93 protein-coding genes, 1 pseudogene and 1 riboswitch are annotated in these 101,824 nt (G+C 50.1%); of the genes and pseudogenes, 62 read left to right on the top strand and 32 right to left on the bottom strand.

Annotated elements, in window-relative coordinates:
• Positions 1 to 495 precede the first annotated feature (495 nt).
• The 6 genes from GQY55_RS27220 to GQY55_RS27195 form a co-directional block, all read right to left on the bottom strand.
• Positions 496 to 2,283 carry a stalk domain-containing protein gene (locus GQY55_RS27220; protein WP_160045065.1) on the bottom strand — a complete coding sequence of 596 codons (1,788 nt, stop codon included), beginning with the start codon at positions 2,281 to 2,283 and terminating at the stop codon, positions 496 to 498.
• A gap of 77 nt (positions 2,284 to 2,360) precedes the next feature.
• Positions 2,361 to 2,705 (bottom strand): EamA family transporter, encoded by a 345-nt coding sequence (locus tag GQY55_RS27215; RefSeq protein WP_160045064.1) that lies wholly within the window; start codon positions 2,703 to 2,705, stop codon positions 2,361 to 2,363.
• A gap of 1 nt (position 2,706) precedes the next feature.
• On the bottom strand, positions 2,707 to 3,375 hold the full coding sequence (locus GQY55_RS31655) for a DUF2304 domain-containing protein (RefSeq protein WP_236575903.1): 669 nt from the start codon (positions 3,373 to 3,375) through the stop codon (positions 2,707 to 2,709).
• Positions 3,365 to 4,105 (bottom strand): glycosyltransferase family 2 protein, encoded by a 741-nt coding sequence (locus GQY55_RS27205; protein ID WP_236575902.1) that lies wholly within the window; start codon positions 4,103 to 4,105, stop codon positions 3,365 to 3,367. The genes GQY55_RS31655 and GQY55_RS27205 overlap by 11 nt, the downstream gene beginning before the upstream one ends.
• A complete protein-coding gene (locus GQY55_RS27200) occupies positions 4,092 to 5,372 on the bottom strand; it encodes a glycosyltransferase family 39 protein (RefSeq protein ID WP_160045062.1) in 1,281 nt (426 codons plus the stop codon). The genes GQY55_RS27205 and GQY55_RS27200 overlap by 14 nt, the downstream gene beginning before the upstream one ends.
• A gap of 372 nt (positions 5,373 to 5,744) precedes the next feature.
• A complete protein-coding gene (locus GQY55_RS27195) occupies positions 5,745 to 6,683 on the bottom strand; it encodes an NADP-dependent oxidoreductase (protein ID WP_160045061.1) in 939 nt (312 codons plus the stop codon).
• Between the two features lie 141 nt (positions 6,684 to 6,824).
• Between GQY55_RS27195 and GQY55_RS27190 the strand changes: the two genes are divergently transcribed.
• The gene (locus tag GQY55_RS27190) at positions 6,825 to 7,733 is read left to right on the top strand and encodes an MmyB family transcriptional regulator (RefSeq protein WP_160045060.1); all 909 of its coding nucleotides are present in this window, start codon (positions 6,825 to 6,827) and stop codon (positions 7,731 to 7,733) included.
• A gap of 57 nt (positions 7,734 to 7,790) precedes the next feature.
• Here GQY55_RS27190 and GQY55_RS27185 read toward each other — a convergent pair whose 3' ends face one another.
• On the bottom strand, positions 7,791 to 9,020 hold the full coding sequence (locus tag GQY55_RS27185) for a sensor histidine kinase (RefSeq protein WP_160045059.1): 1,230 nt from the start codon (positions 9,018 to 9,020) through the stop codon (positions 7,791 to 7,793).
• Positions 9,021 to 9,025: 5 nt separating this feature from the next.
• The gene (locus GQY55_RS27180; protein WP_160045058.1) at positions 9,026 to 9,733 is read right to left on the bottom strand and encodes a response regulator transcription factor; all 708 of its coding nucleotides are present in this window, start codon (positions 9,731 to 9,733) and stop codon (positions 9,026 to 9,028) included.
• Between the two features lie 269 nt (positions 9,734 to 10,002).
• Here GQY55_RS27180 and GQY55_RS27175 point away from each other — a divergent pair, with 269 nt between their 5' ends.
• The 17 genes from GQY55_RS27175 to purD all read left to right on the top strand — a co-directional run bounded on the left by GQY55_RS27175 (position 10,003) and on the right by purD (position 29,198).
• The gene (locus GQY55_RS27175) at positions 10,003 to 10,755 is read left to right on the top strand and encodes an acyl-[acyl-carrier-protein] thioesterase (protein WP_160045057.1); all 753 of its coding nucleotides are present in this window, start codon (positions 10,003 to 10,005) and stop codon (positions 10,753 to 10,755) included.
• A 45-nt stretch (positions 10,756 to 10,800) separates the two neighbouring features.
• Entirely contained in the window at positions 10,801 to 10,941 is a 141-nt protein-coding gene (locus GQY55_RS31130) for a hypothetical protein (protein WP_201452252.1), read from the top strand.
• Positions 10,942 to 11,118: 177 nt separating this feature from the next.
• Positions 11,119 to 13,254 (top strand): DNA topoisomerase III, encoded by a 2,136-nt coding sequence (locus tag GQY55_RS27170; RefSeq protein ID WP_160045056.1) that lies wholly within the window; start codon positions 11,119 to 11,121, stop codon positions 13,252 to 13,254.
• A 130-nt stretch (positions 13,255 to 13,384) separates the two neighbouring features.
• The gene (locus GQY55_RS27165) at positions 13,385 to 13,648 is read left to right on the top strand and encodes a DUF1294 domain-containing protein (protein ID WP_160045055.1); all 264 of its coding nucleotides are present in this window, start codon (positions 13,385 to 13,387) and stop codon (positions 13,646 to 13,648) included.
• 205 nt (positions 13,649 to 13,853) lie between these two features.
• Complete coding sequence (locus tag GQY55_RS27160; protein WP_160045054.1) at positions 13,854 to 14,288, top strand: universal stress protein; 435 nt, start codon at positions 13,854 to 13,856, stop codon at positions 14,286 to 14,288.
• A 199-nt stretch (positions 14,289 to 14,487) separates the two neighbouring features.
• A riboswitch (purine riboswitch) is annotated at positions 14,488 to 14,589 on the top strand.
• A gap of 215 nt (positions 14,590 to 14,804) precedes the next feature.
• The gene (gene purE, locus GQY55_RS27155) at positions 14,805 to 15,290 is read left to right on the top strand and encodes a 5-(carboxyamino)imidazole ribonucleotide mutase (protein ID WP_160045053.1); all 486 of its coding nucleotides are present in this window, start codon (positions 14,805 to 14,807) and stop codon (positions 15,288 to 15,290) included.
• Positions 15,287 to 16,468, top strand: coding sequence for a 5-(carboxyamino)imidazole ribonucleotide synthase (gene purK, locus GQY55_RS27150; protein ID WP_160045052.1), 1,182 nt, complete (start codon positions 15,287 to 15,289; stop codon positions 16,466 to 16,468). The genes purE and purK overlap by 4 nt, the downstream gene beginning before the upstream one ends.
• Before the next feature lie 3 nt (positions 16,469 to 16,471).
• A complete protein-coding gene (purB, locus tag GQY55_RS27145) occupies positions 16,472 to 17,767 on the top strand; it encodes an adenylosuccinate lyase (protein ID WP_160045051.1) in 1,296 nt (431 codons plus the stop codon).
• Positions 17,768 to 18,001: 234 nt separating this feature from the next.
• Complete coding sequence (locus GQY55_RS27140; protein WP_160045050.1) at positions 18,002 to 18,889, top strand: phosphoribosylaminoimidazolesuccinocarboxamide synthase; 888 nt, start codon at positions 18,002 to 18,004, stop codon at positions 18,887 to 18,889.
• Between the two features lie 358 nt (positions 18,890 to 19,247).
• Positions 19,248 to 19,493: a phosphoribosylformylglycinamidine synthase subunit PurS gene (purS, locus tag GQY55_RS27135; protein WP_160045049.1), complete on the top strand. Its 246-nt coding sequence runs from the start codon at positions 19,248 to 19,250 to the stop codon at positions 19,491 to 19,493.
• 5 nt (positions 19,494 to 19,498) lie between these two features.
• Positions 19,499 to 20,185: a phosphoribosylformylglycinamidine synthase subunit PurQ gene (purQ, locus tag GQY55_RS27130; RefSeq protein WP_160045048.1), complete on the top strand. Its 687-nt coding sequence runs from the start codon at positions 19,499 to 19,501 to the stop codon at positions 20,183 to 20,185.
• A complete protein-coding gene (gene purL, locus GQY55_RS27125) occupies positions 20,163 to 22,406 on the top strand; it encodes a phosphoribosylformylglycinamidine synthase subunit PurL (RefSeq protein WP_160045047.1) in 2,244 nt (747 codons plus the stop codon). The genes purQ and purL overlap by 23 nt, the downstream gene beginning before the upstream one ends.
• The gene (gene purF / locus GQY55_RS27120) at positions 22,391 to 23,872 is read left to right on the top strand and encodes an amidophosphoribosyltransferase (protein WP_160045046.1); all 1,482 of its coding nucleotides are present in this window, start codon (positions 22,391 to 22,393) and stop codon (positions 23,870 to 23,872) included. The genes purL and purF overlap by 16 nt, the downstream gene beginning before the upstream one ends.
• 163 nt (positions 23,873 to 24,035) lie before the next feature.
• The gene (gene purM, locus GQY55_RS27115; protein WP_160045045.1) at positions 24,036 to 25,076 is read left to right on the top strand and encodes a phosphoribosylformylglycinamidine cyclo-ligase; all 1,041 of its coding nucleotides are present in this window, start codon (positions 24,036 to 24,038) and stop codon (positions 25,074 to 25,076) included.
• On the top strand, positions 25,076 to 25,693 hold the full coding sequence (gene purN, locus GQY55_RS27110; protein WP_160045044.1) for a phosphoribosylglycinamide formyltransferase: 618 nt from the start codon (positions 25,076 to 25,078) through the stop codon (positions 25,691 to 25,693). Before purM ends, purN begins: the two co-directional genes overlap by 1 nt.
• A gap of 237 nt (positions 25,694 to 25,930) precedes the next feature.
• Positions 25,931 to 27,478 carry a bifunctional phosphoribosylaminoimidazolecarboxamide formyltransferase/IMP cyclohydrolase gene (gene purH, locus GQY55_RS27105; protein ID WP_160045043.1) on the top strand — a complete coding sequence of 516 codons (1,548 nt, stop codon included), beginning with the start codon at positions 25,931 to 25,933 and terminating at the stop codon, positions 27,476 to 27,478.
• Positions 27,479 to 27,923: 445 nt separating this feature from the next.
• The gene (gene purD, locus GQY55_RS27100; protein WP_160045042.1) at positions 27,924 to 29,198 is read left to right on the top strand and encodes a phosphoribosylamine--glycine ligase; all 1,275 of its coding nucleotides are present in this window, start codon (positions 27,924 to 27,926) and stop codon (positions 29,196 to 29,198) included.
• A gap of 233 nt (positions 29,199 to 29,431) precedes the next feature.
• On the opposite strand, the gene GQY55_RS27095 is transcribed toward purD, so the two are convergent.
• Complete coding sequence (locus tag GQY55_RS27095) at positions 29,432 to 30,805, bottom strand: lanthionine synthetase C family protein (protein ID WP_160045041.1); 1,374 nt, start codon at positions 30,803 to 30,805, stop codon at positions 29,432 to 29,434.
• A gap of 196 nt (positions 30,806 to 31,001) precedes the next feature.
• Here GQY55_RS27095 and GQY55_RS27090 point away from each other — a divergent pair, with 196 nt between their 5' ends.
• The 10 genes from GQY55_RS27090 to GQY55_RS27045 all read left to right on the top strand — a co-directional run bounded on the left by GQY55_RS27090 (position 31,002) and on the right by GQY55_RS27045 (position 42,769).
• Positions 31,002 to 31,154, top strand: coding sequence for an FDLD family class I lanthipeptide (locus tag GQY55_RS27090; RefSeq protein ID WP_160045040.1), 153 nt, complete (start codon positions 31,002 to 31,004; stop codon positions 31,152 to 31,154).
• Between the two features lie 102 nt (positions 31,155 to 31,256).
• The gene (locus GQY55_RS27085; protein WP_160045039.1) at positions 31,257 to 32,513 is read left to right on the top strand and encodes a lanthionine synthetase C family protein; all 1,257 of its coding nucleotides are present in this window, start codon (positions 31,257 to 31,259) and stop codon (positions 32,511 to 32,513) included.
• A gap of 38 nt (positions 32,514 to 32,551) precedes the next feature.
• Positions 32,552 to 33,259 carry a winged helix-turn-helix domain-containing protein gene (locus tag GQY55_RS27080; protein WP_160045038.1) on the top strand — a complete coding sequence of 236 codons (708 nt, stop codon included), beginning with the start codon at positions 32,552 to 32,554 and terminating at the stop codon, positions 33,257 to 33,259.
• Positions 33,210 to 36,416: a lantibiotic dehydratase gene (locus GQY55_RS27075; protein WP_160045037.1), complete on the top strand. Its 3,207-nt coding sequence runs from the start codon at positions 33,210 to 33,212 to the stop codon at positions 36,414 to 36,416. Before GQY55_RS27080 ends, GQY55_RS27075 begins: the two co-directional genes overlap by 50 nt.
• Positions 36,417 to 36,528: 112 nt before the next feature.
• Positions 36,529 to 38,301 (top strand): ABC transporter ATP-binding protein, encoded by a 1,773-nt coding sequence (locus GQY55_RS27070; RefSeq protein WP_236575901.1) that lies wholly within the window; start codon positions 36,529 to 36,531, stop codon positions 38,299 to 38,301.
• A gap of 215 nt (positions 38,302 to 38,516) precedes the next feature.
• Positions 38,517 to 39,233, top strand: coding sequence for a response regulator transcription factor (locus tag GQY55_RS27065; RefSeq protein WP_160045068.1), 717 nt, complete (start codon positions 38,517 to 38,519; stop codon positions 39,231 to 39,233).
• Positions 39,234 to 39,237: 4 nt separating this feature from the next.
• Positions 39,238 to 40,293 carry a sensor histidine kinase gene (locus GQY55_RS27060; protein WP_160045036.1) on the top strand — a complete coding sequence of 352 codons (1,056 nt, stop codon included), beginning with the start codon at positions 39,238 to 39,240 and terminating at the stop codon, positions 40,291 to 40,293.
• Positions 40,294 to 40,395: 102 nt separating this feature from the next.
• Positions 40,396 to 41,316 (top strand): ABC transporter ATP-binding protein, encoded by a 921-nt coding sequence (locus GQY55_RS27055; RefSeq protein WP_160045035.1) that lies wholly within the window; start codon positions 40,396 to 40,398, stop codon positions 41,314 to 41,316.
• Complete coding sequence (locus tag GQY55_RS27050; protein ID WP_160045034.1) at positions 41,313 to 42,020, top strand: ABC transporter permease; 708 nt, start codon at positions 41,313 to 41,315, stop codon at positions 42,018 to 42,020. The genes GQY55_RS27055 and GQY55_RS27050 overlap by 4 nt, the downstream gene beginning before the upstream one ends.
• Before the next feature lie 14 nt (positions 42,021 to 42,034).
• Entirely contained in the window at positions 42,035 to 42,769 is a 735-nt protein-coding gene (locus GQY55_RS27045; protein ID WP_160045033.1) for an ABC transporter permease, read from the top strand.
• 260 nt (positions 42,770 to 43,029) lie between these two features.
• On the opposite strand, the gene GQY55_RS27040 is transcribed toward GQY55_RS27045, so the two are convergent.
• Positions 43,030 to 43,734: a GntR family transcriptional regulator gene (locus GQY55_RS27040; RefSeq protein WP_236575900.1), complete on the bottom strand. Its 705-nt coding sequence runs from the start codon at positions 43,732 to 43,734 to the stop codon at positions 43,030 to 43,032.
• A 132-nt stretch (positions 43,735 to 43,866) separates the two neighbouring features.
• Between GQY55_RS27040 and GQY55_RS27035 the strand changes: the two genes are divergently transcribed.
• From GQY55_RS27035 to GQY55_RS27005, 7 genes and pseudogenes are all read left to right on the top strand, one after another.
• The gene (locus tag GQY55_RS27035) at positions 43,867 to 44,394 is read left to right on the top strand and encodes a YbhB/YbcL family Raf kinase inhibitor-like protein (RefSeq protein ID WP_160045031.1); all 528 of its coding nucleotides are present in this window, start codon (positions 43,867 to 43,869) and stop codon (positions 44,392 to 44,394) included.
• Positions 44,395 to 44,606: 212 nt separating this feature from the next.
• Positions 44,607 to 45,440, top strand: coding sequence for an SDR family NAD(P)-dependent oxidoreductase (locus GQY55_RS27030; RefSeq protein WP_160045030.1), 834 nt, complete (start codon positions 44,607 to 44,609; stop codon positions 45,438 to 45,440).
• Between the two features lie 262 nt (positions 45,441 to 45,702).
• Positions 45,703 to 46,649, top strand: a pseudogene (locus tag GQY55_RS27025) (ring-cleaving dioxygenase).
• Between the two features lie 11 nt (positions 46,650 to 46,660).
• Complete coding sequence (locus GQY55_RS27020; protein WP_160045067.1) at positions 46,661 to 47,266, top strand: alpha/beta hydrolase; 606 nt, start codon at positions 46,661 to 46,663, stop codon at positions 47,264 to 47,266.
• Positions 47,267 to 47,554: 288 nt separating this feature from the next.
• On the top strand, positions 47,555 to 48,787 hold the full coding sequence (ilvA, locus tag GQY55_RS27015) for a threonine ammonia-lyase IlvA (protein WP_236575905.1): 1,233 nt from the start codon (positions 47,555 to 47,557) through the stop codon (positions 48,785 to 48,787).
• A 275-nt stretch (positions 48,788 to 49,062) separates the two neighbouring features.
• Positions 49,063 to 49,812 carry an alpha/beta fold hydrolase gene (locus tag GQY55_RS27010; protein WP_160045028.1) on the top strand — a complete coding sequence of 250 codons (750 nt, stop codon included), beginning with the start codon at positions 49,063 to 49,065 and terminating at the stop codon, positions 49,810 to 49,812.
• 4 nt (positions 49,813 to 49,816) lie between these two features.
• Positions 49,817 to 50,401, top strand: a complete 585-nt coding sequence (locus GQY55_RS27005) for a TetR/AcrR family transcriptional regulator (RefSeq protein WP_160045027.1) — start codon at positions 49,817 to 49,819, stop codon at positions 50,399 to 50,401.
• Here the strand turns inward: GQY55_RS27005 and GQY55_RS31650 are convergent.
• The 6 genes from GQY55_RS31650 to GQY55_RS26980 form a co-directional block, all read right to left on the bottom strand.
• On the bottom strand, positions 50,379 to 50,552 hold the full coding sequence (locus tag GQY55_RS31650) for a hypothetical protein (RefSeq protein ID WP_236575899.1): 174 nt from the start codon (positions 50,550 to 50,552) through the stop codon (positions 50,379 to 50,381). The two genes, GQY55_RS27005 and GQY55_RS31650, sit on opposite strands and share 23 nt — an antisense overlap.
• A gap of 106 nt (positions 50,553 to 50,658) precedes the next feature.
• Positions 50,659 to 51,519 (bottom strand): MurR/RpiR family transcriptional regulator, encoded by an 861-nt coding sequence (locus tag GQY55_RS27000; protein ID WP_160045026.1) that lies wholly within the window; start codon positions 51,517 to 51,519, stop codon positions 50,659 to 50,661.
• Between the two features lie 106 nt (positions 51,520 to 51,625).
• Complete coding sequence (locus GQY55_RS26995; protein WP_160045025.1) at positions 51,626 to 52,294, bottom strand: hypothetical protein; 669 nt, start codon at positions 52,292 to 52,294, stop codon at positions 51,626 to 51,628.
• A 104-nt stretch (positions 52,295 to 52,398) separates the two neighbouring features.
• Positions 52,399 to 54,543, bottom strand: coding sequence for a hydantoinase/oxoprolinase family protein (locus tag GQY55_RS26990; RefSeq protein ID WP_160045024.1), 2,145 nt, complete (start codon positions 54,541 to 54,543; stop codon positions 52,399 to 52,401).
• A gap of 992 nt (positions 54,544 to 55,535) precedes the next feature.
• The gene (locus GQY55_RS26985; protein WP_160045023.1) at positions 55,536 to 56,828 is read right to left on the bottom strand and encodes a citrate transporter; all 1,293 of its coding nucleotides are present in this window, start codon (positions 56,826 to 56,828) and stop codon (positions 55,536 to 55,538) included.
• Positions 56,829 to 57,125: 297 nt separating this feature from the next.
• Entirely contained in the window at positions 57,126 to 58,475 is a 1,350-nt protein-coding gene (locus tag GQY55_RS26980) for an FAD-dependent oxidoreductase (protein WP_160045022.1), read from the bottom strand.
• 333 nt (positions 58,476 to 58,808) lie between these two features.
• Here GQY55_RS26980 and GQY55_RS26975 point away from each other — a divergent pair, with 333 nt between their 5' ends.
• Together GQY55_RS26975 and GQY55_RS26970 are read left to right on the top strand one after the other, a co-directional pair.
• The gene (locus tag GQY55_RS26975) at positions 58,809 to 59,096 is read left to right on the top strand and encodes a DUF6809 family protein (RefSeq protein WP_160045021.1); all 288 of its coding nucleotides are present in this window, start codon (positions 58,809 to 58,811) and stop codon (positions 59,094 to 59,096) included.
• A gap of 513 nt (positions 59,097 to 59,609) precedes the next feature.
• Positions 59,610 to 61,076, top strand: a complete 1,467-nt coding sequence (locus tag GQY55_RS26970) for an ATP-dependent nuclease (protein ID WP_160045020.1) — start codon at positions 59,610 to 59,612, stop codon at positions 61,074 to 61,076.
• Between the two features lie 632 nt (positions 61,077 to 61,708).
• Here GQY55_RS26970 and GQY55_RS26965 read toward each other — a convergent pair.
• The 6 genes from GQY55_RS26965 to GQY55_RS31865 all read right to left on the bottom strand — a co-directional run bounded on the left by GQY55_RS26965 (position 61,709) and on the right by GQY55_RS31865 (position 64,609).
• Positions 61,709 to 62,146: a PepSY domain-containing protein gene (locus GQY55_RS26965; RefSeq protein ID WP_160045019.1), complete on the bottom strand. Its 438-nt coding sequence runs from the start codon at positions 62,144 to 62,146 to the stop codon at positions 61,709 to 61,711.
• Positions 62,139 to 62,372: a hypothetical protein gene (locus GQY55_RS26960; RefSeq protein ID WP_160045018.1), complete on the bottom strand. Its 234-nt coding sequence runs from the start codon at positions 62,370 to 62,372 to the stop codon at positions 62,139 to 62,141. Before GQY55_RS26960 ends, GQY55_RS26965 begins: the two co-directional genes overlap by 8 nt.
• 50 nt (positions 62,373 to 62,422) lie before the next feature.
• Entirely contained in the window at positions 62,423 to 63,373 is a 951-nt protein-coding gene (locus GQY55_RS26955) for a hypothetical protein (protein ID WP_160045017.1), read from the bottom strand.
• Positions 63,374 to 63,748: 375 nt separating this feature from the next.
• Positions 63,749 to 64,261 (bottom strand): DUF1129 family protein, encoded by a 513-nt coding sequence (locus GQY55_RS26950; protein ID WP_236575898.1) that lies wholly within the window; start codon positions 64,259 to 64,261, stop codon positions 63,749 to 63,751.
• A complete protein-coding gene (locus GQY55_RS26945; RefSeq protein WP_160045015.1) occupies positions 64,173 to 64,412 on the bottom strand; it encodes a hypothetical protein in 240 nt (79 codons plus the stop codon). Before GQY55_RS26945 ends, GQY55_RS26950 begins: the two co-directional genes overlap by 89 nt.
• Positions 64,413 to 64,486: 74 nt before the next feature.
• Entirely contained in the window at positions 64,487 to 64,609 is a 123-nt protein-coding gene (locus GQY55_RS31865) for a hypothetical protein (RefSeq protein WP_268895069.1), read from the bottom strand.
• A 261-nt stretch (positions 64,610 to 64,870) separates the two neighbouring features.
• Between GQY55_RS31865 and GQY55_RS26940 the strand changes: the two genes are divergently transcribed.
• Together GQY55_RS26940 and GQY55_RS26935 are read left to right on the top strand one after the other, a co-directional pair.
• Complete coding sequence (locus GQY55_RS26940) at positions 64,871 to 65,698, top strand: alpha/beta hydrolase (RefSeq protein ID WP_160045014.1); 828 nt, start codon at positions 64,871 to 64,873, stop codon at positions 65,696 to 65,698.
• A 301-nt stretch (positions 65,699 to 65,999) separates the two neighbouring features.
• Complete coding sequence (locus tag GQY55_RS26935; RefSeq protein WP_160045013.1) at positions 66,000 to 66,779, top strand: DODA-type extradiol aromatic ring-opening family dioxygenase; 780 nt, start codon at positions 66,000 to 66,002, stop codon at positions 66,777 to 66,779.
• Positions 66,780 to 66,871: 92 nt separating this feature from the next.
• On the opposite strand, the gene GQY55_RS26930 is transcribed toward GQY55_RS26935, so the two are convergent.
• Both GQY55_RS26930 and GQY55_RS26925 read right to left on the bottom strand, forming a co-directional pair.
• Positions 66,872 to 67,408, bottom strand: coding sequence for a DoxX family protein (locus GQY55_RS26930; RefSeq protein WP_160045012.1), 537 nt, complete (start codon positions 67,406 to 67,408; stop codon positions 66,872 to 66,874).
• A 492-nt stretch (positions 67,409 to 67,900) separates the two neighbouring features.
• Positions 67,901 to 68,416: a DoxX family protein gene (locus tag GQY55_RS26925; RefSeq protein ID WP_160045011.1), complete on the bottom strand. Its 516-nt coding sequence runs from the start codon at positions 68,414 to 68,416 to the stop codon at positions 67,901 to 67,903.
• 283 nt (positions 68,417 to 68,699) lie between these two features.
• On the opposite strand from GQY55_RS26925, the gene GQY55_RS26920 reads away from it, so the two are divergent.
• From GQY55_RS26920 to corA, 4 genes are all read left to right on the top strand, one after another.
• Entirely contained in the window at positions 68,700 to 69,812 is a 1,113-nt protein-coding gene (locus GQY55_RS26920; RefSeq protein WP_160045010.1) for a DUF3048 domain-containing protein, read from the top strand.
• 336 nt (positions 69,813 to 70,148) lie between these two features.
• Positions 70,149 to 70,763 carry a DUF47 domain-containing protein gene (locus GQY55_RS26915; RefSeq protein ID WP_036714980.1) on the top strand — a complete coding sequence of 205 codons (615 nt, stop codon included), beginning with the start codon at positions 70,149 to 70,151 and terminating at the stop codon, positions 70,761 to 70,763.
• 15 nt (positions 70,764 to 70,778) lie between these two features.
• Entirely contained in the window at positions 70,779 to 71,768 is a 990-nt protein-coding gene (locus GQY55_RS26910) for an inorganic phosphate transporter (protein ID WP_160045009.1), read from the top strand.
• Between the two features lie 273 nt (positions 71,769 to 72,041).
• Positions 72,042 to 73,001, top strand: a complete 960-nt coding sequence (gene corA, locus GQY55_RS26905; RefSeq protein ID WP_160045008.1) for a magnesium/cobalt transporter CorA — start codon at positions 72,042 to 72,044, stop codon at positions 72,999 to 73,001.
• 236 nt (positions 73,002 to 73,237) lie between these two features.
• On the opposite strand, the gene GQY55_RS26900 is transcribed toward corA, so the two are convergent.
• A complete protein-coding gene (locus tag GQY55_RS26900; protein ID WP_160045007.1) occupies positions 73,238 to 73,783 on the bottom strand; it encodes a tyrosine protein kinase in 546 nt (181 codons plus the stop codon).
• A gap of 401 nt (positions 73,784 to 74,184) precedes the next feature.
• On the opposite strand from GQY55_RS26900, the gene GQY55_RS26895 reads away from it, so the two are divergent.
• The 4 genes from GQY55_RS26895 (at position 74,185) to rlmD (ending at position 78,343) form a co-directional block, all read left to right on the top strand.
• A complete protein-coding gene (locus GQY55_RS26895) occupies positions 74,185 to 74,475 on the top strand; it encodes a YerC/YecD family TrpR-related protein (RefSeq protein WP_160045006.1) in 291 nt (96 codons plus the stop codon).
• Position 74,476: 1 nt separating this feature from the next.
• Positions 74,477 to 75,241, top strand: coding sequence for a sirohydrochlorin chelatase (locus GQY55_RS26890; protein WP_160045005.1), 765 nt, complete (start codon positions 74,477 to 74,479; stop codon positions 75,239 to 75,241).
• A gap of 108 nt (positions 75,242 to 75,349) precedes the next feature.
• Complete coding sequence (locus GQY55_RS26885; protein ID WP_160045004.1) at positions 75,350 to 76,231, top strand: diacylglycerol kinase; 882 nt, start codon at positions 75,350 to 75,352, stop codon at positions 76,229 to 76,231.
• Between the two features lie 597 nt (positions 76,232 to 76,828).
• Positions 76,829 to 78,343 carry a 23S rRNA (uracil(1939)-C(5))-methyltransferase RlmD gene (rlmD, locus tag GQY55_RS26880; protein WP_160045003.1) on the top strand — a complete coding sequence of 505 codons (1,515 nt, stop codon included), beginning with the start codon at positions 76,829 to 76,831 and terminating at the stop codon, positions 78,341 to 78,343.
• A 671-nt stretch (positions 78,344 to 79,014) separates the two neighbouring features.
• Here the strand turns inward: rlmD and GQY55_RS26875 are convergent.
• Positions 79,015 to 80,511 (bottom strand): monooxygenase, encoded by a 1,497-nt coding sequence (locus GQY55_RS26875; RefSeq protein ID WP_160045002.1) that lies wholly within the window; start codon positions 80,509 to 80,511, stop codon positions 79,015 to 79,017.
• A 24-nt stretch (positions 80,512 to 80,535) separates the two neighbouring features.
• A complete protein-coding gene (locus tag GQY55_RS26870; protein ID WP_236575897.1) occupies positions 80,536 to 81,039 on the bottom strand; it encodes a RidA family protein in 504 nt (167 codons plus the stop codon).
• Between the two features lie 276 nt (positions 81,040 to 81,315).
• Between GQY55_RS26870 and GQY55_RS26865 the strand changes: the two genes are divergently transcribed.
• Positions 81,316 to 81,648 (top strand): MarR family transcriptional regulator, encoded by a 333-nt coding sequence (locus tag GQY55_RS26865; RefSeq protein ID WP_236575904.1) that lies wholly within the window; start codon positions 81,316 to 81,318, stop codon positions 81,646 to 81,648.
• Positions 81,649 to 81,933: 285 nt separating this feature from the next.
• Here the strand turns inward: GQY55_RS26865 and GQY55_RS26860 are convergent, their stop codons facing one another.
• Positions 81,934 to 83,088 carry an epoxide hydrolase family protein gene (locus GQY55_RS26860; protein ID WP_160044999.1) on the bottom strand — a complete coding sequence of 385 codons (1,155 nt, stop codon included), beginning with the start codon at positions 83,086 to 83,088 and terminating at the stop codon, positions 81,934 to 81,936.
• A 69-nt stretch (positions 83,089 to 83,157) separates the two neighbouring features.
• On the opposite strand from GQY55_RS26860, the gene GQY55_RS31645 reads away from it, so the two are divergent.
• The gene (locus tag GQY55_RS31645) at positions 83,158 to 83,565 is read left to right on the top strand and encodes an MmyB family transcriptional regulator (RefSeq protein WP_268895068.1); all 408 of its coding nucleotides are present in this window, start codon (positions 83,158 to 83,160) and stop codon (positions 83,563 to 83,565) included.
• Positions 83,566 to 83,631: 66 nt separating this feature from the next.
• Here GQY55_RS31645 and GQY55_RS26850 read toward each other — a convergent pair whose 3' ends face one another.
• Positions 83,632 to 84,975, bottom strand: a complete 1,344-nt coding sequence (locus tag GQY55_RS26850; protein ID WP_160044998.1) for an MFS transporter — start codon at positions 84,973 to 84,975, stop codon at positions 83,632 to 83,634.
• A 140-nt stretch (positions 84,976 to 85,115) separates the two neighbouring features.
• Here GQY55_RS26850 and GQY55_RS26845 point away from each other — a divergent pair, with 140 nt between their 5' ends.
• Complete coding sequence (locus GQY55_RS26845) at positions 85,116 to 85,727, top strand: TetR/AcrR family transcriptional regulator (protein WP_201452251.1); 612 nt, start codon at positions 85,116 to 85,118, stop codon at positions 85,725 to 85,727.
• A gap of 164 nt (positions 85,728 to 85,891) precedes the next feature.
• Here the strand turns inward: GQY55_RS26845 and GQY55_RS26840 are convergent, their stop codons facing one another.
• Positions 85,892 to 86,245, bottom strand: coding sequence for a hypothetical protein (locus GQY55_RS26840; protein WP_268895070.1), 354 nt, complete (start codon positions 86,243 to 86,245; stop codon positions 85,892 to 85,894).
• 75 nt (positions 86,246 to 86,320) lie between these two features.
• On the opposite strand from GQY55_RS26840, the gene GQY55_RS26835 reads away from it, so the two are divergent.
• The 6 genes from GQY55_RS26835 to GQY55_RS26810 all read left to right on the top strand — a co-directional run bounded on the left by GQY55_RS26835 (position 86,321) and on the right by GQY55_RS26810 (position 92,417).
• On the top strand, positions 86,321 to 88,513 hold the full coding sequence (locus GQY55_RS26835) for a DUF6891 domain-containing protein (RefSeq protein WP_160044996.1): 2,193 nt from the start codon (positions 86,321 to 86,323) through the stop codon (positions 88,511 to 88,513).
• Positions 88,514 to 88,949: 436 nt separating this feature from the next.
• Positions 88,950 to 89,321 carry a hypothetical protein gene (locus tag GQY55_RS26830; protein ID WP_236575894.1) on the top strand — a complete coding sequence of 124 codons (372 nt, stop codon included), beginning with the start codon at positions 88,950 to 88,952 and terminating at the stop codon, positions 89,319 to 89,321.
• Between the two features lie 85 nt (positions 89,322 to 89,406).
• On the top strand, positions 89,407 to 89,919 hold the full coding sequence (locus GQY55_RS26825; protein WP_160044995.1) for a hypothetical protein: 513 nt from the start codon (positions 89,407 to 89,409) through the stop codon (positions 89,917 to 89,919).
• 255 nt (positions 89,920 to 90,174) lie between these two features.
• Positions 90,175 to 90,573: an IS200/IS605 family transposase gene (tnpA, locus tag GQY55_RS26820; protein ID WP_160044994.1), complete on the top strand. Its 399-nt coding sequence runs from the start codon at positions 90,175 to 90,177 to the stop codon at positions 90,571 to 90,573.
• Between the two features lie 4 nt (positions 90,574 to 90,577).
• Positions 90,578 to 91,633 (top strand): RNA-guided endonuclease InsQ/TnpB family protein, encoded by a 1,056-nt coding sequence (locus GQY55_RS26815; protein WP_160044993.1) that lies wholly within the window; start codon positions 90,578 to 90,580, stop codon positions 91,631 to 91,633.
• A gap of 361 nt (positions 91,634 to 91,994) precedes the next feature.
• A complete protein-coding gene (locus tag GQY55_RS26810; protein ID WP_160044992.1) occupies positions 91,995 to 92,417 on the top strand; it encodes a tetratricopeptide repeat protein in 423 nt (140 codons plus the stop codon).
• A 95-nt stretch (positions 92,418 to 92,512) separates the two neighbouring features.
• Here the strand turns inward: GQY55_RS26810 and GQY55_RS26805 are convergent, their stop codons facing one another.
• Together GQY55_RS26805 and GQY55_RS26800 are read right to left on the bottom strand one after the other, a co-directional pair.
• Positions 92,513 to 93,352: a WYL domain-containing protein gene (locus tag GQY55_RS26805; protein ID WP_160044991.1), complete on the bottom strand. Its 840-nt coding sequence runs from the start codon at positions 93,350 to 93,352 to the stop codon at positions 92,513 to 92,515.
• On the bottom strand, positions 93,339 to 94,649 hold the full coding sequence (locus GQY55_RS26800; RefSeq protein WP_160044990.1) for a helix-turn-helix transcriptional regulator: 1,311 nt from the start codon (positions 94,647 to 94,649) through the stop codon (positions 93,339 to 93,341). Before GQY55_RS26800 ends, GQY55_RS26805 begins: the two co-directional genes overlap by 14 nt.
• Before the next feature lie 577 nt (positions 94,650 to 95,226).
• On the opposite strand from GQY55_RS26800, the gene GQY55_RS26795 reads away from it, so the two are divergent.
• The 6 genes from GQY55_RS26795 to GQY55_RS26770 all read left to right on the top strand — a co-directional run.
• On the top strand, positions 95,227 to 96,726 hold the full coding sequence (locus GQY55_RS26795; protein WP_160044989.1) for a TROVE domain-containing protein: 1,500 nt from the start codon (positions 95,227 to 95,229) through the stop codon (positions 96,724 to 96,726).
• 32 nt (positions 96,727 to 96,758) lie between these two features.
• Positions 96,759 to 96,902, top strand: coding sequence for a hypothetical protein (locus tag GQY55_RS26790; protein WP_160044988.1), 144 nt, complete (start codon positions 96,759 to 96,761; stop codon positions 96,900 to 96,902).
• A 41-nt stretch (positions 96,903 to 96,943) separates the two neighbouring features.
• A complete protein-coding gene (locus GQY55_RS26785) occupies positions 96,944 to 98,170 on the top strand; it encodes an RtcB family protein (protein ID WP_160044987.1) in 1,227 nt (408 codons plus the stop codon).
• 193 nt (positions 98,171 to 98,363) lie between these two features.
• The gene (locus GQY55_RS26780) at positions 98,364 to 99,080 is read left to right on the top strand and encodes a 3-ketoacyl-ACP reductase (protein ID WP_160044986.1); all 717 of its coding nucleotides are present in this window, start codon (positions 98,364 to 98,366) and stop codon (positions 99,078 to 99,080) included.
• A gap of 501 nt (positions 99,081 to 99,581) precedes the next feature.
• Positions 99,582 to 100,583, top strand: coding sequence for a carbohydrate-binding protein (locus GQY55_RS26775; RefSeq protein ID WP_160044985.1), 1,002 nt, complete (start codon positions 99,582 to 99,584; stop codon positions 100,581 to 100,583).
• A gap of 766 nt (positions 100,584 to 101,349) precedes the next feature.
• A partial coding sequence (locus tag GQY55_RS26770) for a tRNA-dihydrouridine synthase family protein (protein ID WP_201452250.1) occupies positions 101,350 to 101,824 on the top strand: 475 nt, incomplete at its 3' end.

Here is a 101,824-nt window from a genome sequence, read left to right as displayed (position 1 = left end):
GACGTTGCCAAGCGAAGGACCACTGTTGATGTATAATCGACGGTGGTTTTTTTATCCCTATTTGTGGATATCTTTTTGAATCCGGAAAATTTCATCCACAATCCCCTCTCTTTTTATATTGAAAAAAAGAGTTATGCACAGAAAAAACAATCGATTCTTGTAATTTTGTAGTTTTTCACAAAAAGTTCTCCACAAATTCACAAAATAATCCCCATAATACACAGAACGACGTTTTATACGTGATTTGAAGGATCATATCGTTCCCTGTCTAATATGATATTCACATTGTGAGTAACTTTAGTTGAAAGCGTTTGATGATATACTTTAGCGATGTTTCATGCAGTATGGCATGGTCTTAACCACTGTTTTGTTTATAGAGGTAAAACACTCAAACGCGTCCGTTCAATCATATGATCAAATGGATATAGACGATAAAAATAAAACCAAAAGCCCGCCGCAGCATAAATGCTGTGACGGGCTTTTTCCATGTCTTGACTATGAAATGGGGAGGAAAAGCAGGGTGAACGGCAGATTACTGCCGGAGGCCGGGGACAGCCAGAGCTCCACCTTCTCCTCCCGGTCCTTCGTCCGGTACAGCACGGTGGCGCTGTCCTGGGAGCTGGTGTTATGCTTGATATCCACGATCCGGTCATTCACCCTTGCCGAGCCCAAGTATCTTCCGCCGCGCGGATTGAAGGCGATGAGCGTGTTCGGCGCGACATGGTTCAGGATGATTTTATACAGTACGCCGTAATTGCCGGAATTGAAGGCAACGCTGTTCAATATCCCATCCATTCCCTGCTGAAAAGGATCCGTGGTATTGTCGGTGAGCGGCAGGCGCTCCGGCTCTTGTCCAACCTTACCGTCAAACGTGAACACACGGGTAGAATCCGCGAATGTTCCCCGGACGATCGACTCGAACGGGTTCAAGTCAGGCAGGGAGGGCAAAACCGCAACCGGGTCTTGATCCGCCCGGACCATCACCATGGTGTATTCAATCGGCCCGTCACTGGTCAGATCGGCGTTCATCGAGACGATGTCTCCGGGAGGAGCGGCATTGGCATTTAGCTCAGGGAAAAGGGCCACGCTTTCACCAGGTGCAATTTGCTGACTTGGCCGGGCGTTATCGGTCAGTGTGGACTCCAAATACCTTGATCCGGCGAGCCGCCCGGACAACTCGGGATATGGAGATGGCCCGGCGAAGCCGACATGTTCAACCTGAATTGATACATCCGTGTCATTCTTATTGGTGGCAATCAGGTAAAATCGGGCTTTGGTGCTGAGGTTGTTTTTGTGATGAACCATCAGGCGGGTTGGCCCGGAAATGGTATCCCGATACAGAATTCCTTCCTGATTGACCGTTTCCGGTCCGCTGGTGCGGAACAACATATACGGCTCGGTCGTGTAAGCATACGGCAGCGCTTTATAGGATAAAACCGCCTTGCCGCTAATATCGAAAGTACTGCCCGGTGGAGAGAAACGCTTGGCGTATTCTTCCTTGCTGTACATCACGTCGGATGTAATTTCAATCCGTTTGCTGTATGTCGAGGTTAGCCCGTGTTTGTCGGTCACCGTGAGCTTGATGTCAACCATACCGGCTTCGAAAAAGGCGGGATCGTTGTTCACCCATTCGCGGCTGGTAATCGCATCTTCGTCATCAGTACTCTCGTCATAGAAGGTCACCGGTTCACCGATCCGGTATTGATCTTTATCCGTTCTAAAATAAGCAGTCGGAGCTTCGTTCTTAGGCGTTTCTGTCGGCGTTTCCGCGCCGGATCCGGAATCCGGGCCCGAAGTCAAGCCGCCGGGGTACAGCGTGATTTGGTTTCCCGCGAGCGTGTACGGGATCTTAAAGGCAGCCGTCAGCGAGGTGAGCGGAACCATTAGGACGCCGTGGTCCTCGTAGGCTTCGCCGCGCATCATTTGCCGGTTTCCGTTGACTTCGTACATCTTCGTATGTATCCGGTACCAGGCTTCGGTACCGTCTGCGGCGACGCCGATTTTTTTGTTAGCAGCATCATAGGTTACCGTAAAACCCAAAAAGCCGGCGAGGGAGCGGAGACTGACATAGGTAACCCCCTGCCTCACCACCGTAGGGCGGCTTAAGGTATGGATGGCTCCGTTATTCTGGATCCGGCCGCTGTTTAGATAGATGACTGTTGCGGGACTTTGGTTCGCCCGTGTTGCGGACTCTTCTTGTGAGACTTCTGCGAAAACGGGAGATGCCTCGCAAGAGGCCAGCAGAATCGAGGCGGTGAGCAGAATGGCTTTTTGCATCTTCATGTTCGTGTTTAAACTCCTTTATGAATTGTAATTGAGTAAAATTAAAAGAATACGCCAAGAATACCGAGCGAAAGCGTTCATTTTGCGGCGATAATCATCGCTCCCAGCACAATAACGACGGCCCCGATCCAGCGGTTCAGCGGGACGCTCTCGCCGAAGACATACCAGGCGGCAAAAATACCGACCGCATAAGCCAGACTTTGCAAAGGGTAGGCCAGGCTTAAAGGCAGGCGTGACAGCACGACAAACCACAGCCCCGTGGCCAAGGCGTAAAGCGCAATCCCAAGCAAGATCCAGGGCGAGAACAGAACCGAAAAGAGATTACCCATGTGGATGCCCTCCTGCTGCTGCAGGCCGGTTTTCCAAGCCATTTGCCCGGCGACGAGGAGAATGATGTTGAGCAGAACCATCAGGTAGGCCATGTCAACGAATCACCTCCGCCATCCGTTCGTCGGAAGGAATCTGGGGCGGCTGAACAGACCGGCTATAAGCATGGTCATCCGACCGATAACGGGACCTTCTAAGGGAAGGTTCCGCTGTTTGGCTTCCTGTAACTTTAAGAAGAAGCTCACGCTTTGAATCTGGCGGATCAGCCGAAGCGCAACGATGCCGATCTTCAACCGGATTTTCAACAGACAGCTCCTGCTTATTGGTTGAATCATCATTTCGTTTAAAAGGCGCCGGAATAGAACCCTCCATCCCCTCGTCCGAATTACCGGCCTTATCTGCCGGCCCCCCAGTGGCCTCAGCTTCGAGCTTCTTAATGCGCTGCTCTTGCAACCCGAGCGTCTGGGTCAGCACAATAACCCGATGCGTGAGGGAAGAGACGGCCATCGTCAGATGAAGCAAAATAAACAGGACGGCTACCACGCTCAGCAAATAAAGCAGAGACGGGGGATAATAGATATGAATCCGCTGCGCGACGTTGTCGAGCAAGGACGGAAACAGGGACAGCGCCATCATGATGGCGCTCATCAGGAGCCAAAGCAGCGCGTACTGCTCCCGCAGCTTGCGCTTGCGGATCAAAACCAGGATCGTGCCGGCAAACGCCAGGCTGATGCAAAAACTGATGAAGTAAATATTAAGATTCATAGAGGTTTTCCCACGCTTTCCTTTTCATCGTTTTCATGAGCAGGACGGACAGGATGACCTTGGACATGTAATACACGGACTTTAGCGCCGATATGCTAGACACGCCGCCCTGCCGCTCATTCATGACGACCGGGATTTCGGTAAAGGACAGCTCCCGGTTGTAGAGCAGCATCAACGCTTCCACCTCGGGATAGTCGGCCGGATACTCCCTTGCAAACAGGGAGATGGCCCTTCTTCCGCATAAGCGGTAGCCCGAGGTAGGATCGGTAACGGTCCTTCCGGTTAACTTGCTGAGTAGGGTCGACAGCAGACCGATGCCCATTTTGCGCGCGAAGGTGGATTGAAAGCCTTGCTTGGTAATAAACCGTGAGCCGATCACCATATCGGCTCCTGTATCGGACATGGCGGACAGGAGCCGGCTTAGATCGCACGGATTATGCTGTCCGTCACCGTCAATCTGCACGGCGTAATCGTAATGATGATCCGCCGCGTAGCGGTAGCCGGTTTGTACCGCGCCTCCGATGCCTAAGTTGCAGGTCAGGTCGATGACATTGGCTCCGGCCGCCCGGGCGATCCGGCCGGTGGCATCGCTTGACCCGTCGTTGATGACGAGCACGTCCGCGTAGGGCGTGTCCTCTTGAAGCCGGCGGATCACCTGTGCGATGCCCTCGGCTTCGTTATAGGCCGGCACGATGACGAGAATTTTAGGAATTTGTTTATGATTTTCCATTCGGTTCGGCATAGGATACGGCTCCTTTCTGTGAATTGGATGATGATTTGGATAACTTAATCCATATCCAGCGGAGGATCGCGACGCCAACGATCGCATCCATCGTAATAATCAGCGGCATGGCGGTGTAGTTATAGCGGTACTCGGGAACGAAAGCCAGGCGGGTGACTGTCATAACCGCCACAATCAGCGTAAGAAGCGTCAACGACTGTCTCCACTTCCGGAGCGAAGCGATCAAAGCCAGCGGAGAGAACCAAACGAGCGCCACATGCAGCAGGCTGCCCAGCGGGCTCGGAAGCACGCGGTATAACGGTTTGTGGCCGCTGCCGAAGTACATATTCGAATAGATGTACTTGAGCTTGCCGACGGTGTACCATTTCACGAACTGCCACGTGTGCTGCGTAAAACCGACTTTTAACCGCTCCTTGGCGACTTCCATCTGGGTTTTGCCATGGCGGTCCACCAGGCCGTCATCGTAGTTTTTATTCGGGTAAGTGCCGGCTGCAAACGGATTGACCTGGGTCGAAGCGACGACCACCTCGTGCAGGGATACCATGTTGCGGATCACCCAAGGCGATAGGACGATGCCCATTCCGATACAGGTGAACAGCAGCAGCTTGATCGTGAGACGGAGTTCTTTTTTCCATAGAAAATGGAACACATACACCGGCGCGATCAAGATCAGAAACTCCGACCGGGTCAGTACCAGCAAACCCAGGGCGATTCCGCCAAGCAGAGCGAGAGTCCGCGTCTTTTTCTCAAAGGCATTGAGCTGCAGGCGGATATAAAGAACGAGAAAGAAGCAGGCCAGCGTCTCGGTCAAAACAGCCCCGTTGCTCCAGATAAACGGCGGATATACGCTGCTGACGAGGAGTACGATCAAGGATACCGTCGAACCGGCCAGCTTGCGTGCGATGGTGTACATCAGCCACAGCGTCGCGAGACTAAGACCGACCTGGATATATCGAATGTATGGGAACGGGTCATGGTGCTGATAATCCACCAGCTTGTACACAGCCGCCATGAACAGCGGGTATCCCGGGGTAACCTGGGCGTTCGGCTGAGTGTCCTTGTAGGCGTAAACGCCTTTTTCCAGCAGCTGCCGGACCATGATATCGTAATGTAAGGTGTCGTGCGAAACATGGTGGTTCACCGAGACGAGGAAATCGAGCCGCAAATACGCTGCCAGTGCGAAAATCAGCAGGATCAACATGATGAACAGCGGCTTTTTGTAAGTGGGAAAAAGCTTTGGAGATATCGTGTTCATTCGGGATTCTTACTCCTTCCTAGATGGACATGGAATGTACAGGGAGCATGCGTCCGATGCCTGATGTCCTCTTGTTGAATCCAAGAATACCGGAGACTTCTTAATGGGAGCCTACCCAAATGCTTAACATATGCTTAAGTTTTTCTGTTAAAAATGTGTCCGCGTTTAACTCTTACGGACAGGTTCCGGAAAATCGCCAAAGGGTTTGCCCCCTCAAACCGGACGAATAGTGTTGTGTCAAAAAATCGATATAAACGAAAAAAACTCCCGCCTGACGGCGGGAGCGACTCTTGAGTTTGCTTCGTTTCCTTTTTTACTTTCATTCGAAAATCGCGCGGAGCAAGGCAATCAAGCCCTGCACGGTATCTACGGTTACCGATCCCGTGCAATCAACAACTGACCTTTCTTACCGCGGGTTTCGCTCGCACGATGCGCTTCCGTAATTCCCTTGGCGTTAAAGGGGAAGATTCGATCAATATGAACCTTCAGCTTTTGGTCCTGGACTTTGCGAATCAGGGATAACCAATCGCTGCGATTCGGATTAACACGGACAAATTGAGCTTCGATTCCGCGAACGCTCGGATTCCGGTCGATTACCGGGGAGACGAGGGAGAGAAGCTTGCCTCCGTCCTTCAATACCGTGTAGCTTTTCCGCTCGGTTTCTCCGCCGTCTCTTACCATATCAAGCACGATATCTACCGGACGGACGGTTTCCCCAAAATCGGTTGTGGTGTAATCAATGACCTCGTCAGCTCTCAACTGCCGTACAAATTCATGATTCTCGGGACGGGCCGTGGCGATCACATAGGCTCCGTGTTGTTTGGCCAGCTGAACGGCGAGGTGGCCGACAGCCCCAGCACCCGCGTGGATTAAAATACGCTGTCCCGGCTGCAGTCGCCCGTACTGAAACAACGCCTGCCATGCGGTCAACCCGACGGCCGATAACGCAACGGTCTCCTCGAAAGAGAGCGTGGACGGGATAACCGTAAGTCTCTCTTCTTCCACTACCGCAAACTCTGCATAACCTCCGCCGGTCTCAGTCAACCCGATGACACGGTCCCCTTGCTTCACATGCGTTACATTCGCTCCAACTTCTCTCACTACGCCGGCGATTTCAACGCCGAGAATATGGGGGAACCGGAGGGGAATGATGTCCTGAAACGCGCCTGAGAGCATTAGATGGTCCCCGGAATTGACCGTGGTTGCGAACATCTCTACCAGCGTCTCCGTTTCTTTCAACTCCGGCTTGGCTATTTCTTGTTCTTGCAGGACATCGGAAGTCCCGTAATCGATCATTACGACCGCTTTCATATCATGCTCCTCCAATTCGATGCTGACGATAGCGATTCGTCATTTATTAGGGTTGTTTATCGGTTTACAGGGCGAGTATACTTTAATCAAACATATAACCCAAGTGTAGAACTACACCTGAACCGGGAGGAGGGGGAGAGAATGGTGCATGAAAATCGAAGCCCGCAGCAACAATTGTTGAAAGCGGCATTGGGAGAGATCGAAACGATCCGTATGAAGCGTCAACGCCAATATGCCGCCGACCAATCCCATCCTTCTTTAAAACGTTTCACGCAGCAGGAGCTGAATGACGAGGCCTGTCCAACATACAAAAACTTGCTGGTCGGACGATCGCGCAGATTGCCGGACCGTCAAACGATGCTTCGTATTGCCGAATACCTTGAATGCACGTCCGATGAGCGAAACGATCTGCTCGCGGCGGCCGGATATCTGCCGATTCATTCCGAATTGACGGGGTACTCCCTGGAGCACGAGCTTGAACAGGCACGCCGATTGATGAGAAACGTACCTCTTCCAGCGATGATTGTAACCTCTACGTTAGATATCGTGGAATTTAATGAGCCGTTCCGGCAGCTTTTTGAGATTCCAAGCCATTTATTTGTTAAAGACCGTATGACTTTAGTGGATTTTCACTTTAATTCCGATCTGCCCATACGCTCCCGTTCTACCTTCGATGCGGAATCGTTCGAAAAGTGGGAATCGCACGCCATCTTCGGTATGGAAGCTTTTAAGAGGAATCATCTGCTTTCGCGTCACGACGACTGGTATCACAGGCTGATTGGGAAATTAAACCAATACGGCGCTGCCGACAATTACTGGAATGTGGCGAAATATCCGGAATACGAGCAAAACCACTCCAAAATCATATTAGCCCGGACGGAAAGCGCAGGAGACCTAGTTCCAATCCGCTACAAGCAGATCTATCTTTCTGCCGGCAGAGGCATGTATCCTAGAGTCGGAGTATTCCTGCCGGTTGACGAACCGGCCCGCAAAACGTTTGCGCACTTAGGGTGCTCTATCGACTACGGTTCCATGTTATGCATGGTTTAGCCGCACTCCTCACACGGGGAGGCGGCTTTTGCGCCTTGTATCGTTTGGAAAAAAACATTATGCCGGCGCAGCTGCAGCGGGAAGCAGGGTTTCAAACGCGGTCTGCTTGGTAGAACTTTCCACGGAGATTTGTCCTCCGTGCACTTCAATGATGCTTTTCGTGATGGCCAGCCCGAGCCCGGTGCCGCCGGTAGATTTGGAACGCGATTTTTCGACGCGGTAGAATCGTTCAAATATATAGGGAATGTCCCGCTTCGGAATCGGTTCTCCGTAGTTGCAGATACGTATGCTGACGTGCCCGTCCTCTTGGGCGATATAAATGTCGATATACTTGCCGCTGCTTCCGTATTTGATCCCATTGGAAATCAAGTTTTCATACGCCCGAGCCAATTGATCCCCATCGGCCCGGATCATCACCGGCTGCTCCGGGGCGTGGATTTGAAGCGTCATGCCCGCCTTCTCCAGGCTGGGAACAAACTCCTCGGCCAGCTGCCGGAAGAACCCGACCACATCCAGTTCACGCAGATGAAGGGGCAAGCCGTTGTTGATCCGGGTGTATTCGAAAAGATCGTCGACGAGTTTTTTGAGGCTGAGCGATTTTTCATAGGCAATATTCATGTAGTACCGGAGCTCCACCTCATCGGTATAACGATCCTTATCGATGATTTCCAGAAAACCGAGAATGGAGGTCAGCGGGGTTCGCAGGTCATGGGAAACGCCTGTAATCAGATCGTTTTTCGTTTTTTCGGCGTTTCGCTCTTCCTGAATCGAATGGTTTAGCTGTTCGCTCATCGCATTGATGCTGTCCGCAATCCGGCCGAGATCATGGTTCTCCCTGACCGGGATTTGATAATCAAAATGCCCCTGAGCGATTTCGGTCAACCCGTGATTTATTTCATCGAGATAGGAGTGTACCTGTTCGGATAAGCTGTTGATGTTTCCTGCGATGGTACCAAGCTCATCGGCGGTTTTTACATCAGTGGAAGCGTGGAATCTGCCGCTTGCCATGTCCTCTAGAACAGCGGCAAGTTCCTTGGCGTAGAGAACGAGCGGCCGGGTGGCTGTTATATAGAGAAACGCAAAAAAGCTAATCCCGAATACTACGCCCGTGATCTTGGACCCGATATGGTTGATCACCCAGATGAGGGGCCGGTTATAGGGAGAATACGCGATCAAGTAGGAGGCGAGCAGCCAGCCGAGCAGCACGAACAGCAGCGTCAGTCCGGTACAACCGATGAAAATCGCAAGGAACTTCCAACGTATGCCGATATATACCTTGGTTTTCATCGACGCTACACCTCCTTCGCCGATTTCATTTTGTAGCCGATGCCCCAGACGGTTTTAATGAAAGCGGGATGCTGGGAATCCTTTTCGATTTTTTCGCGTAGCTTGCGAATATGGACCATGACCGTGTTTTTCGATTCCATAAACGGCTCGTTCCATACTTCCTCGTAAATTTTGTCCATGCTGAGCACGATTCCCTGATTGACGGCAAGCAGTTTCAAAATATCAAATTCGCGGGGCGTCAGCTTCACCTCCTGGTCATCCACCGTTACGGTGTGCGTTGCGATGTTGATCACCAAGTCGTCGATGACGATCTCGTCTTCGGCGGGGGTGCCGCGGTAGTTTAACAGCTTGTACCGGCGGAGCTGCGATTTGACCCGGGCGACCAGTTCCAGCGGATTAAACGGCTTGGTCACGTAATCGTCGGCACCGATGCTGAGGCCGGAAATTTTGTCGATATCCTGGCTTTTTGCCGACAGCATAATGATCGGCGTGTTGTTCTCCTCGCGGATTTTCATGCATGCTTGAATTCCGTCCATTCGGGGCATCATGACATCGAGAATGATCAGATCCACCGGATGGCTGCGCAGGATGTCCAAGGCTTCCAAGCCGTTAGACGCTTTATATAAAACGTATCCTTCATTTTTAAGATAAATTTCAATAAGCTCAATGATTTCTTTTTCATCATCAACAAGCAGGATGGCTTCTCTCGACATGCGGTATTTACACCTCTTTGAATAATATAAAAACTAGGAGTATGCTGTATGTATAGGATTATAAACCGGAACCCTTAACATAAAGGCCATGAATTTCTTAACATTTGCTTAATTTCCCGGTTGTTGATGTGGCTTTAGGATAAGCATTCCAATGCTTATTATACATAAAGAAGACTTGCGTCAGGCCGTAATCATGTGGGGAATTTCGGACAATGAAAAGGGTGCGCAAGGCGTACATGCAATTTTTACTTAAAAAGGGAGAGAAAGCCATGGGCAACAAATGGACGGAAACCTATCTGATTCATTCCAACGATATCGATTACAAATCGGAGACAAGGCTGTCGGTGCTGCTGTCGTTAGCGCAGAGAACGGCCGATGCCGATCTGGAGCAGCTAGGGGCGACGAGAGAACAGATGATTGAAGCGGGTATGGGCTGGATGCTGATGACGATGGATCTGCGCATCGGCCGGATGCCGAAGGCGCTGGAGGAAATCAAGATCGAGACCTGGAACAAAGGGCCGAAGGGAGCGCTGTGGCAGCGGGATTTCCGGATCTATGCCGGCGGAGAGATCATTGCCGAAGCATGCAGCATCTGGGCGCTGGTCGACATTCAAAAGCGGAGAATGCTGAGACCTTCCAAATTCCCGTTCGACGTCTACATCAATGAAGAGGATTCCGCCGGCGAAGCGCCGGATAAAGTCGCCATTCCGGAGGATATCGCCCTTCAGGACGCGTACCGGGCCGTGGTGCGTTACAGCGGGATCGATGCCAATCTGCATTTGAACAACGCCCGTTATGCCGATCTGTGCATGGACACGTTAACCAAGGATGAGCTCGCCGGCCTCGCGTGCGCGGGATTCCGGATCACGTATCATCACGAAGCCCGCTTGGGCGATGAAATTCAGGTCAAGAGGTCCGAGGTGGTTGACGGTCGCCTATATGTAAGCGGACAAGCAGCGGACGGAACGCATTATTTTGACGCCTATCTTCTATTAAAAGAAACGGACCGCAGCGATGGATAATTCGGCTTGGATCAGGGGATGGCTAAACGGTAAGGGGGGATAAGCATGCCGCATCGTAAACCGCTCAAAATCAACAACCAGCAAAATCGAGCGAGCAGGAAAGAGGAAAACGTAACGTTGCATCCGGATAAAGCTGCTAAATTTCCGCCGAGCCTGAACGAGATTCCGAAGCAGGAACAGGATTAGGCGCACACTGCACCACCCTAAATCCCTTCAGGAAGGTACCGTCATTAGACGTGATGCCCACTGAGGGGATTTTTGTTGTTTACACGATTTGAAACCGAATCGGTCGGGTTTCGTCCTCCTTTGCATTCGCAGCCGCAATCAATGTTATAATAGGACGGAAGAAAGGGTGGATACATAATGAAATCGCTCGTATTAGCCGAAAAACCGTCCGTGGCCCGCGAAATCGCGCGGGTGATGGGCAGCAGGGAAAAGCATAAGGGATATTTTGAAGGCCCACAATATATCGTGACTTGGGCGCTGGGGCATTTGGTCGGCCTTGCCGAACCCGAAGACTACGACCATAAGTACGCAACTTGGAACCTGGAGGATTTGCCGATTTTGCCGAAAACGATGAAGCTGAAGGTGCTCCGTGAAACCAGCCATCAGTTCAAAATCGTGCAGTCGCTGACCAAACGCCAGGACGTGAACAAGCTGATCATCGCCACCGACGCAGCGCGCGAAGGGGAGCTTTTGGCCCGGTGGATCATGAAAATGTCCCACTGGAACAAACCGTTCCAGCGCCTGTGGATTTCCTCGCAAACCGACAAAGCGATCAAGGAGGGGTTTGCTTCGCTGCGTCCGGGCAACCAGTTCGACCGTTTGTACGAGTCGGCGCGCTGCCGGGCCGAAGCGGACTGGATGATCGGGTTGAACGTCACGCGCGCATTGACCGTCAAATTCGGGGCGCAGCTGTCCGCAGGGCGGGTGCAGACCCCGACGCTGGGGATGATCATGAACCGCGAAAATGAAATCGTGAACTTCCGTTCGGAGGAATACGAGACGCTGAAGGCGGATTTTGGCAGCTTCACGGCTACCTGGCGCGGCAAAAACGGAGACGCCCGCATCTTCGAACGCCAGCAGACCGAAGCGATCAAAAAGAAGCTCGAAGGGCAATACGGCAAAGTAACGCAGGTGAAAAAATCGGAAAAGGTCGAGCCGCATCCGCTTGCTTACGACCTCACCGAACTTCAGCGGGACGCGAACCGCAAATACGGATTTTCCGCGAAGCAGACGTCCAACGTGCTGCAGCGCCTGTACGAGCAGCATAAGCTGGTCACCTACCCGCGCACGGACAGCCGGTATTTAACGTCGGATATGGTTCACACGCTGAAGGAACGCCTGGAAAGCGTGGCCGTCGGCCCGTATGCGCAGCTGGCCCGTCCGCTTTTGCGCAAAAACCTGCCAACGTCCAAACGGATCGTCGACGATTCCAAGGTCAGCGATCACCATGCGATCATTCCGACGGAAGAGACGGTGCTGCTGAATCAACTAAGTACGGAAGAACGCAAACTTTACGATTTGATCGTGCGCCGGTTTATCAGCCTGTTTTATCCGCCTGCGCGTTATGACAACGTCAGCGTGGTCGTGCAGGTCGAAGGAGAGCCGCTTCACGTCAAAGGCACCACCATCAAGGACGCCGGCTGGCGCGAAGTGTACGGCGCGGATGCGGATGATTTGTCCGACGACGACAACGACGGGGATGACGACGACAGTCCGGTGCTGCTCCCCGAGCTTCGCGAGGGCGATTCGGTGAAAGTGCAGCGCGTGCACGTCCAGAAAGGAAGAACGCTTCCGCCGAAGCGTTACACCGAAGCCAGCCTCCTCTCGCAAATGGAAAAGCATGGACTTGGAACGCCTGCGACGCGGGCCGACATCATCGAGAAGCTGATCAACTCCGACACGATCGAACGCCAAGGCAACCTGCTGCATCCAACGGGAAAAGGAAAACAGCTGATCGAGCTGGTAGCGCCCGAGCTGCGCACGCCGGAGCTGACCGCTCGCTGGGAAGCCGAGCTTGAAAAAATCGCCCGCGGCCAAGGCAAACCCGACCCGTTCATCGAGGGCATTCGCAAAATGTCCAAGGAATTGGTGTCCGAAGTCAAAAACAGCTCTGCAGGCTATAAGCCGCATAACGTCTCGAACAGCCACTGCCCGCAGTGCGGAACCCGGCTGCTTGAGAAAAAAGGCAAACGCGGCAAAATGCTGGTATGCCCGAGCGAGGACTGCGGCTACCGCCGTTCGGACGAAAAAAGGTTGTCCAACCGCCGCTGCCCGACATGCCATAAAAAAATGGAACTCAAGGAAGGCAAAGCCGGCCTGTACGTGCAATGCCTGCCGTGCGGATTTACCGAAACGCTCAATAAGGATCATAACCATGTCAACAAAAAGGAAGCGCGCAAGCTCGTTGAAAAATATGCCAAACAAGAATCTGCGGCCGTATCCAATCTGGGTGAGCTGCTGAAGGCCGCCATGGAGCAGAAAGACGGCAAATAAGGAAGGTTTTTGATCCCTAACGGCTGTATGCGACAAGGGAACACGGAATCGTTTGGAGTTTGTCCATTGTTTCCGCCCGAACGCGGATTTATAATGGAAGTAGGCAGTAAGAACGGAGGTGGTTCTCCGGGTGAGAACAGCCCTTTGGGTATGGTTTATTTTCATCAATGCAGTGGGCTACCTGGTCATGTCGGAAGACAAGAAAAGGGCAAGAAACAGGCGCGACCGCGTGCCGGAAAAAACGCTGTTTTTGCTGGCGGCCATCGGCGGGGCGCTTGGCGTATGGATCGCCATGTACCGCAAACGCCATAAAACCCGCCATTTAAGCTTCCGAATCGGCATCCCTCTGCTGCTGTTTATCAATGCCGTTCTTTACGCCTACTTTTTAAGGTGAGTTTTTGGCTTCAATGGAGGCGACAGCATTTTGCCGGGCATCATCGCATTTTCTTTCTGTTATAACGGTAGCGGAGTTTTATGACTCGTAACGCTTGCGCTAAAGTTTACTCCTTCGTCCAAAGGTTTAATAAAAAGGGACGGTACTTAAGCTTTAGCCGAAGTTGCGGCGGTTCTACAAAAAGAGGAAGAAGAGGTGGGTTCACATGTTATTCTCCAAAATCCTTCTGGCATACGACGGTTCCAAAGCTTCCAACCGGGCGCTCGACCGCGCGGCGGAACTCGCGCAAGCGGTTCCCGGCTCGGTTATCCAAGTCGTGCATGTGTTCGATTTTCCGCGCGTGTTTATCGGCGAGGGGCTCGCTCCGATTCCCGCCTCCGTGAACAAGGATTATTACGACCTTGCGGAACAGACGATCGAGGAAGCGAAGAAGCGGCTGAACGACGCGGGCGTCAATTACAGCACGGAGCTCATTCAGGGCGCGCCTGCGGAAACGATTTTGAAATATGCCGGAGATCATGATTCGGACGTAATCGTCATCGGCAGCCGGGGACTTGGCGGAATCCGTGAATTCGTGCTCGGCAGCGTCAGCCATAACGTGGTGCAGCATGCGCGCATACCTGTTCTTGTGGTCAAATAAAGTGAAAATATGAAAAATGTAAGCCAGTGTGCCGAACTCGAACGGTATGCTGGCTTGCTTTTTAGATGGATGGACGAAAAAACGAACATTATAATCGTTATTGATTCAATTGTTCGTGTTTGAGTTGACATGTGATGTAGGGGATTGTTAAACTGTAGGTGTAAGCCGCCTCATTCGGTGGCCTTCGACAATCATCAACCATTTTCAACTAAAAATGACTCGTATAACGCCGGGGATAAGGCCCGGAAGTTTCTACCCGGAAACCGTAAATTTCCGGACTACGAGGGAATACCGCTAGGAGAGGCTGAAGGCCTTTTTTCGGTCTTGGCGTCGGCCTTTTTGCCCGCGAGTTTTTCGGCGCGCCTTGCGTATTCCTGACATGGTCCGGTATCCTGAAAATCGACATTTTCCTGGGACCGGGCCTTTCGTTCTTTTTCCGGCTTTCACTAGATCAAACGCTTCACTTTAAAGACACACGCGCTTTGGCAAAAACCACAAAGAAAGTAGGTCGAAAAGATGTCAGCATCGGTCGCAGTGATCATGGGCAGCAAATCGGATTGGGAAACGATGCAGCACGCTTGCATGGTGCTCGATGAATTAAACATTCCATATGAGAAAAAGGTCGTTTCCGCGCATCGCACGCCGGATTTGATGTTTTCCTATGCGGAGGAGGCCGCGCAGCGCGGGATTAAAGTCATTATCGCCGGCGCAGGCGGAGCCGCGCATTTGCCGGGGATGGTCGCTTCCAAAACGGTGCTGCCGGTGATCGGCGTGCCGGTGCAAACGAAAGCGCTGAACGGCTTGGATTCGTTGCTGTCGATCGTGCAGATGCCTGGGGGCATTCCGGTGGCGACGGTAGCGATCGGGCAAGCCGGGGCGACCAACGCCGGACTGTTGGCGGCCCAAATCATCGGAGCGTCGGACCCTGTGATCCAGAACCGGGTACAGGCACGGCGGGATCACATCCGCAATGAAGTGCTGGAAAGCAGTGATTCGTTATGAGCAGCGTACAGCAAAGCCAACCTCAAGCGAAAACGCTCCTTCCGGGGGCGACGATCGGCGTATTGGGCGGAGGGCAGCTTGGACGGATGATGGCGCTCGCCGGAACGGCGATGGGCTACCGGTTCGTAACGCTCGACCCGACTCCCGATTCCCCGTGCGGACAGGTGACGCCGCAGATCGAAGCGGGCTACGGCGATGAAGAAGCTGCGCGGAAGCTGGCTGCCGGGTCGGACGTCATTACGTATGAATTCGAAAACGTCGACGCGGGCGTCGCCGCCCTGCTGGAACGGGAATCCTACGTGCCGCAAGGCAGCGCCCTGCTGTATACGACGCAGCACCGGCTGCGCGAAAAACAAGCGATCGAAGCGGCTGGCGTTCCCGTCGCCCCTTATCGCGAAGTAACCGATTTGCAAAGCTTGATCATCGCGGCCGGAGAGCTCGGTCTCCCCTGCGTGCTGAAAACGGCAACCGGAGGGTATGACGGCAAAGGGCAAGCGGTTATTCGCACGGCAGACGAATTGGAGACGGCATACCGGGAGCTGGCGGCATCCGGGAGAGAGCTGGTTTTGGAAAAGTTCATCGCTTTCGCCGCCGAAATTTCCGTTATCGCCGCCCGCAGCCCGAAAGGGGAAATCAAAAGCTTTCCCGTATCGGAAAACATTCACGTGAACGGTATTTTGCATTTGTCGATCGTCCCTGCAAGAGTCGAGGAAAGCATTCAGCGGGAAGCGCGGAAGCTGGCGGAACGGCTGGCGGAAAGCCTGAACGTGGCCGGACTTCTGGCCGTCGAGATGTTCGTGGCGGAGGACGGCGGACTGTACGTCAACGAAGTGGCGCCGCGTCCCCACAACTCCGGGCATTACACGATGGAAGCATGCGCCACCTCGCAGTTCGAGCAGCACATCCGGGCGATTTGCAACCTCCCGCTGGGCGATACGACGCTGCTCAGCCCGGTCGTCATGGTGAATGTGCTTGGACAGCATTTGGAAGAAGCCGTGAAGCTGGCGGGCGTTTCGGATCCTTCGCTGAACGAATTCGGCGTCGTGCCTAAGCTTCATTTATATGGAAAGACTGAAAGCAAGACCGGCCGCAAAATGGGCCATATCAACGTATTGTGCAAAGACGTCCAGCATGCGCTGGATTGGGTAGAACAAACTCATATTTGGAGGCAAGGATAATTCATGATCGAACGTTACAGCAGACCGGAAATGCGGGCCATTTGGACCGAGGAAAACAAGTTTAAAGCTTGGCTGGAAGTCGAGCTTTGCGCTTGCGAGGCGTGGGCGGAGCTCGGCGTCATTCCGAAGGAGGACACCAAGCTGCTGCGGGAGAACGCTTCTTTTAATATCGACCGTATCTACGAAATCGAGCAGGAAACGCGCCACGACGTGATCGCTTTTACGCGTACCGTGTCCGAAAGCCTTGGTGCGGAGCGCAAATGGGTGCATTACGGCTTGACCTCGACCGACGTGGTCGATACGGCGCTCGGCTACCTGCTGCGGCAGGCAAACGAGATCATCGAGCAGGATTTGATCCGCTTCATCGACATTTTGAAGGACAAAGCGATCGCCTACAAAGACACGCCGATGATGGGACGCACGCACGGCGTACACGCCGAACCGACAACGTTCGGACTCAAAATGGCTTTGTGGCATGAAGAAATGAAGCGGAACCTCGAGCGTTTCCGCCACGCGGCGAAAGGCGTGGAATTCGGCAAAATTTCCGGCGCGGTCGGCACATACGCGAACATCGATCCGTTTGTCGAAGAGTTCGTCTGCCGCAAGCTGGGCATCAGCCCGGCTCCGATTTCGACGCAAACGCTGCAGCGCGACCGCCATGCCGAATATATGGCGACGCTGGCGCTGATCGCGACGTCGATGGACAAATTCGCGACGGAAATCCGCGCCCTGCAAAAAAGCGAGGTCCGCGAGGTGGAAGAAGCTTTCGCAAAAGGCCAAAAAGGTTCGTCGGCCATGCCGCATAAACGCAATCCGATCGGCTGCGAGAACATTTCCGGCCTGTCCCGCGTCATCCGCGGCCACATGGTCACGGCGTACGAAGACGTGGCGCTGTGGCATGAGCGCGATATTTCGCATTCCTCGGTGGAGCGCATCATTTTGCCGGATGCAACGATGCTGATCAACTACATGCTGAACCGCTTCGGCAATATCGTGAAAAATTTGACGGTATTCCCGGAAAACATGAAGCGCAACATGAGCCGCACCTTCGGCGTGCCGTTCTCCGGACGCGTCATGACCAAGCTGATCGACAAGGGCTTCAGCCGCGAGCAGGCGTACGACACCGTGCAGCCGCGCGCAATGCAGGCATGGGAGGAGCAGCGCCAATTCCGCGAGATTATCGAGGCTACGCCGGAAATTACGAGCGTGCTTAGCGCGGAAGACATCGAAGACGCGTTTAACCCTACCTGGCATTTGAAGCATGTGGATACGATTTTCAAGAAGCTAGGTTTAGTATAAAGAAAAAAGTGGATCAACATTGGATAGGGATTGAAGAAGTTAGCGGAGGGGACGGAATCGTTCTGAAGAAGTGGTAACGTTCGCCTTTGTGAGCGGATTTCTACCATAATAAATTAGGTTAAATCATTGAAATCCGGGAACAACAGCGATCGGAAGAACGATCCGTAACCGCAGCGGTCAACTTCGCCAATGAGTTAATATCCAATGTTGATTCACAAAATGGGGAGGATTCACATGACATCACCGGCCGTATCCACCGCAGTGGAACTTGTTGATGCGCCGCTGCTTTACAAAGGCAAGGTTCGCGAGCTGTACGATCTGGGGGAACATACGCTGATCGTCGTCACGGACCGGATATCCGCGTTTGATTACGTGCTCGAGCCTGCCGTGCCGGAAAAAGGAAACGTCCTGAACCGGCTCAGCGCCTTCTGGTTCGACCAAACCCGGGAGTTGATGGATAACCACGTAGTGCATACCGATGCGGAGCGCCTGGGCGAGATCGCGAAGGACAAAACGCTTCTGAAGGACCGGATCATGGTCGTCCGCAAAGCGAAGCGCATCGATATCGAATGCGTGGTCCGGGGTTATATCACCGGAGGCGGCTGGAAGCAGTATCAAGCGACGGGCGAGATTAACGGGATCAAGCTTCCCGAGGGCATGCGGAAAAACGAGGCTTTTCCGGAGCCGATCTTTACGCCGGCCGCGAAAAACGACGTCGGGCACGACGAAGACATTTCGATGGACCGGATGAAAGAAATTGTCGGCGAGGACCTTGCCCTCGAGCTGCAGGAGAAAAGCCTGAAGCTGTACGGCTTTGCCAGAGATTACTGCGCGGAGCGCGGCATCATTTTGGCGGATTGCAAGTTTGAATTCGGTATTTTGGACGGCCGGGTCATCCTCATTGACGAAATTTTCACTCCGGATTGCTCCAGGTTTTGGGCCAAGGAAAAATATGCGCTGGACATCGAGATCGACAGCATGGACAAGCAGCCTGTCCGCACGTACCTGGCGTCAACGACGTGGGATCAAAACAGCCAGCCGGATCCGCTTCCTGCGGATGTGGTGGAAGAAACCACCCGCCGGTACCAGGACATTTATCATCGGTTGACCGAGCGGGCGTAAGGCCGCTTACGAAATATATTTTCTTCGGTTCAATTGAAGAAGTGGAAGTAGCGAAGGGGACGGAATCGATTCTTACGAAGCTGCAAGTTTTTTAAAAAAGCTGTTTCGGAGGCATAAGCTTGCGTTCGCCTAAGAGCTTTCCAAAGGAAAGCTGGCATCGATAGCATATGCTTGCGAGCGGATTTCTACCATAATAAATTAGGTTAAATCATTAAAATCCGCGAACAACAGCGATCGGAAGAACGATCCGTATCCGCAGCGGTCCACGCCGCGTAATGTCACATACTTCTAAGATTGAAATATAGCATTTATCATAAGCTCATTCTATCGATCTAACCTGAGGAGGAACTAGAGGAATATGTTGAAAGCTACGGTCTATGTCACGATTAAGCAGGGCGTACTTGATCCGCAAGGCGTTGCGGTGCAGGGAGCGCTGCATTCGATGGGTTTTCAGGAAGTAGAGAGTGTGCGCATCGGCAAATATATGGAGCTTAGCCTGGACACGAATGACCGTGCCGAGGCCGAGCGCCGCGTCAAAGAGATGTGCGAAAAGCTTTTGGCGAACACGGTGGTTGAGGATTACCGTTACGAATTGGAGGGCTAACATCCATGAAATTTGCAGTTCTCGTTTTTCCTGGCTCCAACTGCGACATCGACTGCTACAAAGCGGTGCAGGAAGTTGGAGAGCCTGTCGATTACGTGTGGCATACCGCGACCGATCTTTCCGCATATGACTGCATTTTGGTTCCGGGCGGATTTTCGTATGGCGATTACCTGCGCTGCGGGGCGATTTCCCGGTTTGCGCCGGTCATGAACGAAGTGGCGAAAGCCGCGGAAGAGGGCAAATACATTCTCGGCATCTGCAACGGGTTTCAAATTTTGACGGAAGCGGGATTGCTGCCCGGCGTACTGCTTCGCAACAACTCGTTGAAATTCCGCTGCCATGACACGGTGCTTAAGGTCGTGAACAATAAAAACCCGTTTACGAACGATTTTGCGCCGAACGAAGAGATCGTCATCCCGATCGCGCATGGCGAAGGCAATTATTATTGCGACGAAGAGACGCTGAAAGAGCTTCAGCAAAATAACCAGATCGTGTTTACGTACAAAGACAATCCGAACGGCTCCCTGGCCGATATTGCCGGCATTTCGAACAAACGGGGCAACGTCGTCGGCATGATGCCGCATCCGGAGCGGGCGGTTAAGGACCTGCTCGGCTCGGCGGACGGAAAACGCATGTTTACATCAATCCTGAAAGCTTGGAGGGATACCCATGGCACAGCAAGTGTCCGCTAAGGAACCGACCGCACAGCAGATTGCGGAACAGAAAATTTATCAGCAGTTTGGCGTATCGGACAGCGAATACGAACTGATTTGCTCGTTTATGGGCCGCCTTCCGAACTACACGGAGATCGGCGTTTTCAGCGTCATGTGGTCCGAGCATTGCGCCTATAAAAACTCGAAGCCGCTGCTTCGCCGCTTCCCGACCAGCGGACCGCGCGTCCTGATGGGACCGGGCGAAGGCGCGGGCATCGTCGACATCGGCGACAACCAAGCCGTCGTGTTCAAAATCGAAAGCCATAACCACCCGTCGGCGGTTGAACCTTACCAAGGCGCAGCAACCGGGGTAGGGGGCATTATCCGCGATATTTTCTCGATGGGCGCAAGACCGGTGGCCCTCTTGAACTCGCTTCGTTTCGGCAAGCTGGAGAGCGATCGCGTCAAATACTTGTTTGAGCATGTCGTTTCCGGCATCGCCGGTTACGGCAACTGCATCGGCATTCCGACCGTGGCGGGCGAAGTGATGTTCGACAACAGCTACGACGGCAATCCGCTCGTTAATGCGATGTGCGTCGGCCTGATCGATCATGACAAAATCCAGCGCGGCGTCGCCAAAGGCGTCGGCAACCCGGTATTTTACGTCGGACCTCCGACGGGCCGCGACGGCATTCACGGTGCGACGTTCGCCTCCGTTGAGCTGAGCGAAGAGTCGGAAGCCAAGAAAACGGCCGTTCAGGTCGGCGATCCGTTCATGGAAAAACTCGTGATGGAAGCCTGCCTCGAACTGATCGACACCGGCATCGTGCTTGGCATTCAGGATATGGGCGCGGCGGGTCTCACCTGCTCCAGCGCGGAAATGGCGAGCAAGGCGGGCAACGGCCTCGAGCTGTACCTGGACCAGGTGCCGCAGCGCGAAGAAGGCATGACGCCGTACGAAATGATGCTTTCCGAATCGCAGGAACGGATGCTGTTCGTCGTTGAACCGAAGGACGAAGCGCAGGCGATGGAAATTTTCGAGCGTTGGGGCGTCATCTGCGCCAAAGTCGGCAAAGTCACCGACGACGGACGTTTGAAGCTGTTCCATCATGGCGAGCTGGTCGGCGACATGCCGGTACAGGCGCTTGTCGACGAATGCCCTGTATATGAGAAACCATCGAGCGTGCCTGCTTATTATGTAGAAAATGAAAACGTAGATACGCTGCGTTATAACGAAGTCAAAGATTTGGGCGGCGCTTTGAAAAAGGTGCTGGCTTCCCCGACCGTAGCGAGCAAAGCATGGGTGTACAACCAATACGACTATATGGTCCGCACCAGCACGGCGGTGCGCCCGGGTTCGGATGCGGCGGTGATCACGATCGACGGCACGCGCAAAGGGCTCGCCATGACGACGGACTGCAACGGCCGTTACGTGTACCTCGATCCGGAGGTCGGCGGTAAAATCGCCGTCAGCGAAGCAGCGCGCAACATCGTTTGCTCCGGTGCGGAGCCGCTGGCGATTACGGACAACCTGAACTTCGGCAGCCCGGAAAAGCCGGACATTTTCTGGCAAATGGAACGCGCGGTAGACGGTATGGCCGAAGCCTGCCGCGTGCTGGATACGCCGGTCATCGGCGGCAACGTCAGCTTGTACAACGAAAACGCAAGCGGCGCGATTTACCCGACGCCGGTGGTCGGCATGGTCGGCCTGCTGCATGATACGGACCATATTACAACCCAAGGCTTCAAACAGGGAGGCGACGTCATCTTCCTGCTCGGCGACACGAAAGCCGAACTTGGAGGCAGCGAATTCCAATATGCCGTTCACGGCGTTACGGAAGGACGGCCTCCGGCATTGGATTTGAATACGGAGAAAAAACTGCTTGCCGGCGTGCTCGGCGCCATTCAAGGCGGACTCGTGCAGTCCGCGCATGACCTGTCCGAAGGCGGCCTCGCGGTCGCATTGGCGGAATCCTGCATCAGCGGTTCCATCGGCGCCCAAGTGTCCCTAAGCACGGAATTGCGCAGCGATGTGGCGCTTTTCAGCGAATCGCAATCCCGCATTCTGCTGTCTGCAAGCCAAGAACAAGCCGACAAGCTGGAGGCGTATTTGACCGAACGCGGAGTACCCGTGGCACGGATCGGCTCCGTCGGCGGCGAAAGTCTCGTAGTGACGATTAACGACGCGCAGGCATTGAACGAACCGGTGGCAGGACTGCGCCAAGTCTGGGAGGATGCGATCCCATGTCTCATGAAATAGCATCTCAGCCGCTGTGGACCGGAGACTATTATAACGAAGGAGCGGGCAAAGAAGGCCTGTTCGACAAATTAAAAGAGGAATGCGGCGTATTCGGGGTGTATGGACACCCCGATGCCGCATCCCTTTCCTATTACGGGCTGCACGCCCTGCAGCACCGCGGGGAAGAAAGCGCCGGGATTTGCGTCAGCGACGGGAAGGAGTTTCATTTTCACCGCGGGATGGGTTTGGTGAAGGAGGTCTTCGACAAAGACCTGTTGTCGTCTCTTACCGGCTCCATTTCCATCGGCCATGTCCGTTATTCGACCAGCGGCGACAGCAAGCTGGCGAACGCGCAGCCGCTTGTGTTCAAATACCGCGCAGGCGATCTCGCCGTGGCGACGAACGGCAACATCGTCAATGCGCCGCAAATCCGGCGCGAGCTCGAGGAAAGCGGCTCCATCTTCCAGACGACCAGCGACACCGAAGTGATCGCGCATTTGATCGCCCGTTCCTCGAAGGATTTGGTCGAGGCGGCCAAGGACGCGTTTAACCGCATCGTCGGCGGTTATGCATTCCTGATCATGACCAACGACAAGCTGCTGGTAGCCTCCGATCCTCACGGGCTGCGTCCGCTCAGTATGGGCAAACTCGGCGATGCCTACATTTTTGCTTCCGAGACGTGCGCGTTTGAGACGATCGGCGCGGAATTCGTGCGCGATATCGAGCCGGGCGAGCTTCTGGTGCTGGATCGCGAAGGACTTCATGAGGGGCGTTTTGACGAGAAAAAACACCGCAAAGCGCTGTGCGCGATGGAATACATCTATTTTGCCCGTCCCGACAGCGACATGAACGGCTCGAACCAGCATTCGGCGCGCAAGCGCATGGGCAGCCGGATGGCGATCGAATCGTTTGTCGATGCGGACATCGTGACCGGCGTTCCGGATTCGAGCATTTCGGCGGCCATCGGTTATGCCGAGCAAACCGGTATTCCTTACGAGCTGGGCCTCATCAAAAACAAATACACCGGCCGGACGTTCATCCAACCGAGCCAGGAGCTGCGCGAGCAGGGCGTGAAGATGAAGCTGAGCGCCGTCCGCCGCGTAGTGGAAGGGCAGCGCGTCGTTATGATCGACGATTCGATCGTGCGCGGCACGACCTCGAGACGGATCGTCAATCTGCTCCGCGAAGCGGGCGCCGTCGAGGTGCATGTGCGGATTACGTCGCCGCCGTTCAAAAACCCTTGCTTTTACGGCATCGACACGCCGGACCGGCGCGAGCTGATCGCTTCGTCACGAACCGTCGAAGAAATTTGTCGCGAGATCAATGCGGATTCGCTGGCGTTTTTGAGCCCGGAAGGCTTGATCACGGCGATTGCGGGCAATAACGAGGCGGATCATAAAGGCGGGCTCTGCCTGGCGTGTTTTGATAACGATTACCCGACGCGCCTGGATTTCGACGGCGAAGAGAAGTTCGGTTGCAGCTGCTGATCGGATCATGCAGGGCTGGAGGCTCAAAAGTTCAATATATAAAACATTTATCTCGTGTACTTTAAAGCCTGCAATCGGAATTCATTCATAAAAAAGCAAATTCCTGACTTAAAGCTGCATTTATCAATTCATATTACCCATTGGAAGGGAAGTGTCGTGGGAAGTGTCTGAAGCCTACAAAAACGCCGGCGTCGATATCGCGGCAGGGAATGAAGCGGTAGAACGCATGAAAAAGCACGTGAAACGGACGTTCCGTCCCGAAGTGATGACCGATCTCGGCGGCTTCGGTGCATTGTTCGGATTAAACAAGGATAAATATGAGGAGCCGGTGCTCGTGTCGGGCACGGACGGGGTCGGCACGAAGCTGAAAATCGCTTTTGCGATGGACCGCCATGATACGATCGGGATCGACGCTGTCGCCATGTGCGTGAACGATATCGTGGTGCAGGGCGCCGAGCCGCTTTTTTTCCTGGATTATCTTGCATGCGACAAAGTCGTGCCCGAAAAAATCGAAGCCATCGTGGCCGGCATCGCCGAGGGCTGCCATCAGGCGGGTTGTGCGCTGATCGGCGGCGAAACGGCTGAAATGCCCGGCATGTACGCCGAAGGCGAATACGACATTGCCGGCTTTACCGTAGGCGTCGTCGACAAAAGCAAAATCATTAGCGGCGCGGGCATTGCCCCTGGCGACGCGGTGATCGGACTCTCGTCCAGCGGCGTGCACAGCAACGGCTTTTCCCTGGTCCGCAAGCTGCTCCTGGAGCAGGAAGGCTACAGCCTGCAGGATTCGGTTCCGGAGCTTGGAGGCACTTTGGGAGACACGCTTCTCGCGCCCACAAAAATTTACGTCAAACCGTTGTTGGCCCTTCTGGAGCAGATGCCGGTCAAAGGCATGGCGCACATCACGGGCGGCGGATTCATCGAAAATATTCCGCGGATGCTGCCGGATGACGTCAACGTCGACATCGAATACGGCTCCTGGCCGATTTTGCCGATCTTTGAACTGATGCAGCGTAAGGGCTCTATTTCCAATCGGGATATGTTCACGACTTTTAATATGGGCATAGGCCTTGTGCTTGTCGTCAACGCTGAAGACGCAGAGAGAGCGGTCGCCTTTTTGAAAGAACAAGGGGAAGAGGCTTATCTCATCGGCAAGGTGACGGAAGGCGAATCCATCGTGACGTTTACGGGAGCTGAAGTTTAATGGGCGTTTACCGTATTGCCGTCTTTGCCTCGGGCGAAGGCAGCAATTTTCAAGCGTTGGCCGAAGCGGCAAATGCAGGCAAGCTGGGCGGGGCGGAGATCGCGCTGCTCGTTTGCGACAAACCTTCCGCTCCCGTCGTGGGCCGGGCCGAGCGGCTGGGCATTCCAGCCTTTCTGTTCAAACCGAAGGATTACGACTCCCGGGAAGCTTATGAGCGCGAAATCGTCGAAAAGCTTGAGGCGCATGGCGTGGATCTTGTCGTGCTTGCGGGATACATGCGGTTGTTGACACACGTCATCGTCGAAAAATACGCCGGGCGCCTCATCAACATCCATCCGTCGCTGCTGCCGGCTTTTCCCGGCAAAGATGCGATCGGACAGGCTTTGGCATACGGCGTGAAGGTGAGCGGGGTTACGGTTCATTTTGTCGATGAAGGGATGGATACCGGACCAATTATCGCTCAGGCGGCGATCCCGATCGCTTCGGGCGAAACGTCCGAGTCTTTTGCGGAGGCGGTTCATGCGGTGGAAAGAGAACTGTACCCCGAGGTCGTATCCTGGTTTGCCCAAGGACGGGTCAAGCTTGAGGGGAGGCAGGTTACGGTCTCGAATTTTTAAAGGCAATGATTGCGCTTCACAAAGACGACAAGTTCGGCTATGGAATGTGAACAATCCGATGTTTTGTCATGATGGGCATGTTGAGGGAGAGAAACACGGAGACCATTCGATATTTCTCGGGAAATAAAAGACGATCACCCGAATGTTAGCGTATTACGCGAGGATGATGGAGAATCGGCTTGCGAAGCCGTGATGGAAGGGACTCCACCATTCTCTACGACAAAGGAGGAGCATATTGTGGGTATTAAAAGAGCGCTGGTAAGCGTTTCGGATAAAAAGGGCATCGTAGATTTTTGCCGCGAGCTGTCTGCACTTGGCGTGGAAATCATTTCGACGGGAGGAACCAAAAGCCTGCTGGCGAAAGAAGGCGTGCCGGTCATCGGCATTTCCGACGTGACGGGATTTCCCGAAATTTTGGACGGTCGCGTCAAGACGCTTCATCCCGCGGTTCACAGCGGACTGCTGGCCATTCGCGACAGCGCGGAGCATCAGCAGCAGATGAAGGATTTGGGGCTGGGTTACATCGACCTCGTCGTCGTCAATTTGTATCCGTTCCAGGAAACGATCGCCAAACCGGATGTGACGTATGAAGACGCCATCGAAAACATCGATATCGGCGGACCGACCATGCTCCGTTCGGCTGCCAAAAACCATGCGTTCGTGACGGTCGTCGTTGATTCGGGCGATTACGGCACCGTGATCGAGCAAATCCGCGAGCAAGGGGATACGACCCTGGACACGCGCAAACAGCTTGCAGCCAAAGTCTTCCGCCATACCGGCGCATACGACGCCCTGATCGCCGATTATTTGTCGAACGTGACCGGCGAGCCGCTTCCGGAGCGTTTTACCGTGACCTACGAAAAAATCCAGGATCTCCGCTACGGGGAAAATCCGCATCAAAAAGCGGCCTTTTACCGCAAACCGCTGGCTCCTTCCGGCACGCTAACGACAGCCGAGCAGCTTCACGGCAAGGAATTGTCTTACAACAACATCAATGACGCCAATGCGGCGCTGCAAATCGTGAAAGAATTCGACGAGCCGGCGGTCGTCGCCGTGAAGCATATGAACCCTTGCGGCGTAGGCGTGGGCGAAAGCATTTTGGAGGCTTATGAAAAAGCGTACAGCGCGGACCCGACCTCCATTTTCGGCGGCATCGTCGCTGCGAACCGGATCATCGACAGCGATACCGCGAAGCTGCTGAGCGAAATTTTCCTCGAAATCATCCTTGCGCCGGGCTTCACCGAGGAAGCGCTCGACATTTTGACGAAAAAGAAAAACATCCGTCTGCTCCAAATGGGCGAATTCGGTTCCTCCAGAGAACGCAAGAGCAGCTTTGTCGTCACGTCCATCGACGGCGGCATGGTGGTGCAGGAAAGCGACGTTCACGCGCTGGATGAGGCTGACCTCAAGGTTGTGACCGACCGCCAGCCGACGCCGGAAGAACTCAAGCAGCTGCTGTTCGGATGGAAAGTCGTGAAGCACGTCAAATCCAATGCGATCGTGCTTGCTGCGGACAACATGACCGTAGGCGTTGGCGCCGGACAGATGAACCGCGTCGGTGCGGCGAAAATCGCCATTGAGCAAGCCGGAGAAAAAGCAAAAGGCGCAGTGTTGGCCTCGGATGCGTTTTTCCCGATGGGCGACACGTTGGAACTGGCAGCGAAGGCCGGCATCACGGCGGTTATTCAGCCGGGCGGATCCATCAAGGACGAAGAGTCGATCAAAGTCGCAAACGAGTACGGCATCGCCATGGTGTTTACGGGCGTTAGACATTTTAAACATTAATCTTAAAGTTGAATTTTGGAAAGGGTAAGGAGTAGGCAAGAGGGTTCAATCTTCTAAAGAGGATCCGTTTTAGAAATTGAACCTGGGGGAAATGATTCTGAAGAAGCTGAAAGCCTTTTGGAAAAAGGCTGCTTCGGAAGCGTATACTGCGTTCGCCTAAAAGCTTTACGTAGGAAAGCTGGCATCGTAAGCATATGCTTTGTGAGTGGATTTCGGCCATTCATGAGTATAAATTATAGAAGTCTAGGCGCAACAGCGATCGTAAGAACATTTCACCCGGCTGCCTTCATTCCCGTACCGTCATCGGTCAACTTATACGATAAAAGCCGGACTCGGCATATCAGTAACGACATATGAAATTGAGATCGGGCTCCGCCTGCTGCGTTTGAAAGCGAAAGCGGGCGGAGCCTGAATAATATTTTGGATAATTTACGGGAGGCGGAACATGGATATTTTGGTCATTGGCGGCGGCGGACGCGAGCATGCAATCGTCTGGGCGCTGCGGAAAAGCCCCAAAGCGGGGACGATTTACTGCGCGCCGGGAAATGCCGGCATCGGGCAAATCGCGGAGTGCGTGCCGATTGCCGTACATGAATTCGACAAGCTGACCGCTTTTGCAAACGACAAAAACATAGGCCTGGTCGTTGTCGGACCGGATGATCCGCTCGCGGACGGCATCGTCGATGCGTTCGAAGCGAAAAACATTCCGGTGTTCGGACCGCGCAAAAACGCGGCGGAAATCGAGGGCAGCAAAACGTTCATGAAAGACTTGCTCCATAAATACGGCATTCCGACCGCGGCTTACGAAAAATTCGACAACCATGAAGCCGCTTTGGCTTATTTGAATACGCAGCAGGCGCCGATCGTCATCAAAGCGGACGGGCTTGCGGCAGGAAAAGGCGTAACCGTCGCCCGCACGATGGAGGAGGCGCAGCAGGCGCTGCACGACATCATGGTCGCCAAAGTGTTCGGCGAGTCGGGCGCACAGGTCGTCATCGAGCAGTTCCTCGAGGGCCAGGAGATGTCGATTTTGTCCTTCGTCGACGGGGAGACGGTGCGTCCAATGCCGGCGGCTCAGGACCATAAGCCGATTTTTGACGGCGACCGCGGGCCGAATACGGGCGGGATGGGCACCTATTCGCCGCTGCCGCATATCGATCCGGCCATCGTGGAGAAAGCGATCGAAACGATCATCAAACCGACCGCCAAAGCTTTGGTGGCCGAAGGCCGCCCGTTCCGCGGCGTGCTGTTTGCGGGGCTGATGATCCAGCCGGACGGAACGCCGACGACGGTCGAGTTCAACGCCCGTTTTGGCGATCCGGAAACGCAGGTGGTGCTGCCGCGGCTGAAAAGCGATCTGCTCGACATCTTCCTCGCGGCAGTAAACGGCACATTGGCCGATGTCGACATCGAATGGAGCGATCGCGCCGCCGTCTGCGTCATCCTCGCTTCCGAAGGTTACCCGGCTTCGTATCCGAAAGGGCTGCCGATTGACGGTCTTGAACCGTCCGCGGACGAAGAAGAGGCGGTCGTGTTCCATGCCGGCACGGCTTTAAACGGGCAAGGACAATACGTTACGAGCGGCGGACGCGTGCTCGGCGTTGTCGGACTGGGCGCCGATATTGCCGAAGCTCGCCAAAAAGCATATGAAAAGGCGGAGCGGATTACGTTCGATGGCAAGCAGAACCGCACCGACATTGCCGCAAAGGCGTTGGTATAAAGAATTAACAACGCATTTTTAAGAGAATATATGATATCAAAAAAGGAGTCTTCGTCATCGAAAGCTCCTTTTTTGTGCTGCACCAATGTTATTGTCTTCTACACGAATAAGCGTAAATTCCAAAGTGTTAATTTATCTTGTATTTATCCATTGTTTATCTGGAATTTACTTTTCATAGATATAATTCAATATATTACTTTTTCTTACTCAATATACAATGTTGCTTAATTTGTTCAAGACAGCATGAGCAAGTAATCCCAGTCGTTCGTTTGCTGTTCCGCTATGCCGAAGAGCGTCGCACCAATCCCGGCGGCTCCTTCAAGAAGGCCTGCCTTGGTTAGCCATCGCATCGTATCATCCGCAGCCGGCTCGGCATCCATGAAGCCAAGTGGATGGCTTGGATCGAAACGATGCAGCAATTCGGCGCTTAATTGATGGATCAAAGGTTCGAGTGCCGGTTCCTTGCTGTTATTCCACATGCGCCAACACATTAGAAGCAATCCGGACAGACCGTGGCATATGGAAGGGGAATTCATATTATTTTGTTCGCATTCGCATTTAACGGATTGGATGAAGGAGCGAAGAGCATGCTGCTTTAATTCTATGTTGTTTAAGCTCTTCGAGGCCGTATATAATGCGTATGCGACCCCGGGTGTACCGTAGCACCAAGCTTCTCTTTGACGCTGCAAGTTATGCTTCGAGTCATTTTTATAGTATTCCAAAGGAATCATGTGGGGCCAATAGGTCCCGTATTCGTCTTCCCCCTGTACATCGAGCAGCCACTCAGCAATGCATTCAATGGCTCCATACTGCCCAGGTAATTCGATTCCGCTATTATAAGCGGTGGATAATAAAGCGAGAGGGCCAGGTATGCCATGCGCCATTCCACAGTTAAGGCTGCCCGTTGGAAACCGTTGTCTGTCTCTTTCCATGAGGTGGAGTTTGCTGGGCGTAAACCAGCCCGGAACCGTTTTGCCATCCAAACGGATCGGCTTTGTCAGATCGATAAGGAAGTTAATCGTCGGTTCGATTAAAGGGGATAAATTGGGATCAGATGGATTCTTCAGCAGATATCTGCCTAAACCGGCAGCACCCGATATGGTGTCGAACATTTCGACCGGAACCCCGTTTTTTTGTTTCATCAGCTCCGTACTGGTTTGAAGCCGTTCTTCAATCAAAGACGCCATCCATTGATGGATCTGATTCAAAAATTGATTATAAAATTCACCATGATTTGATGCGGCCAACACCGAAGAGGCGATACCGGTCCACCCGCTAAATAATGAAATGTCGCGCGTTCCATACTTGGCAAGATAAGATTGGATTTCAAGCAGATTCGAATGAATAGCTTCTTGCCAATCGAACGTGTCGTCCATTTCACGCCACAAAGATAAAAGGTGAATATTTCCCGGATAACCATGAGATAACGAAATATCTCCCCAAGGGAAAAGTTCGGAATCCGTGAGGACATTGCCTTTGGAGTGAACGGCTTCAAATACGAATTTGGGGTCTCGTAGTCGAACAGCAATTTCTTTGCTGATCTCCTTTGCTTTTCTAGGCAAGCGCTCGGAATGATGCTCTTTGACAATGGATATATCATTTTTCATGAGGTTTATCCTCCTTTAACTGCTCTATCTAATTATGGTAGAACATTTTTCTTCTGTCCTTAAAACGCAATTAAATGTTAATTAATAATTTTTTAATAGATATTTTTTATTTAAGAAATATTTAAGTTGCAAATAAAGATTATTTAATAAATGGAATAATATAATCGAATTGTAAATATAAAGGAGGTGAAATTCTATGAAATCCCAGTTTGATCTGGACTTGCAAGTAGCTAAAAACGAGGTTGCTCCGAAAGATGTACAACCTGCCAGCGGCTTCATCTGTACTCCATCCTGTTTGACTGGAACACTTAACTGCAAAATCAGCTTGTCTTTCTGCAGAACTTGCTAAAGGTAATGCAGACATGCAACCAAAGATATACGGTCAGAAGACACGGTTTTTTCAAACCGTGTCTTTTTCTCACATTTTAATTCATTAAAGGAGACAAAGGGAATGGGATTGTCCATGGATTTAAAAGAACAATCCGTCATCATAAGCAGTTGTATAGCGCAAAGAGTCGTCCATCTGCCATTTATAGAAAACGCTGTTATGAAATCTGCCAACTTGTCTCCTTCCAGAGGCCAAGCCCCTTGGAATCCGGCTTCATTGGCCGACGGCATACCCGGAATATGGCTGCTTTTTGCGGAGTGGGACCAGCTTGAACCGGAGAACGGGTGGAAAGAACGGATTCACCATCATGTGCTGTCTTTATTTGAAAACATGACGTTCAGGACTCCTGACCTTACGCTTTTTTCGGGAGTAACAGGGTTATCCTATGGATTATTAATAGCATCTGATCATCGAAGCAATTATTCACAGGCACGCGCCAATCTTAATCATGTTATTGCAAGCCATTTCACAAACCATACGTTGGAAGCTTCGGGTTTGGATGCGCTGGAGATTATCAATGGTTTAAGCGGCGCAGGAAGATATATACTGGAAAGCTATCAAGATGAGGGCATATGTGAGATTGCCGAGCCCTTTTTTGCCATGCTGGTTAAGGAAGCACATTCATTCATGGACGGTATTCGCTCCAGCGCGCCGGACACGATCCGACTGGGCATGGCTCATGGTCTTGCGGGGATTCTTGCACTATTGGTTACGGCTCTTCACAAAGGTTTTGAAGTGGAAGGTTTACATATTGCAATTGATCGTATGGCCGATTATTTGGCCCAGCAAATTCGCAGAGACCGATTCGGGTTGTATTGGCCTGTTTCTCCCGGGAGAAATTTGCAGTGGAGTAAAGAAGAAAGGGAGGAAACGAGGGAGATTGAAGGATGGTGTCACGGCACTTTAGGGATATCCGTTACGTTAATGAGAGCGGGCATCTTTTGCGGCAAGGAACCGTGGAAAGCACTGGCCGATGAAGCTGCAAGGTCTGTTTTTAGGCTCGGCGACGATGAACTGAACGCGATGACTCCTTCGTTTTGTCATGGCCTTGCAGGTTTACTGCATTTGTCGAACTTGGTTTATAACCTATCCGGCAATGAAGAGGCTGCCCTGTTTTCCGATCGGGTGGCTGGTAAGCTGATCCGGATGTTTGATGAATCTCTTCCCTTCGGTTATCAAGACTTGGAGGACGCCGTCAGCATTGACAATCCAGGCCTGCTTCAAGGGGCCGTCGGCATTGCTTTAAGTTTACTTGACTATGGGAGGTGGGATGATCCGAAATATTTGGGGAAATGGAAGGAAGTATTTCTTGTTTCATGACATGGAGCAAAGCAGGACTATTTGAATAGGGGGTTCATATGAAAAAAACAATCATTTTTGTTGCGCCCGATAGTCCCAACCAAGTGTTTTTTAACCTCATGAATGAATCCAGCCATATCCAAATTTTGTTTTATGACTCATTTCACCAAATAGAATTAGCTATTGACCATCGATGTATAGGCATCATCGTTTGTCAGAAGAATCTTACACTGAAGGAATTATCCATCTGGTGCAGGCTCAGAGAAAAAAACAGCATTCCATTCATATTTCTTACTCCGGGCGATAACAACCAGCTGGAGCTCGATATTCTGAATCAACTTCTATCCCTTTCCTCCCAATGCAAGGACAAGAAGGCAAAGAGGGAGAGGGAGTGTGTTTATTTAGCGCCGGATACGATTTATGACCCCAATGTCAAAATGATTTGGAAGCACGGTGAGGGGCAAATGCTTACGCTGATGGAATACAGGTTGCTGGAATATTTTTTGGAATGCGGCGACTGGGTCTCCAATATTGATCACATCATCAATAAGGTTTGGGGTGTCGATACCTTCACTTCATCCAATACGGTATATGTTCATATTCGAAAGCTGCGCGAGAAGATCGAGGCTGACCCCAGCAATCCGAAAATACTAGTAACTTGCCACGGACTAGGATATCGATTAAACGTCGTAAACAATCATTTGGAGGAGGCCGGTTATGAAGATGCATACCAGTATAAATCCGTTGAAATCGAAGAGATGGTATAAGCCGTGTGATTTTTTTATCGTCAGAATCCCTTTACTTCCTCTCAACGCCTATTTGCAAGTCCTGTCGCAGCCTTCCTTTCAAGCGAAACCGGCCCAAGAGACGGAAGAGCGCTTAAAAGAGGTAGCAATGAACTCCATCGTTCAAGAAGCTATAGCGGTTGCGTCTCCTTCGCTGAGGTCTTTTTTAAATTGTTTGCATACGACGGCATGTGAATCTGACCGGAAAGCCTTACAAAAATACGAGAAGACACTCGTCAGTTTTCTCCGCTATTTTATTCGAATGTCGACCCGAACCACTCCGTATGGATTGTTTTCAAGGGTAGCACAAGGGTATTTCGGAGACCGCAGCGACTTGGATGCCGGTTCCGTGGCGGATAACAGGAAAAGGGCAAGGCCGGATATGGAATGGATTTTTCATTTGATCAAACGGCTGGAGTCGGATCCTGTCATTGTTGATGGATTAAAGGTATCTCGTAACAAAACATCAATGCTTAAAGGGAATCGGGTGAAGCTGCCTGTTCGCCCTCAATACGGGATATTAAAACTCGAGACTTCACCTGAAGGGATCAACTCGATCGGGTTTTCGGAAGTCGTTGAATTTGCGCTGAAAGCCGCGGAAGAGCCGATAGAAGTGAAGACGTTAAAGCAAGTGATTTTGAAGGCTTTTCCGGAAGCAACCGAGGACATCGTTCATCATTTTTTGTCGCAGTTGTTGGAGCAGGAGTTTATGATCAGCGAGCTTCGGCCTCCGTTCATGGATGTATCGCCATTGGAGCACATCAGGGGTGTTCTTGCCGGAACGGACGGGGCTGAAAAATGGATGACGGTATTAAGTGATATCAGCAACCTGTTTTATCTTTACGAGCGATGTCTTATTGGAGAAGGCGAGCCTTTATTCCACCAACTTACCGAAAAGATGAATGAAGTTGTGACAACGGATCATTTGGTTCAGGTTGATGTTACATTGGATAAACATGTTATGCTGTCCCGATCCGTTGCTGACGATGCTGCGCTCGGAGCCGAGCTGATGTGCAAATTATTTGTTCCTGAAGGAGCGGGGTTAGAAGAGTATTTAAATCGCTTTCTCGAAAAATACGGCGTATATCAGGAAATTCCGATCCAAGAGCTGTTTGATCCTGATTGGGGGCTTGGAGTTCCAAAAGCATACCAGCCGGAGTTTAGCCCTGAAGGTCAGCAGAACTTATACGGACGCAACGCTGCTTTATTCCAATTGGTTTCGGAGGCGGTACGCCAGGGTTCTGTCGAAATTCAGCTGACAGAGGAATATGTTCGGCAACTGACGGTAGTTACGGATCCGAATGACGCTCCTGAATCGATGGAGATTTATTATACGTTATTGGCCGATTCCGCCCGGCATGTCGATCAGGGGGATTACATGTTGGTATTGGGGGCAAGCGCAGGGTCGAGCGGAGCCGGAAAAACGATGGGGCGTTTTATGGATATGTTTGATTCAACGTTGATTGAAAAATTCAAACAAATTTATGCCCACCATCAACGGTTTCATCCGGACGCCGTCCTGGCGGAACTGGTTTTTATGCCTTCCAGCGGCAGGGTCTCGAACATTATGCTCGGAAAAAACGGGTTGGCGTACGAAATCGTATCGGGCACCACCTCCTCTAAGGATCAGCAACATACCCTTCATATCGATGACTTGCTTGTTGGGGCTACATATGATCGATTTTATATTAAATCCAAAAGGCTGGGAAAAGAGGTTATTCCGTTGCAAACGCATATGTTTAACCACAGGATCTCACCCTATATATTTAGGTTTCTTAGCGATATATCCAGAAAATTGATGGGAACGTGGTCTTATTTTAACTGGGGACCGTTAGAGCAATCCCCCTTTTTGCCGCGGCTCCGTTACCAAAATATCATCATTAGCTCCGCACAGTGGAGGCTTTCCAAGCTGACTCTTGGCAGCACTGATTCAAGGGAAGAGTGGGACAACACGTTCAACCTGTGGAAGGACAGATGGAAGGTTCCGCGGTATGTCTATTTGACAATGGGCGATAACAGGCTGCTCTTGGATTTAAACAATCCGTTATGCATAGATGAATTGCGGCGTGAAATAGCGAAGCTGCGGGACGGCCAAGAGCTGCTTCTAACGGAGTGCATAGATCACCCGGGTTCCACGCCTCTAACCTCGGATAACGGAAAATATATCGGCGAATTTGTTTTCCCCCTGCTCAAAAGCAAAATCGATCCAAAACCTTCTCCTGACCTCGCCAGGAAAGGAAATCTAAAACATGGGGCAGCCGGTTCTCCATTCGTGTCCAGGGGGATTCTACCCGGTGAGGAATGGCTTTATATAAAATTGTACGGAATTTATGAGAGGGAAAATGATCTTATAGGCTTACATTTGGCTGATTTATGGGACCGGCCCGAGATCAGGCAGTGGGCAGAGAAGTTTTATTTTATTCGCTATAAAGACGACGAAAATCATATAAGGTTAAGATTCTACGGCAATCCGCAAGAGTTGTGGTCTACGGGGATTCGTTACCTGAACCAATGGTGTAATAAGCTGCGTCATGACGGACTGCTGACTCGAATGACGATCGACACTTATGTCCCGGAATTCGAAAGGTATGGCGGGATTACATTGATGGAAATGGCAGAGTCGGTTTTTGCCGCCGACAGTAAATTCGTAAGTCTATACCTGGGAGAAGTCCGGAGAAAACAAATCCATCTTGCCGAGGAAGCGGCGGCGGTCATGAACATTTTGGATATTCTCTCCAGTTTCGGACTGAACCTGGAAGAACAGATGAATTGGCTGGAACGCAAAGTTGACGGCAAGGAGCATATGAAGGCATATAGGGAATTAAAAAACGACATCATTCAAGCTATGGAGGCGAAAGAAGCCGGGCTGTTGTTCCGGGCGGATGCTCCAAATCCCCTACTGCATGCATTATACGAAAGGCAGACGCTGATCCAGTCGTATTCCAAAATGATTCATGACGCGAACAAGCAAACGGGACTGACCAATGATCCAAATGATATTCTGGCCAGTTTGGTGCACATGCATATCAATCGCTTGCTCGGTATTAATCGGGAACTCGAAATCAAATGCATGGCTTTGGCCAAATTTTCCGCGGCCCATTTTTATCACGCGAAAGGAGCTCTAAATGTTATCTCCTGATACAAGCATGAAGGATGATTACGTGTCGTTTTCCTCCAAAAATATATTTCGGACATTTCTATTCTGGCCGCGCATATTTAAACTGTTATGGGAAACGCACGCCCCTTATTTGATGGGGATCTTGTTCGTCAGTTTGCTTAAAGGCGTCCTGCCTGCCGTTGTCCTTATTGCTACAAGGGAATTGATTAACCATGTCGTCGGAGGCGTGTCCAAAGGTGATTTTAGACCCGTCCTGCTTGCTTTTGGATTTTTGATTGTACTGAACGTTTTATCGGACTTGTTCAACATCGTTGACGGGTACTTTCGAAAAATGTTTCAAAGCCTCCTGTCCAACAGGGTGAACTTAAAGATCATTGAAAAGGCGCATCAAATGACGTTGCAGTCTTTTGAAGACGCCGACGTTCAAAATAAGCTGCAACGCGCGCAAGCGGAAGCAAATTACCGGCCTTTTGAGATCTTTGTGCAAATCCTTGCGATTATAAGCAGTGTCGTAACCCTGTTCTCGGCCTGCGCCATTCTTGTTGCCTGGAAGTGGTGGGTCATTTTTGTCATTTTCCTGATTCCGTGTTTGTCATTTTATTCTTTCTTACGCATCGGACAAAGGGAATTTAATACTTATTACAGGAGGGCGGCAAAGCAGCGGGAATCGTGGTACCTGTCATTTCTGGTGACCCGGGACAACAGCTTTAAAGAAATCAAAATTTTTCAATTAGGGCATTATCTGCGCGGAAGATATATGGCGATACTGAAGGAGTTTTTTAAAGAGGATAAATTTTTGGCTGCCCGCAGATCTTATACATCTTTGGTTTTTCAAATTATCAATCAGGGGGCCTGCGGTTTCGTCGTTTTTCTGGCTGTTTATAGTGCGTACATGGGACAAATTTTGCTGGGGAATCTGATCAGTTTCATTCAAGCCATTACGCTGACCCAATCCACCTCGCAAAGCGTCGTTCAAGGAATCCTGAGTTTGTGTCAAAACAATTTGTATGTCAAACAGCTGTTTGATTTTTTGGATTTGCCCGAGGAGGAAGAGGTGCAGGGATCGGGCCAAAAAATATCCGGTATCCAGAGCCTGGAATTTCGCAACGTGTCCTTTAAATATCCGAATACGGAGAGAAACGCACTTTCGAATGTAAGCTTTACCTTGAATAAAAATGAGAAACTAGCCATCGTAGGCAAAAACGGGTCCGGCAAATCTACCATTGTAAAGCTGATTACGTTATTATATTCGGATTTTGAAGGGGATATCTTGATTAACGGGAAATCTATACGCGATTTGAATAAAGAAAGCTTCCGTGAAAAAATGGGAGTGGTTTTCCAGGATTTCGTACAATATGAAATGACGGTAAGGGACAATGTCGGATTTGGGGATGTCAAGGATAAGGAGAATGATCAGCTTGTATGGAACGCCGTTGAGCAATCCGGAATTACCGAATTGGTTCAACGCCTGCCGAATAAATTGAATACGGTTCTGGGAAAATGGTTTGAGGATGGCCAGCAATTGTCGGGCGGACAGTGGCAGCGTGTTGCCATTGCGAGAGCTTTTATGCGGAATGCGGATATCTATATTTTAGATGAGCCGAGTTCTTATTTGGACCCTCATTCCGAGCGGGAAGTATTCGGAAAATTCGAGCAGCTGACCTGCGATAAAATTGGAGTATTCATATCCCACAGACTTTCCACGGCCAGAACGGCGGACAAAATTATTTTATTGGAGAACGGCCGAATTATTGAAGAAGGCACGCATGAAAGCTTGATGAGGTTAAATGGCACCTATTCTGAAATGTTTGAAATCCAAGCCTCCTCTTATCGTTCAACTGACGATTCCGAGTCTACGGAGAAAAACGCTTATTGGTCGCCACTCGTTAGCACTTCGGCTGAATAGTGCATGCTCCAATCCTGAGCGCTCATGCTGGTTGTTGATCCAAACGTGGGCGCTTTTTTTATTTTCCCATAGATGATGAAGAAATGGCTGAGTGCTTCTTTCTCCCTTATTTGTTATATAATACATATATGCCGATGCGCAATCCGACCATTTTGGGCATCGGCTAAATACGATGTCGAACTAAAAGGAATTAAAGAGTGATGGAGAAAAACTTTATCGATCAAATTTCCATATTGCTGGTGGACGATGAGCAGGGGTTGTGCGACATGCTGACCGCCGTGTTAAAGAAGGAAGGTTTTCGGCAGATCCGCAGCGCGGGAACCGGAAGCGAAGCGCTTCAAATGTTGGCCGTGCTCACGGTGGATGTCATCGTGCTGGATGTGATGCTCCCGGATGAAGACGGCTTCGAAGTGTGCCGGAAAATGCGCAAAATGACCGAAGCGCCGATTCTTTTTTTGACCGCCAGGGACACCGATTTGGACAAGCTGATGGGATTTGGCATCGGCGGAGACGATTATATCACCAAACCTTTTAACCCATTGGAGGTTGTTGCCCGCATTAAAGCCCGCTTGAAATACAAGATGCGGGAGGAAAAGGCGGCAGCGGCCCAGTCAGGAACATTGGATTATAACTATTTCCGGGTTGAGCCTGAAGCCGGGGAGCTCATCGTGGACGGGAAGCGGGTGGAATGTCCGGCGCGCGAATGGGAACTGCTCGTATTTTTATGCCGTCATCCGAACCGTATTTTCAGCACGCGCCACTTATACGAAGCGGTTTGGAACGAACCTTATCTCGGAGATGAGAAGACCGTTGTAATCCATATCTCCCGGCTGCGGAAAAAGATTGAACCCGACCCGGGCCATCCCCGCTTTCTTGTGAACGTCAGGGGGCTTGGCTACAAAATGGTAGCCCCGAGGAAGGGGCAGGAATGAAGTCATGATCAAAATGGCGATTCGGTTTATTCAGTTCATCCTTGTCTTGGTGGCGGCTTCCGTTGCTTGCTTTATTATACTTTCGATTGTCCTTATATATCTCCGGGATGTCATGACTCCGCTGCAGTTTATACCTACAAGAACATTGCTGTTTTCAATCGGGCTCATTCAAATCGTCTTATTTATCTTGGCTTGCGGCTGGAGCGTTGGCAAACCCCTGATCTATTTCATTCGTTGGATCAACCGTTTATACGATGGGAACTACCGTCAGCCCGAAGACCATGTTCGGACGCAATCCAAGGATCCCTTACAGGAAAAAAACTATCGTTATCCTTATGCTTTATATAAAGAATTGTTCGAAGAGATGAGCCAGTTATCGGAGCAGCTGCATCACAGCGAAACGGAGCGGCTGAACATGGAAGCCAAAAAGCAGGAATGGATTTCGTCCATCAGTCATGACCTGAAAACGCCGCTGTCCTATATTGAGGGTTACGCCCATATGCTGACCGCAGCCGAATATCATTGGACCGATGAAGAAAAGTCGAACTTCAGCAGGCAGATCAGCGACAAGACCGCCGACATCAAAAGGCTGATCCAGGATTTGAATCATACGAACCGCTGGCCGGTAGAGCAATTTCCCATGGACCGCAAAAGGGAAGATGTGGTGAATTTTCTGCGCGATGTGGTCATTGATATCGCAAACCATCCTTTGGCAGAGCATGCCCTGTTTACTTTTACGGCTTCGGAAAGCGTGTATAGGATGGATTTTGACAGCAAGCTGCTCGGGAGAGCCGTTCAAAACGTACTGATGAACGCCGTAATCCATAATCCTCCCGGAACCCGGGTTACATGCGAATTTGCAGTTCAGGATAACAGCGGGTTCATTGTGATCGAGGACAACGGAGTCGGGATCGACGAAGACGTGCTGAAGGAGGGGATGGTTCATTCCGGCAAAGGAATCGCGATTGCCAGAGCTTTTGTCGAAGCGCATTCCGGAAGGATGAACATCACGAAGGCCGACGGCGGGGGCACCCGGGTAGAGATCACATTGCCGAATTAGGCTGATGAATTATGCTGCCGTTTATTCCTTGTTTACCTGTTATTTACCCTGCATTGCTACACTTGAGATGTTCGTTAAGATGCAAGCAGGGAGGAATAAGCGATGACGGATTATGCAATAGACACCCATCAGCTAACGCGAAGGTTTGGACAACGGGAGACGGTGAAGCGGATTGATCTGAAGGTTCCGAAGCGCGAAATCTATGGATTTTTGGGTCCGAACGGAGCCGGGAAAACAACCACGATCCGGATGCTCCTTGGCTTGATCCGCGCTTCGTCCGGAGATATCCGCATTTTGGGTAAAGATCTGAACAAGAACCGAATGGAGATATTAAAAGATGTAGGTTCGCTCGTCGAATCTCCGTCTTACTATGCCCATCTTTCAGGTTATAAAAATTTGAAAATCGTAACGCTGATGCACGGGATCCCGGAATCCCGAATCAACGAGGTTTTGCAATGGGTCCGGCTGGAGCAAGCCGCCCATCGCCCGGTGAAGGGGTATTCGCTTGGCATGAAGCAGCGGCTCGGTATTGCGATGGCGCTGATTACGGAGCCCAAGCTGCTGATTCTGGACGAGCCGACAAACGGCTTGGACCCATCCGGCATACAAGAAATACGCGAGCTGATTTCGCGGCTGCCCCGTGACTTTGACATCACGGTTTTGCTCTCCAGCCACCTTTTGAGTGAAATTGAGCAAGTGGCAACCTATGTAGGGATTATTAACCATGGAGAATTGATCTTCCAAGGGCCGCTTCAGGAATTAACCGAACGGAGCAGGCCTTATGTATGGATGGAAATCGACCAGCCTATGGAAGCGGCTGCCGCCTTAAGCGGCAACGGATGGGATGCGGAGCCGGATGCAGCGACAGGCCAGCTTAGAACCTCCGTGACCGACCGGCGGGAATCGGCTGAAATGATTCGATATCTTGTGGAGCAGCAGCATGATGTCTACCGGGTAACGGAGAAGAAGAAGACCCTTGAGGAAATTTTCCTTGAATTGACCGGGCAGGAGCAAAGCTTATGAATCTGGAGCTTATACGTGCCGAAGGCCTCAAACTGAAGAGATTATGCCGCTTGATCCCTTTTTTGCAGGGCATCATTTTAATCAGCATGACGGCGCTGGAGTGGTATCTCTATTTTCGTCAAGGACCCGGGGGAGTTTATGCAGGTTTTGCCGTCATGTATATGTTTATCTCGTTTGTTTTTTTATTGGGCATTACGCTTCTTGCCAGCATTATGGCAGGTACGGAGCACGAAACGAAGGCTTGGAAGCAGCTGCTGGCCATGCCGATCCCCAAAGGATCGATTTATCTGACGAAATTGCTGTGGATTTTCATTTTGCAGCTGTGCACTGTAGCGATTACGGTCGTTGGTATGTGCATCATTTGGTTTTTATATACGAGCGAACCGCTGCCGTGGAAAATCTTGATCTTACAGCCGCTTTTCGTCTGCTTGTCTTCCCTGCCGATGATGGCGATCCAGCTGTGGTTTTCCACTGTGTTTTCCAACCAGGCGTTGCCGCTGGCTATAGGAATATTCGGTTCCATTTCCAGCCTGTTTTTGGCCCGAAGCAGTTCTTCCATCATTCATCTTCTTCCTTGGTCATATCCCGCTTTATCGAGTCCGCTTATTCCCGGTCATGTACAGTGGATTTGGATATCGCTTGGCGTGGGATTATCGTTGTCCATCCTGGGAGCTTTCATGTTCGCCAGAAGAGAGTTTGAATAGGAGGAACAGAAGACATGAAAATGCTTTTGCGTGCCGAAGCGATGAAAATCCAATGGAAAATCGTTTTTTTGCTGGCTTTGCTCGATACGCTGATCAATGCAGCCATGGGCGTGGAGCAGCTCCAAAGTTTGAAGGAATTTTTTGCGCCGAGCTGGACGACCCTTTATATCCACAGCGTGAATCTTCATTCGATGTTTTTCTATCCTCTTTATTGCGGAATTCTGGCTTCATTATTGTGCATGTACGAGCACCGGGATGGGGGCTGGAAGATCGTGCTCGGATCTCCCGGTCCGCGGCATAACATTTTCTATGCCAAATACTTGGTGTTAATCGGGATTCTGGCGCTGGTGCAGGTTGTATTCATGTTGGGGTACCTTGCCGCAGGCAAGCTGGCGGGTGCTCCGGGAAGCATTCCTTGGGGAACGTTGCTGTATACCGGGCTGGGGGGATGGATCGGCATTCTGCCGCTCGCCGCCCTGCAGCTGATCGTTTCCATTAAAGTGCGTAATTTCGGGGCTTCCCTCGCGTTGTCCGTAGGTTATGTCGTTCCGAACATCGTGCTGACCGGTTTTCATTCCTCGATCGGGGCCTGGCTTCCGTTTACGATTCCCTACTATGTGATGATGCCGCAGGCGGCCATCTATGCCCCAAGGGTCGAACCTTATAGCTTATGGGCGATTACGTTGGTTACGGGAGCGGCTTATTTGCTTATCGGACAGCGCTTTTTTGAAAAAAGAGACTGGTTATAAATGATCGATTGCGGCATGATCAGCGGGCGTAACCTTTCGGGGCATGCTAATGGTAATGCCTTTTCGCATTCATCGTTTTTTCCACCGGGCAGCTTACTCTTGTTGCCGCGAAAAAAACACCTTCAAAGATGCTTCCATACCTTACGAGATGGTTGCATGTTCTTGAAGGTGTTTTATTTTGCCTTTTTATTTTGCCTTTTTATATTGCCACTTATCTACAACGGATTTCGGTAAAGGCGGCGCTTTGAAGGCATCGTCTGCTATAGATTGTCAAGCAGGTTGTCCGCAGTGAGTTGGATGTGCGTTCTAAAGATGTCGACGGCACGATCGCTGTCGCGGCTAAGAACGGCATCGGTTAATGCTTTATGTTCGGCGCGGCCATCGCGGGTTGGCTGCTGTTGGAACGACCAATGTCGATAAAATTCGCTCAAATCCCAAAGGCGTCTGCAGATATCCAGGAGAAGCGCATTGGGGCATGCGGCGATAAGCTGGTAATGAAATTGACGGTGGATATCGGACCACTCTTCGCGAATGGCAAGCTTTTGATCCACTTCCTCGTATTCGGCCGTTTGCGATAATTTGTGGTGAAGGGCGATTACATTGGATTCCCATGTGAGATCACCATGGGCGATGGACAGGCGTAATGCAGCGGATTCATTGATCAACCGCGCCTCTATGATGCTTTTCAATTCTTCTTCCGACGCCGTTTTCACGGAAAAGCCGTGATTCGGGTTTTGCAAAACGAGGCCTTGGGTTGCTAACCGGGTCAATGCTTCCCGAACGACGGCAACCGAGACATCAAAACTTTTGGCTAGTTCCGAAACGGTTAATGGAGAGCCTGGTTCATATTGCCCGGCCAAAATATCATGCCTCAGTTTCTTTGTAACATTTTCACTTAAAGTGGACGAACCGTTTCTTTTCGCCATGAAGCCGACACCATCCTTTATAACATCGGGATAATCCACGTTTAAATAATTTACACTGAAACTTATAAAAAAACAAGCTGAAATTCGAAAATTAAGAAACAAAAATATTTGTGTTTACAGAATCGATTCTTGAATATATAATCGAATCATACAAAAAAGGAGGAGTTTACAGTGAACAACAACCCATTTGCCAAATTGCCGGAAGTCGCGGCCTTTCAGGTAACGAGTAACGATATTGTAGAGGGCTTTCCCTTGCCTCCCCAGCAATACGCGTCTGGAGTGGAGGGGGGCAAAGATCTTTCGCCCCATTTGAAATGGTCGGGTGCGCCCGAAGGCACGAAGAGCTTCGCCGTCACCGCGTATGACCCGGATGCCCCGACCGGATCGGGCCTGTGGCACTGGGCGGTCATCAACATCCCTGCCGGCGTCACCGAACTGCCGGCCGGCGCGGGCGACGAACATGGCAGCGGCTTGCCGGAAGGCGCCTTGCAACTGCCGAACGATTTGCGGCTCGAACGGTTTATCGGTGCGGCCCCTCCAGCGGGACACGGTCCTCATCGGTATTATTTTGTCGTTCATGCGCTGGATGTCGAGAAGATCGGCGTTGACCCAAGCGCCACGCCGGCTCTCCTGGGATTCACCATGCTGGGCCATACGCTGGGGAGAGCAGTCCTCATGGCAACAGGTGAAATGAAGTAACCCGAGTGTTCGCAAGCTGCAAAAGGATAGGAACGCCTGATGCTTCAACCGAAGCATCGTCATATAAGGAAGGAGAGGTGAAGCATAACGGTTCGTCATCGAATTGTATGTCCCGTATGCCGCCAACCGATTAAAAATTTGAAGCATACGATCATTTGCGGCTGTGGGAGCAAAATCAAAAACAAAATTGCCATTAAGAAGGCGGGAGCATCATGAAGCCGATCCATGAACAAACGATTCTTGTTACGGGAGCGACGGACGGCATCGGCAAACAGACCGCGATCGATTTGGCGTCGCGGGGAGCGACCGTTATCGTGCACGGGAGAAATGACGAGCGGGGAAGGGCTGCGGTAGAGCAGATCGTCCGGTTAACGGGAAACGAAAACATTCGTTTTCATAAGGCGGACTTTTCGTCGCTTGCGGAAGTGCAGCGGTTCGCAGGGGAGGTACAGGCCGAGTATGCAGGTCTCGATGCGCTGATCAACAACGCGGGTACCGGTGGATCAGGAGCGCGCGCCTTAAGCCGGGACGGATATGAGCTTATGCTTGCCGTCAATTATTTGGCCCCGTTTCTGCTGACCGGTTTGCTGCTGCCCATGTTGAAAGCAAATTCGGCGCGAGTCGTAAATGTTGCGTCCGCAAGTCAGAAACGGATCGATTTATCCGACTTAATGCTGGAAAGAGGTTATTCGCCGTTAGCGGCCTATCAGCAAAGCAAGCTGGCCCTCGTAGCGTTCACGTTCGAGTTGGCCGAAACTTTCCGGAGTAACGGGATCACCAGCAACTGCTTGCATCCCGGAACTTACCTCGATACGAAAATGGTGCGCGAAAGCGGAGTTACTCCGCTGGGAAGCGTTCATACCGGAGCAGATGCGGTCGTCCATTTGGCTGTTTCGACCGAACTCGAAGGAGTGACGGGGAAATACTTCGATCGAAAAAGGGAGGCAACTGCCGACAAGCAAGCCTATGACGGCCCATTTCGCCGCAGGCTGTGGGAGCTCAGCGCGCGCTTGACTGGTTTGGATCAAACAAGGCAGCTGCAATGATAGCCCAGTGGAACAAGTGACGTTGTGCACTTCGAACGATATACGAATGTTTTGGAGAATCGAAAGACCGGGATTCCTTGATAAGCAAGGAATTCCGGTCTTTTACTTTATGATTCGTGAGCAACGATTCACTTCGCATAGGGTTTTCAGTTATTGTTGGCAGGCCCGCTAAATCAAACCACTTGCCATTTATCTTCAAATCGCATATTATATAATTAATAATCTTAAATTAAAGATTTTACAAAAAGGAGTCGTCATGACCATGCTGAAAACGGCAGGCATTCACCATATAACGGCATTCGTCAACAACGCGCAGCAAAACGTCGATTTTCACGCCGGCGTACTCGGATTGAGACTGGTCAAAAAGACGATTAACTTTGACGCGCCGGAAGTATATCATTGTATTTTGGCAACGAAAACGGCAGCCCCGGAACGATCATCACCTTTTTTCCGCAGGACAATGCGAGAACGGGCGTCATCGGCGGCGGGCAAGTAAGCATTACGGTATATGCTATTCCGGTCGGCAGCATGGGCTTTTGGACGAAACGCCTCGATTCCTTTGGCATCCGTCAAGAAACAACTTCCCGGTTCGGGGAGAGCTATCTGCGTTTCTTCGATCCATCCGGATTGCAAATCGAGCTCGTGGAACGCGAGGAAGGAACGCCAAGCCGCTGGTCCTTTAACGGCATTCCGGCGGAACACGCGATTAAAGGATTTGGCGGAGCGATGCTCAGCAGCATCTCTTCGAAAAATACGATGCTCGTGCTGGAAAAAGTGCTTGGGCTCGAACGCGTCGCGGAAGAAAACGGCCTTGTTCGTTTTAAAGGATTCGGGGACATCGGCAACATCATCGACGTCAACGCCGAAAATGCCCCGTGGGGCGATCCCGGCGCCGGCACGGTGCATCACATCGCTTGGCGGGCCAAAGACTATGAAGAACATGAGCAATGGCGCGCGCTGCTGGCGGAAATCGGCTTCCAGCCGACGCCGGTCATTGACCGCCAGTATTTTCATGCGATATACTTCCGTGAGCCGGGTGGAATCCTGTTCGAAATCGCGACCGATCCTCCGGGGTTTGAACGTGACGAAAATTTCGAAGATCTGGGCACGCATTTGATGCTGCCGGAGTGGTATGAGCCGCAACGGGAATTGATCGAACAAATATTGACCAAGATTGAAGTACGTGAAGTGAAGGGGGATTTTCAATGAGCAATCTAAGCATGAAGCATGTTTTTAAACAAGGTTCCGATCCGGCCGCGCCGGTGCTTGTCCTTTTGCATGGCACCGGGGGCAACGAGCATGATCTGCTGCCGCTGGCCGAGATGCTGTCGCCGGAATCCTCCATGCTGGGCGTGCGCGGCAACGTGCTCGAAAACGGCATGCCGCGCTTCTTCCGCCGATTGGCGGAAGGCGTGTTCGACGAAGAGGATTTGGTGTTCCGCACGAAAGAGCTGAACGATTTTCTCGATGAAGCGGCGAAGGAATACGGTCTCCAGCGCGAGCGCATGATTGCCGTCGGCTTCTCGAACGGCGCCAACATCGCTGCCAGCCTGCTGTTCCATTACGAACATGCGCTGTGGGGAGCGGTGCTGCTCCATCCGATGGTCCCGCTGCGCGGCAAGCAGCTGCCGGATCTGACCGGGGTTCCGGTCTTTATCGGCGCAGGCAAAAACGACCCGCTCTGCTCCGTTTCCGAAACGGAAGAGCTGCAGTCGCTGCTGGCCGGGGCGGGAGCCGAGGTTCAAGTGCATTGGGACAACCAGGGCCATCAGCTGAGCAAAAGAGAGCTGTACGCCGCCTCCGACTGGCTGGATAACCGTTTCTAATCGATAAAGGGGGAACCTCCTGTCCCGACATGGGACGGGAGGTTTTTTTGTGCGCGAAAATAGGCTCCCGAAGCTACTTTTTCGTAAACTTCCTCTTGAAAAATGGCAGCAAAAAAGGTACGGTACTGAGTAATAAACTTTTAAGGCGAGAATCAAAGCCCGGAACCGATAAAAAAAGCGGGCTGATGGAGCGAGGAGAACAAAATGAAGGAACATGTTCAAGAGACGACCGGCAGCGGAGCCCATACGGCAGCACAAACAACGGAATCGATCGGCCATTCGGTTTCGATGGAGGATATCGTGCGCGCGCATCACGTCCTGCGCGAGGTGATCGTCCGCACGCCGCTGCAGCTCGACGCGGTATTGTCGGCAAAATACAAATGCAACGTGTATTTGAAAAGGGAAGATTTGCAGGTGGTGCGGTCCTTTAAAATCCGCGGCGCCTACAACATGATCCGTAATTTATCGGATGAGGAACGGGCCAGAGGCATCGTGTGCGCAAGCGCGGGCAACCATGCCCAAGGCGTGGCTTTTTCCTGCAATGCCCTTGGCATCCAGGGCAAAATCTATATGCCAAGCACGACGCCGAACCAGAAGGTGAAGCAGGTCAAGCGTTTCGGCGGCAGCAACGTCGAGGTCGTCCTGACCGGCGACACGTTCGACGACGCATTCGAACAGGCGATGAAAGCTTGCGACGAGCAGGGCATGACGTTTATCCATCCGTTTGACGCTCCGAAAATCATTGCGGGCAACGGCACGATCGCGATGGAAATCATGGAAAGCATGGACGTCCCGGCGGATTACGTGTTCGTGACGATCGGCGGAGGCGGTTTGGCGGCAGGCGTAAGCACGTACATCAAAACGGTAAGTCCGGCCACGAAAGTGATCGGCGTCGAGCCGTCGGGCGCGGCGTCGATGAGCGAGGCGCTGCTCCGCCACGAGGTCGTGACGCTGCAGGAGATCGACAAATTCGTCGACGGCGCTGCGGTCAAACGAGTGGGGGACATGCCGTACGCCATATGTGCAAGCAATCTCGACGACATCGTGAAGGTGCCTGAAGGCAAAGCCTGCACGACCATCCTCGACCTGTACAACGAAAACGCGATCGTCGTTGAGCCGGCGGGCGCCCTGCCGGTCGCGGCACTCGATCTGTACAGCGAGCAGATCCAAGGCAAAAACGTCGTCTGCATCATCAGCGGCGGCAACAACGACATCGACCGGATGCAGGAAATCAAGGAACGTTCCTTGATGTACGAAGGCATCAAACATTATTTTATGATCAATTTCCCGCAGCGTTCCGGCGCGCTCCGCGAATTCCTCGAAGACGTGCTCGGCCCCGGCGACGACATCACCAACTTCGAATATACGAAAAAACATAACAAAGAAAACGGCCCGGCCCTCGTCGGCATCGAGCTGAACAGCAAAGAGGATTACCTGCCGCTGATCGAGCGCATGAACCGCAAAGGGCTGCAGTATACCGAGCTGAACAAGGACTCGAACCTGTATAATATTTTGATCTGATCGCACGGAGTGCTTTACAGAAAACGTTCTTCCACCACGGAAGGGCGTTTCTTTTTTTAGATTTAAGAATGTATACGTTTCGGAGTCCGCTGTAGCAAGCAAACATGCCGCCAGTAACGCAGTCAGCCTTCCATGAAAGCAGTTCGATAGATGCTGTTCTTGTGCAACGGACCGGAATCTCGATAAAAACTTCAATTTTTTATATTGACCGAACAGTCACTCAATAATAAAATGGAGTTGTATTCCAAATTCAATGTGATGATGGAGGAATTAATATGGACTTGTATTATGAGGTTAGCGGAACCGGAAAACCTGTTGTGCTCCTTCATAGCGGCGGCGCGGATTTACGGGATTGGACGTATGTCGCGCCTTTGCTTGCACAACATTATAAAGTGGTCGCTTTTGACGGCCGCGGCGCAGGGAAGTCTCCATCGCCCTTGGAACCGGCGAACTATGTTGCAGACTTGCTGGCTCTGCTGGATCATCTGGGGCTTGAAAAGGCTGCGCTTGTCGGCCATTCGATGGGGGGCAGAATTGCCGCGGATTTTGCGCTTGAGTACCCGGACCGGGTTTCGGAGTTGGTTCTTGTCGGTCCCTCATTATCAGGTTTTAACCCGTCCCAAGAATTTCAGGATTGGATGCAATGGATCCATGAAGCCTTCCCGGATATCGACAAGGTGACCGAGCGTTCCTTTGACGCCCCGTCGTACCGCATCATTAAGTCCAGCGAGCATTGGGAATTGATGCTTGATATGTTCCGCCATCATTTAATGAAAACTTCGGAATGGGGCAGCTTTGAATCGATTTGGCCGGAACCGCCCGCCATTGAAAGGTTAGGGGAGATGGTGCCCAGAACCATGCTTTTGATTGGCGATGAAGAATTGCCCGATAACGTCCGGATTGCAGAGCGTTACCGGGAAATCCCCGATTTCCGTTTGGTCACGGTTCCCGGCGCAGATCATATGGTTACGTTAACCCATCCTGATGAGCTATGCCGCCATATCATCCGTTTTTTGGGAGAGTGAACATATGCCGCGCACACCGGAAGAAAATGAACGCATTCGTCAAATTTCCAAAGAAAAAATTCTTATGTCCGCCATGGAATTGTTCATGAAGCAAGGGTACCATGCGACATCCATTGACGAGGTAGCCAAACACGCGGATATATCCAAAGGCCTTTTATATAACTACTTCAAAGGGAAAGAAGAACTGCTCGCGACCATGGTGGAGGCCAGAATCCGCGAATTGGTTGATGTGATGGAAGCAGCGGCCTCAAAAAAGACGCCGGCCGAGCAGCTAACGTATATCGTTGAAGGCGCCATCGATAACGTCCGGGACAAACCGGAAGTATTCCGGTTTTATCTTCATTTGCAGACCCAGCCAGAATCTGATGAAGTGTTGGTGAAATACAGCAAAATGCTGATCGAAGAAAGCGCCAGACAATTTAACTTGCAATGCGAGATGTTTGAAAAGCTTGGGGTCAAAGAGGCTAGAAAACGCTCTTTGTATTTTTCATCCACGCTTCAAGGCAGTATGTTGATGATTTCAACGTATCCCGAGCAGTTTCCGATCGAAGAGATAAAGGCGCAGATTATTCAGGAATTTTGCGGATGAAGCGGGTTTGAAAAAGGGAAGAGGTTTCCTGGGGATGAAACAAAGAAAAACGCCATCGTGTACCCGATAAACCGCTGCGAACAGCGGCCCGTCTTTCGGGGGTATCACGAAGGCGTTTTTTAATATTTTCCGTGTTATGAATCAATTTCATAATGGATTAAACATGCGATAACGAAACGATATATAGACAAATAAAACCGTTTTGATCTATATATCGCCTTGATTAAAGCTGCTAACGGTATTATAAAATTGATTCGTTATAAATAATAATTCGTCATCGACTGATCGCTGGCCAACACGGCCTCGCTGTCGAGTTTCTTTTTCAAATACGACTTGTCCGACGAGATAAAAATGCTCATGATCAAATCGACGACAAACAGGAACGTGATGTGATTGGACAGGAGTGCACTGTTGTTGACTGATATTTTATCCGGCACGATGATGTTCTCATCCGCATGTTCCGTAATCGGCGACGAATCATAGCAGGTGATGGCAATCGTTTTGACCTGATGGACCTGGGCAATCGCCACTGTCTCCACAATTTCCTTCGTCGAACCGGAGCGGGAGAAAGCCACAACGGCGTCTTCTTGGCCGCACTGGGCGGCGGCGATCTTCATGGCACGGCTGTCATTGACCGCTTCGGCCATCATGCCGATGATAGATAAACGATTCTTCAGGGCGATGGCGGCCAGATACGAATCGAACATGCCGATAATATATATGCGCCGTGCTCCCTTCAACATATCCACCACGCGCCGAAGCTGCTCCTCCGTAACAAGCGCGGACGTATTGACGATCAGTTCGTTATAATCGAGCGCCAACGCATCGATCGGGTTGATTTCCCGTCTTTCCTTTTTCTTGGCTTGCATATCCCGATAAAAAGCGTCCTGGGCAAAAGCGATCTTGAAATCGTTAAAGCCCTTGTAGCCGATTTTTTTGCAGAAGCGGTTGATGCTCGTTTCCGATACGCCGATTTCATTGGCAATGGCCGTAATCGTGTTGCGCGTAATAAAATCCGGATTGTGTATGACGAAATTGGCGATCTGGTTTTCGCCGAAGGTGAGTTTTTGGGTTTGGGACACGATTTTGGCGATGACGGCCGGAATCTGTGAAGACATGATACCTCCTCCTGATCTAACGCGGGAAAAACTAATCCGGCGGGGCTGACGATAACTTTTCCCATTATATCATACTGCGTGAGGTATGGAGAGAGCGTCATATCCATTATTTACAAGCTTCGATCTGCCGCATGAACTCATCCGCCGGAAGCTGCCGCTCCCGGATCAAATAGGCATAGTCCAGCAAATTGGGCAGGCAGGGGAGCGCAAGCAAATCCTTGCAAAAAGCATGCGCTGCGATCTCGCAGCACTGCACCACGCTTGATTTTTTCGTGAACGGCCCCAGCTTAAAAACCTCGATCCTTTCGAGTTTTTCATTCGTAAACGCCTGATCCCGATACTCCAGCCAGTGGTAGAACTCATGGGCCAAATGAATATCGACCAGCAGATCCAGCTCGGTTTCGTATGTGCCGCACCGTTCGCCAAGAAGCTCTTGGCAGACCGTCTGCATTCCTTTCAGGGAAGAGGCGTACAACATCATCTCCGGCGGCGTTTTGGCAAAATCGATCTGCGCGCGAAAAGAGACGTTATGAAAGGTCCCGCAAGCTTCCGTGATTTCATACCGAAGGCCGGCGTCCCTGCACATGTCCCGAATGCCGAGGCCTTTATATTTTGCCGCCGCCAGGCGTCCGGCCTGAAGCGACTCATGGACATAGTAGGGAATTTTCGCAGGCGGTATTTTATGAAAAAGCGGATCCTGCCTCAGCTCCATGCAGCCTAAAACATCATCGGACAGACCGGACAAGCAGTAGGGCAAAAGGGTTTGAACCGGCATTCGCGGCGACCTCCTTGCTAACTTAGAAGATTTTCCATGTTAGATGTACTTCGGGATACCCTAAACCGATCATATACCCGAATCCACACACAGAACTGTCTGTTTTACTGATAAGCCACAACCAGCATTTCATCTTGCGGCGCAAGCATTTCGGTTTCGATTTCCAGGATGGACAAAAGCTGCTCTTTGGTTTGCATGCCGGTTAAATCCAGCATTTTTTCCTTGTAAAAGACAAACACCTTCGGAATCGTGGCATTGGCGTCGGAATAAATGGTGTTATCGTCCAAAAACGAGCTTAGCGCTTCGTGCGCGGATTTATGCAGCTTCGTAAAATGCACATTGTTTTTCTTGAAGCGGACAACGCCTTCGCGGTCCAAAACGCTGACGGCATTGGATTTTTTCTTCAGCAGTCCGAACAACGACTTCTTTACGCTTTCGCTGGCAAACAAATGCCAACGACCGGTTTGCGCGGCAAGTACGGTCGTTTCCACCGGACTGTCGATGGAACCGGCTGCAACCGCCCGCATGTCTTCCTCGGACATCGCTTCCTGGGCCAGATCCTTGGAACGCAGCTCGGTGGAGCCGGTGGCGATGGCGCGGAGAATGTTTTTCTGGCTGTCGATTTCGATCGTCACTTCCACGGTATCCTCGGTAGCGCCGGATTGAACGATCCGCTCGATGATGTCGGCGCGGATGCGTTTGATATCCTCATCGGTCGGATTGACGACGGTCCGCTCCAACTGTTCCTTAACCATGGCAAGCGCCACGCCGATCGTTGAAACATAGGGCGCATTGTTGGCGATTTGGGATTTGAATCCTTCGCGCTCCGCCATCGCCGGCACAAGCACCGCACCGCTGCCGCCGCCGCCTACCAGCGTAACGAAGCTGCGGTCCAGCTCATAATCTTCGATCATCTCGTTAACGGTTTTCATCGTTTTATCGATGGCGATGTTTATTGCCTGTCTAGCAGCTTCTTCCACAGTGACCCCGAGGTCTTCCGCCAAGGCCTGCCAGGCTTTCAGCGCCGCTTCGACATTACCTCTGGCATAATCGCCCTCGGGAACGTAATTCAAAATATTGGCCGCTCCCGCCAGCGTATACGAATATTCCTTGCCTCCGGCGCATTCGCAGATGACGTATTCGGCAGGGTCGCCTTCGCGCGGGCTGATGAATTTCACTTTCGGGTTCACGATGTTCTCTGCAGAGGCGAAAGCCTCATATTCTTTGCCGGCAATATGCGCGCTGCGCGGCCCGACATCCGTAATTCGTCCGCCGGCTACCTTGATCATGCTGCCGCCGGCGATGCCAAGCGTGCGTACATCCAAGGATTGCAGATAGGTGCGGTGGCCGCCGACCTCGGCGTTTTTGATCATGACCTTGCCGTTTTTGATGACGGAGATGTCGACGCTGGTCCCGCCGACCTCAAAGAAAATACCGTCGGAAATTTTTTCGTATATCAGCGCTCCGGCAACTCCGGCAGCCAATCCGGACAACATCGTCAGGATCGGGCGCTTGCGCACCTCGTCGATGCTCATGACGCCGCCGTCGCATCGCATAATCATCAGCTGCGACTTGATGTTGGCGTTTTTGACGGACTTCTCCGTCATGTTCGCGGTCTCCATCATTTTCGGGATGAGCGAGGCGTTGATCACGGCGGTGCGCGTCCGCGTCTTCAAGCCGTACAGCTGGCTGATCTCATGACCGCCCGTGGCGTACAAGCCTTTGCGGTTCGCAAGCTCCACGACACGTAGCTCATTGGCCGGATCATCGACGCTGTAGGCTTCGGAAGCGACGATCACCTCGGCTCCTTGAGCCGCCAGTTCATCGATGGCGGTATTGATTTGCTCATCCGTCATGTTTTTGGAATCCAGGTACGTGTGAAACGTATGCAAATATTTGCCCGGAGCCAGCTCGATATCTCCCGGATTGGATTCCGAGCGGGCGCTGAGGCCGTCAAGGCCCGAACCCATGCCGATGATGCCGACGCGGGCGACGTCCCCTTCCAGCAGGGCATTGGTTGCCTGCGTCGTCCCGTGCGCGATGAAGGTGACGTCTTCGGGGTCGATGCCTTTGCTGCTCAGAATGCGATTCAAAATTTGCACGATCCCTTTCGCCACGCCGTCCGGGTCATGGTGCGTGGTCGGGATTTTCATTTTTTCGATGACTTCGAATGTTTCATTGTCGATGAGAGCCGCGTCGGTAAACGTACCGCCGACGTCAATGCCAACCCTTACTTTTGTTCTCCCCATTATGTCCTCCTCCGGATGACGGGCAAAGGACCTTCTGCCGTAGTCTTTCTTAAGCTTTTCGCAGGGCCCTTGTGCCCGGTTTATTTATATAAGCTAAACAAATGATTTTAAGGTTGAAGGCAGCCGGGTGAAAATGTTCTTACGATCGCTGTTGCTCCCGGATTTCTTGATTTGAACCTAATCTATGGTAGAAATCCGGGAGCAAAGCATAAGCTTACGATGCTACAAAAGTTGAACCGATGATTATGATTGGAAAGGAGGCAGCCGGGTGAAATGTTCTTTCGATCGCTGTTGCTCCCGGATCTCTTGATTTACACCTAATCTATGGTAGAAATCCGCTCACAAAGCATATGCTTACGATGCTTTAAAAGTTGAACCAATGACTATGATTCGAAAGGAGGCAGCCGGGTGAAATGTTCTTACGATCGCTGTTGCTCCCGGATTTCTTGATTTGAACCTAATCTATGGCAGAAATCCGCTCACAAAGGCGAACGCTCCGCTTCTTCAGAATCATTTCTCCCTCTTGCCTATTCCTTTTCATTTTCTTTAGTTCAACTTTATAGCTTTCCTTAGGAAAGCTTTTAGGCGATTGCAGTGTAAGCTTCCGAAACAGCTTTTATTCAAAAAGTTTTCAGCTTCTCCAGAATCATTTCCTCTAGGTTCGATATTCTAAAATGCATCTTCTTTTAGAATATTGAACCCTCTTGCCTATTCCTTTTCATTTTCTTTAGTTCAACTTTATAGCTTTTCTTCGGAAAGCTCTTAGGCGAACGCAGCATAAGCTTCCGAAGCAGCTTTTTTCAAAAAGCTTTTAGCTTCTTCAGAATCATTTCTCCCAGGTTCAATTTCTAAAACGGATCTTCTTTAGAAGATTGAACCCTCTTGCCTGTTCCTTAGTTCTTTCTGAGTTCAACTTATATAAGCTGTTTTTCCTTTATTCTCCATTACTGCATTTCACATGTTTACTGGTTCTTTTGTTTTGACACAGACGGTTAAAATACCATGAATGCCCCAATAACTACCGAGATCAGGACAGAGGCCATCGTCCATGGCAGCGTCTTTTTCAAAATCTCATTGATGTCGCTTTTCGTAAAATCGGCCACCCATACGTTATGCGAGTTGGTAGGGTCGGAGACGGACTGCACGTTGCTGACTGCGCGCAAGGCAAGCATTGCGGCCACCGGCGTCATGCCGGCGGAAACGAAAAGGGCGGCGATGCCGCTGCCAAGACCCCATACGTTCAGCGGTCCGCGGTAAATCGCAAGCGGCGACAAAATCGTGAAGAACAGGATGTACGGCAGCGGACTTCCAGGCAGCACGGATTCAATCAGCGGCGAGATGACGGCCGATACCTGTGGCGACATGACGGAGCTCAGCAGGATGCCGATGCCGATCATAAGCCCCATGGCGCCGGCGACGTCCTGAATGCCTTCCACCAGCGCGCTGGAAAGGATATGGATCGGACGTTTGGGCCAGGTGAGCAAAATGGTGACGATGGCGCCGATAATAACGGCCGGAACGATGTCGATTTTGAAAATGAAGACGAGCAGCACCGGCACCAGAGGACTGATCAGCGCAATCGTGGGCACCTTTTTGTTGTCGCCTGGCGTTGCGGCCGGCATCGCCCATGCTTTGCGGCCTTTGCCGTCTTTTTGGATATAAAATACGATCATGATAAGCGAAATAATGAAAAGAGGGAGGGCGACAACCATGGTGTAGTTGGCGATTTTATCGACGGAAAGTCCCAGTACATCGACATAAACGGCCCAGTTGGACACGTTGAAGAGGGAGCCGACCCCTACGGCCAGCAGGACGACGATCGAAGCGACGAATTGGGAGATGCCTGCCGTCAGCATGATGGGAATGACGATCGTACCGACCAGGATCACCATGCCAAGTCCGCCTGCCGCGGAAAAAATAATGGATGCGGTAATAAAAAAGAGAATAGCTATAAGTACGGGTTTATCGCCGGCCAGTTCGGCCGCCTTGCGAATGATGGATTTGGTAATGCCGACCTTGTTCAGAATCTGGCCGAACCAGGCGCCGAATATAAGGCCGGCGATGGCGCCGGATAACTTCATGGAGCCGGATGCCAGAATGGTTTTGGCGATGGTGGTCGCCTCCGGATTATTCGACAGCAGCGGCACGCCCGCGATAATGGCGAACAGTATCGCCATTATAGGCAGAGCCAGAATGGTCGGCAGCTTGCGTGCCATCATGAGACCCACGAACAACAGAAAAACGAGCAGAATACCGATTGCTTGGAACCACATTGCCGTTGTCATTCAAATTTCCCCTCTCAAAATGGGCTTAAAGTCAGGCTATAAACTTAGTAGTTGACACTGTGCGAGGTGGCCGCTGCGGTTACGGATCGTTCTTAAAGGTCGCTGTTGTCTCCAAATTTCTTGAATTTTTCAAAGTAGTAGAAATTCGGAGCCAGCTTATGCTTCCGATGCTAGCTTTTCTTCGAAAAGCTCTCAGCCGAACGCTGCCGATTCTTCAGATCGATTCCGTCCCCTTCGCTACTTTCGCTTATGTCAATTCACTAAATATGATGTTGAGCCCTTTCTTTAGTACAACTTTTAAACTTCCAGGTAAGCTCCTTGCTTTTTTAAAATCGTCTGCACGTTCTTGATGTCGATGTCCTGTACATTTTTACCCTCCAATGCCGCGAGTGCCGCGGCAACCCCGCCGCCGTGACCGATGGCGCCCGTTGTCGGCGTGGTTCTCATCGCTGCCTGCGCTTCGAAGGTGGCCGAAATGCAGCGGCCGATGACGATCAGGTTATTTACGGAGCCGGTAATCATGCAGGAGTAAGGGATGCTGTATACGCCGCCCCATTCCAATTTTTGATGTTTGGTGCCTTCCCCGTCCGGACTGTGAATATCGATCGGATAACCGGAGTGGGCGACGGTATCTTTAAACAGGCGCTGCTCTAAAATATCCTCTGCGGTCAGCGTGTAGATGCCCTTGATTTGGCGTGAGCCGCGGACGCCGATGTTAGGACCCGTAGACTCAACGACTGCATGTTCGAATCCTGGAATGTATTTGCGGACAAATAGCTCAAGCTCGCGGCACTGCTTGCGGCCTTCCATTTCCGCTTGGCTCAGGCTGTGCGCGTCGGTTGCGTCATAACCGATAATGCGGGTGGTGTTCAGGATGACCTCGCCGGGGTTATTCGTTTCGAAGAACAAAATATTTTCGCGCGGAATGGAAATTTCGCCCCGTTCTTTGGCTTTTCGAAACAGGCTGTCGAATCCGCCGACCGAAAGGCGAGGGGCTTTCTCGATAATGGAGGTATCCCCGTTATAAAGCGGAAAGTCCTCGGGGTGGGCGTGAATGTACTCTTTTACCCGTGGAATGTCGACATTGTACATTTTCATTTTCAAGGTCATCGGCTGCGTTGCGCCGTCGGATTCGCGTCCTTTTGTGTATTCCACGCCGGCAAGAGCCGAGAGGTCGCCGTCTCCCGTCGCATCGATGAAAACAGAAGCGTGGATGTCGCTGAGCCCGGATTTATTGCATACCCGTATGCCTGTAATCCGGCCATTTTCCGTGGTAACGCCTGCCAGCATCGTATGATATAAAATCTCGCTGCCGGCTTCCGTGACCATCAGCTCAAGTTCATGTTTCATCGCTTCGGCGTCAAAAGGGGTAACCGAATATGTAAAACCTACCGTATCAAAAATATGCCCGGGAGATTTGCCCAACCGCTTCAGCCGTTCGATCAACTCCCCGGTGAAGCCTTGAATCACCTGTTTCTCTCCGGCATGGAACGTCATCATCGGCCCAACGCCGTTTGCGGTCAGCGTGCCGCCAAGAAATCCGTGGGACTCTATAATCAGCGTTTTTGCGCCGGTTTTGGATGCGGCGATGGCCGCCATCGCCCCGGAGATGCCTCCACCCATTACAACTACGTCATAATGCTGCATGTTCTTCGCTCCTTTTTTCAAGATGGAATCGTTTGATGCCTTAAGGCTAACAAAGAATAAATGATTTGTAAACGCTTTTAGAAAATTATTTTCTTAATATACGGAAATATTGAAAATGATTTGCTAGAGTGTGTAGATGTCAAAAAAAGAGGGAGAGTAGTGCACAAAAAGCAGAAATGCTCTAAGAGGATTTTCTGCACTCTTGTGTTTTTTAAAGAAATATGCGGATATTGCATAAAACTCAATGTTACGATGGAGTTCAGAGTAAACTTGGCTGAGGGAGCTGGATCAAGTTATCTCTTACTTTGAAAAAGATCAATGGGAGGCGAGCTAATGGAGAGTATTATAGAAGAATTGTACTACGGTAACCTGAATCCTGAAGAGCAGATTGTCCCTACAGATCCTGAATATCGGGCGATTAATAGAAAAATTACGGAATTGATAGAGGGAGCCAAAAAAAGATTTTCGGAAAGTGATTTCGCAGCCCTTGAGGAAATTTTGGATTTGAATGGGGAGTCTAACTCCATACTGATAAGAGCTTCTTTTACCCAAGGGTTTAGGATGGGGGCTTTGGTGATGGTGGAGGTGTTTTGTGGGGAGGGGATGGATGTTGGGGAGTAGGTGAAGGCGAAGCAAGAATCCGGGAGATTGTATGTACTGTCGTGATGTAGATCAAGTATCTTTAAAGGCTTCTGCTATCAACATTAGTAGAAGCTTTTGTGTTAGGAGAAGATATATATTGTTTGTAAAATTATTCTAATCTTGTAGTACAATATAAATTTAGTACCAGGATATGATAATTAAAGATTTAAGAGATAGTTGAGGGTAACTCAATAGATGCTCCCGACATCCGACAACGGTTCCGTGTTCACGACGTCCATTCACCCTAAGCTGCTCGAGTCGTTCGTCTAGCACGATCTTGGCCAGCCGAATGCGTTTTGGGTGAATGAATGTGTCTCGGCAATCTCTTCCCCTTATCCTCCGGACCCCGAGGAGGGACGTAGTCCGACGATGCTCTCTTCATTGATTCTACACAGGCATACTCACTTCTTTACCTTCACCCTTTTTGGAAAAAAGTTACAAGACAAGGCTTCCAAATTCAGTATAATATACTTTAAGAAAGAGGTGGCTATTGTGGAAAAACTGCTAGTTGAAATCAATAATATTAAAAACATTAAAAAAGGGGTAATGGAGATTCCTTTGGAAAAGGGCGTTTATTCGATAGTAGGAATAAACGGATGCGGAAAGACAACAATTCTGCAAGCATTGGCACAGACTATATCCCGTCATCATCTAGGTTCTTTGAAATCAACAGATTATTCGTCAAGCTCTTCAGTTATATTTCAGGTTGGAAACAAAAGAGATGTTTGGACCAAATCCGGTGATATGTGGAAAGCAGATACATACCCCAATACAATGAGATTTAATGGAAATTATGAAGGAAGTCTTTTCTATGGAACAAGATTCAATGATTCTAAGGCTGTTGATGAACTAGTTGAAAGTGGTGCATTTAAGACCGATGAAATTGTTGAGGCTGATGAATATATTAAAGACAAAATGAGTTACATAATCCATGGAGATAATCTACATTACAGAAATCTAAAGCGCGTAAGAAATAGAGAGATTGCAAGACGACTTAACATCAAGAACACACCTTATTTCTACGAAATCAATGGAGAATTGATATCGCAGTATAGGATGAGTTCGGGTGAATGTCTACTAGTATCTTTATTACATTTTGTTTACAACTCATTGGTGAGGAAATCGTTGCCACCGAATAAAACTATCCTATTATTAATTGATGAAATAGAAGTGGCGCTTCATCCAACGGCAATCAAAAGATTACTCGAGTTACTTCAAGAACTAGTACAAAATTCTGAGAGTTTGGTTGTTATACTCACCTCGCATGCTCCAGAAGTCATACGATTTATTCCACCTGATAATATCTTTAAAATCGAAAATATTGAAGGTGACCTATCTGTTGTAAATCCTTGTTATCCAAGCTACGCAATTAGAGAAGTCTTCGATCAAGATGGATTTGACTTCTTATTATTAGTAGAAGATCGTCTAGCAAAAATAATTGTTGAAAAGGTGCTTAGAACATATAGTATGTATAGTAGTAGATTAATATATGTTTGTCCTGTTGGTGGATGGGAAATGGTATTATCCTTGCATAAAGAACTCCTAAAATCTAATGTGCTGGGAATTGGAAGGGTTGTACTTTCTATATTAGACGGAGATATCCAGGAACAAGCAAGAAATAAAAGTACAGAGCTAAAGAAATTGTTCCTTCCTATCGAGAGTGTTGAAAAATACCTTTATCGTGTATTATTTGAATCCCCTGATCAAAAGTTAAAAAAAATAATTAATGATAAGTATTTCCAAATAAATTCAGTTGATCGATTAATATCAATCTATAGATCGAAATTCGCAAGTAGTCGGCCAGAAAAACCAAATAAAGAATTTTATAAGATACTTATTGATGATCTTAAGACAAGGGGAATTTCAGAAAATAGTTTTGTAAATAATATTGCAGAGGATATCTTCGAAAATGTAAATTTCGAACCCTTTGCTAAAAATTTAAGCAAAATGTTATCTTGAATAATGCTCATAGTATAATTCGGTTAATGTTGGAATACATTAACCATTACTTTTTTAGAGAATTTCGTCTAACAATATATTCAAGCATCAGAAGCCTGACAGATCCTTGGTCCGCCTATGTAAAGTAAAAGGGAAGCAGGATCTGGCGGATACATCTGCACCGACTAACCGCATTGCGGCCGGCTCCTGTCGGAGTCCTAAGTCGGTGGGACGACGTGAATATAGAAAATGTTAGGCGAAATTCTTATGAAATTTAACAAAATCAGGAGGGGTATTCAGTAAGGCATTTTTTAGATGAAGGAAATAATTTCAGCTGGGCACACCTGCACCTCTAATCGCATCGGAGCCGGTTCCCTCGGAACCTTAAGGTTATTTTGAGTGCCATAAACTTTTGACCTTTAATCGCCATAAAAATATACCCCCTAGAAACTCATCGGATAAACCAAGGGATTTTTCCAATGTCTATTCTAAGAGGGCAAGGTGCACTTCACGACAGCCTGTGTATTTTTCTTTGTTCTATGGAGATATAGATTTCGAGTGGACATCGCTGCCCCTAAAAAAGAAAACTCCGTATATCCGGAAGTCTTCTTTTTGCCGTACTCATTTTCGAAGCCGCGTCTCAATCGTTGCCCTCAACGCTCAAAACCTTTCCGCTTTTGGCATCCGACTTTGATCTCGTATTCCTTGCCTCCGTTGTGCACGTCGACCTCATAGTAAGTAGGTCCGATTTTGCGTTCGATTTTCCATTTCGTCGCGGTCCTGTTTACCTTTTGGGTAGCGATCTCCATCGCCTTTTTCGCAGCGATGACGCCGGTCAGGTCGATTTTGGACTGCTGCCGATCCGTTTTGATTTTGTTTTTCTCCAGCGGCGCGGTTTTGTCGAAAATAATGCTTTGATCGTCCGCGCTGATCCCAACTTTGGTTTTTTGCGTATCGGTCATCATTTCGACTTTATAGGCGTACGTTTGATTTTCCAATTCAAGGTCGAGTTTCGTTACGTCGCCCTTGCCCTTCGTTTTGGACAGATCGGGCGCCTGCTGCGGAGTGACCTTAAAGAAAGCTTTAAGCAAGTCGGTCGGGTCCTGCGGAGCTTGGAGGCGTTTGAGGCGTCTGGCTCGCAGGCGGCGCTGCCGCATCGTTGCCGGCGGTATCATTGGCCGTGCTGCCCGATACGTTATCGGCAGTGCCTTGCTGCGTATCCTGTGTTCCTTCGGCGCCGTTTCCGCCGCCTGCCGCGCAGCCCGCAGTCCCTAAAAGCAGCAGAATTCCGAACGCAATCACGGTTATTTTATTCATTGGGTAAAAACTCCTTTTTCAGTATATTAACCATGATCGCGGCGGTCTATTTACGAATTCCCCGTTGCCGCTTTCCGATATTTCTCAACCTCCGGCGTCAGCACATCGTGATTTTTATCGAGCACTTCAAGGAATCCTTTGATCTTTTTCAGGTAGCCGCTTTTGGACGGGTCTCCTTTACTTACGGCTGCCTGCAAGGCCGCTTTTCCTTCCTGATCGACCTTTTTGGTGTCATAGTCGAACATCGGCGTGTTGTTGAGGCCGTACATGGAAACGCCCAGATACAGGTTATACAGCGATTTGACTTGCGTCGCCCGGTTTGAAGCCGGATAGGATTTGAGGAACGCCTCATCCGACAAAGCGCGTTTCGTTACTTCCGTCCAGCCGACCGACAAAGCGGCATCGTTTGCGAACGGGGATTTCGTTTCGACCGTCATGATGTCGATATAGCTCTTGATGTCGTTGGTGACGTAGGCGCGTACCTTTTGGAACCGCGGGTAGTCGAGCACCAGATAAAACATGCCCTCCGACGTTTCCAGGCGATAGCCGCTGTCGCGGGCGCCTTTGAACAGGGTCTTCAAGCTTTTATCGCTTGTTTTGTTGATCAGGGAAGTGAGGTCGTCACCCTTCTTCATCAGCTTCATGAGCTTTTGCTGCACGTTGTCCCTGTAAAATTTGTCGTTCCAAGCGTCGAGATTCGCTTTTTCGGCGTTTTCGAGCTTCAGCACCATGATCGTTGCTTGCCACGGCGTCACTTGATAGATGTTTTTCTCCATGTAGGCGACGGCTTCGGCTTGTTTGGACGGGGATTTAAGCAAATTCATCATATGGTCGAACACGGCGTTGGCATGCGCCGTTTTGGCCGGAACGACGATTGGCGCACCTCCAGGGGCGGCTTTTGGCGCGGCATTCATCGCATGAACGGCTGCGGCGCCTCCCTGCAAGCTGATGGCGGCGATCAAAGCGGCGGCCGTCGCTGTGGTTTTGGTCCATTTCATCATGTAAAGCACCTCCAAGGTTTCGTTACTCCCATATTACCCGCGTTTTGTTTCATGATCGCGTCCGCTTGTTTCGGACTTGTAAACTTTTTTGGCGAAAATGAAACATAAGGATTTTGCAAAATTCGATTCCGGTCGCTCCCGGGTACAATATATAGACGAACTAAACCGTTTCGCTCTATAAATTGCCGATTGGAAGTCGCTCTTTGGATTTTTGCAAAATCCTCACATAAAAAAACATCTTGGACTGCCGCGTACGCGTAACCGTTCAGTCTAAGATGTTTTGCATGGCTCATAGCCTTTTTTCAGATATACGTTTTTTCTTTCAGGGCCTCCGCTTAAGAAAGCCAAGACCCCGCATTCGTGAAAATGATTTTATTATCTTTTCCGCAAAAAAATAAACCGCAGCCCCAGAAAACCGATAATGCACAGGACCAGGCTGACCCACGGCGGCACCGTAAATACGGGCAGCATGCCGCGCAGCGAAAAGCCGGCGACCATCACGACGACCATGATGACCAAATATACGCCGATCGCCTTCAAATTGATTCCCGGTTTTTGCGGGCCGGCATCCGCCGTTTTGCCGAGGGATTTCATAAAGATCTCCGTCAGGACGATCGCGCCCGCCGCGACCAGGATGATCGCCAGCACGCTGATGCGGTTCAGGCTTTCCCCGTCGTATCCCGCAAACTGCGCACCGAAACCGATGACCGCCTCCGCCAGGAACAAAATCGTCAAAGCGGTCCAAGCGATCATGATGTAGTAAGCGGCGCCTTCGAGTTTTCTTGCGGTCGGCAGCGTTTCAACCACCGATTGGGCAAAGGCCTCCGCATCGCCGCCAAAAAGCTCGGATGCCGAAATTCCCTTTTGCTGCGCCTCCAGCAACCTCATGGGCCAATTCAAGCAGCCGCTGCTCGCCGCGAAGCTGTTCGGCCCGGCTAACCCGCACGTAAACGACGATATCTTCGTAAAAATCCCTATTCGCCGGCGTCATTTGCTCCCGCAGCCGGTTGTTTTCCTTAATTAACTCTCTTGTTGTCATGTCCGTTCCTCCGTATACAACAAGTATAGGAACTGGAAGTGCCGGATTCAAGTCCGCCCGGGCGGACAAGCGCCTTATTCTTGATGAAAAAGCTGTTCGCGATGAACAAACACGTAAATGACGGCCGCGATGACGCAGATGATCAGCACCCACGACAGGGGATGCTCGCGAATATGGGAAATGCATTGCTGCCACATAACGACACGTCCCTTTCTGTGAATAATCGGGTCTGACCCTAGTTTCTGCGATGCGGAGCTAATCCATACCAAACGGGATGTTTTAGGGTTCAAAAGGAAAAAAGATTTGAATTTGACACAGCTGACCGGCGGTGCTAATATGATTGTTACATATTATATCTGATTAAACTTATCGGAATTATAAGTTAAATGAAACAAGCATAAGATGATTGATTTTCAAATCCTTAAAATATATCGATCGTTTAAAAGGGGAGTGGAGAAATGGAAAGACAAATTTCGATCCGTTACGGGCAGGAGGAGCTGACCGCAAGCCTGCATTATCCGGCGCATCCTGAGGGGAAAAAGGGTGAAGGGGAGCGGGTTCCGCTGATCGTCATTTGCCACGGGTTTGTCGGCAGCCGGGTCGGCGTGGACCGTTTGTTCGTCAAAACCGCCCGCGAGCTGGCCGGGGCCGGCTACATGGTGCTGCGCTTCGATTATGCCGGATGCGGCGAAAGCAGCGGTTCGTACGGGAAGGAAGGGCTGGAATCGATGATCGCGCAAACGCGGACGGTGCTCGATTATGCGCTGGAATGCGGAAACGTCGACCCGTCGCAGGTGACCTTGATCGGACACAGCCTTGGCGGCGCGGTGGCGATTTTAACGGCGGTTCGCGATCGCAGGGTAAAAAATTTGGTGCTCTGGTCGGCGGTCGGATACCCGCTCAGCGACATTTTGAAGATTACGGGACGGGAAGTGTATGAACATGCGGTGAAGGAGGGAAGCGCGGATTTCCTCGGCTTCGAGTTTACGCCGGTCTTTTTCGATTCGCTTGGCATGTTCCAGCCTTTTCAGGAGGCGGTCAAGTTTGGCGGCAACGTGCTGGTCGTGCACGGGACGTCGGATGACACGATTCCGGTCGATTACGCGTTTTTGTATCAAAAAGTATTTTGGACGCGGCCCGAGGGGCGCTGCGACAAGGAAATCATTTTTCAGGGCAATCATACCTTTTCATCGGGGCCGCATTGCAACCAGCTGATCCACCGGACCAAAGAGTGGCTGAAGGAGCAGCAAAAACAGCAGCAGGATTGGCAGCACTGGATCATCTGAAGTTTTTCGAAAGGGAGCTTAAATGCATCCTCTCTTGTCGCTCCTGTTGCTTCAGTCGCTCCCGTTGAGCGGTTCATCCCGTGGCTGGGCAAATGGAGACCAGATGCAGTCGCGCGAAACCCCTCGTTAACCGTTAAGTCCGATGGCCATTGCCGGCGGAGAATGGAACGGCTTCATGATGTCCGTTAGGTACCTTCTCAATTTCCGTCAAGAGGGGCCGGCGCACAGAAGTTGGAATTATCTTTTTCGACGCGGTAAAATATAAGTAGCAACTTATACTGGCGTGTGGAGGTTGACATCGATGACATTACCATCTCTATTTGTAGCGCACGGTTCACCCATGCTCGCCCTGGAGGATAACGGGTACACGCGGTTTTTGGAAAACCTGGGCCGGGAATTGCCCGTACCGGAGGCGATCGCCGTATTTTCCGCGCATTGGGATGAACCCGACCAGTTATTGAGCGTAGATGAAACCAACGGGACGATGCACGACTTTTACGGCTTTCCGGACGCGATGTACGAGTTGCGTTATCCGGCTCCGGGTTCGCCATCGCTTGTCGGGAGGATGAAGGCCTTGTTCGAGGCGGGCAATCTGCCGTACCAGACCGTTTCCGGCCGGGGGCTTGACCATGGGGTTTGGGTCATTTTGCAAAAAATGTATCCGGAAGCGAACATTCCTGTCGTCGAACTGTCCGTCGACTCCAAACGTTCCCCTTCCGAACAGTATGCCATCGGGGCCATGCTCAAGGAGCTTCGGCGGGAAAACGTGCTCATCATCGGCAGCGGCGGCCTTGTCCATAACCTGCGGATGCTTGCGCAAACCGACACGCCGGACCCATGGGCCGTGGAGTTCGACGAATGGGTTGCGGAGAAGCTTGAAAGCTGGAAGATTGGCGATCTTTTCGATTACGACAAAAAAGCTCCGCATGCCCGCCAGGCGGTGCCGTCTTACGGCGTGGAGCATTTTATCCCGCTGTTTTACGCGATGGGCGCGGCCGATGACGACCGCCAGGCCAAACGGCTGTTCCAGGATTACCAACTTGGGAACTTAAGCCTGAACTGCTGGATGTTTGGTTCCTAATCATTAGTCACAAATAAAATAAAGAGCCGGGCTGAAATTTCAGCCCGGCTTTTGTTGGCTCTCCCGAGGGGGGAAGTCCTTAGATTCACTTTTTAGGCGGCGCCTTTCGTTTTGGTCATTCCGCCTTGCGGGAATGGGGTATTGCCTTGTCCGTTGCGGCGGAAGAGGTTCCGCAGGTAAGGGATCACCCAGCGGTCCAGCCCGATGCGTCCGGCGTTGGCGGCAGCCACAAGGACGAACATTTCAAGCAGGAGCATTTGGGCGTTGGTGCTTACGGTGCCCGAGAAGAGGAACGCGAAGTTCATCACCATGCCCATCAGGACCGCGAAGGTGGTGAAGGTGCCCAGGATGAGTCCGAGTCCCACCAGCGTTTCGCCTACCGGTATGAGGAAGTTGAACAATTTCACGCCAGGCAGCGCGCCATGTTCCAGGAAGGCGGCCCACCAGCCTTGCACGGCGGGATGATCGCCGCTTGCTTTTGCAATCGCTCCTGTCAGGAAGCCTCCCGCATCGAATCCGCCCGTCAATTTTTCGATTCCGCCCTTGAACCAGGTGTACCCGAGGTAAATCCGGACGACCGTCAGTAACCACATTGCCACTTTGTTGTTTCTCAGCCAATTGTTGAACATTTTGAACCACTCCTTGGTTTGATGACATATTTTTTCGAGAAGCGTCTAGCCTGCTTGGTTCTTGGTGTTTCGCTTCTTGTTGTTGATTTGGAAGATGATCATCTCTTTCATGTCTTTATTATATGTGATAATTTTCACAATATATGTGATATAAATCACAATCTTATATAAAATTTAAAACTATTTTTGCAGGAAATTTAAATGTGTGCTGGAATCTAAATGTGTGCAGGAATCTAAATGGTGCAGGAATATAAATGTGTACTGGAATTTAAAATGTTGCAGGAATTTAAATGAGTGCAGGAATCAAACTGTGCACAGGCATCTCGTTATACGGAAAAATTTAATTATGCCCAGAAATCTAATTGTCACAATCTAATTGTGCGCAGGAACCTAAATGCCGGCGGAAATGCAAAAAATGAGCCGGACGGAAATCCGGCCCGGCTCCGTGTGAGAATTCATGCATGTTCGATTAGACTTGAACGGTTGCTGCTGTTAAATAATTCGTTGCGGAGTGGAAGCGGAAATCGTCTGTTTTTTCGAGAACAGGCTGCGCAGGTAAGGCATAATCCAATAATCCAGACCGATGCGTCCGGCATTGGCGGCAGCGACAACGAGGAACATTTCAAGCAGAATCATTTGAGGGTTGACGCTAATACTGCCCGATAAGAGGAAGGCAAAGTTCATGACCATGCCCATCAAGGCGGCAAAGGTTGCGAAGGTTCCCAGAAGAAGAGCCAAGCCGACAAGCGTTTCGCCGAGCGGGATCAGGATGTTGAACAGCTTGACGCCAGGCAGCGCCCCGTGTTTCAGAAAAGCCGCCCACCAGCTTTGCACGGCGGGATGCTCGCCCGATGCTTTGGCGATCGCGCCTTTGAGGAAACCTCCGGCATCGAAACCCCCGATCAACTTCTTGATCCCGCCCTCCATCCAGGTGTACCCCAAATAGACCCGAACGACCGTCAGCAGCCACATTGCGATTTGATTTTTTCTCAGCCAGTTGTTGAACAAGTTTTGCCACTCCTCCTTTTCATTAGTACAAAGTGTCTCCTTGTCATTCTTTTTCCGTTTCGTATTTTGACACTTAATGGTATAACATCCTTAAATTATAAATTAAAGTGATCCGCCGACAAGTAGCCTAATCTACGATTTATAATAAAATACTCATATTTTTCCCGCGGCTACCGTCAGCAAAGGCCGAAATTTGCCGTTTATCAAAGACAAACGCTGTTGTTTGTGATTAAATGGGGGAAAAAGGAAGCACGGTTAAAAAGAAAAGGGGGATTATTCGTAAATGAAGAAGCAGGGCAATGGGGAAACGCGCAGGTGGTACAAGCTAGGGACCGGACTGATCTGCCTGATGATGCTGGGGACGGCGCTGAGCGCATGCGGACAGCCGAAAGCGGAAGCGCCCCAGGCGCCGGTTGTGGAGGAACAAACGCCGCCGGAGGAGCCGGCGCAGGATGACCCGATCACTTCGGGCGAGCCGGAGACGGCCGCATACACGGCGCCTTTGACGGGACTTCCGGTGGCCAAGCCGGCAACGGCACGCCCGCTCGCGGTTATGATCAACAACGCGGCCGCTGCGCGCCCGCAGTCCGGGCTCACCCAGGCGGATATCGTGTACGAAGTGCTGGCCGAAGGCGGCATTACGCGGTTGATCGGCATTTTTCAAAGCAGGGGAACAAACGAAAAAATCGGCCCGATCCGCAGCATCCGTCCGTATTTGATCGATATCGGGGAAAGCTACGGCGGCGTGCTCGTGCATGCCGGCGGCAGCAACGACGCTTACGCGATTTTGCAGAAGCAGCATAAGGAAGATCTTGATGAAATCGGCAACGCAGGGGCATACTTTTGGAGGGATAAATCGCGCAAGGCTCCGCATAACCTGTATTCGGACGCAGACAAGCTCAGGGAGGGCGCCGACAAGCGCGGTTACAAAAAGGAAGTGGATATCCCCGCCTACCCGTTCCGGGCCGAGGAGGACCTTCCAGAGGGCGAGAACGCGTCCGGCGCCGAAATTACGTTTTTGCTCAAAAGCTACAAGGTCGAATACCGGTATGATGAAGCAACCAAGCTGTACAAGCGCTCCATCAACGGCAAACCGCATGTCGATCTGAACACCGGGGAGCAGCTGACTGCGACCAACGTCGTCATTCTTGGCGCGGGCCACAAAACGCTCGACGACGTGGGCCGTCTGGCCGTGGATACCGTCTCGGGCGGGGAAGCGATGCTGCTGCAGCGCGGAAAGCTGACCAAAGGCCGCTGGGCGCGGGCCAAGGGAGACGTCATCCGTTTCGTTAAAGACGGCAAGGAAGTGCCGCTTTACCCGGGTACAACTTACTTCAACATCGTGCCGAACGCGCCGACCTTCGAAAGCCACGTTCAGATTTTTCAACAAAATTAGGCAACGTCTCGGATCCAGTGCCCCATTTCGACGGCGTTATGTAAATACTGGCAGGGGCATATCCAGCGCTTGGATAATTTATCGGAAGATTGGGTAATTTTAAGGTAAGACAACCGCCAAACCCTTACGTATACGCGAAAATTGAAAGCCGTAATCTTTACAAAATACGCCGTGGATTGATAAGATAACTAGGGTTGTCTTTTTTTCTGTTTTCGCGCGTTCTTATATAAATTGGATGAAAGAAAAGGGCCATGTGAACCCCGGCAGGAAGCGGCATATGGAGGATTAAACTTTTGTTCAATTTATACAAGCAATCTTAAGTAAAGGGGTTATCGTATGAAATTGAAGAAAAAGGACATATTCTTCCAAACTTTGGAGAATATGGCCGATACGATTGTGCAGGCTGCCGATTATTTCGCCCAGCATGTGGCCAATCTCCAAGATGTGGTTCTTTTTGCCAACGAAATGAAAAAGTTTGAGTCGCAGTGTGACGAATTTACACACACCATTATTACGGAACTCAACAAAACGTTTATAACGCCGATCGAACGCGACGATATTATGGATCTGACAACCAGCATGGACGATGTCATGGACGGGCTGGAAGCCTGCGCTTCCCGCTTCGATATGTACCATCTGCCGGACCCTGACGAATATATCATTCAGTTTGCGGAAATTTTGCGGCAGTCTGCCTACGAGATCCAAAAGGCGGTTCACCTCCTGTCCCAGAAAAAGCTTCTTGCCATCCGCGAATATACCATTCGTCTGAACGATCTGGAAAACCAAGCGGACGAGCTGCTTCGCATTTCCATCAAAGCCCTGTTCGCCAAAGTATCCGATCCGATCGAACTGATCAAACGCAAGGAAATCTACGAACGTCTCGAAACGACCACGGATACCTGCGAAGATGTGGCCAATATGCTGGAATCGATCATTATGAGCAACTCGTAAGGGGTTTACAGACAAATGGAGACACCAATCATTGTAATAGGCATTGTCATCTTCCTGGCGCTGGCGTTCGACTTCATCAACGGTTTCCATGACACGGCGAACGCGATCGCGACTTCGGTCTCGACCCGGGCGCTCAAGCCGCGGACGGCGATCATTTTGGCGGCGATCATGAACTTCGTCGGTGCCATCATGTTTACGGGGGTCGCGAAAAAAATCGGCGGAAGCGTCGCGGATCCTGCCTCGCTCGATAACGGGATCGAGGTCGTCATCGCCACGCTGCTGGCCGCGATCATATGGAACCTCGCAACCTGGTGGCTGGGGATTCCGTCCTCTTCCTCGCACGCGCTTATCGGCGCCTTGGCGGGAGCGGTATTCGTCGGAGCCGGTTCGAATCATGTCAAATGGAGCGGATTCGTCGAAATCGTGGAAGGACTGCTGCTTTCCCCGTTGATCGCGTTTGTGGTCGGTTATATCATCATGACGATCCTGAAATGGATTTTTGCGAAAAAAAGCCCGCATACCGTGAACAAAGGCTTCCGGATGATGCAGATCGTCACGGCAGCCGCCCAATCGTTTACGCACGGCACGAACGACGCGCAGAAAGCGATGGGGATCATTACGTTCGCGCTCGTGTCCTCCGGACGCCTTGAACATCTTGAAGTTCCGCTTTGGGTCAAAATCGCTGCGGCCACCTCGATGGCGCTCGGCACCTCCATTGGCGGCTGGAAGATCATCAAGACGATGGGAACGAAAATTTTCAAAATCGAGCCGATCAACGGCTTTGCCGCGGACTTTACGTCGGCTTCCGTCATTTTCGGCGCCACGCTGCTGCACTTGCCAGTCAGTACGACGCATGCGGTAACCTCCGCCATTCTCGGGGTTGGCAGCGCCAAGCGTTTTTCCGAAGTGAAATGGTCGCTGGCCGGACGGATCGTCGTTACGTGGTTTATCACCATCCCGATTTCCGCGGTACTGGCAGGCATTATTTATAAGATTTTATTCTAGACATAAAAACATATGGATATGAAGTGGGGGCCAATCGATGAGGTTGGCTTTTTTGTATGCCCGGATCGGCCTTCGCCCGCGTTTTCAGGTTTCTCAGGCGTGTTTTTCAGTCGTTGGCGGGGTTCTCGCACTCCGTGCAGCAGCCGCACCGCTTCATGCGGATTTCGCGAACGGGCGGTCTTTGCTGTACAATGGAAGGAACGATGCAATGGACGATGCAAGGGACGGACGTTTGGCCCTCATCCCGTTTGGAAAGGAGTTTACCGATAACCGATGATACGCACGCTGGCTTTGACCCATTTGCATGAGGTGGTCACGGACATACCGCTTCAGGACATCCGCCCGGAGGATTACGCCTGGATGTGGGTGGATTTTAACGCGCCGACGGAGGAAGAATCCGCTCTTTTAACGACTTACTTTCATTTTCATCCGCTGGCGGTGGAGGACTGCCTTCATGTGCTGCAGCGCCCGAAGCTGGACAATTACGAGGATCTGCAATTTTTCGTGCTGCATGCGATCGATCCCGAGACGCTCCAAGTCGAAGAGGTGGATCTGTTTCTCGGGCAGGATCTGCTCGTATCGTTCCACAGCAAGGAGCTGGAAGAGGTGGATGAGGCGTGGAAGGAAATCATCCAGCATGCCCATGACCGGAAAATCTGGTCCCGCGGGCCGGTATCCTGCGCATACAATGTGATGGACAAGCTGGTCGACAAATATTTTCCGGGCGTGTTCACGATCGAAGACGAGCTGGCGGAGCTGGAAAACCGGGGCAGCAAGGAATCGGTGGACGATCTGATGAGGCAGGTATTCGAGCTGCGCGGACGGCTGCTCAAGCTGCGCCGCACCGTGGTGCCGATGCGCGATTTGCTGTACCGGGTCGTCAACTCCCAGCATGTCCAAAGCAGCACAGAGCATAAGGTGTATTTCGGCGACATTTACGACCATCTGCTGAAGCTGACCGACATGATCGAGGCGGACCGCGAAATGACGGCCGATCTGCGGGACAGCTACATCTCGCTGAATTCCAACCGGATGAACGCCATCATGAAGACGCTGACGGTCATCACGACCGTGTTCATGCCGCTGACGCTGATCGCCGGGATCTACGGGATGAACTTCACGAATATGCCGGAGCTGGGCTGGAAATACGGCTACCCTGCGGTGCTCGTGCTTATGTTCGCCTTGGCCGTCGGCATGGTGCTTTGGTTTCAGCGGCGGGGATGGTTTAAGTGAAAATATTCGGTTGAAGCCGCGCTATAGCGGCTTTTTTTGTGATCGATCATCCGGAACAGTTCTGGAGGGAGATGTGAAAACGTGGAAACAGGGGGCGGCTAGCGCCCCCTTTCTATAACGGTTAAACGTATCCCTTGCGGCCATGCGGGCAGCGCTCAGCCCGGAATCGCGGGAATTTTCGGGGCCGATCGACGGTCCGTCCGGGAAAACGGAAGGGAAGGCTGATATGTGTCTGGTCAGCGCCGCTTTTTGCGGGAGGATTTACCGGATTTGCCGGGACGGTTCGTAGTGTTCGGGCGTTTGCGGGACGAGGATTTTCTTCGGCCGGAATTTCTTCTGCGCCGCGGCCGGTATCCCGACGAATCATCGGCGGCGTTGGTTTTCCCTTTTCCGAAAAACAATTTGAACATCGGCGCCACCTGCTGCACGCCGGTCATCACCTTTTGCACCTTCCCGATCGAATTGACGATGCCGTCGATGCCGCCCATCCGGTCGATCAGCCCTTTCAGCTCCCCGAGGTTGGCGAGGGAAAATCCCGTTTTGGCCGCGGCGGCTGCCGGTGCGGCTGCTGCTGCGGTCACTTCGGCCGCTCCCGCCAACGCTTCGGTGCCTGCCAAGACTTCTGCTCCCTGAACGGGAACGAGACCCGTGCCGGGGCCGGCGAAATCGCTATAAGGGATACCCGGATAGGGTGAATAGGATGGATAAGGGGAGAAAGGACCGCCGTCCAGCGCGCGATGTTGGTTGCGGGGCTTATTGCGGTGATAGTAATGCTCAGGCATGGATATCACTTTCCTTTTTGGAATGGTTTACTATACTGTATGTCATGGGCAAACATACGGTATGGACGAATGCCCGGTAGACAGGGATAGGAGCGGAATCGGGCGAATACCCAGAGAACCGGCGGAACGGGCCGGGCCGGCTGTATTCATGATATGGGCCGGGGAGCGGGAAGGTTCTCTTTTGCTATCAAAGCTATACAATCCCGTTTTGGTAGGGTATAATTAAAGCGTTTTCATGAATGATGGTAAAAAAATCCGGGAACGGAAACGCGGCGCCGCACCGGCTTTTACGGCACATCTGCCTTGCAGCTCTGTAGTGCGTGAATCCGTTAATGCTTGAAAAGTCCATACCCGCTCGGGTACAATGAAAATACATAGTAATAGTAGAGGATGATGATTCAGTGCAACTGAAGAAACTTAATGATAAAAGTATTGATCAATTATTTGAGGCCATTTTAACGCTGAAGAGCGTTGAAGAATGTTACGTGTTCTTCGACGATCTGTGCACGGTCAATGAAATCCAATCCCTGTCCCAGCGTCTGGAGGTTGCGCGCATGCTTGGCAAAGGCTGCACGTACAACCAGATCGAAGCCGAAACGGGAGCGAGCACCGCAACCATTTCCCGCGTGAAACGGTGTTTGAATTATGGCAACGAAGGGTATAAAATGACTTTAGACCGTCTTGGACGATAAGATGCGCAAACGGGGCGTATTAATCATCAGCCACGGCTCAAGGGAACAGGCTTGGGTCGATCTGGTCGATGGCGCCATCCATCAGCTGCCGCTGCGGGGAGACCTCCCTGTGGCGGCTTCGTTCTTGGAAATCGTGGAAGGACGACTGATTCAAGATGGCATCGATCAGCTTGAAAGCCAGGGGGTCACCGACATCCTGGTGATTCCGCTGTTCGTTTCTTCCGGGAGCACACATGTGAACGAAATCGCATACGCGCTTGGCGTGCTGGACGCTCCCTCGTTCGACAGCGATCTGGAGCCGTTCCGGGTCAGCGCGACCATTCATTACGGCTCGCCGATCGAGCATGGTCCTTTCGTGGCCGAAATGTTGTGGGATAAAATACGGCCGGTATCCCGAAATCCGGAGCGGGAAGCTCTTGTCCTGATCGGACATGGAAGCAGCTATGAAAGTTTTCGCAAACGCTGGGAAAACGGCTTCGAGCGGCTTGCGGATCAGGTGCGGGACATCGGCGGCTTCGCCGCCAGCGATGTAGCGCTGCTGCGGCCGGACAATGTTCGCGCGAAAGTGGAATATTGGCAGAAGGAACGGGGAATGCAGACGATTGCGGCTCCGGTTTTTTTGAGTGAAGGCTATTTTATCCGCGAAGTGATTCCGAAACGTCTGGAAGGCTTGAGCTACCTGTATTCCGGGAAAGCGCTGCTGCCGCATCCGCTGCTGACGGCGTGGATCGACCAGCAGGTTCAAGACTGGTTAAAAAAGGAATAATGAGCTATATTTTTCTGTGGGGAGCGTTTTTCTGAAGCTTTATGTTTGGGCGATATCCCCATGGAGCAATCATACGGTGTGAATTCCTAAAATGGGTGGCGTTTAGTAATGAAAAGAGCAAGATTGATTTATAATCCCACCTCAGGCCGGGAGGAAATGAGACGGCGTCTGCCGGACGTGCTGCAGCGGCTTGATCTGGGCGGCATCGAAGCCTCCTGCCATGCGACGACGGGCGAAGGCGACGCGACGGCGGCGGCTGTGGACGCCGTGGAACGCGGATACGATATGATTATCGCCGCGGGCGGCGACGGCACGCTCAATGAGGTAATCAACGGAATGGCCGGCAAGGAGAACGTGCCTCCGCTCGGCATTTTTCCGGTGGGAACGACCAATGATTTTGCGCGCGGGCTGGGCATCCCGAGAAACTGGGAAGATTACTGCGATCTGGTGATCCGGCAGCAGACCCGTCCGATCGACGTCGGAAAAGCCAATGACCGATATTTTATCAACATTGCGGGCGGAGGGACGTTGACGGAGCTGACCTATGACGTGCCAAGCCGCCTGAAGACGATGATCGGGCAGCTCGCTTATTACATTAAAGGGGTCGAAAAAATGGTCAGCCTGTCACCGCAGGAGCTGATCATCGAAGCCGAAGGGCAGGAGACGATCCACGACGAATTCATGATTTTTCTGATCACCAACACGAACTCGGTCGGCGGCTTCGAAAAGCTCGCTCCCGGCGCGCGGATCGACGACGGCCTGCTCGACGTGATCGCCCTCAAAAAATGCAACCTGGCGGAGTTCGTCCGGGTCGTTACGCTGGCGCTGCGCGGCGAGCATTTCAACGACAAGAAGGTCGTGTATTTCCGCACCCGTTCGATGGAAGTCACTTCCCCGGGCAAGGTGCTGCTCAACCTCGACGGCGAGCTGGGCGGAACGCTTCCGGGCCGGTTTTCGGTGCTGCATCAGCATTTGCGGATTTTTGCGTAGAGGCGGGGAGAGCCTGGGTTGATCTTGGCTCGGTGATTCAGGAAGGTAAGGCTAAGGCAGACGGATCGAAGAAGGTAAGGGCCTATGGGTGAGCTTCAAGCAAGCTTACTCTTAGCAAGATTAGACGGTTTGCAAGACGGCCCAAGCGGCCGTAAACCGATACATACCGGCAGTTCACGCAGGTTAAGATGTCCAGTCGCTGCTCATCGCACCGGGAAGGGGAGCGGGACATCTTGATCTTTTTTTGCGTTGGGGAGATGTTTGGTATAATAGGGTGGATGTGAAGCAGGGAGTTGAACCGTAGTGTTTGCTCTCTGTTCTACAAGGGCTTCGATGCTCGGTTCGTGACGGAGAAGGTTAGGCAGGGAGTTGAATCGTAGTGTTTGTCTGCAATCGAGCCTGGTTAGTTAGCGGTGGATTAGGACACCGGAGGGCTAACTGAGCTTCATCATACTGTCCTGCGTGCTTCAACCATCTCTGCTCCGACCCTTTTAAATAAAGATGTATCGTTAATAAGTGAATAAACGCGAAAAAATGGACCCTGCAAGGGGCTCGATTTTACGATGAATATATACAGAAAGAAGTGACGTAAGCAGCATGAACAAGCGACAAAGCCGCCGGAACGCCGGCCGCCGCAGCACGCCTGCGCCCATCACCGGTTTGCCGGTGGAGAAAAACGACGAAGTCGTCATCGACATCATCGGGATGAACCATGACGGCGAAGGCGTGGGGCGGGCAGAAGGATATACGTTATTCGTTGCGGGCGCCTTGCCCGGCGAAAAAGTGCGGGTGAAGGTGCTGAAGACCAAAAAGCAGTACGGCTACGCCAAGCTGCTCGAGCTGGTCGAAGCCAGCCCGGACCGCATCGCCGCGCCTTGCCCGATCTTCGACAAATGCGGCGGCTGCCAGCTGCAGCATATGGACTATGCCGCGCAGCTGGCCTGGAAACGTCAGCTTGTCGTGGACAACCTGACGCGGATCGGGAAGCTGCAGGTGGCAGGGGAGCCGGAGCTGCGGGGTGGGGACTCGGGGGAGCCTACTGAGGTATCTGCACCTTCGGAAACAGGGAGCTCCCAAGGCATCCAGGTTCATGCCACGCTGGGCATGAGCGATCCCTGGCGCTACCGCAACAAAGCCCAGGTGCCGATCGGCGTCACCGAAGGCGGCCTGGTGGGCGGCTTCTACGCCCGCGGCAGCCATCGCATCATCGACATGGAAGCCTGCCTCATCCAGCACGAAAGCAACGACGAGGTCGTGGCCCGCGTGAAAGCGATCGGGCGCAAGCTCGGCATCTCCGCCTACGACGAGGAGAGCGGTCAAGGTCTGCTTCGTCACGTCGTTGTAAAGGTCGCCTTCCGTACCGGCGAGATGATGATCGTTCTGGTCACGAACGGGGACAAGATCCCGCATGTGGACGAGTGGATCAGCGCGATTCGCGAGCAGCTGCCGTCTGTCGTCAGCATCTGCCAGAACGTGAATACGAAGCAAACGAATGTCATTTTCGGAGACGTCACTCGCGTCCTGTGGGGCAGTGAGGTCATCTATGATTACATCGGCGACGTGAAATTCGCTATTTCGGCGCGTTCGTTTTATCAGGTAAACCCGGCCCAGACCGAGGTGCTGTACGGCAAGACGGTGGAGTATGCGCAGCTGACCGGGAAAGAGACCGTCATTGATGCGTATTGCGGCATCGGGACGATTTCGCTGTTTCTGGCCCAGCATGCGGGCAAGGTGTACGGCGTCGAAATCGTGCCGGAAGCGATAGAGGATGCGCGCCGCAATGCGGAATTGAACGGCATGGATAACGTCACGTTTGAAGTTGGCGCGTCTGAAGATGTGATTCCTGCCTGGAAGGAGCAGGGCATCGAAGCGGACGTCATCGTCGTCGACCCGCCGCGCAAGGGCTGCGATCCGAAGCTGCTGGAGACGATTCTGGAGATGAAGCCGGAGCGGGTGGTTTACGTGAGCTGCAATCCTTCTACGCTGGCGCGGGACTTGAGAGTTTTGGAGGATGGCGGGTACAAGACGGTGGAGGTTACGCCGGTGGATATGTTTCCGCATACGGTGCATGTTGAAGCTGTTTGTTCCTTGATTTATAAGGGTTTCGAGTAGGTGGTTAGGTGATTTGGGGACGAAACGCGGTGAAGGGGCTTTCGCTTCGGAAGCATACGCTTGCTTCTCCCGTATTCTTTCACTCGCTTACCTTTGAATCACTGACAGATCAGGCTGCCGATTTCTTCGGTGGCCTTCTGTGCATGTTAGCTTGATTACAGCTTCTGGGTCGGGTATTAAAAAGGTAGGTAACTACGCGAGGTGACAAGCTTCTTTCGCGCTTTTCGCCGATAGACCCGTTAAGCTGAACCGTATCATGTAAAGCTACGGGCGCATCTTGCAGGAGTAAGAGATCGAAGCGGAAATTAAATTAAGCCTCAGAATCGGCAATCCAAGCCGGCTTGCTGGACGTGGAGATGACGTCGGACGTGCACTGGCCTTGACGGTTCGAAATGGCGTTTGTGTCCCGATCCAGCCGACTGAAACGTCATCTTTATACTAACATTCCTGCAACAGGATACAGCACGAAAATGAACTGGCGGTAAGTTTCCACTGGAGCGTGTCTTCAAAACTAAGATAGCCATAACGTAGAGGGGATTAAGGAATCAAGTTTTATCCAATTTGAGGACAAGAACTTGATTCCATTGACATAAAGGACGGTGCTTGTTCAATCATCTACAGACCTTGCCGTAGCTGTAAGGGGGAGGCGGTTACACACCTCAAACGAATTACTATTCCGTAATGTTTCCGCACCAGCGAGTGATTCCTTCATTTATGGTTTGCATTGGATTCGGATCGGATAGAGGAATCGCCCAGGCAATATGTCCATCCGGCCGAATAAGCGCCGTATGGACGTCGTTCCAATCCGCGTCAGCTTCAGCCAAAGAGGCATGTACAACTTGAAGGTTGCTATACGTTTCCCATTGACCGCTATTCTGTTCATTAGAATGGAAATGCAACAGAAGAAAAGTACCTTTGTGCAGGAGCGGATAGGCGTTAATCAATTGTCCGTCTTTCAGCTTTAAGCTGAGATCCTTGAACCGTCTCCCGTTTAAAGGATGGGAAGGCGCTTCGGCGTCGGGTGCATAATGTACATCCATGGCGGAAATCTGTGCAGCGATTTGATAATTAGCCTCCGGTATTTGAATCAGATCAGCCAGCATGCTTCGCAGTTCCATGATGGGAGGAGTCACGTCCAGAAGCAGGGTTTGGACCTCGGTATTCCGGAGCAAGGCCGTATTCCATGGAAAACGTTCGGCATGATAACTGTCCAATAGCCATTCCGGAGCCCAGCCTTTGATTGCTCCTGCTAGCTTCCAGCCTAAGTTCATCGCTTCTTGTAAGCCGACGTTCATTCCCTGTCCACCGGCGGGAAAATGAATGTGCGCCGAATCTCCCGCCAAGAACAATCGACCATTCCGATAGCGTCCCGCTTGCCGCGTAGCATTTCCGAAACGGGACATCCATTTCACATCGTTCAATCCCAAGTCGCTTCCGGTCGTACGGATGAGCGATGAACGAAACTCTTCCAATGTAACGGTCTCATCCTTAGAGATGTTACGTCTCTCCATATCGATCATCAAGACTCGATAGATATGATCATTGATTGGCATGATGCTGACCAATCCTTTTTCTGTAATCCGGGATATGACACTCATAGGAGCCAAATCAGATAGAACGGCATCCCCCAGAATAGCCGTGAAGGTCGCGTCTGTACCTTCAAATGATATATTTGCATGTTTGCGAACCAAACTTCTGGCTCCGTCCGTACCTACCACATAAGCAGATCTTAACGTTGTTTCTCCATGAGGTCCTGCGATCTTAACGTCGACCCCATCCTCATCCTGATGCACAGATAGAGCCTCAACCTCTCTCCAGACCTCTGCGCCAAGGCCAAGAGCCCATTCCTCCAGCACCTTCTCCGTCTCACTCTGCGGTAAAAAGAGAGTGTGATTGGAAGAAGAATCCAAAACCGAGAAATCCAAAGGAGTTTCTAATCCGGCAAAATGCCCTCTTGAAAGTAAGCGGCCTTTACTGATTAATTTTGATTTCACTCCACGCATATCTAATATTTCAAGGGTTCGCGGATGTACGGTAAGCGCACGTGAATATGGAGTTGTCTCTTTTAATCGCTCAATGACGCAGACCTTTACACCGGCTAATGCCAATTCTCCAGCCAGCATCATGCCGACAGGTCCGCCACCGATAAGGATGACTTCATATTTCATATCAATAACCTCTTTTCTTAAACATTATGGGAAGATCACGATAGCGTCTATTTCGATAAGCCATTCAGGATCGGCTAGTGCTTGAACGCCTATATAGGTACTTGCTGTCTTCGGCCAGTTAGGGCCAAATACTTGAAATCCTGCGTCAAAAATAATCGAAATCAATTCCGGGTTGTGGTTTACCACAAAAATATTCATTTTTGCAATGTACAATGGATCCGCTCGCGCGGCTTCCAATGCATGCTTAAGATTGGTGAACACTTGAATCGCTTGCGCGTAATAGTCCCCTGAACCGACCAATGCTCCTGTTTCATCTACAGAAACCTGGCCTGAGATGAAGGCCAGTTTGGAGGCAGTAGTTACCACGGCATGAGAAATTACAGATGTAACCTTATCCGTCAATGTCTTCGGATTCACGATTTCCATAGGCAGGTATGCACCTCCTTCATTAATTATTGTTTCGTTAGAATCCTTTTTATTGCCTGTTAAAAAGGGAGTGATAAGAATTATATATAATTTTTGTTTCATATGAAACAATATCATTGTACTTGCTAACTCTTTATCCTGTCAACCCCAAGCTTAATATGAGTATGACCGTTTGTTTCTCAGAAAACAATCTATGATATAATAAAACAAATAAGTCGAGGAGCCAGCATAATCATGGATACTGCCAGTAAAAACAAAACCGCCATTCATGAATTTTTCATTCAGTTTCTTGAGCAAAAAGAGCAATATGAAACCCGAATAACTGCCACATACCTGGAGGATATCCGGAAGCATATTGAATCGGATTTCAGCTTGAATATGACGGAACTGCACACCATTGCGTGCATCGGAGAGCAGGAGCCGATCAATGTCACTTCCATCGCGGAAAGGATAAATTTAAGCAAAGGAAATACCTCCAAGATCGCACATAAATTACTAAAGGCAGGTTGGGTGCGAAAAGCCCAACTCAACGATAACAAAAAGGAAGTGTACTTTCGGCTAACGCCTGTCGGCAAAAAGCTATTTGCTGCTCATGATGAGCTCCATACGAAGGAAAAGCAAAGAATGTACGAATTTTTGGAAAGATACAACGAAAGCGAGCTTGAATTTATCAAACGGCTGTTTGGAGATATGGTTGACTTCTATCGCTAACGATACCTCAACAAACTGTACATATGTTAGGCAGCAATAACAATTGGGGATGCAGTTCAAATGAGAGGCTGCTTTTCAGAAAATTTGCGCTGCATCGGTATCGAAAACTTTGCGAAGCGAGTGAGATGGTTATTTTTCGGTGAGCGGAATTAAACAGGGGGCAGAGGCTAACCAAGCGGTTAGCCTTTTTTGTTAGTGGCTTTAGCCAGTTGAGCTCGCGAAGCGTGCGAAACAAAAAACCACCCGCCCAACGGGTGGTTATGATTTCGAAACGGTTCCGATTCATCAGCTTCTCGTTCTAAAAGGTCTGAAGAATGCGCGAATGTCACCGGCAAAAAGCTCCGGTTCCTCCATAGCGGTAAAATGTCCGCCGCGGGGCATCGAAGTCCAGCGGGTTACATTCAGGTTGCGCATGGCCCATTCCTTGGGCGGCAACAGGATATCCGCCGGGAATAGGGCAAGGCCTGTCGGAACCTCGATGTAGCCGATTGGCGGCAAAGAGTGCGCATTATCATAATACATGTGCGCTGTCGATCCTATAGTGTTCGTCACCCAATACATCATAATATGCGTAAGGAGCTCATCCTCGCTGAATTTTTGCGCAAGGTCGCCGTTACAATCGCTCCATGATCGGAATTTCTCCATCATCCAACCGGCCAAACCTACGGGCGAGTCGGAAAGTCCATATGCGAGGGTTTGGGGGCGCGTCGATTGAATGGACATATAGCCGCCCTCCTGAGCCATCCATGCCGAAGCATTATTCTTGTATTGCCGCTCTTCTTCCGAAAGCTTGGCCTGATCAGATGAAGCTATGAGATCTCGGATAATCCCGATATCGGTTAGATGGATTCCGTATAACCGTTCGGGATGGTTTGCCGCCAGGTATCTGGTCACACCGGAGCCTATATCCCCACCGGCGGCAGCGAATTTTCTGTAGCCTAATTCTTCGGTCATGAGTTTAACCCACATTTCGGCGACACGAAAATTGTTGACCCCGGGATGTTTAGGGCGGCTGGAGAATCCAAAGCCAGGCAATGAAGGGACGATTACGTCAAAAGCGTCCTCGGGGTTGCCGCCATGGCTGGCCGGATCCGTAAGCAGCGGGATGATTTTTTGGTAACGAAGGTAACTGTCTGGCCATCCGTGAGTAAGAATCAGAGGCAAAGGGTTAGGTCCTTTACCGCGTTCATGGACGAAGTGCACGTCGATCCCATCGATCTTGCAGCGAAACTGGGAGAAGCGGTTCAACTTGGCTTCTTGTGCGCGCCAATCATAATGGTCCCTCCAATACGAAACTAGCGATTTTAAGTAATTTAATTCCGTGCCCCGTTCCCAATCCGCATTTCCCAATTGATCCGGCCAACGGATGTGATGGAGTCTGTATTGCAGATCGTCCAGGATTTCATCAGAGACCTGAATTTGAAAACGTTCAATAGTCAAAATGATTTTCCTCCTCTTCTTAATACATCGTCATTATATCCATCAAGCCGGTGTGGTGCACTGGCATAAATGAAATATCTAACTATATTATTTGTAGGTGAATGCCATGTCGCAACTAGACTGAAGCAACCCTCTAAGGTAGCTCCGAAGCTTCAACGTTTTTTGGATAGCCAGAACCTTTCCCCTACGAATGTCATGGATGGGCGCATGAACATCATAGCCTGGAATGATGCCTACTGCGCATTAAATGGGAATCTCACGGTTATGTCGGAAAGGGAGAGGAATTTGGTCTGGATGACGTTTACTTCTCCCCGTTTCCGCTATGTCAAGGGAGACCAATGGGAACTGCATGCTCGGCGAATCAGGTGCTTTAGGGTCTTGCGCTGCGGGAAAGGCGAGCGGCGGAGCAGGGGGTCAAACCTTCCCACTTTCAGCCGGCAGTTTTCCTTGTTCCGCTGCTGTATTTTGTTTCCATGAGTCACGGTTAAGTTGCGGGATGGCCTTTTTGACAGCGTTCCTACGTACACTGGGACACCCTTAAATTCACTTTAAGCCATTGGCCGGATGCCTGTTCAGATCATCTTGGGAATGATCTGCTCGTGTTGCGAGTATTAGAAAAATGCCGATAACTGACATAACGATGACAATGATAAAGGAGACTGTAAAGTTAATATTGAAGGATAAAAATCGACTTAAAATAGAAGGACCAAATGCACCTCCTAAAATACTTAAAAGCGTGAAGAGCCCCATCCCGATACCAATCTCCGTTTTTTTCAAGGTCGATGGCACAACGTTGGCAGCGGATGATACTAATGTGGTATAGCCGAGCGCAAAGATGAACATGACGATCCCAATGCCGATGGGCATGTCTTGCAAAACCGCCATAAGCAGTGCTCCCAGAATCATAAAACCATGACCAGCTAGGATCATGATCCTGCCATTGTACTTGCGAGAAAGTGCTCCCATGTAAGGGCCGAACAACGAACCAATCAATGCGCCCGGGAACATGACGATGCCGATCAAGCTTGCTTGCAAGTTACCGCCCTGTTTTAGAACCAAGGGCAATAAAAATAAAGCGGCCGGATATGCAGATGTGCCTGCAAATACAGAGAGCAAGGAATTTCTGTAGCCTTTGTTAGCGAGTAAAGAGATGGTGATAAAAGGTGCGTTCTTCCCGCGTATGTGGAATGAAAACGCAATAAGCATCAGGACAGCAATTATTAAAAGATAAGGATTTAGGCTGATACCTAGTACCAGAATGCCTACTGAAAGGGAGAATAAAATAGCTCCTAAGACATCGAATTTCTCCCCTTGTGCAACATTAGTAGGGAAGTGTTTCACAACAAATGGGATAATAAATACGATCAAGAGAGAAACAACAAAAAGACCGTGCCAACCAAACAGTTGAATAATAAATCCACTGAGGACCGGGGCTACTCCGCCCATCAACGCGAAAGTAGTAGACACAAGGCTTAATGCTTTGCCTCTGTTCTCGGGTTTGAAATATTTAGGTGGAACTACATACGCTAGGGAGGGAATAGCTGCAGCACCAGCTGCTTGAATAATTCTTGCGGTTACAACGGCCGGAAAAGAGCTCGAAAAAAGCCCCATTAGCGAACCAAGAGTGAATAGGGCTATCCCTATTAGTATTAATGACCGAGCAGAGAAACGGTCGGTAAGCTTTCCATACGTACCCGAACCTGCTGCTAATACAACTGCATACAGCGTCGTTATCAGGCTGCTTTCGGAAGTGGACAGATGCAAGTCTTTAATAATAAATGGAACAGCAATGTTGAACATATAGACATTCATCGTTGCCAATGATGAGGCAATTAATAATAGGGCTAGTAATGCTTTTTCGTTTATAGGTTTTGCGATAGAATCCATCCTCAATCTCCTTCGGCCATAGTTCTGTTGAATTTGCACTAAATTTAGATTAACATTAAACGGAGAGCTCTCCTCTTTATAATAAGCGGAGAACTCTCCGGATGTCAATATGAACCAAGTCTAGCATGAGGGGTGTTAATATGTCGGAGGAAATCAAGGCAATTCAGTCGCGAATTGAACGACGTGATGCCGCCGAGAATCGTCAACGAATATTGGTCGCAGCCCATAAACTTTTTGAGCAGAACGGCGTGGACCAGGTAAGCATGAATCAGATCGCAGCGGAAGCCCAGATAGGTCCGGGCACCCTATATCGTCGTTATGCCAATAAAGCTGAATTGTGTTTGGATTTAATAAAAGACAGTGTCGTTCGGTTCTTCGAAGATATAGAGCAATATCTATTGCAGAATCAGCAAGAGCCGCCGGACCAACGGTTAAAAGGAATTCTCAAAATTTTCATGCCTTTCATTGAGAAGAAGGCACAACTACTAACAGGAGGCAAGGGGTCCGCGTCAGCTCAGCGACTTCCGTATCAATCACAGAATCCGCTCTATAACAAAATGCATCAAATCGCAGTCGAGTTATTCGATGAGATGGCAGCAGCGGATCATCCAAGCCCAAATAGTATATTTAAAGCAGATATGCTGCTGATCGCCATAAGTATTGATTCATATTTTTATCAAAGAGATGTTCGCGGCTATTCACCCGATGAAATTTTGGAACACCTTTGCTCAACATTCATTAAAGGGGTTTGATGCAGTTTATAATCTGGATGATCTTCAGCGAAAAAAATACTTTACGCAGCAAATTAGTCGCCACGTCTCTATTCGGAACAAAGGAGTTTGTCTGCAATCTGAGGGCTTTTCCTTAGATTGGAAATGCCCTTTTTACATCCCCATTGATGCGAAATGAAAGTCTGTTACATTAAATTCTCTTGTAGTAATGCTTTTAATCCTGCCGTATTCATTACGTTCCATGGTGTATTTAATTCTGGCTGAAAGAAGAAATCGGCATAGGCTAATTGTTCTAATGTGCATCCGGTTTGAAACGCAAGGGAGACCGTATTGATATTAGCAGTCAAATCAACTTTAGACATGATTTGTCCTCCTAAAATCTCTAAAGTTGTTGGATCGTAAACCAGCTTGAACATAACGGTCGTCTCCGGAGAAAAGAGGGGCGTCTCTTGTTCCAAGTAAACGGATTTTATTTCAATGCCTAGCTTTTTTGACGTTTTATCATTCAAACCAGCTGTAGCGAAATAATAATCGAAGATATGCGCACCTGAAGAGCCTAAATATGAGATGATTAATCATGGAAGTAGTCAAATCGGAGGGGATGACGCAAGAGTATGATCGAACAAATTGAGTTGCTTGTCAAAACAGGCTTTCATAGCTTAGAGGAAATCTTCGAAATATTAACGGAACAATATGACATTTCAATCGAAGAGGAGCAGCTTCAGACAGAAATAAACAGCTTGTTCAATCGTCATGTGGAAGCTTCTGAACAATGGGCTCGTCCAACGCATTTTGAAAATCTAGTAATGGTCTTTGACATGCTTTGCGATGGAGGTATCATTGCGCTGCATAATGCCGGCCTTACGATGAACGATGGCATTGACGATGCTAATGAATGTTATGAAGAACTGATCAAACGAGGAAAATTGCCTGCGGGCTACTGTTTTTATCACGAGCAGGATATTGAGAGGGCTATCGATAGCAATGTACTGCTTATTGCCTTCGGCACGTTCAGAGAAAATCCGGAACATGCTGCCAAAGTGGCGAATGTCATCGTTTCGTTTCTTGAAAGTTTCGGTTTTAACGTTCATTGGGATGGAGATATCAATAGCCGTATTGAATTGCTGAATTTTGAATGGAGAAAGACGTATAGCGAGCATGATTCTTATGGGTTGGAACGCGCTGTTGAAATCATTGCAGAATCCAGCTATGACCTTGCTTTCAATGCCCTGCGTCCTCTGGATGTTGACGGCGGAAAAGCGGGATCGAGCTTACCTGCCTGCACCAAGCACACTTTCTCTGAAATCAAGCACCTGCTCCCTGCAGATTGCTGGGCTTACTCTCGCAACGAAAAGAATGATGGCGAATTTGACAATGAAACGGTCCTTGTATATGACGGAGACTTGGCCGTCGACCATATTCATCTTGATGATCCATTGGGAATCGATGCGGAAAGCGAACGCGGGCAGCAGGAAGCGCTGCTTGAGCGGCAATCGGTGTTTTTGATCCTGATCACGGGGGACTTGATTGTCCATAACTACATATATAATGAAAATACGGACGGTTCAACAGGCTTGATTGTGCTAGGCAATGTACAAGCGTCCAATATCATTGTCGGCGGTCAAGAAATCTATATCGGGGGCAATCTTGAAGTAAACGAATTATTCTGGGGCGATTATAATCATGGAATGCTTAGTGTATGCGGAAACGTTACGGCTCCCCTGTTTGTGGAAACAGACGAATACTATGTCGGGATAAAGGGTGAACGCCATTTCAAGAAGCATTGGGTGGATGCTGATGAGTTTGATGGAAATGAAGTTCAAACGCTGCTCGCAGAAGGATGCTATTGGTTTGAAGATCACGAGGAATATGACGAGGGTCAAATACCTCTCTATAGGGAAGGAATATTCGAAAGACTGAAGGCAAATCAGCCCCTTCTCAAGAAGGGATGGGCGGAAGAATCGCCGCGGATTTTTGAGGATGAAGAACCCAGCGTGAACAATATACAGCGAATCCTAGCATCTCCTTTATTCGGGGAGGATAACACTTACAGATTTTATATAGACGATGTCAGCATCAAGGTGAGCCGGCCTTCCCTTAATGAAGATGGCAAGGAAGTCGGCGGTTATATTTATATGCTGCAGGATGATACCTACGCTGTATTCCTTTACTTAAACGAGGTTAAAAAGCCTCTTCGCACGAGGAAGATTTCTCTTGAAATGCTCTATCAAAACCATGCCGAGGACGATTGGCATCCGCTGAAAGACCATTCTCCTGAACCGTACGTGCAGCTCCTGAATCAATATTGGCCCCGGATGCTGAAGGAAATCACCTACAGGGAAAGCCTTGATGTGGAAACGATTTCCTTTTGGCAGGAGCAGCTCCATGAAACGATAACGGTGGAAAAGATCGAGAGAATACTTGCTTTGCCGATCGTAACGGAAAAGTTCAACGACTACTATGATGAAGATAAAAGCGGCTATTGGAGCGGCAGTCTTCATTACTGTTTCCGATTGCCCAAAGGAAAAGATAACCCCCGCATCGGTGTAGGGAAAGAACGACGTGATTTGTCGTTATTCCCTACGATTGATGGCGATTTTGACGTCCTCTTATATCACTTCGATATCGAAACAAGCGATGACGGCATAAAGAAAGTTGTATTAAAGTTTCAGCCGCATAACGAGGGAAATACCCGTCCGGTTGAAGCCGCAGAAATCCATCACATTCGAACAGCCCTTCGATTCTGGAGCAGACTGGAGAAGACGATTTTCCAACATAATGATGATTTTCTGGAAGAACAGTCATAGGCGAGCCACTTGCGTGGGGAGAACAGGCATCAACGGATTGTAATGCGGGACTGATCCTTGGCATTTCCACGTTTGGCAGTACGCAGTAAAAATTAAATATAATATTAATGGAACCGTTGTGGGAAATGTACAGTAACGGTACGGCCTAAGGTTTTCCCTGCTCAATCAAGTCTGTATTCGACCTCTACCGGGAGTTGTTTTAATGGATTAACGAGCATGAGGATGACTTGGTGACCGGCAGAATTAGCGCTTATTTTGGATACGATCATCCGCTGATGGAAAAGTACATGCATTTAAGAATGAGAATGGAATAGGCATAAACCGAGAATTGGATTGCAGGTCCGGGCAAGCGGCGGCAAAATCATATCTGAGGTGATAAGCTATAAATTTGCATAAATTTAGTCACGCGAAAGAGTTAATGAGCGTTGCGGATACGATGTCCATAAAAGCAGCCTTACTCCCGAAGGAGCAAGGCTGCAAATATATCCTTGAGATACTCGAAAAATATAAGCCTTGGAAGACGGAGGGACACCTTTCTATTGGTGAAGGTGCAAATAGATTATCCACAGACGATTATGAATACTCCTTCTCCCTTTCCATGGAAAGCGTCCCTGCTTTCATATTTTTCGAGCAAAACTATATAAATGAGTGCGATGTTGTGGTTGTTAACGATGCAAAAAATATTTCCCCGTTAATGGAAAATAGCCATGGCATGGAGTATTTCATCTCCGATGAAAGTCTTTCGTTTCTGATTTCCGTTAATTGGTATTCAATAGAATATGTTGGAGATATTGATTTATTAATATGAGTGATGCATACGGTTCCTAATAAAATGGTAAATTCGCAGGATTCCGGTAGAACGCGATCCAGGGCAGAATGATGGAGGGCCACAGGTGATTGATTTTAATGCGGAAATCATATCGGGGTATTCGATGGGGAATGTTGTTTTGGGGAGAAATATATCTGAGTATATCGATGAACTATATTCGCGGCACAGGGTTCAGCTTAAAGAATATTCCGTTCCGGATGGCGAGGTAAGATCTGCATATGCATTGGACGGCACTATGACAATTGTTGTAGATTCTAATGGCCTGATCGCCTCTATTGGTTGCAATCAAAATTATACGGGGCGCTATAAGGAGCGCTTGTATGCCGGGCAATCCATGAGGGATATCATCGGGCTGACATCAAGGCAGCGTATTTTTAATGGATCACTGATCATTGACGATGACTTTGGATTTTCTTTTGTAATTCCTTCGCCTTATGATGAAATTGCTGATGCAATGGAGCACATGCCGCTCGATTTGATATTTAACGAAATCTATGTGGCTGACTTCTCTTCTTGGAATCCCCAAAATAGCGGAGCAAGATTTTTGCACGAAAGGAAGACGAAGAAGCGAATATGAATTCTCAAGTGCTTTCTAGCCAAACAATTGAGCTTGAGAGGGATCTGTGTCGTGTATTTGGTGATGCAGGTGTGTTGGCTAAGGATTACAATAATTCTCGACTGAAAGCCCACGTTTTAATCGTGGGCTGAAAGACGGCTTTGCCAGAACATCCCTTCATGGGATGGGAAGGGCAAACACATAGTACGTGTGCGTGTGTGCTTTTCTTTTTGTTTAATCGTTGTAGTTTTATGGTTAAACTGATACAATTGTTTTATGGGACAAGAATATAGACGTACAGCTACAACAGTATCTCTCATTAATTATCATTTTGTTTTCTGCCCTCGTTATCGAAGAAAAGTGTTAGTAAATCAAGTGGAAATTCGATTCAAGGAGCTTTTAGCTGAAATATGCCATCAGAATAACTGGATTATTGTGGCGATGGAAGTTATGCCCGATCATGTCCATCTGTTCCTGAACGGTCTTCCCACCGATTCTCCATCAGATGTTATGGCAAAAGTGAAAGGAGTGACCTCTCGAATATTAAGGCAGGAGTTTGAGCATCTTGCTCATTTGCCTAGTCTGTGGACACGTTCTTTTTTCGTGAGTACAGCTGGAAACGTATCAAGCGAAACAGTAAAGCGTTATGTTGAAGAACAAAAGAAAAGGGGGTGAACACATGCAAGTTTTAACCGTTAAGATACGCATATTTCCTGATCAACCAGCCATTCTAGTTCAATTGGGAAAGGAGTACATTCGGGTAGTCAATCAACTAACCGAACGGGCTGAACAACTGGGGGCATTTCCGAAAATGACGACAAAAGATGTAGAAACCATTCTTCCCTTTGCCGTTTGTAATCAAGCGATTCGAGATGCCAAAAGTGTTTTCAGTAAAATCAAGAAACTTGGTGTTCGTCCCATTCTTAAAAAACCTGTATATTTCGTTAACAATCAAAACTACACGGTAACCGAAAATACAGTTGCTTTCCCGATCGTTGTAGATGAAAAGACGAAGAAAACAACGTTTCGTGCTACAGCGACGAGTAGAGATATGGAGCTGTTAAGAAAATCCAAACTTGGATTGATGCGTATCATTGAAAAGTCAGGGAAATGGTACGCTCAAATTTCGGTAGAAGTGCCTACAAGTGTAACAAACAACGAAAACATCATGGGGATTGATCTTGGTTTAAAAGTTCCTGCTGTTTCTGTAACTTCTACAGGTAAAACCCGATTCTTTGGAAACGGCAGACAAAACAAGTACATACGAAGAAAGCATGAGCAACGTAGGCGTAAATTAGGAAAACTGAAAAAATTGTCTGCCATTCGTAAGCTAGGTAATAAAGAGCAACGTTGGATGAAAGATCAAAACCATAAGATGAGTCGGCAAATTGTCGATACAGCCATTCAGGAAGGTGTGTCCATCATCAAGCTTGAACGACTAGAGAATATTCGCAAGACGGCAAGAACAAGCCGCAAAAACGCAAAGAACCTGCAAAGCTGGACATTCTATCAGCTTGGGCAATTCATCTCCTACAAAGCAAACCTTGTCGGCATTAAGGTTGTGGAGGTAGATCCTGCCTACACTTCGCAATCTTGTCCTGCCTGTGGGGAGAAGAACAAAGCAAAAGACAGAAGGTACGAATGCTCATGCGGATTCCACGCTCATCGTGATCGGGTTGGAGCGATCAATATCATGAATCAACCTGTGGCAGATGGTAACAGTCTGTCAGCCTAAGATGCTATATGCACTGTCTTAGGACGGGCTGATGAGACAGCCCTGAACTTGGGGGAACTACGGTTAGCAGAAATGCACGACCGACTACCACCCAAGAATCCCGATGATACCGAAGGTGTCAGCTTGCGGCTTTAGCCGTGGGAGTCTCAAATTGCAAGCGTCGTCAAGGATTGTCCACCTGAAATCAAAGACTGTGCCGAACGTATTCGCTTCGTATTCGCGCCTGATGAAGGGCGGGATTTCACGAACCATATCATTTGGGCGATAAACTATTTATTGGAAATACCGGGCGCGATTATTTTGGGTGAAAGCGAGCAAACGATTATTCGTTAAAATTCACGAATAGGACAGGAGAGATGATGTGAAGCTTTCAGATTCCACTCATTCCGAAATTACGGCTCTATGTCAACAAGGTGATGATTTGGTGAAGGCAGGCGATCTTGAGGCGGGAAAAAATAAGTACGTCGAGGCACTCCGCTTATTGCCGGAAAATCAACTAGAATGGGAAGCCGCCACGTGGATCTATGTGGCTATAGGGGATGTCCATTTTCGAATGAAGCATTACGATAAGGCATTCAAGTGCTTTTTTAATGCTGTACAGTGTCCGAAGGGGTTGGGAAATCCCTACATTCATCTTCGGCTGGGGCAGTTGTATTACGAACAGGAAAACTTTGAAAAGGCAGCTGACGAGCTAACCCGGGCTTACATGGGTGCCGGTATGGCGATCTTTATGGAAGATGACCCAAAGTACCTTGAGTTTTTGGAGACAAAAATAGAGCTTTGAAGTTCCGGGAGAGCGGGAGGTCGCTGATTTTTTCAAAAGACTCTTCATTTTCATTTCACTGGAACTGCCGCATGAAAGAACTTTATTTTTTTACATCAGCTTTGACGAGGGAAAATAAAGAGCTCCGCATCGGCCGCAATAACCCCATAGCGTTCTAAAGCCTTCGTCGATGATTCGAGCATCCGTCTTTTCAAATAATCACCCTGGGCCACCCGAACCCGCTTCCCCAGAAAACGGATCTTGGAAAGTAAATACTCCATTTCGTCCCCAAGCAGAGAAACCCTGACTCGGTAGGTATCGTTCTCCGCATCGTACTCCACATTTTTCTCGAAGCTGGAGAAGGCATACAGGATACGGGACAATTCAGCGTTGTAAATTCGGACAATTTCAATGACGACTTCACTTCTACGCGATTCGAGAGCTTTTCCGATCTTCTCAAGAATACTTTCCGCTGCCGACGGATCGATAGGTTCTGGCGTGACAGAATGGATTTTCTTCAGCCTAGTGCTCATGAAGGCATGATGACGGTTGTGATACCAGAGCAAATACCACTCTCTTTTGACCATGGAGTATTCCAGCTTGTAGGGAAAGCCCGGATGATCTGTGCTCACACGGCCACCCTTAATCTCATAGGTAATACGTATGCCCGTCTTATTCATGATGTGCCGGCGCAACGGTCGGAGGAGCGGGTGGTAGACCTGCTTTTCCATTGTACGGGCTTTTTCGATCAAGTGGTGGGATATATCCATCACCTGATCCGGCTCAAGGGCAGACCGCAATTTGTCCAAAGTGTCCGCAGTGAAAGCATCCGCCGCCGCGGGATGCTCCAGCATGGTCTTCAGCCACGCCCGTTCGTGCGAAGTGACCATGAAGGTACCGGAATCCTCCAACCGGGAGATGATCTGGTGATTGAATACTTTCTCAAACAGATTCATAGTAAGACTGGATCTCCTTCCATTCGGCAATCATTTCCCGGCGAAACGAAGCGGGCTCCAGAACCTCACAGCTGGAACCGAAACTCCGCAGCCACGGCTTGATTTCGGTAGTTCCGTTTACAGTTATCTCGTAAATAAATGATTGTTCATCTTCATGCACAATCTGTCCCCATTGTCCCTGCAGCAAGACCCGCTCTTTGACGAAGTTCGGCTCAGAACCTTCCGGATTGTAAAACCTGGCGCGTACCGTCACCGGCCGTCCGGTATCGATCAGCCAACCGTAGCGTATTTTCTCGGCAAGCTCGCATTTCTTTTCCTCATACCAAACCTCGTCAACGGATTCGTCCTCTTCAATTTGCGTGATACCTTCCATGCGGTATTTTCGAATCCCCTCCCGGCCGTGGGAAAGCAGATACCATCTTCCGTATTGATGATCATAGACAATTTTAAGCGGCAGCGTCTTTTCGGCTTTGCCTTCCGTATCCCGTTCAAACAGGGGATTGGTGTTTTTGGAGGCGTAGCTTTTTTCCGACTTCGGCGAGAAGTACAGAAAACGGACTTTGCGGCGGTGACGGATGGCATGGAGGAGCGTGAACAGATGTGCCTCATCCAGGATCCGCGAGTAGTAATGATATTTATATAAAAATGGCTCTACGGCATACTGCTCGACTTGATTGCGCAATAGATGTTTCTTCAGTCCATCACGCAGCAGATAGCCTTGAACGGAAGGGACCTGTGTGTTCGCCATCACATCCACAAAATCGTACAAATCGAGAAGTTCCCCGTCCGATAAGCCGCGAACCAAGTCGTCTTGAATACGATACCGGAAGGGGCGAGGCCCAGGCTCCCTCTTGATGACTCCGACCTCCTCCAGGTACTTGAGATCCGACCGAATCGTTTTTTCGTCAGGCAGAGGAAGATCGGAAGGAAGGCTGCTGCAGCACATATCCAGGAGCTCCATTACAGTCAAAGCCTGCTCATTCATCGCGGCTAATAGCAGCGAGATTCTCTGGCTTTCGGATTCCTTGACGGATTTGGCGCGAAACAGAAACAAGAGCAGCGGGTCGGTGGAGTCATAATAGCTGAACCGAACGGTTTCAGAAAATTCCTTGCCCTGTTCCTGTGATAAGTTCTGGTGCACGGAGCTGACGACCTCTTTGAGCCGCCTGATCGTTTTATCAAAAGTGTGGACGGAAATGCCCAATCTTTCGGCGAATTGTTGCCTGCTGAACGCCCCGCTTGTCAGCACCAGCATACGCAGGAATTGAATTTCTTTATCAAAGCTTTCCTTAGCCAAAGGTATCCCCCGTTCAAATGAAACATCTTCTTCCATTGTAACAGGGGAGGGATTTGGGTGAAATGGATAACTTTGTGCCCAGTCGTAATACTTTCGCCATGTTCGTTACTCCCAAAATAAGCGAATATAGATACAGAAGCCGATGCGACAAAGCGGCGGCTAAAAAAGATCATTGAGGCGCATGGAAGGGTTACTTCGACTTCTAATCGGCTTGTCGTTGGTTCGAGTCCAACTTTCTCCAGTGGAGGAATAGCTCAGTTGGTAGAGCAGCATGTACCTTTCCGACCAACTTCCTCGATGATCCTTCATAAAGCAATAGCGAAGCGAGGCGCCGGAAAGGGCTCCTTCGACTTATATGGGATAAGTATTGATGGTGTCTGCATTGGCACGAACGGCCTTTTCAACTATTTCCTCGCTTCGTTAAGAAATAACTTAAGCAGCCGGCGAGGCGCCGGGATGGGTTACTTCGAGCTTAATCGAGCAAAGGTTCAACCCGGGCAATACGGCAGGTTCGACTCCTGCAGCAAACCTGTCCCGCCTTTTCCTCGCCAGTGCTATTTGAAGGAGGCAATCCAGTATGAGTATGGCAAAAAAACTGTTCGGTTCGTTTAGACCGAATATACTCAATAAAGATCGCTATCCAGCATATGCAAGATCTCTGGAGGAGCAGTATTTACAGATGCTGTTGACCAATACCATGAGCAATACCTTTTACGCGGATCAAAATGAACTGCTATCCGATGCGGAACAGCTTCATCAAGAGATGGCGAACAGTAACCCGAATTTTATGGCAAAGGAAATCATATTTGCTCGGAACGAGGGCTTTATGAGACTGCAGCCGTTGTTTGGCTTGGCGATTCTTTCGATTTATCGGCCGGATTTGTTTGCGAAGATCTTCCTGCTCGTGGTTCGGATTCCTTCCGATTTATCCGACTTTCTAATGATATTGAAAGGTATGGGGCGTGGAGAGGGCGGCCGTGCCGTCAAGCGGCAGGTAAACCGTTTCTTGTCCGGCGTGTCCGAATATTGGGCTATAAAATATAACGGCCGTGGACGCGGCTACAGTTTGGGTGATGCCATTGCAACCGCTCATCCGAAACCGGAAGACTTGAAGCAGCAGGCATTGTTCCGATATTTGCGGGGACTGGAGGCAAACCTTGCCTTGCTGCCCCAAGTCGAGGCTTTGGAAAATCTGAAGCTCGCCTCAACCGAGGAGGAGCAGATCGCGTGGATCGAACGCGGCAAGCTTCCTTATGAAACGGTTACGGGTGCAATCCAGCCGTCCAAAGCCGTTTGGGAAGCGTTGCTTTACCAGATGCCGACATTTGCGCTGCTCCGGCATATGAATGCTTTGCAGCGGGCCGGGGTTTTGGAGGATAAACGCAACCTGGACTATGTCGTAAACCGCATAACCGACGAACAGGCACTGAAGAAGGCCAAAATCCTGCCATTCCGTTTAGCGACGGCATTCCGCCAGGTGGATCATCCGGAGCTTCGGGATGCTTTGCGAGAAGCTGCCGAGCTTACGTTCGACAACCTGCCTGAACTCGGAGAAAAGACGGCAATTTTCCTTGATATCTCCGGCTCGATGAACGGCCAGTACTTAGAGATCGGCGCGGTGTTTGCTTTGGCGCTGTATAAAAAGACGCAGGGCAGTTCGTTGTTCTGGCTGTTTGATACGGAGGTTGTGGATGCCAGGCCTTCCCGCAAAGACAGTATCTTAACACAGGCGGCGCAAATCCATGCTCGTGGAGGAACCGATACAGGTGCGCCTGTTCGGAAGCTGATCCAAGAGCGGAGGAAGGTAGATCAAATCATCATCATCACGGATGAGCAGCAAAACAGCGGCAGTCCGTTTTATGAGCAGCTGAGACTGTACCGTTCGAAAGTGAACCGGGACGTGAAGGCATTTATTGTGGATATTGCCCCGTACCGGCATGCGATGGTACCGGATCAAGATCCGCAAACCTTCTACATTTATGGTTGGAGCGATACGGTGCTTTCCTATATCGCGCAGTCAGTTAAAGGCTATTCTTCGCTGGTGGAGCGGGTAGAGGGAGTAAGTTTGGACGGTTAAAATGTTGAATCGGCCTGGATGCCGATCTAAACATGGCGATCAAGGCATTGGAGGGCTGGAACGTTGCTTCTTGGGGCGAGCGGCTTGTTGAAGCGGTCACTCGCTTATCAGAAGTGGAACCTGAAGACTCGGTAAAAGAACGACTTCACAAACTCCGTGAGGCAAAAGGTTTGTAAGTATGGGGAAAGCAATCATTATGTAGGAGTTGAATGGTTATATGGCTTATCAAAATATAGACGGCGTGCGGGTCTGGGGTAATCCCGACAGCGGGGCGCTGGCTCAAGCAAAAACGTGTTCAGAAACAGGCAATGTCGTTCAAACCCTGCTCATGGCAGATCATCATAAGGGCTACAGTCAGCCGATCGGCGGGGTAGTTGTATACGATGGGCAAATCTCTCCTTCGGGCGTTGGTTATGATATTGCGTGCGGAAATAAAGCGGTGCGAACCAACCTGTTTGCCCAAGATATAAAGCCCGGATTGAAGAAGATCATGGATGAGATTGCTCGCAAAATCTCCTTCGGAGTAGGTCGTGTCAATAATGAGAGGGTTGACCATGACCTTTTCGATGATCCGGATTGGGCTGTTTACAGGGCGGTAGGACAGCAGGAGCACGACAAGCTGAAAGCATTGGCACAGAGTCAGCTCGGCACAGTCGGCAGCGGCAACCACTTCGTAGACCTGTTTGAAGAAACGGAAACCGGCCGTTTGTGGATTGCGAATCATTTCGGGAGCCGAGGTTTCGGGCATAAAACGGCGAGCGGTTTTATCAACCTGGCTGCCGGCAGAGCGTTTCTCGCGAACGCTCCCGGTGAAAAGATGGACCAGCCGCCAGTACTGCTGGATTTGAACAGCGAACTGGGCGATATGTATTACAGAGCGATGAAACTGGCTGGACGTTATGCCTATGCCGGCAGGGATTATGTGATCCGGCAAGTATTAGCCATTCTGGGGGCGGAAGCGGACATAGAAGTGCATAACCATCATAACTATGCTTGGAAAGAGACGCACAACGGTAGAGAAGTCGTCGTCGTTCGCAAAGGGGCAACCCCGTCTGCACCCGGTCAGGTTGGTTTTATCGGCGGCAGTATGGGAGATATATCCGTAATCGTAAAAGGGAAGGACAGCATAGAGAACAGAGAGTCTTACTACAGCACCGTTCATGGAGCGGGACGAATCATGAGCCGGACCCAAGCGGCAGGCAAAATGAACTGGAAAACCCGTAGCCGCAGCGGAGGACAAATTACTACAGAGCAAATGCTTGAGGCTGTCCGGGATTTCGGTGTTGAGCTGCGCGGCGCAGGTACGGACGAAAGCCCGTTTGTCTACCGGAAGCTTCAAGAAGTGCTGGATGCGCATGCCGAAACAATCGAGGTCATGCATGTTCTGAAACCGATTGGTGTTTGCATGGCTGGAGCGGATGAGTTTGATCCGTATAAGGATTGAGGCAATTTCCAATAGCTCATCAACTCGAGGTGATTATAGCCTAAATGACATTTCAGATTCAAATAAAGTCATGATACAATAAGTGGGGTCGAATATTGAGAAAATGACTGTTTTGTAAGTTTATATATTGAGGCAACGGTGGAATGCGGGGTTCGGCGTTGTTTCAAAACGATCTCATGAAGGAGTGATCACCATGCAAACAATCAAAGGTAAAGTGGCGTTAATTACAGGAGCAGGGCGTGGAATTGGACGCGCAACAGCAATAGCTTTTGCTCAAGAAGGTATTCACGTAGGTCTTGTTGGACGTACGCTTGAAAATTTACAACACGTAGCAGAGGAACTTAAACAGTATGATGTGAAGGTAGCCATCGCCGCGGCAAATGTAGCGGATTTAGACTCGATCACTGCAGCGGTTGAATCCATTCGCGGAGAGCTTGGCGCCATCGACATTTTAGTAAACAATGCCGGCATCTCCAAATTCGGCAACTTCATGGAATTAACGCCTGAAGAATGGACCAATATTATCGATGTCAATGTAAAAGGCGTGTACTATACAACACGTGCGGTATTACCGGAAATGATAGAGCGCAAAACAGGCGACATCATTAATATCTCCTCGACAGCCGGTCAAAAAGGCGCACCGGTTACAAGTGCATACTCGGCTTCAAAAGCCGCAGTGATCGGATTAAGCGAGTCATTAATGCTTGAAGTGCGTAAGCATAATATTCGTGTTACAACGTTAACGCCAAGCACGGTGGCAACGGATATGGCCGTTGAACTCAACTTAACGGACGGCAATCCGGATAAAGTGATGCAAGCAGAAGATTTGGCAGACTTAATGGTTGCACAGCTAAAACTTCATCCACGTGTTTTGCTAAAACATGCCGGCCTTTGGTCAACCAATCCTTAATAATAATATTCGAAATATCAAGACGCTACCTTATGTATTTGGGGTGGCGTTTTCCTTTTTATATCATAAAAAGCCAGCTTGGATTGGTAAAGTATAGGCAAGAGCCAGATTACCAAGGTAATTCAAGAGTATGCGGCATCATAGGTTGATGTAAACGAGCAAAATCCTCATACAGTGGACTTTTATGACAGTTTTGGATTTATGGTATTTGGGTGAGCAGAATTCGACGAAAAATTTAAGCGCTTACAATTGGGTTTCATTAATCCTGCAGAAATGAAGAAAGCTCTGGATTACCTTAAGGAACATCCTATGGTGGAACATGCCAACTTCAGAATCCGCTATTCCGGATGCAAAGGCTAATGTCCTGGTCAAAAAAACTGGAATGCTCAGAATAATTACGGGTTCACAAATAATGCTTACTTACATACATTGAAAATAGTACAGTTAAAACCTGTGGACCGTCTCATGGTGAGCCACAGATCGATACAAGGAGGTATGAAAATGACTAATAAAAAGTTTTCTTTTAAAGCCCTCCCACTAATGGTAGTTTTAGCAGTATTCATATCGACATTTTGCGCAGTCTTACCGGTGAGCGCAGCCGCTAGAGGAGCATGGGCTCCAGATACTGCATATGCAGTAAATGATACGGTAACATATAGTGGAAGTACTTATTCCTGTCTTCAGGCACATACTTCTCTCGTAGGTTGGGAACCACCCAATGTTCCTGCTTTATGGCAGAAAGGCGGTAGCGGCGGAACCACACCACCGATAACAAACGGAGTAACATTTTATGCAGATATAAACTATGGTGGAAAAGCAGTGACACTCGGAATAGGCAATTATACGCTGTCCCAGTTGAACGCAAACGGAATTCCGAATGACTGGATGTCCTCTCTCAAGGTTCCTAGCGGCTGGACTGTTGAAGTATATGAGCATGATAATTTTGGAGGAACAAAATGGACCTATACTTCGGATTCTGCCTGGGTCGGCAACGATGTCAATGACAAAATGTCATCGGTAAAGATTTATACGGGATCACCATCTCCTTCAGTAACAAAGCCTTCCGAAGTTCCAAGCAACATATGGACATATGTAATGAATGTGGACAATAGATTTGGCAAAGGCGGAGATTTTGCTTTATTGCTGAGTGCTGTGATCAAAAAGGAAAGCAGCTTTGGAGCAGGCTTACCAGGCAGTCCATCAGCTGGCGACGGATTGATGCAGGTAGAACCAAACACGCGTAATGCTTATTTATCCCAATTCAGCTCAACATTTGGCCGTACTTATAATCACAGCAGTGAACAAGATCAGGTAAGCATGGGCGCAATGATTTTAGATGAGAAGATTGTTAAGTTTGGAAATATATATAACGGATTATTACACTATAACGGAGGAGATTACTGGTATCCGGGAGCTACAGATTCTTATGGCCGTCCTATTCTGGCAAATCTATATGCAGATGAAGTTTATGCAACATATAAGGGGTATGGCGGTAAGAACTAGAATGAATTAAAGAAAGTTACATCTTTGACACGGAGATTCCCCATGGATCAAGGAGAAGCTCAAGCAAAAATGCTTGGGCTTTTGGTGCGCTTGGCAGCGCAATCGACTAACGTATGAAAGTCCCGAGCATACCGCAGGTGGCGGAAGCTAAACAAGCGAAAACCCACCGCATAAAGGTTGACCGCCTTCGGTGGGTTTCGCTTAGATTAATTCTTTGCGCGCCGTGGGTTCCACAGCTTTTGTCCTGCAAGTCATTGCTGTTACCGCGGCAAAGGCTCTTTTTAGTGTATGCCGAAAAACGGTTTCTTTATACTTAAATCCTATCACTTGTCCGCTGCTGGATCAACTGATTTTGGAAGGGATCGGCTGCAGGAGGATATTTGGCAAGCGAGTATTGGCGAGATGGATAGAGAAGCTCAGGCCTATTTTCTGAGGTGAGAACTCGAGCCTTCCGCTCATGTGGAGAGCATGGCTTGGCTGGATTTAGTATAATGTAAAGAGAACGAATTTCTGATTGGGGAATGGGTTCTTTTTCCTATAGTCTGACAAGATAAAAATTTCCGTTTAATTTGATATATAATATTGTCAGGAAGAACGACTGTAAATAAATTATTTTTGAAGTAGCTGCTTGGTTGGATGACCAAGTGTACTCCTGTTTAATCAATAAGTTATTAGGCATGATATAAGTGGACAAGAAGTCGAACATTAGGCGCAATATTTTGGGTCAAAGTTTGAAGCTGTATTCTAGAAAGGATTTGAGTTTGAAGTGAATAACAATTTTTGGCTTGATTTACCCCGGCCTTTTTTTGTGCTTGCGCCGATGGAGGATGTGACGCACGTTGTTTTTCGTCATGTCGTAAGTAAAGCAGGAAGACCGGATGTGTTTTTTACGGAGTTTACGAATACGGAGAGCTATTGTCACCCGGAAGGCAATCATAGCGTGCGCGGCCGTTTGCTCTTTACCGAGGATGAACAACCGATGGTTGCGCATATATGGGGCGATAAGCCGGAGTATTTTGAAAAGATGAGTATCGGTATGGCGAAGTTGGGATTTAAAGGGATCGACATCAATATGGGTTGTCCTGTCCATAATGTGGCATGCAATGGGAAGGGAAGCGGCTTAATTCTCCGTCCAGAGGTTGCGGCTGACATCATCCAAGCAGCCAAGGCAGGAGGATTGCCTGTTAGCGTGAAGACCAGACTTGGTTTCACGAGGGTGGATGAATGGCAGGACTGGCTGA

The organism is Paenibacillus sp. USDA918EY, assembly GCF_009870825.1.
GTDB lineage: Bacteria > Bacillota > Bacilli > Paenibacillales > Paenibacillaceae > Paenibacillus_AQ > Paenibacillus_AQ albilobatus.
Note: the sequence above shows the minus strand (reverse complement) of the source record. Positions and strands in the feature narration are given on the sequence as shown.

Bases quoted from the DNA above. Each gene is read 5' to 3' on its own strand.
- GQY55_RS26795 (WP_160044989.1), top strand. From the start codon at position 95,227: ATGAGTATGGCAAAAAAACTGTTCGGTTCGTTTAGACCGAATATACTC.
- GQY55_RS26955 (WP_160045017.1), bottom strand. From the start codon at position 63,373: ATGATGAAATGGACCAAAACCACAGCGACGGCCGCCGCTTTGATCGCC.
- GQY55_RS26885 (WP_160045004.1), top strand. From the start codon at position 75,350: ATGAAAAGAGCAAGATTGATTTATAATCCCACCTCAGGCCGGGAGGAA.
- GQY55_RS26975 (WP_160045021.1), top strand. From the start codon at position 58,809: ATGGAGAGTATTATAGAAGAATTGTACTACGGTAACCTGAATCCTGAA.
- GQY55_RS26990 (WP_160045024.1), bottom strand. From the start codon at position 54,543: ATGGGGAGAACAAAAGTAAGGGTTGGCATTGACGTCGGCGGTACGTTT.
- GQY55_RS26875 (WP_160045002.1), bottom strand. From the start codon at position 80,511: ATGAAATATGAAGTCATCCTTATCGGTGGCGGACCTGTCGGCATGATG.
- purB (WP_160045051.1), top strand. From the start codon at position 16,472: ATGATCGAACGTTACAGCAGACCGGAAATGCGGGCCATTTGGACCGAG.
- GQY55_RS26985 (WP_160045023.1), bottom strand. From the start codon at position 56,828: ATGACAACGGCAATGTGGTTCCAAGCAATCGGTATTCTGCTCGTTTTT.
- purS (WP_160045049.1), top strand. From the start codon at position 19,248: ATGTTGAAAGCTACGGTCTATGTCACGATTAAGCAGGGCGTACTTGAT.
- GQY55_RS27175 (WP_160045057.1), top strand. From the start codon at position 10,003: ATGGGCAACAAATGGACGGAAACCTATCTGATTCATTCCAACGATATC.
- GQY55_RS26790 (WP_160044988.1), top strand. From the start codon at position 96,759: ATGGCGATCAAGGCATTGGAGGGCTGGAACGTTGCTTCTTGGGGCGAG.
- GQY55_RS27075 (WP_160045037.1), top strand. From the start codon at position 33,210: ATGAAGATGCATACCAGTATAAATCCGTTGAAATCGAAGAGATGGTAT.
- GQY55_RS27195 (WP_160045061.1), bottom strand. From the start codon at position 6,683: ATGAAAGCGGTCGTAATGATCGATTACGGGACTTCCGATGTCCTGCAA.
- GQY55_RS26995 (WP_160045025.1), bottom strand. From the start codon at position 52,294: ATGCCGGTTCAAACCCTTTTGCCCTACTGCTTGTCCGGTCTGTCCGAT.
- GQY55_RS26900 (WP_160045007.1), bottom strand. From the start codon at position 73,783: ATGCCTGAGCATTACTATCACCGCAATAAGCCCCGCAACCAACATCGC.
- GQY55_RS27080 (WP_160045038.1), top strand. From the start codon at position 32,552: ATGAAAAAAACAATCATTTTTGTTGCGCCCGATAGTCCCAACCAAGTG.
- GQY55_RS31650 (WP_236575899.1), bottom strand. From the start codon at position 50,552: ATGAAATTGATTCATAACACGGAAAATATTAAAAAACGCCTTCGTGAT.
- GQY55_RS26940 (WP_160045014.1), top strand. From the start codon at position 64,871: ATGGAAAGACAAATTTCGATCCGTTACGGGCAGGAGGAGCTGACCGCA.
- GQY55_RS27005 (WP_160045027.1), top strand. From the start codon at position 49,817: ATGCCGCGCACACCGGAAGAAAATGAACGCATTCGTCAAATTTCCAAA.
- GQY55_RS31645 (WP_268895068.1), top strand. From the start codon at position 83,158: ATGAAATATCTAACTATATTATTTGTAGGTGAATGCCATGTCGCAACT.
- purL (WP_160045047.1), top strand. From the start codon at position 20,163: ATGGCACAGCAAGTGTCCGCTAAGGAACCGACCGCACAGCAGATTGCG.
- GQY55_RS26775 (WP_160044985.1), top strand. From the start codon at position 99,582: ATGACTAATAAAAAGTTTTCTTTTAAAGCCCTCCCACTAATGGTAGTT.
- GQY55_RS27160 (WP_160045054.1), top strand. From the start codon at position 13,854: ATGTTATTCTCCAAAATCCTTCTGGCATACGACGGTTCCAAAGCTTCC.
- GQY55_RS26865 (WP_236575904.1), top strand. From the start codon at position 81,316: ATGACGGAACTGCACACCATTGCGTGCATCGGAGAGCAGGAGCCGATC.
- GQY55_RS27185 (WP_160045059.1), bottom strand. From the start codon at position 9,020: ATGAAAACCAAGGTATATATCGGCATACGTTGGAAGTTCCTTGCGATT.
- GQY55_RS27055 (WP_160045035.1), top strand. From the start codon at position 40,396: ATGACGGATTATGCAATAGACACCCATCAGCTAACGCGAAGGTTTGGA.
- GQY55_RS26780 (WP_160044986.1), top strand. From the start codon at position 98,364: ATGCAAACAATCAAAGGTAAAGTGGCGTTAATTACAGGAGCAGGGCGT.
- GQY55_RS26815 (WP_160044993.1), top strand. From the start codon at position 90,578: ATGCAAGTTTTAACCGTTAAGATACGCATATTTCCTGATCAACCAGCC.
- purQ (WP_160045048.1), top strand. From the start codon at position 19,499: ATGAAATTTGCAGTTCTCGTTTTTCCTGGCTCCAACTGCGACATCGAC.
- GQY55_RS26980 (WP_160045022.1), bottom strand. From the start codon at position 58,475: ATGCAGCATTATGACGTAGTTGTAATGGGTGGAGGCATCTCCGGGGCG.
- GQY55_RS26785 (WP_160044987.1), top strand. From the start codon at position 96,944: ATGGCTTATCAAAATATAGACGGCGTGCGGGTCTGGGGTAATCCCGAC.
- GQY55_RS27070 (WP_236575901.1), top strand. From the start codon at position 36,529: ATGGGGATCTTGTTCGTCAGTTTGCTTAAAGGCGTCCTGCCTGCCGTT.
- GQY55_RS27000 (WP_160045026.1), bottom strand. From the start codon at position 51,519: ATGTCTTCACAGATTCCGGCCGTCATCGCCAAAATCGTGTCCCAAACC.
- GQY55_RS27050 (WP_160045034.1), top strand. From the start codon at position 41,313: ATGAATCTGGAGCTTATACGTGCCGAAGGCCTCAAACTGAAGAGATTA.
- GQY55_RS26870 (WP_236575897.1), bottom strand. From the start codon at position 81,039: ATGAAACAAAAATTATATATAATTCTTATCACTCCCTTTTTAACAGGC.
- GQY55_RS27205 (WP_236575902.1), bottom strand. From the start codon at position 4,105: ATGGAAAATCATAAACAAATTCCTAAAATTCTCGTCATCGTGCCGGCC.
- GQY55_RS27170 (WP_160045056.1), top strand. From the start codon at position 11,119: ATGAAATCGCTCGTATTAGCCGAAAAACCGTCCGTGGCCCGCGAAATC.
- GQY55_RS26935 (WP_160045013.1), top strand. From the start codon at position 66,000: ATGACATTACCATCTCTATTTGTAGCGCACGGTTCACCCATGCTCGCC.
- GQY55_RS26945 (WP_160045015.1), bottom strand. From the start codon at position 64,412: ATGACAACAAGAGAGTTAATTAAGGAAAACAACCGGCTGCGGGAGCAA.
- GQY55_RS26910 (WP_160045009.1), top strand. From the start codon at position 70,779: ATGGAGACACCAATCATTGTAATAGGCATTGTCATCTTCCTGGCGCTG.
- GQY55_RS31655 (WP_236575903.1), bottom strand. From the start codon at position 3,375: ATGAATCTTAATATTTACTTCATCAGTTTTTGCATCAGCCTGGCGTTT.
- GQY55_RS26845 (WP_201452251.1), top strand. From the start codon at position 85,116: ATGTCGGAGGAAATCAAGGCAATTCAGTCGCGAATTGAACGACGTGAT.
- GQY55_RS26835 (WP_160044996.1), top strand. From the start codon at position 86,321: ATGATCGAACAAATTGAGTTGCTTGTCAAAACAGGCTTTCATAGCTTA.
- tnpA (WP_160044994.1), top strand. From the start codon at position 90,175: ATGGGACAAGAATATAGACGTACAGCTACAACAGTATCTCTCATTAAT.
- ilvA (WP_236575905.1), top strand. From the start codon at position 47,555: ATGGAGGATATCGTGCGCGCGCATCACGTCCTGCGCGAGGTGATCGTC.
- GQY55_RS27085 (WP_160045039.1), top strand. From the start codon at position 31,257: ATGGGATTGTCCATGGATTTAAAAGAACAATCCGTCATCATAAGCAGT.
- GQY55_RS26890 (WP_160045005.1), top strand. From the start codon at position 74,477: ATGCGCAAACGGGGCGTATTAATCATCAGCCACGGCTCAAGGGAACAG.
- GQY55_RS27190 (WP_160045060.1), top strand. From the start codon at position 6,825: ATGGTGCATGAAAATCGAAGCCCGCAGCAACAATTGTTGAAAGCGGCA.
- GQY55_RS27215 (WP_160045064.1), bottom strand. From the start codon at position 2,705: ATGGCCTACCTGATGGTTCTGCTCAACATCATTCTCCTCGTCGCCGGG.
- GQY55_RS27020 (WP_160045067.1), top strand. From the start codon at position 46,661: ATGAAGCATGTTTTTAAACAAGGTTCCGATCCGGCCGCGCCGGTGCTT.
- purK (WP_160045052.1), top strand. From the start codon at position 15,287: ATGAGCAGCGTACAGCAAAGCCAACCTCAAGCGAAAACGCTCCTTCCG.
- GQY55_RS27060 (WP_160045036.1), top strand. From the start codon at position 39,238: ATGATCAAAATGGCGATTCGGTTTATTCAGTTCATCCTTGTCTTGGTG.
- rlmD (WP_160045003.1), top strand. From the start codon at position 76,829: ATGAACAAGCGACAAAGCCGCCGGAACGCCGGCCGCCGCAGCACGCCT.
- GQY55_RS26830 (WP_236575894.1), top strand. From the start codon at position 88,950: ATGTCCATAAAAGCAGCCTTACTCCCGAAGGAGCAAGGCTGCAAATAT.
- GQY55_RS27095 (WP_160045041.1), bottom strand. From the start codon at position 30,805: ATGAAAAATGATATATCCATTGTCAAAGAGCATCATTCCGAGCGCTTG.
- GQY55_RS27010 (WP_160045028.1), top strand. From the start codon at position 49,063: ATGGACTTGTATTATGAGGTTAGCGGAACCGGAAAACCTGTTGTGCTC.
- GQY55_RS26915 (WP_036714980.1), top strand. From the start codon at position 70,149: ATGAAATTGAAGAAAAAGGACATATTCTTCCAAACTTTGGAGAATATG.
- GQY55_RS26920 (WP_160045010.1), top strand. From the start codon at position 68,700: ATGAAGAAGCAGGGCAATGGGGAAACGCGCAGGTGGTACAAGCTAGGG.
- GQY55_RS31865 (WP_268895069.1), bottom strand. From the start codon at position 64,609: ATGTGGCAGCAATGCATTTCCCATATTCGCGAGCATCCCCTGTCGTGG.
- purE (WP_160045053.1), top strand. From the start codon at position 14,805: ATGTCAGCATCGGTCGCAGTGATCATGGGCAGCAAATCGGATTGGGAA.
- GQY55_RS31130 (WP_201452252.1), top strand. From the start codon at position 10,801: ATGCCGCATCGTAAACCGCTCAAAATCAACAACCAGCAAAATCGAGCG.
- GQY55_RS27090 (WP_160045040.1), top strand. From the start codon at position 31,002: ATGAAATCCCAGTTTGATCTGGACTTGCAAGTAGCTAAAAACGAGGTT.
- GQY55_RS27220 (WP_160045065.1), bottom strand. From the start codon at position 2,283: ATGAAGATGCAAAAAGCCATTCTGCTCACCGCCTCGATTCTGCTGGCC.
- purF (WP_160045046.1), top strand. From the start codon at position 22,391: ATGTCTCATGAAATAGCATCTCAGCCGCTGTGGACCGGAGACTATTAT.
- GQY55_RS27140 (WP_160045050.1), top strand. From the start codon at position 18,002: ATGACATCACCGGCCGTATCCACCGCAGTGGAACTTGTTGATGCGCCG.
- GQY55_RS26805 (WP_160044991.1), bottom strand. From the start codon at position 93,352: ATGAATCTGTTTGAGAAAGTATTCAATCACCAGATCATCTCCCGGTTG.
- GQY55_RS26930 (WP_160045012.1), bottom strand. From the start codon at position 67,408: ATGTTCAACAATTGGCTGAGAAACAACAAAGTGGCAATGTGGTTACTG.
- GQY55_RS27180 (WP_160045058.1), bottom strand. From the start codon at position 9,733: ATGTCGAGAGAAGCCATCCTGCTTGTTGATGATGAAAAAGAAATCATT.
- GQY55_RS26950 (WP_236575898.1), bottom strand. From the start codon at position 64,261: ATGAGGTTGCTGGAGGCGCAGCAAAAGGGAATTTCGGCATCCGAGCTT.
- GQY55_RS27200 (WP_160045062.1), bottom strand. From the start codon at position 5,372: ATGAACACGATATCTCCAAAGCTTTTTCCCACTTACAAAAAGCCGCTG.
- corA (WP_160045008.1), top strand. From the start codon at position 72,042: ATGATACGCACGCTGGCTTTGACCCATTTGCATGAGGTGGTCACGGAC.
- purN (WP_160045044.1), top strand. From the start codon at position 25,076: ATGGGCGTTTACCGTATTGCCGTCTTTGCCTCGGGCGAAGGCAGCAAT.
- GQY55_RS27045 (WP_160045033.1), top strand. From the start codon at position 42,035: ATGAAAATGCTTTTGCGTGCCGAAGCGATGAAAATCCAATGGAAAATC.
- GQY55_RS26960 (WP_160045018.1), bottom strand. From the start codon at position 62,372: ATGAATAAAATAACCGTGATTGCGTTCGGAATTCTGCTGCTTTTAGGG.
- GQY55_RS26850 (WP_160044998.1), bottom strand. From the start codon at position 84,975: ATGGATTCTATCGCAAAACCTATAAACGAAAAAGCATTACTAGCCCTA.
- purD (WP_160045042.1), top strand. From the start codon at position 27,924: ATGGATATTTTGGTCATTGGCGGCGGCGGACGCGAGCATGCAATCGTC.
- GQY55_RS27030 (WP_160045030.1), top strand. From the start codon at position 44,607: ATGAAGCCGATCCATGAACAAACGATTCTTGTTACGGGAGCGACGGAC.